This is a genomic window from Sphingobacteriales bacterium, assembly GCA_016711285.1.
In the GTDB taxonomy this organism is placed as follows: Bacteria; Bacteroidota; Bacteroidia; order Chitinophagales; family UBA2359; genus JADJTG01.
This window is the reverse complement of the sequence record JADJTG010000007.1, coordinates 57672-173014: the sequence shown is the minus strand read 5'-3', so window position 1 is coordinate 173014 and position 115343 is coordinate 57672. Positions and strand designations below refer to the sequence as shown.

General features: G+C 40.5%; 89 protein-coding genes and 5 pseudogenes (1 of these 94 only partly in view). 57 read left to right on the top strand and 37 right to left on the bottom strand.

Going from position 1 to position 115343, the window contains the following annotated elements:
* From IPL35_05515 to IPL35_05505, 3 genes are all read left to right on the top strand, one after another.
* Positions 1–343: the final stretch of a diacylglycerol kinase family lipid kinase gene (locus IPL35_05515; protein ID MBK8442893.1), read on the top strand. The gene continues 599 nt to the left of window position 1, outside the view; only the last 343 of its 942 coding nucleotides appear in the window; its start codon lies off the left edge, out of view; it ends in the stop codon at positions 341–343.
* A gap of 124 nt (positions 344–467) precedes the next feature.
* The gene (locus IPL35_05510) at positions 468–1313 is read left to right on the top strand and encodes an acetyl-CoA carboxylase carboxyltransferase subunit beta (protein MBK8442892.1); all 846 of its coding nucleotides are present in this window, start codon (positions 468–470) and stop codon (positions 1311–1313) included.
* Positions 1314–1426: 113 nt separating this feature from the next.
* Positions 1427–2185 carry a methyltransferase domain-containing protein gene (locus tag IPL35_05505; GenBank protein ID MBK8442891.1) on the top strand — a complete coding sequence of 253 codons (759 nt, stop codon included), beginning with the start codon at positions 1427–1429 and terminating at the stop codon, positions 2183–2185.
* A 6-nt stretch (positions 2186–2191) separates the two neighbouring features.
* Here the strand turns inward: IPL35_05505 and IPL35_05500 are convergent, their stop codons facing one another.
* Positions 2192–2872 carry a CAP domain-containing protein gene (locus tag IPL35_05500; GenBank protein ID MBK8442890.1) on the bottom strand — a complete coding sequence of 227 codons (681 nt, stop codon included), beginning with the start codon at positions 2870–2872 and terminating at the stop codon, positions 2192–2194.
* Positions 2873–3185: 313 nt separating this feature from the next.
* Between IPL35_05500 and IPL35_05495 the strand changes: the two are divergent.
* Positions 3186–3870: pseudogene (locus tag IPL35_05495) on the top strand (response regulator transcription factor).
* 11 nt (positions 3871–3881) lie between these two features.
* Here the strand turns inward: IPL35_05495 and IPL35_05490 are convergent.
* The 6 genes and pseudogenes from IPL35_05490 to IPL35_05465 all read right to left on the bottom strand — a co-directional run bounded on the left by IPL35_05490 (position 3882) and on the right by IPL35_05465 (position 10982).
* Positions 3882–4592 carry a 2-C-methyl-D-erythritol 4-phosphate cytidylyltransferase gene (locus tag IPL35_05490; protein ID MBK8442889.1) on the bottom strand — a complete coding sequence of 237 codons (711 nt, stop codon included), beginning with the start codon at positions 4590–4592 and terminating at the stop codon, positions 3882–3884.
* Between the two features lie 38 nt (positions 4593–4630).
* Positions 4631–5317: an NUDIX hydrolase gene (locus tag IPL35_05485; protein ID MBK8442888.1), complete on the bottom strand. Its 687-nt coding sequence runs from the start codon at positions 5315–5317 to the stop codon at positions 4631–4633.
* Between the two features lie 66 nt (positions 5318–5383).
* Entirely contained in the window at positions 5384–6529 is a 1146-nt protein-coding gene (locus tag IPL35_05480; protein MBK8442887.1) for a restriction endonuclease subunit S, read from the bottom strand.
* Complete coding sequence (locus IPL35_05475) at positions 6526–8121, bottom strand: N-6 DNA methylase (GenBank protein ID MBK8442886.1); 1596 nt, start codon at positions 8119–8121, stop codon at positions 6526–6528. The genes IPL35_05480 and IPL35_05475 overlap by 4 nt, the downstream gene beginning before the upstream one ends.
* A 6-nt stretch (positions 8122–8127) precedes the next feature.
* Positions 8128–8536, bottom strand: a pseudogene (locus tag IPL35_05470) (GxxExxY protein).
* Positions 8537–8603: 67 nt separating this feature from the next.
* The gene (locus tag IPL35_05465) at positions 8604–10982 is read right to left on the bottom strand and encodes a DEAD/DEAH box helicase family protein (protein MBK8442885.1); all 2379 of its coding nucleotides are present in this window, start codon (positions 10980–10982) and stop codon (positions 8604–8606) included.
* 421 nt (positions 10983–11403) lie between these two features.
* On the opposite strand from IPL35_05465, the gene IPL35_05460 reads away from it, so the two are divergent.
* Positions 11404–14013, top strand: a complete 2610-nt coding sequence (locus IPL35_05460; protein ID MBK8442884.1) for a TonB-dependent receptor — start codon at positions 11404–11406, stop codon at positions 14011–14013.
* Between the two features lie 209 nt (positions 14014–14222).
* Here the strand turns inward: IPL35_05460 and cysK are convergent, their stop codons facing one another.
* Both cysK and IPL35_05450 read right to left on the bottom strand, forming a co-directional pair.
* On the bottom strand, positions 14223–15134 hold the full coding sequence (cysK, locus tag IPL35_05455; protein ID MBK8442883.1) for a cysteine synthase A: 912 nt from the start codon (positions 15132–15134) through the stop codon (positions 14223–14225).
* 117 nt (positions 15135–15251) lie between these two features.
* Entirely contained in the window at positions 15252–16103 is an 852-nt protein-coding gene (locus IPL35_05450; protein MBK8442882.1) for a serine acetyltransferase, read from the bottom strand.
* 134 nt (positions 16104–16237) lie between these two features.
* Here IPL35_05450 and IPL35_05445 point away from each other — a divergent pair, with 134 nt between their 5' ends.
* Genes IPL35_05445 through IPL35_05435 form a run of 3 tightly spaced genes read left to right on the top strand, consistent with a single transcriptional unit; the run spans position 16238 to position 17213 of the window.
* A complete protein-coding gene (locus IPL35_05445; GenBank protein ID MBK8442881.1) occupies positions 16238–16426 on the top strand; it encodes a hypothetical protein in 189 nt (62 codons plus the stop codon).
* A 44-nt stretch (positions 16427–16470) separates the two neighbouring features.
* Complete coding sequence (locus IPL35_05440; protein ID MBK8442880.1) at positions 16471–16959, top strand: hypothetical protein; 489 nt, start codon at positions 16471–16473, stop codon at positions 16957–16959.
* On the top strand, positions 16941–17213 hold the full coding sequence (locus IPL35_05435; protein MBK8442879.1) for a hypothetical protein: 273 nt from the start codon (positions 16941–16943) through the stop codon (positions 17211–17213). The genes IPL35_05440 and IPL35_05435 overlap by 19 nt, the downstream gene beginning before the upstream one ends.
* A gap of 10 nt (positions 17214–17223) precedes the next feature.
* Here IPL35_05435 and IPL35_05430 read toward each other — a convergent pair whose 3' ends face one another.
* The 6 genes from IPL35_05430 to IPL35_05405 all read right to left on the bottom strand — a co-directional run bounded on the left by IPL35_05430 (position 17224) and on the right by IPL35_05405 (position 24474).
* Complete coding sequence (locus IPL35_05430; protein MBK8442878.1) at positions 17224–17754, bottom strand: histidine phosphatase family protein; 531 nt, start codon at positions 17752–17754, stop codon at positions 17224–17226.
* An 88-nt stretch (positions 17755–17842) separates the two neighbouring features.
* Positions 17843–18265 carry a hypothetical protein gene (locus IPL35_05425; protein MBK8442877.1) on the bottom strand — a complete coding sequence of 141 codons (423 nt, stop codon included), beginning with the start codon at positions 18263–18265 and terminating at the stop codon, positions 17843–17845.
* Between the two features lie 37 nt (positions 18266–18302).
* Positions 18303–19136 carry a hypothetical protein gene (locus IPL35_05420; GenBank protein ID MBK8442876.1) on the bottom strand — a complete coding sequence of 278 codons (834 nt, stop codon included), beginning with the start codon at positions 19134–19136 and terminating at the stop codon, positions 18303–18305.
* Between the two features lie 53 nt (positions 19137–19189).
* The gene (locus IPL35_05415) at positions 19190–22036 is read right to left on the bottom strand and encodes a hypothetical protein (GenBank protein MBK8442875.1); all 2847 of its coding nucleotides are present in this window, start codon (positions 22034–22036) and stop codon (positions 19190–19192) included.
* 332 nt (positions 22037–22368) lie between these two features.
* Positions 22369–23010, bottom strand: coding sequence for a DUF4276 family protein (locus tag IPL35_05410; protein ID MBK8442874.1), 642 nt, complete (start codon positions 23008–23010; stop codon positions 22369–22371).
* 12 nt (positions 23011–23022) lie between these two features.
* The gene (locus IPL35_05405) at positions 23023–24474 is read right to left on the bottom strand and encodes an AAA family ATPase (GenBank protein MBK8442873.1); all 1452 of its coding nucleotides are present in this window, start codon (positions 24472–24474) and stop codon (positions 23023–23025) included.
* 712 nt (positions 24475–25186) lie between these two features.
* On the opposite strand from IPL35_05405, the gene IPL35_05400 reads away from it, so the two are divergent.
* The 11 genes from IPL35_05400 to IPL35_05350 all read left to right on the top strand — a co-directional run bounded on the left by IPL35_05400 (position 25187) and on the right by IPL35_05350 (position 37440).
* Positions 25187–26581 (top strand): leucine-rich repeat domain-containing protein, encoded by a 1395-nt coding sequence (locus IPL35_05400; GenBank protein MBK8442872.1) that lies wholly within the window; start codon positions 25187–25189, stop codon positions 26579–26581.
* A gap of 177 nt (positions 26582–26758) precedes the next feature.
* Complete coding sequence (locus IPL35_05395) at positions 26759–26926, top strand: hypothetical protein (GenBank protein MBK8442871.1); 168 nt, start codon at positions 26759–26761, stop codon at positions 26924–26926.
* Positions 26919–27419, top strand: coding sequence for a hypothetical protein (locus IPL35_05390; GenBank protein MBK8442870.1), 501 nt, complete (start codon positions 26919–26921; stop codon positions 27417–27419). Before IPL35_05395 ends, IPL35_05390 begins: the two co-directional genes overlap by 8 nt.
* The gene (locus IPL35_05385) at positions 27400–27573 is read left to right on the top strand and encodes a hypothetical protein (GenBank protein MBK8442869.1); all 174 of its coding nucleotides are present in this window, start codon (positions 27400–27402) and stop codon (positions 27571–27573) included. The genes IPL35_05390 and IPL35_05385 overlap by 20 nt, the downstream gene beginning before the upstream one ends.
* Before the next feature lie 72 nt (positions 27574–27645).
* Positions 27646–27867 carry an antitoxin VbhA family protein gene (locus tag IPL35_05380; protein MBK8442868.1) on the top strand — a complete coding sequence of 74 codons (222 nt, stop codon included), beginning with the start codon at positions 27646–27648 and terminating at the stop codon, positions 27865–27867.
* A complete protein-coding gene (locus IPL35_05375) occupies positions 27860–28483 on the top strand; it encodes a Fic family protein (protein ID MBK8442867.1) in 624 nt (207 codons plus the stop codon). Before IPL35_05380 ends, IPL35_05375 begins: the two co-directional genes overlap by 8 nt.
* A 186-nt stretch (positions 28484–28669) precedes the next feature.
* On the top strand, positions 28670–29575 hold the full coding sequence (locus IPL35_05370; GenBank protein ID MBK8442866.1) for a glycosyl transferase: 906 nt from the start codon (positions 28670–28672) through the stop codon (positions 29573–29575).
* 265 nt (positions 29576–29840) lie between these two features.
* Positions 29841–30767: an ABC transporter permease gene (locus IPL35_05365; protein MBK8442865.1), complete on the top strand. Its 927-nt coding sequence runs from the start codon at positions 29841–29843 to the stop codon at positions 30765–30767.
* Positions 30754–31434: an ABC transporter ATP-binding protein gene (locus IPL35_05360; GenBank protein MBK8442864.1), complete on the top strand. Its 681-nt coding sequence runs from the start codon at positions 30754–30756 to the stop codon at positions 31432–31434. The genes IPL35_05365 and IPL35_05360 overlap by 14 nt, the downstream gene beginning before the upstream one ends.
* Positions 31435–32037: 603 nt before the next feature.
* Positions 32038–34947 (top strand): N-6 DNA methylase, encoded by a 2910-nt coding sequence (locus IPL35_05355; GenBank protein ID MBK8442863.1) that lies wholly within the window; start codon positions 32038–32040, stop codon positions 34945–34947.
* Between the two features lie 294 nt (positions 34948–35241).
* On the top strand, positions 35242–37440 hold the full coding sequence (locus tag IPL35_05350; protein ID MBK8442862.1) for a DEAD/DEAH box helicase family protein: 2199 nt from the start codon (positions 35242–35244) through the stop codon (positions 37438–37440).
* On the opposite strand, the gene IPL35_05345 is transcribed toward IPL35_05350, so the two are convergent.
* Entirely contained in the window at positions 37397–37732 is a 336-nt protein-coding gene (locus IPL35_05345; GenBank protein ID MBK8442861.1) for a hypothetical protein, read from the bottom strand. The genes IPL35_05350 and IPL35_05345 overlap by 44 nt on opposite strands.
* Before the next feature lie 31 nt (positions 37733–37763).
* Here IPL35_05345 and IPL35_05340 point away from each other — a divergent pair, with 31 nt between their 5' ends.
* Both IPL35_05340 and IPL35_05335 read left to right on the top strand, forming a co-directional pair.
* On the top strand, positions 37764–38219 hold the full coding sequence (locus tag IPL35_05340; GenBank protein ID MBK8442860.1) for a GNAT family N-acetyltransferase: 456 nt from the start codon (positions 37764–37766) through the stop codon (positions 38217–38219).
* A 166-nt stretch (positions 38220–38385) separates the two neighbouring features.
* Positions 38386–39204, top strand: coding sequence for a hypothetical protein (locus tag IPL35_05335; protein ID MBK8442859.1), 819 nt, complete (start codon positions 38386–38388; stop codon positions 39202–39204).
* Between the two features lie 235 nt (positions 39205–39439).
* On the opposite strand, the gene IPL35_05330 is transcribed toward IPL35_05335, so the two are convergent.
* Positions 39440–44134: a gliding motility-associated C-terminal domain-containing protein gene (locus tag IPL35_05330; GenBank protein MBK8442858.1), complete on the bottom strand. Its 4695-nt coding sequence runs from the start codon at positions 44132–44134 to the stop codon at positions 39440–39442.
* A gap of 230 nt (positions 44135–44364) precedes the next feature.
* Between IPL35_05330 and IPL35_05325 the strand changes: the two genes are divergently transcribed.
* Positions 44365–48732 carry a hypothetical protein gene (locus IPL35_05325; GenBank protein ID MBK8442857.1) on the top strand — a complete coding sequence of 1456 codons (4368 nt, stop codon included), beginning with the start codon at positions 44365–44367 and terminating at the stop codon, positions 48730–48732.
* A gap of 3 nt (positions 48733–48735) precedes the next feature.
* Here IPL35_05325 and IPL35_05320 read toward each other — a convergent pair whose 3' ends face one another.
* Complete coding sequence (locus IPL35_05320; protein MBK8442856.1) at positions 48736–49533, bottom strand: DUF2520 domain-containing protein; 798 nt, start codon at positions 49531–49533, stop codon at positions 48736–48738.
* 205 nt (positions 49534–49738) lie between these two features.
* On the opposite strand from IPL35_05320, the gene IPL35_05315 reads away from it, so the two are divergent.
* From IPL35_05315 to IPL35_05305, 3 genes are all read left to right on the top strand, one after another.
* Positions 49739–50575, top strand: coding sequence for a hypothetical protein (locus IPL35_05315; GenBank protein ID MBK8442855.1), 837 nt, complete (start codon positions 49739–49741; stop codon positions 50573–50575).
* 233 nt (positions 50576–50808) lie between these two features.
* Positions 50809–52059, top strand: a complete 1251-nt coding sequence (locus IPL35_05310) for a 4-hydroxy-3-methylbut-2-enyl diphosphate reductase (protein MBK8442854.1) — start codon at positions 50809–50811, stop codon at positions 52057–52059.
* Between the two features lie 208 nt (positions 52060–52267).
* Entirely contained in the window at positions 52268–54943 is a 2676-nt protein-coding gene (locus tag IPL35_05305) for a M1 family metallopeptidase (GenBank protein ID MBK8442853.1), read from the top strand.
* Positions 54944–55021: 78 nt separating this feature from the next.
* Here the strand turns inward: IPL35_05305 and IPL35_05300 are convergent, their stop codons facing one another.
* From IPL35_05300 to IPL35_05290, 3 genes are all read right to left on the bottom strand, one after another.
* The gene (locus IPL35_05300) at positions 55022–55150 is read right to left on the bottom strand and encodes a T9SS type A sorting domain-containing protein (GenBank protein ID MBK8442852.1); all 129 of its coding nucleotides are present in this window, start codon (positions 55148–55150) and stop codon (positions 55022–55024) included.
* The gene (locus tag IPL35_05295; GenBank protein MBK8442851.1) at positions 55096–56937 is read right to left on the bottom strand and encodes a hypothetical protein; all 1842 of its coding nucleotides are present in this window, start codon (positions 56935–56937) and stop codon (positions 55096–55098) included. Before IPL35_05295 ends, IPL35_05300 begins: the two co-directional genes overlap by 55 nt.
* A gap of 184 nt (positions 56938–57121) precedes the next feature.
* Positions 57122–58057, bottom strand: coding sequence for a glycosyltransferase (locus tag IPL35_05290; GenBank protein ID MBK8442850.1), 936 nt, complete (start codon positions 58055–58057; stop codon positions 57122–57124).
* Between the two features lie 503 nt (positions 58058–58560).
* Here IPL35_05290 and IPL35_05285 point away from each other — a divergent pair.
* From IPL35_05285 to IPL35_05275, 3 genes are all read left to right on the top strand, one after another.
* A complete protein-coding gene (locus IPL35_05285) occupies positions 58561–59193 on the top strand; it encodes a hypothetical protein (GenBank protein MBK8442849.1) in 633 nt (210 codons plus the stop codon).
* A 234-nt stretch (positions 59194–59427) separates the two neighbouring features.
* Positions 59428–59877 (top strand): SRPBCC family protein, encoded by a 450-nt coding sequence (locus IPL35_05280; GenBank protein MBK8442848.1) that lies wholly within the window; start codon positions 59428–59430, stop codon positions 59875–59877.
* A 9-nt stretch (positions 59878–59886) separates the two neighbouring features.
* Positions 59887–60291, top strand: a complete 405-nt coding sequence (locus IPL35_05275) for a VOC family protein (protein MBK8442847.1) — start codon at positions 59887–59889, stop codon at positions 60289–60291.
* 229 nt (positions 60292–60520) lie between these two features.
* Here IPL35_05275 and IPL35_05270 read toward each other — a convergent pair whose 3' ends face one another.
* Complete coding sequence (locus tag IPL35_05270) at positions 60521–61099, bottom strand: hypothetical protein (protein MBK8442846.1); 579 nt, start codon at positions 61097–61099, stop codon at positions 60521–60523.
* 329 nt (positions 61100–61428) lie between these two features.
* Here IPL35_05270 and IPL35_05265 point away from each other — a divergent pair, with 329 nt between their 5' ends.
* The 16 genes from IPL35_05265 to IPL35_05190 all read left to right on the top strand — a co-directional run bounded on the left by IPL35_05265 (position 61429) and on the right by IPL35_05190 (position 79407).
* Positions 61429–61851 carry a hypothetical protein gene (locus tag IPL35_05265; GenBank protein MBK8442845.1) on the top strand — a complete coding sequence of 141 codons (423 nt, stop codon included), beginning with the start codon at positions 61429–61431 and terminating at the stop codon, positions 61849–61851.
* Between the two features lie 122 nt (positions 61852–61973).
* On the top strand, positions 61974–62942 hold the full coding sequence (locus IPL35_05260) for a radical SAM protein (GenBank protein MBK8442844.1): 969 nt from the start codon (positions 61974–61976) through the stop codon (positions 62940–62942).
* 52 nt (positions 62943–62994) lie between these two features.
* Positions 62995–64473, top strand: a complete 1479-nt coding sequence (locus tag IPL35_05255; protein ID MBK8442843.1) for a hypothetical protein — start codon at positions 62995–62997, stop codon at positions 64471–64473.
* Positions 64466–65224 (top strand): nucleotidyltransferase domain-containing protein, encoded by a 759-nt coding sequence (locus tag IPL35_05250; protein ID MBK8442842.1) that lies wholly within the window; start codon positions 64466–64468, stop codon positions 65222–65224. The genes IPL35_05255 and IPL35_05250 overlap by 8 nt, the downstream gene beginning before the upstream one ends.
* On the top strand, positions 65205–65669 hold the full coding sequence (locus IPL35_05245) for a hypothetical protein (protein MBK8442841.1): 465 nt from the start codon (positions 65205–65207) through the stop codon (positions 65667–65669). The genes IPL35_05250 and IPL35_05245 overlap by 20 nt, the downstream gene beginning before the upstream one ends.
* Positions 65670–65677: 8 nt before the next feature.
* A complete protein-coding gene (locus IPL35_05240) occupies positions 65678–66475 on the top strand; it encodes a hypothetical protein (protein MBK8442840.1) in 798 nt (265 codons plus the stop codon).
* 16 nt (positions 66476–66491) lie between these two features.
* A complete protein-coding gene (locus IPL35_05235; protein MBK8442839.1) occupies positions 66492–67901 on the top strand; it encodes a cysteine--tRNA ligase in 1410 nt (469 codons plus the stop codon).
* The gene (locus tag IPL35_05230; GenBank protein ID MBK8442838.1) at positions 67898–68530 is read left to right on the top strand and encodes a hypothetical protein; all 633 of its coding nucleotides are present in this window, start codon (positions 67898–67900) and stop codon (positions 68528–68530) included. Before IPL35_05235 ends, IPL35_05230 begins: the two co-directional genes overlap by 4 nt.
* A 362-nt stretch (positions 68531–68892) precedes the next feature.
* Positions 68893–69699 carry a hypothetical protein gene (locus IPL35_05225; protein MBK8442837.1) on the top strand — a complete coding sequence of 269 codons (807 nt, stop codon included), beginning with the start codon at positions 68893–68895 and terminating at the stop codon, positions 69697–69699.
* 159 nt (positions 69700–69858) lie between these two features.
* Entirely contained in the window at positions 69859–70536 is a 678-nt protein-coding gene (locus IPL35_05220) for a carboxypeptidase-like regulatory domain-containing protein (protein MBK8442836.1), read from the top strand.
* A gap of 521 nt (positions 70537–71057) precedes the next feature.
* Positions 71058–74381 (top strand): PKD domain-containing protein, encoded by a 3324-nt coding sequence (locus IPL35_05215; protein ID MBK8442835.1) that lies wholly within the window; start codon positions 71058–71060, stop codon positions 74379–74381.
* A 74-nt stretch (positions 74382–74455) separates the two neighbouring features.
* Entirely contained in the window at positions 74456–75883 is a 1428-nt protein-coding gene (locus IPL35_05210) for a sulfatase-like hydrolase/transferase (protein MBK8442834.1), read from the top strand.
* Between the two features lie 13 nt (positions 75884–75896).
* Positions 75897–76790, top strand: coding sequence for a glycosyltransferase family 2 protein (locus IPL35_05205; GenBank protein MBK8442833.1), 894 nt, complete (start codon positions 75897–75899; stop codon positions 76788–76790).
* Positions 76791–76968: 178 nt separating this feature from the next.
* Positions 76969–77499 carry a hypothetical protein gene (locus IPL35_05200; protein MBK8442832.1) on the top strand — a complete coding sequence of 177 codons (531 nt, stop codon included), beginning with the start codon at positions 76969–76971 and terminating at the stop codon, positions 77497–77499.
* A gap of 53 nt (positions 77500–77552) precedes the next feature.
* The gene (locus IPL35_05195; GenBank protein MBK8442831.1) at positions 77553–78512 is read left to right on the top strand and encodes a sulfotransferase; all 960 of its coding nucleotides are present in this window, start codon (positions 77553–77555) and stop codon (positions 78510–78512) included.
* 1 nt (position 78513) lies between these two features.
* Complete coding sequence (locus IPL35_05190; protein MBK8442830.1) at positions 78514–79407, top strand: glycosyltransferase; 894 nt, start codon at positions 78514–78516, stop codon at positions 79405–79407.
* Positions 79408–79650: 243 nt separating this feature from the next.
* On the opposite strand, the gene trxA is transcribed toward IPL35_05190, so the two are convergent.
* The 5 genes from trxA to IPL35_05165 form a co-directional block, all read right to left on the bottom strand.
* Positions 79651–79944, bottom strand: coding sequence for a thioredoxin (trxA, locus tag IPL35_05185; protein MBK8442829.1), 294 nt, complete (start codon positions 79942–79944; stop codon positions 79651–79653).
* A gap of 69 nt (positions 79945–80013) precedes the next feature.
* Positions 80014–80280, bottom strand: a complete 267-nt coding sequence (locus IPL35_05180; protein ID MBK8442828.1) for a hypothetical protein — start codon at positions 80278–80280, stop codon at positions 80014–80016.
* A 71-nt stretch (positions 80281–80351) separates the two neighbouring features.
* Positions 80352–80834 carry a TrmH family RNA methyltransferase gene (locus tag IPL35_05175; protein MBK8442827.1) on the bottom strand — a complete coding sequence of 161 codons (483 nt, stop codon included), beginning with the start codon at positions 80832–80834 and terminating at the stop codon, positions 80352–80354.
* 235 nt (positions 80835–81069) lie between these two features.
* On the bottom strand, positions 81070–82623 hold the full coding sequence (gene dnaB, locus IPL35_05170; protein MBK8442826.1) for a replicative DNA helicase: 1554 nt from the start codon (positions 82621–82623) through the stop codon (positions 81070–81072).
* 146 nt (positions 82624–82769) lie between these two features.
* Complete coding sequence (locus tag IPL35_05165) at positions 82770–83030, bottom strand: hypothetical protein (protein ID MBK8442825.1); 261 nt, start codon at positions 83028–83030, stop codon at positions 82770–82772.
* Position 83031: 1 nt separating this feature from the next.
* Between IPL35_05165 and IPL35_05160 the strand changes: the two genes are divergently transcribed.
* The 8 genes and pseudogenes from IPL35_05160 (at position 83032) to IPL35_05125 (ending at position 97819) form a co-directional block, all read left to right on the top strand.
* Entirely contained in the window at positions 83032–84756 is a 1725-nt protein-coding gene (locus tag IPL35_05160; GenBank protein ID MBK8442824.1) for a tetratricopeptide repeat protein, read from the top strand.
* A 178-nt stretch (positions 84757–84934) separates the two neighbouring features.
* On the top strand, positions 84935–87382 hold the full coding sequence (locus IPL35_05155; GenBank protein ID MBK8442823.1) for a YfhO family protein: 2448 nt from the start codon (positions 84935–84937) through the stop codon (positions 87380–87382).
* A gap of 63 nt (positions 87383–87445) precedes the next feature.
* Positions 87446–88267 carry a patatin-like phospholipase family protein gene (locus tag IPL35_05150; GenBank protein MBK8442822.1) on the top strand — a complete coding sequence of 274 codons (822 nt, stop codon included), beginning with the start codon at positions 87446–87448 and terminating at the stop codon, positions 88265–88267.
* 91 nt (positions 88268–88358) lie between these two features.
* Positions 88359–89241 (top strand): annotated as a pseudogene (locus IPL35_05145) (BglI family type II restriction endonuclease).
* Position 89242: 1 nt separating this feature from the next.
* A pseudogene (locus IPL35_05140) lies at positions 89243–90289 on the top strand (site-specific DNA-methyltransferase).
* Positions 90290–90409: 120 nt separating this feature from the next.
* On the top strand, positions 90410–91327 hold the full coding sequence (locus IPL35_05135) for a hypothetical protein (GenBank protein MBK8442821.1): 918 nt from the start codon (positions 90410–90412) through the stop codon (positions 91325–91327).
* Positions 91328–91576: 249 nt separating this feature from the next.
* Entirely contained in the window at positions 91577–92422 is an 846-nt protein-coding gene (locus IPL35_05130) for a class I SAM-dependent methyltransferase (GenBank protein MBK8442820.1), read from the top strand.
* A 1605-nt stretch (positions 92423–94027) separates the two neighbouring features.
* Complete coding sequence (locus IPL35_05125) at positions 94028–97819, top strand: DEAD/DEAH box helicase (protein MBK8442819.1); 3792 nt, start codon at positions 94028–94030, stop codon at positions 97817–97819.
* A gap of 163 nt (positions 97820–97982) precedes the next feature.
* Here the strand turns inward: IPL35_05125 and IPL35_05120 are convergent, their stop codons facing one another.
* Positions 97983–100133, bottom strand: coding sequence for a carboxy terminal-processing peptidase (locus IPL35_05120; GenBank protein MBK8442818.1), 2151 nt, complete (start codon positions 100131–100133; stop codon positions 97983–97985).
* Between the two features lie 133 nt (positions 100134–100266).
* Positions 100267–100797, bottom strand: coding sequence for a DinB family protein (locus tag IPL35_05115; protein MBK8442817.1), 531 nt, complete (start codon positions 100795–100797; stop codon positions 100267–100269).
* Between the two features lie 47 nt (positions 100798–100844).
* Here IPL35_05115 and IPL35_05110 point away from each other — a divergent pair, with 47 nt between their 5' ends.
* From IPL35_05110 to IPL35_05095, 4 genes are all read left to right on the top strand, one after another.
* Positions 100845–102587: a VWA domain-containing protein gene (locus IPL35_05110; protein ID MBK8442816.1), complete on the top strand. Its 1743-nt coding sequence runs from the start codon at positions 100845–100847 to the stop codon at positions 102585–102587.
* Positions 102588–102637: 50 nt separating this feature from the next.
* Entirely contained in the window at positions 102638–103459 is an 822-nt protein-coding gene (locus tag IPL35_05105) for a 4-(cytidine 5'-diphospho)-2-C-methyl-D-erythritol kinase (protein ID MBK8442815.1), read from the top strand.
* Positions 103460–103602: 143 nt separating this feature from the next.
* Entirely contained in the window at positions 103603–104862 is a 1260-nt protein-coding gene (locus tag IPL35_05100) for a hypothetical protein (GenBank protein MBK8442814.1), read from the top strand.
* Complete coding sequence (locus IPL35_05095) at positions 104759–105385, top strand: L,D-transpeptidase family protein (GenBank protein ID MBK8442813.1); 627 nt, start codon at positions 104759–104761, stop codon at positions 105383–105385. Before IPL35_05100 ends, IPL35_05095 begins: the two co-directional genes overlap by 104 nt.
* A gap of 101 nt (positions 105386–105486) precedes the next feature.
* Here the strand turns inward: IPL35_05095 and IPL35_05090 are convergent, their stop codons facing one another.
* Positions 105487–106914: a T9SS type A sorting domain-containing protein gene (locus IPL35_05090; GenBank protein MBK8442812.1), complete on the bottom strand. Its 1428-nt coding sequence runs from the start codon at positions 106912–106914 to the stop codon at positions 105487–105489.
* A 124-nt stretch (positions 106915–107038) separates the two neighbouring features.
* Positions 107039–108529, bottom strand: a complete 1491-nt coding sequence (locus tag IPL35_05085; protein MBK8442811.1) for a TlpA family protein disulfide reductase — start codon at positions 108527–108529, stop codon at positions 107039–107041.
* 240 nt (positions 108530–108769) lie between these two features.
* Here IPL35_05085 and ytxJ point away from each other — a divergent pair, with 240 nt between their 5' ends.
* Positions 108770–109105, top strand: coding sequence for a bacillithiol system redox-active protein YtxJ (ytxJ, locus tag IPL35_05080; GenBank protein ID MBK8442810.1), 336 nt, complete (start codon positions 108770–108772; stop codon positions 109103–109105).
* A gap of 115 nt (positions 109106–109220) precedes the next feature.
* Here the strand turns inward: ytxJ and IPL35_05075 are convergent, their stop codons facing one another.
* The 6 genes and pseudogenes from IPL35_05075 to IPL35_05050 form a co-directional block, all read right to left on the bottom strand.
* A complete protein-coding gene (locus IPL35_05075) occupies positions 109221–110186 on the bottom strand; it encodes an electron transfer flavoprotein subunit alpha/FixB family protein (protein MBK8442809.1) in 966 nt (321 codons plus the stop codon).
* Between the two features lie 129 nt (positions 110187–110315).
* Entirely contained in the window at positions 110316–111059 is a 744-nt protein-coding gene (locus IPL35_05070; GenBank protein MBK8442808.1) for an electron transfer flavoprotein subunit beta/FixA family protein, read from the bottom strand.
* Between the two features lie 159 nt (positions 111060–111218).
* Positions 111219–112968: pseudogene (locus tag IPL35_05065) on the bottom strand (ABC transporter ATP-binding protein).
* Between the two features lie 197 nt (positions 112969–113165).
* The gene (locus IPL35_05060) at positions 113166–113957 is read right to left on the bottom strand and encodes a hypothetical protein (GenBank protein MBK8442807.1); all 792 of its coding nucleotides are present in this window, start codon (positions 113955–113957) and stop codon (positions 113166–113168) included.
* A gap of 46 nt (positions 113958–114003) precedes the next feature.
* A complete protein-coding gene (locus tag IPL35_05055) occupies positions 114004–114723 on the bottom strand; it encodes a hypothetical protein (GenBank protein ID MBK8442806.1) in 720 nt (239 codons plus the stop codon).
* Positions 114724–114758: 35 nt separating this feature from the next.
* Positions 114759–115190, bottom strand: coding sequence for a T9SS type A sorting domain-containing protein (locus IPL35_05050; GenBank protein ID MBK8442805.1), 432 nt, complete (start codon positions 115188–115190; stop codon positions 114759–114761).
* Between the last annotated feature and the right edge of the window lie 153 nt (positions 115191–115343).

Sequence of the window (115343 nt, the reverse complement as noted above, 5' to 3'; positions counted from 1 at the left end):
ACCCCAAGGCAGCCGCATTGCCACCAAAATTTTTACTTTGGCAGTCGGCAACGGCAAATATTTCGGCGGCGGTATGAAAATATGCCCCCACGCCGAAATTGATGACGGTTTGCTCTATGTGACACTCATACAGAATATGCTCAAATTAGATGTGGTACGCCAATTATCGGCATTGTACAACGGCACTTTTATCAAGCATCCGCGCGTCAGCACCTACGAAGCCAAGCGTATTCTTATCAGCAGCCCCAAACCCATATATGTGCAGTTGGACGGCGAAGTGGTTGGGCAAACGCCGGTTACATTTGAAATAATACCACAATCTTTGCGTATTTTAGTGCCCTGATGTTTGTTTTTCGTACATTCTTTGCTCGGTAGCACATTTTTAATGAGGATTAAATTTTACATTCTACACGAACTTCAATAAATTTGCGCCTGAATTTTTACACAGCCCCATCTTTCTGTTCAAAATGTCTTGGTTTGACCGTATAAAAAAAGGTATTGTCACGCGCACCGCCGAAAAAAAGGAAGTGCCGGACGGCTTATGGTATAAGTGCGAACATTGTAAATATACCGGCACACAAAAAGAATTGCGCGACAACGCTTATGTGTGTCCTTCGTGCGCTTACCACAATCCCGTAAAATCACAAAATTATTTTGAACTGTTGTTTGACAATGCACAGTTTGAAGAATTATTTTCCACCTTAGCTCCGGTGGATATTTTGGAATTTTCGGATTTAAAAAGCTATAAAAACCGCCTCAAGGCAGCACAAGAAAAAACAGGGCTTAAAGATGCCATGCGCGTGGGTGTGGGCAGTGTGGAAAGTTTGCCCTGCGTTCTTTGTTGTATGGATTTCACCTTTATAGGCGGTTCGATGGGTTCGGTGATGGGCGAAAAAATTTCGCGTGCCATTGACTATTCCATACAATACCATATACCTTTGATGATTATTTCCAAATCGGGCGGGGCGCGTATGATGGAGTCGGCGTTTTCGCTGATGCAAATGGCAAAAACAGCCGCTAAATTAAGCAAACTCGCCAAAGCGCATTTGCCCTATATTTCTTTGATGACCGACCCCACTACCGGCGGCGTTACGGCTTCTTTTGCAATGCTCGGCGATTTGAATCTGGCAGAAAAAGGAGCTTTGATAGGCTTTGCCGGACCCCGCGTTATCCGCGAAACCATCAGAAAAGAATTGCCCGACGGCTTTCAGAAGGCGGAGTTTGTATTGGAAAACGGTTTTTTGGATATGGTCATTGACCGCCGCAATTTAAAAGACCAACTTGCTACATTTTTATTTTATTTCAAAAATTAAAAATGATAAAAACTACAACCAATCGTTGTTTGATTTTATTATTGCATTTCAATTACAAAAGATTTTATTTTATACACACACTGTAGAAAAAAAGTAATCAATCAAAAAAAACAATGGAGTTTTTAAAGAAAGTGAGCGACAGGCTTCTGTATGGCAAAAAGCGATACAGACACTCGCGCAAATATCATAATCCGGCAGATGCAGCAGAGATAGTTCCTTATATTGTACATTTGCTGCAGCCCAAAAGTGTGGTAGATGTAGGTTGCGGCACCGGAAGTTTTTTGAAAGTATTTAAGGAGCAAGGTGTTGAAATTTTGGGTATTGAGGGGGAATGGACACAAAAACAACTCCTATACATTGCCCCCGAAGAAGTATATATCGCCGACCTCGAAAAACCTCTGCAACTCCCCAAACGCTACGATTTGGCGGTAACTTTGGAAGTAGCCGAGCACATTTCAGAAAAAAACGCCCCCACATTCGTAAAAAGTGTGGTGGATTTGAGCGATGTGATTCTGTTTTCGGCAGCCATACCCAAACAACTCGGTCAAAATCACCTCAACGAGCAATGGATAGCCTATTGGCAAAGCCTATTTCGTGAGCACGACTACGAAGTATATGATGTATTACGCCATCATTTTTGGGATAATAAAAAAATATGGTGGTGGTATCGTCAGAATATGTATTTGGTGATAAAAAATACGGTGCAGCATAATTTTGCAAAAAAAGACAAAATCTTTAACTATGTACACCCCGACCTCTACAGCGAGCGTATGGACGAGTACCAATCCGTTTTGAGTGGCAGAGAGAGTTTATTTCTATATATTTTGTTGTTTTTCCGCTTTTTTACGGTACGTTTAGGGCTTACTCGTTAAGAAAAATCAGGGTTCATTTGGCAATATCGGCTTCCCGAATACTTGTGCGCCTACGATACCTTTCAATGCATCGTCATATACCACAGAAATACCTGCATGCGTAAATTTTTTGTTGAGTAAATTTTCGCGGTGTCCTTTGGAGTCCATCCAACCGGCTACCATTTCTTTTGCAATTTCTTCGTAAGTGGGCGCAATTAAAGTGATGCGCTTTCCTTCTGTAAGGATTGTAAAACCGTTAAAAGCCAGATTTTCGCCCAGCAGTTGATAATCGTCTTCTGTGCCACCCGCTGTTACTACGCGCTCACCCAGCGTATCGTAGCGTTTTGACCGCTGGCTGTGCGTAAGTTTGCGCTGTTCGGCGCAATAGGCAGCCTGTATATATGCCGCCTCCTGCAATAGCCCGTCATTGTAGAGTTCGGGTTTGTTTTTTTGTCTGCGAATACGGTTTACTTCCTCCTCTATTAATCGTTCCAAACGCAATGCGTCAAAATCGGTGGGGTCAATCTGTGTGGCGGGGTCGTCAATGGAGAGCCGTGCCGCCGCCGGTGCTTTTTTCAAACTGATGCTTTGTGCCATCACACCACTGCCACTGAACCACCACAGCAGCATTACCATCAGAATACGACAGGTTATACCGTTTATCGTTGTTTTTTGCGAGCAAAAACCTACAAAAGCCTCTTTTATCATAAATTATGAAATAATATTTTTGAGATAAACGCCAACAAGAGCAATATATTGACAAAATGAACATTTTTTTTTGGAATGCAAAAAAATTAAGTGCACTTATAGGAAGTATTCTATCGAAGTATTTATAAATTTAATTTTAGCTTAATATTGAATTAATACTGAAACAGCACCTTTGCTGCCGAATCACGGGGTATTTTTATGGGAGGAGTATGTAAAGTAAAGCAGAGAACCTAAAACAAAGGAATAACTTATATTTTTCATATCGGTTTTGTTGGTACTTTTGCATGATTGAAAAGTATTTTATTATAAAAATATGTCGGAAAAAATTAAAATTTTAGTAGTAGATGATGAGCCGGATATATTAAATTTTATATCCTACAATCTGCAAAAAGAAGGCTACGAAGTATCTACGGCTTCTGACGGTGCTATGGGCATCGCTATTGCTAAAAAAGAATTGCCGGAACTGATTATTTTGGATATTATGATGCCGCAATTAGACGGTATAGAAGTATGCAAAGAACTCCGCGCACTGCCTCAGTTTGATAATACACTGATTGTGTTTCTTACAGCCCGCAACGAGGATTATTCCCAAATTGCGGGTTTTGATGCCGGCGGAGATGACTATATTTCAAAGCCGGTGCGTTTGCGCGTACTCATCAGCCGCCTCAAAGCTCTTTTGCGCCGCCATTCCGCTGCTGCTCCCGAAACAGAAACCACACGCCAGCAATTCGGAGATTTGAGCATTGATGCCGAAAAAATGGAGATATATCGCGGCGACCAACTTTGTGTGTTGGCAAAAAGAGTTTGAACTGCTCCAGCTTCTTTCTTCCAAACCCGGCAAAGTATTTATGCGCAGCGAAATTTTTTCGCGGGTGTGGGGAGCAGACCTCATCGTGGGCGAGCGCACTATTGATGTGCATATCCGCAAACTGCGCGAAAAAATTGGCGAAGACTATATCAAAACAGTAAAAGGTATCGGCTATAAATTTGACTTTTAAAAAAAACTCAATCAACGGGGCTGTTGTTGTTCATATAGCCATTGCGCATAGGCAAAATCCGGCGGTGTGGTGAGTTTGATATTGTTATTTTGCCCTGCCACCAAAATAATCGCCTGCCCATAAGCCTCCACCACCGAAGCATCATCGGTAAATACTTCACGAAAATCCTGAATATAGGCAGCCTGTAACACAGAAAAACGAAAACATTGCGGCGTTTGTACGGCTACATAAGCGGCGCGGTTCACCGGCTCGCTGTCGCCCTGATTGTTTCGGAGGCGGCGCAACGAATCGTTGAGCGGCACTACCGGAATAGCTGCTCCTCGCAGGGCGGCGGCTTCGTAGCATCGTTGCAGCAACTCGCGGTCGGCGAAAGGGCGCACGGCATCGTGTATGCCCACAATGGCAGAGTCGGGGGCGTATTGCTGCAAATGTGCCAATCCGTTTTGCACCGAATGAAAGCGCGTAGCACCGCCCGCTACACTACCGAATATTTTCCACTTATTTTCTTCCACGCATTTGTTCCAATATTCCAAATACATTTCGTGCATCACCACCACAATATGCTCCACAGGCAAAAAAGCCGCAAAAGAACTAATCGTATGTTCCAATATAGTTTTATCGCCTAATTTCAAAAACTGTTTGGGCAATTGGCTCTGCATACGCTCCCCTTTGCCGCCGGCTACAATAATGGCGTAGTAGTTATTGTTGTTGTTGTTGTTCATTGTATATTGCTGTTAGAACATACTATTTTTTTTTAAAATTAAATACTAAACCGAAATCCGTTGGCTACAGCGTGGCGGTATGTTTGTTCGTTGAAGCGGTACAAACGCGCCGGACGGTGTATGCCCAACTGCCGCACCGATTCGGTTTCTTCAATAAAATCCATATACATCAGTTTGCGCCGAAAATTGCGCTTGTCCAAATCGGCAATGAGGAGTTGTTCGTAGAGATTTTGCAAATCGGGCAGTGCAAATTCGTCGGGTAGCAGTTCGAAGGCGTAGGGCTGTGTGCGCAGCTGCTCCCGCAAAACGGCAACGGCATTTTTGGCGATGTCGCTGTGGTCGAAGGGCAAATCGGGGATGGCATCAATGGCGTACCAGTCGGCAGACTGCCCCAACTCGGAGGCGGTAGGCGAAAAATCGGTGTAGCGCATCAGTGCCCAATAAGCCACCGACAGCACCCTACCCTGCGGGTGGCGTTGTACGGAGCCGAAGGTTTGGAGCTGGCGAAAAAAAGGATAGCGCACCCCACATACTTCGTGCAGCAGCTTGCCCAAAGCCGTTTCTAACTCTTCGTGTTCGGCGAGCAATACCGAGGGGATATCCGCCTCGTAGCAGAAAGGCTCCTGCTGGCGTTGAATGAGCAGCAGCAAGAGGTCTTTTCCATCAAAGGCAAACAAGCAGCAATTAACGGCGACAGCAGCGTGAAAATAGTGAGGTTCGGGCATTTTTTTTACTACAAATTTTGTGTAAGTATTGTCAATGGCTTTTATGGAAAAGAATATCTGCCGTATTTACAATTCCCCTTTAAAAGCCTTGTCCAACAAACTCGGCATAATTTCGGTTAAATCTTGTTCGGTTTGTTTATGATGCTCTTTTATTGCGTTTGTTTTTTCGAGTAGTTCAACAAATTCTCTTTGCAGTCCAAGGGAAGGAGCTGGAATTTCAATTTGTTGTAATAGTTTATTATTTAAAGTTCTGTTTCTGTCAACTGTTCCAGGCGATGCGGAACTTAATTTTTCCACTCCTTCAAAAGTTCTGAAATAGTAATAAAGAAATTCAGGGTCAATAATTTCTAAATTCGGCAAACAAGTTATGTAACGATGTGAGCCAACCCAACCATCATATTTTGCAGGTATTAAACCAACTGCACCTTCCCAAGCCTTTATATTGCTGAAAAGCAAATCTCCTTCTCTCATCCAAAAAGGCTTTTGCCAAGTCAAGTCAGAGCCTTTAAAACTCGGATTTTCAAATAAGCCTCTTCCAAAACTTCTAACTCCAATTTCATAATAAGTTTCTTCTGGATTTACTTCAACCTGTCTTCTGTGGATTGGTGCAACTTCTTTCATTGGCAACCAATCAGCACTTTCTATCAGGTCAGTGTATTTGCTGAATAGTAAATTGTTTATGTCTTTGGTTTGTTCTTCTCTTAATGATTGAATTTCATCCAATCTTGATTTTACCTTCTCAATTTTTAAGACCACTTTTTCTTGTGTTTGTATTGGTGGTAATTCAATTGATAAATTTAAAAATCGGTCTAATTTTAATCTTACCCGATTTGTAGAACCTTCTGAACAAATTTTACAAGAATTATCAAAGAATGGAGTTTGTGATATATAGCTGAAGTATTGGGGAATTATAAGTTTTGTATTAAAATCATAAAGTAAGAAATCACCTGTAACGATAGCATTATCTAAGCTATCAGGTATAATCCCCATAGCCCCATTTCTTGCATCAATCTTTGAAATAATGAATTGCCCCGTTTTAGCTAAGTATTGTTTCGAGCCGATTTCACTTCCTTTTTTTAAACATCTTAACTCAACACCTTGATGTTTTATTCTCAATTTTATTTGCTTATATGTATCAAAAGGCTTCACGTTAAACATTAACTGTTTAGGTATTAGCAATTCACTTAAACGATATTGACTAATATTTCTCATTTTGCTTCAATATTTGCAGTTAAGACGTTTTCAATTTCTTCCATTAAACTGACAATTCGTCTTTCTTTTAAAAGAATTGAACTCATTATTTCCACTGGGGCTTTGTATTCAAAATCACTTTTTTTGTTTGGGTTTTTTTCGTCAAGATTGACATTAATTAGTTTCCCATTTTCATCAGTTTGAACAACTTTTTCAACGCTAACTTTCCAAGCATTATCATTCTCTATTCGCTTGTTCCACCATTTTTTTAGCTCGTCAAATTCTTCTAATTGTATGGGTCTTGTTTTGCTGTATTTCTTTTTATCAGCAGGTGGCAACAATTCATAATACCAAATGTGTTTAGTCGGTTCGCCTTGCTGAAAGAATAAAAGGTTGCAAGGTATGTCTGTATAGGGAGCAAAAATTCCTTCGCCTAATCTTACAATAGTGTGCAAATTAAAATCTTCAACTAATTGCTTCTTCACTCTTGCTGCAATACCATCGGCAAACAAAGTTCCGTGAGGCACAACAATGGCGGCTCTACCGCCATCTTGCATTGGCTTTTTACGTTTAAGTTTTCGCATAATCAATTGCAAAAAGAGTAAAGCGGTTTCGGTGGTTTGTTTGTCGTCAGGAAAGTTGTTTAAAATTCCTTTTTCTTCTTCGCCTCCAAATGGTGGATTGGCTAATACAATATCAACTCTTTCACTGTCGCCAATATCTTTTAAAGGAAAACGCAAACTGTTACCGCTATCAATTTTGGGATAGTTCAATCCGTGAAGCAACAAGTTCATTTGCGAAAGCAAATAGGGAAGTGGCTTTGCTTCGCCACCAATAATTGACTGCTCTTGTAGTAGTTTTTTATGCTCAACGGTTTTGGCTTGTTTCTTTAAATGCTCAAATGCTTCTACCAAGAAACCACCTGTTCCGCAAGCTGGGTCTAAAACCGTTTCGCCAATTTTGGGGTCAAGCATTTCAACCATAAATTTCACAACAGGACGAGGCGTATAAAATTCACCTGCATCACCGCTGGCATCTCTCATTTCCTTTAAAATGCTTTCATATAAATGTGAAAGTGAATTTAGTTCTTCGTTGCTTGTAAAATGGATTTCATCAATTTTGTTGATGATGTCACGTAGCAAATAACCGTTTATCATTCGGTTGGTAACGCCTTTAAACACGGTTGCAATTACGTCTTTACGTTCCGCTCCAGTTTCACTTTGCAAGGCTCGTAAATAGTAGAATAAACCTGTTCTTTCTTTTCCGTCTGCAAGTTTTACTTTCTCGTTGTTTACAAAAGCCAATAAATCATCACCTGTCAAATTTTTGTCTTTCGCCCAATCTCTCCAACGGTAAGGTTCTGCAATGGCTGATTTATATTTCTTTCCTTCCAATTGTGCATTTACTTCTTGTAAGTTTTCGTTGTCGTCCAAGAATTTTAAAAACATTATCCAAGTCAACATTGGCAAACGGTCTCCATCACCGTTCATTCCTTTGTCCTTGCGCATAATGTTTCTGCACGTTTTTATAATGCCACTTAAACGTTGTGCAGGTGTTTCAATGACAACTGGTTTCGCTGCTTTCTTTGGTGCTTTTTCTTTTTTCGTCTGCATCAGAATTTATAAGATTTTAGAATTTTCGGAATTACTTTTTGTGTTATATTTTGGATTAAAAACTAATTTGTATTGTAAACTTATTGCACCAAAATTGATTAATAGTCCTTTTGCAAAATCATAAGCAACTACATAATTTTTTAGCTTGTGCTAGATGCACATCTTCCAAATTTATTACAGCTTTTAACTCAACAATTACTTTGTTTTCTACCACAAAATCTGCTCTTCTTGTTCCTACTTCTATGTCTTCATAAAAAATGGTTTGTTCCACTTCTCTACCAAATCCTAAACCTGCTTTTTCTAATTCAATCGCAAGACACCTCTGGTAAATAACCTCTTGAAATCCATTGCCCAATGTGTTATGTACCTTTATTGCACAACCAATTATTTTATATGTTAATTCATCTTTTTCCATTTTGTTAATTTTCACTCTGTATGAATTTTGAAAATTCTCTAATTCTAAATATTCTGATTCTGACAATTTAAGCTGCATAAAGCAGGGTTTGTAATTCTTCAATTGCTCTTTTGAATTCGTCTATTCCACCAAATTCATTTACTATTTCTATCGGGTTGCCTTGCTGTGCAATGGGTTCAACCGATATTATGTCAGGTCTGATTTGATTTAAACCGTAGTCAACATACTTTTCTAAAATCAAATTCAAAACTTCTTTGGCTCTTTCGCTGTAATGAGCAAAAAAGTCAGGTTTGTTTTTCTTCAATAAATCGGCTCGCTGTTTTCTTGTCAATGGTTTTAAGTCAAAGGCAACAAAGCATAGCAAGTCAAACGGGTCAACATCTTGTTGTTTGGTTATTTCCATTAATTGGTCAATAGAAATTCCGTTGTTTTCCAATTCATCTAAAATGTGTTGGCGTTCTTGTAAGTCATTCCACTTGCTACGGAAATCATTCATTGAAGGAAACATCGTTGTAATCTGTTCCTTTGCGTATTGTGTAAATTGAATTGTTCTTAGTTTGCCGTTGGCATCTAAAATCTGAACGATTTCGGCAACAATTGAAACTGTTCCTTCACTGATATAATATTTTCTTCTTGGCTCGCCACCGCCACCGCCTGTTGGTGGTTCGTTTGTATTGTCAGGCTCGTCTGTTGGTGGGTCTGGTAACCATTCATCACCGTCAATAATATTTCCGTCTCCGTCAATTTCATCTTCGGTAATTAGTGGTGGTTCTCCGTCAAAGTCAGGGTCGGCAAAATTTCTCGTTGCACTTCCTGTATAATCCAAAATGGTGAAGAACAATTTTTCTTTATCTTCTCTTACTCTTGTGCCTCGTCCAACAATCTGTTTAAATTCGGTCATTGAGTTGATTGTTCTGAAAATAACAATGTTTTTGCAAGTTGGAACATCAACACCCGTGCTCAATAATTTTGAAGTGGTTACGATTACTGGAATTGGTTCGTCAATATCCATAAACCTGCCTAAATGCCCTTTTCCAATGTCTCCTTCTTCTGAAACTATGCGAACAACATAGTCGGGATATTGCTGAACTAAGTTGGCATTTAAGTTGCTTATTTCTCTGCGGAATTGGTCAGCGTGTTCTTGGTTTACACAAAACACAATCGTTTTATCAAACCTTCCATATTTCACCATAAAGATGTAAAGATGCTTTACAACTGCTTTTGTTCTTGGCAAATAGGAAAGTGTATTTTCAAAATCGGGAGTTGTATAAATGCCGTCAGGAATTAATTCTCCGTTATCGTCCAGTTGTCCATCTTCGGGTCTAAATCCTGTTGCATCCGTTTCAGTAACTACACGATGAACCAAATAAGGAGCTAAAAATCCGTCCTCAATTCCTTGTTTTAAACTGTAGATGTAAAGCGGATTTCCGAAATATGCGTAAGTATCTTTGTTGTCGTCTCTTAATGGCGTAGCAGTTAAGCCAATTTGAACAGAAGTATTGAAGTAATCTAAAACTGCTCTCCAATTGCTGTCGTCAGTTGCACTTCCTCTGTGGCACTCAGCAATTAAAATCAAGTCAAAAAAGTCTCTTGGTAATTTTCTGAATGCTCCTGTTCTGTTGCTGTCCTCAGCCAACGATTGGTAAGTAGAAAAATAAACTTCCCTGCTACTTGGTAATCCTTCTTCGGGAACTAAACATCTTGCATCACCAAAAACTGCAAAGTCTTTGGCGTGTGGGTCAGAAACTAAAATACTTCTGTCGGCAAGAAATAATATTTTTGGTCTGCGGTGTTCGCCTTTTGTGTTCCATCGGTTATTCCAAAGTTTATAAATGATTTGAAATGCAATTGTTGTTTTTCCTGTTCCAGTTGCAAGAGTTAATAAGGCTCTTTTCTTTCCTTCCAAAACTGCCTTAATTGCTCGGTTAATCGCTATTCGTTGATAATATCTAACCTCTTTGCCACTTGTGGCAAAAAATGGTTTTAAAAATGTTTCTTGAACTTCAGGCTTTATTGGTTCGGCTTGGTTTAATCTATTCCAAAGTTCTGTTGGTGTTGGATAATTTGAAATTTTGGTTTCAAGTCCAGTGATAAAGTCAAATTCTAAAATTTCTGCTCCATTGGTAGAGTAGGCAAATTTAAGTCCGAGTATTTGAGCATAGTCTTTGGCTTGTTGGATGCCGTCAGCAGCCGACTTATAATTTTTCTTTGCTTCTACAATTGCAATCGGAAAGTTTTGTGAATAGCGTAGCAAGTAGTCAAAGCGTTTCGCTTTTTTTCTTCTTGCTATTCTTCCAATCACAATGATTTTACCGTCCGTAAAAGTCCGTTGTTCAAGTATTAAATCGTCAGTCCATTGGCTGTCATACAGTTTAGGCAACACTTCCTTTCGGCAAGTATCCGCTTCGCTGTCGTGGTCGTCAATATGTATCGTTTTATCACTCATTTATTATCTTAAAATAATCCGTCAAATTAACGAATATTTGTCGGTATATGGGTAAAGTTATCCTTAAAAATGGGCTGCCTTTGTGTATTTTTGTTATTTGTAGGCTTGCTAGAACCCTGTTTTTTTCATTTACCAACTAATGTATAAAAAACTTACTCCCACAAAAATAATATAAATACACACAATTTTTACGCATCTGTGTTTAAAATAATATGGGTCGCTATACCGAGATTGACCTGCATCTAAAAAATATAAATCAATATTAGAGACTAAAAATTATCGCCTCTTTTAAATCGCTGATTCTTTTTAAAATGTGCTCAATACTATATTTTTATATATGACATAAACACTGTATAAAAAAACTCACTAACTTAATGCCGATAATTTATTTATTTACTTAACTCATCTTAATTTTTTACCTATGAGAGGTAGTATTACTCTATTTCTATCTTTGTTTTTTGTGCTGTATGCACACGCTCAGTCTGTTATTAGCGGTACGGTATCCGATGTGGCGGGCGAGCCTTTGGTGGGCGTTACAGTGCTGGAAAAAGGCAGCACCAACGGCACTACCACCGACTTCGATGGTGCTTATACCCTGAAGTGCAGGCACAACAAGCCGGTGTTGGTGTTCAGTATGATTGGATACTTGAGCACCGAAGCCATTCCTGCCGGTGACAACAACTCTGTAAATATCATTTTACAAGAAAACACCGTGAGTTTGTCGGGTATTGAAGTGGTCGGTACGCGTGCCATCAATCGTTCTGCTACCGAAACACCGCTTCCTATCGACATTATTCCCGTAAGTCAGGTGGCTGCCAATGTGGGGCAACCCGACCTCAACCAATTGCTGCAATATGTAGCACCGTCTTTCAACAGTAACCGCCAAAGCGGCTCCGATGGCTCCGACCATATTGACCCCGCTACGCTGCGCGGGTTGGGACCCGACCAAACGTTGGTATTGGTAAACGGAAAACGCCGCCATCAGTCTTCGCTCATCAACATTTACGGCACACGCGGGCGCGGCAATACCGGCACTGACCTCAATACCATTCCGGCGGCGGCTATCGAGCGCATAGAAATTTTGCGCGATGGTGCTTCGGCTCAATACGGCTCTGATGCCATTGCAGGTGTAATGAATATTGTGTTGAAAAACAGCGTAGATGAGTTTAATGGTATAATAACCGCCGGACAATGCAAAGAAGGTGACGGAAAAATGCTCAATTTGAGTGGTAATTATGGTTTTAAAATGGGCGAAAAAGGATTTACCAACGTAACGCTCAATTATCTTTCGCGGGGCAGAACCAACCGCGCCACCGACTCGCTCTATCGCCTCCAATTCGGCGATGCCGAAGCCGATGATTTTACGGCAATGTTCAATAGCAGTATGCCTTTGGGCGGCAGCACCGAGTTGTACGCTTTCGGCTCTTACAACTACCGCTTTACCGATGCTTTTGCGTGGTCGCGCAGTGCAGGCAGCGCACGCAATATTTTATCCATTTATCCCAATGGCTTCGACCCGCACATTCAATCTACCATCAACGACAAAGCTATTTCGGCAGGATTGCGCGGCAAAGTACGCGGCTGGAATACCGATTTTAATAATACTTTCGGTATGAACAATTTCCATTTTTATGTTGATGGCACACTCAATGCTTCTTTACAGGAAAAATCACCTATCCGTTTTGATGCAGGCGGTTTTCAATTCAGCCAAAACACCACAGGACTTACTTTCTCACGCCCTTTTGAAAGTGTTGCAAAAGGCTTGAACGTGGCTTTCGGTACAGAATACCGCATTGACAATTATCAAATTTTTGCGGGCGAAGAAGGTTCTTATCAAACCTACGACAAAGATGGTTTGCCGCTTAATATTTTTACGCCCGATGACAAAATTGTGTATCAAACCGATGCCAATGGCGAGTTGGTGTTGGACGAAGACGGCAACCCCACACGCCGCCCGGGTGGTGCGCAGGGCTTTCCGGGTTTTCAGCCTGCCAACGAAGTAAATGAATATCGTACCAATATCGGTGCTTTTGTGGATACCGAATTGGACATCACCGATGCCTTTATGATAGGAGCTGCCGTGCGTATGGAGCATTACAGCGATTTTGGCAATACATTTAATTATAAATTGGCTTCGCGCTTTGAAATTAATGATAATATTGCTTTGCGTGCTTCGGTGAGTACGGGTTTCCGCGCGCCTTCTTTGGCACAACTGTACTACAATACTATTTTTACCAACGTTATCAGTGGTCAGGCGATAGATGTGGTGATTGCCAAAAACAACAGCCCACTCACCCACGCTTTGGGTATTCCCGCACTCAAACAGGAAAAATCCTTTAATGTAGGTTTTGGTGTTACTTTGAAACCAATTGCCGGAATGAGCCTCACCGTTGATGCGTATTCGGTGGACATCACCGACCGTGTAGTGCTTACCGGTACTTTTTATGATGATGACGAACAAATCGGAGCAGACCTGCGTGCTTTGAATGTGGGTGCGGCTCAGTTTTTTACCAATGCCCTCGACACCAAAACTTTGGGGTTAGATGTGATTTTGACCTATGCCCGCAAACTCGGTTTGGGTCGTTTGCAGGCGACCGTTGCGGCTAATTTTAACAAAATGGAATTGGGCGACATCAAAACTTCGGGCAAATTGGTGGGCAAAGAAAGCACTTATTTCGGCAAACGCGAAGAGGCTTTCTTATTGGCATCAGCACCGCCGAGCAAAGTAAATGTAACACTGGATTACAAAATCAACAAGGTAAACTTTAATGTGCGGGCAGTACATTTCGGCGAAGTAAAACTGATGGACTGGCTCGACCGCGATGATATTTACAGCCCTAAATTAACGCTTGATGCCTCTTTGGGCTATAGCCTCACGCCAAATGTAACGCTTACCGTAGGTGCTGCCAACCTCACCGATGCCTACCCCGACGTACAAGACATAGAAACAGAAGGCGGCGGAAATTACGATGCTGTACAAATGGGCTACGCCGGTATGTTCTATTTTGGTCGTTTGTCGTTTAAATTCTAAAAAATATGTATCAAAGAGCAAAAATGCTCTAAAATAAAAACACCCGTTTCGGAGCAGTAAAATATCGCTTTGAAACGGGTGTTTTTTTATGGTTTATAAAAGTATTTTCAGAAAAATGAACGGGCTTTGAGTTTGTTTGTCTTTCAAATTTTCACTAATTTTTCGTCTTCTTAGTGCGGCGGGAGTTGTTGCCGTATTCTTACATTATCCTAAAACAATCCTTCTACCGATAAATACCGCTCTCCGGTGTCGTAGCAAAAGGTGAGTATGCGGCTGCCCGCCGGAATATCGGGTAGTTTTTGCGACACTGCCGCCAACGAGGCCCCCGACGATACCCCCAAAAATATCCCCTCCTCGCGGGCGGCGCGTTTTGCCATCGCAAAGGCTTCATCTTTGCCCACCTGAATAATGCCGTTGAGGAGTTCGCGCTGCAAAATAGCAGGCACAAAACCCGCTCCAATGCCCTGAATAGGGTGCGGCGAAGGCGAGCCGCCACTCAATACCGGCGACAAGGCAGGCTCCACTGCCCACACTTGCAATTTCGGAAAATGCTGTTTCAGTATCGCCGCGCAGCCCGTAATATGCCCGCCCGTACCCACGCCGGTAATAAGATAGTCCAAACCATCGGGAAAATCCTGCAAAATTTCTTGTGCGGTGCTGCGCTCGTGTATCCGTACATTCTCCTGATTTTCAAACTGTTGCGGTATCCACGAATGGGGTATTTCTGCGGCAAGAGCTTGGGCACGCTCTATCGCTCCCTTCATTCCCTTTTCGCGCGGAGTCAGTTCTAATTCCGCACCATAAGCCGCCATCAAACGCCGCCGCTCCATACTCATTGATTCGGGCATCACCAAAATAAGCCGATAGCCTTTCACCGCTGCCACCATCGCCAAACCTATCCCCGTATTGCCCGAAGTAGGTTCTATAATTACGCTGTCGGATTTCAGAACACCTCTGTTTTCGGCATCTTCTATCATTGCCAGCGCAATGCGGTCTTTGATACTGCCACCCGGATTGGCACGCTCCAATTTAATATATACTTCGTATTCCTGCGAAAAAAGACGCTGAAGGCGCACATGGGGCGTGCCGCCGATTGTTTCTAAAATACTGTTGGTTTTCATGTAATGATGAAATAATTAAAAAGTGATAAATTAATTTATATGTAAGTATTTGATTTAAAATATCTTGTTTTTTATACTTGTAATATTTTTTATTTAATCTTTTATTTAATAAAGCAACTAAATAACCCAATCCAAAGCGGCATTATGTTGCTGCGCCGAGCGAATATGCACCTCGCTGCGATGATACACCACCGAAAAAGGAGCTACGCTTTGCGTGAGCCACACATTACCGCCGATGATGGTATCGTTGCCCACGAGCGTATCGCCGCCCAAAATCGTGCTGCCAGCATACAAAATCGCACGGTCGCCGATGGTGGGGTGACGTTTGCTGCCCGCCATTGTTTTTTCCACACTCAGTGCGCCGAGCGTTACACCCTGATATATTTTTACTTGCTTGCCGATGTGTGCCGTTTCGCCGATAACCACACCGGTACCGTGGTCAATAAAAAAAGGGCTTTCTATGCGTGCGCCCGGGTGTATGTCAATACCGGTGGCACTGTGCGCCATCTCCGCAAAAAGACGCGGCAGCAGGGGTACTTTCAAGCAATATAAAATGTGTGCAATGCGATATACACTGATGGCATAAAAACCCGGATACGCCAAAGCAATTTCGGATTTGGAGGTAGCAGCAGGGTCGGATTCGAAAAAAAATGCTTGGTCGAGCAATAATTCTTGGTAGGCGGCGGGCAAATCGCCAAAAAAATTGTCGCTGAGATTTTCAATACCCTGCGGCAAAACTTCCGCCAAAGGCAGCAGTAGGTTTTTGAGCAAAATATGTAATTGTTGCCATTGCAGGTCGCATTTGGCTTCGTCGAATACGGGCGCACCACTCGGAAAAGAGAAATCGTAGAGAGCTTTGAGAAAGTCGGCAGCCGCCTGACGCGAAGGAATCGGCGCACGATAATGGCGGTATTCCTGTTGCAATTGGGCAAATAGGGCGGTTGAATACGAATTTGATGATATTGGCATAAAAATATTGGGAAACAAAAACAAAAAAGCCCTTCAAGCGTGTACTTGAAAGGCTTTTTTTATCATTATTAAATAAAAAATAAAATTAATCAGATAGCGGCAGGGCTACGCTGCAAAGCCTTTCGGGTGCGGTGATGCAACAACATCCGCAACAACAAAAAGCAAGCGCATTATTCAACATTTCGCGTATCATTGGCACAAATATAGCACTTGAAATATTTACGGCAAATTTTTTTCTGCCTCTTCAAAAAAAAAGCAGACATTCTGCGCATATAGTTCGGGCTGTTGATGGTTCAATTTTATATTTTTCAACACTTTTTTAGCCTATCTTTGTTTTCAAACTTATCCACCCCTATCTATCAATTTCGTGAAATCTATTCTTTTTCTCGGCTCTAAAGCCATCGGTTATGAATGTTTGCGCTATTTGCTCACCGAGCGCGTGCGGCTGCAATGCGAAGTGGTGGGCGTGCTCACAGCTGCCAACAATGCCTTAGACCACCCCACACACAATATGGAGCAACTCTGCTGGCAGCAACAAATTCCCATTTATCCCGATGTGGATACGATGCTGGGATTTCCGCCGGTAGATTTTATTATTTCGGTGCAATACCACAAAATCCTCCGCCCCAAACATATCGCCAAAGCCCTCCAACTCGCCGTTAATCTGCACATGGCTCCCTTGCCGAATTGCGCGGCTGCAATCAGTTTTCTTTTGCCATTGCCCAACAATACCGCAATTTCGGCACTACCCTCCACCGCTTGGAAACTTCTGTTGATGGCGGTGCTATTTTATTTGAAAGGCGTTTTCCGATTCCCGACAACTGCTGGGTTTATGATTTGTATCAACTCACTTTAAAACATTCCGTAGAGCTGTTTCAGGCGCATATCGGCGATATTTTAGAAGGGAATTATACGCTTACGCCGCAGGAAAGTCTCCACGCAGCACGTGGCACGGCGTATCATCACCGCGAAGATATAGAATCCTTAAAAAAAATAGATTTGAACTGGGATAAAGAGAAAATAGAAAGGCATATTCGCGCCACTTTTTTTCCGCCCTTTGAGCCGCCCTATTGTATCATTGAAGGGAAAAAATTTTATTTTAATGCCTGATTACTCGGTTCTATTCTTCGTCGGCAATGGCGTTGCCTTTGAGCATAGAAGGGTACAAAAGCATAAAAAATTTGCCGCCGCCCGCCGCAATTTGTTTCCATTCTTTTATATCAAAACGCAACTGCACCAATCCGCAAGTGGGCAACTCGCGTTCCATTTCATCATCAGATGACAAATAGTTGATAAAAGACGAAATATCGGGATTATGACCAAACAGCACTGCATTTTTAGCTTCTGAAGGTAATTGATGCACTACTGCCAACATCGCCTCAACGCCTTCAAAATATAAGCGTTTGTCTATACTTATAGAAAGGGTTTTTAGTTTTTTCTCTAAAATATCGGCAATAATATTGGCGGTAGAAAGTGCGCGTACCGCAGGGCTGCTGAACCACACATCGGGCAATATTTTTTTTCCCAGCATATAATCGGCGATTAAGGCAGCATCGTTTTTACCGCGTTTTTTCAACGGGCGTTCTCTGTCTTCCAACTCCGGAAACTCCCAGCTTGATTTGGCATGGCGAATTAAAATTAAGGTTTTCATACGCAGACTTTTTTTACCGTTTTCTCTCAAATATAAAAAGAACTATTGCTCTAAAACATTTTTTGTAAAATGATAGTTCGGGGTTACTTTAGTTTTGTTCCAAAAATTCTATAATCCCCTTAATCAAGCGCACCAAACCTATGGAAAAAAAGAAAAATAAACTGAAAGCGGTTATCATAAGCTGATATTCGCGCAGTTGCAAAATGGAAATACCCGACAAAAAATAAGCACTTATCATTAATATAGTCAATACCGCAATAAAAGCGAGTACGGAGCGTCCTAAATAGCGCACCCAATTGCGGTTGAAAAAACCCAAAACAGCATTTACCCACACATAAAACCCCAAACCGGTACTCGCAAACAACCACATTTTTTCTTTTTCGCTGCCAAACACACGAAACAATAACATCAGCAATAAAGTAATTCCTAATATCAGAGCCGCCAAACGAAAAGGTTCAAATTGCTCCAAACGCTTTTCATATAAAGATTTTTGAAGTGTTTCCTGATTCATATTGTTTTTTTAAAAAATGATAAAATGCTTTAGATTATTACCAAACAAGCAATTTGAAGGTTTGCTGCCGTGCATCTTGCTGCCATTGTATGTAATAAATACCACTGCTCAACGCCACAGGGAGCAGGGCGATATTGTCTGCCACCGTTCCCTGCCACGAGTGCAAGATTTTTCCTTCCAAGTTCAATAAATTCGCCGTAAAATTCTGAGGCGGCACGCCCTGTATATAAATATTTCCGTTGAAAGCATCATAGCCGACAACACCATTTGAAGCATTTTGCAGTTGATTCTCTTCCTCCAAGCCAACCACATAATCCAACGACAAATAGGTGCTGTGCAGCGTGAAAGACATATCGAGTATCACCGGCATCTGCGCCGAAAACGGCAAAGCCGGAGCCAATAAAGTATTCGGGATAAGCGGTCGGTCTGCCCACATTTGCAGCGTTTTTAAAGGTACACTCGTCATTTCAAACAAACCCTGAGCATCGGTAATAGCATAAGCCGCCACTATATCGCCGTCCATCAATAATAAAGGAATAGCTCCGGCGGCATTGCCGTTTTCATAATGCACAAAGCCATTGATATAGCCCTCTCCCAACAAAGTACGCGGCAGGGTTTTAAAATCAACATCAAGTTGCGGGTTGCAAAAAGCAGTGGCTTTATTGATGACCATACTATTGTGCGGCACACCCGTTGTATTGTTGCCATTGTAATAAGTGCCTATCTGATAAGGATATAAATTGTGGTCGGGAGCGGCATAAACAGCATATTGCGCAAAAGGCTCGCTGCTGTAAGTAGTGAGTTCGTAATAGCCTCCGGCATCGCTGACGGTGGTGTCGGCGGCTTGCCCCAAAGAACCTGCTGCGTACAAATATAAAGTAGCGTTGGATAAAGGCTCATTATCCGAAGTATATATATGTCCTTTTATTTTTTTAAATCATCGGCTTGCAAGGTGAGCGTTGCCAAAGCCGCACAAGCCTGATTATCTGTAACAAAAGCCTCCAGCGTATCAGGAAAACTCGGCGCATTGCCGGTATAGTATGCCACCGTATTGTTATTGATGATTTGGTGCGGAAAAAGCCATTGTACCTGTGCGCCGCCTTGCGCTTCTATTATAATGGTATCGTTGGGGCATACGGTGCTTGCCGAAGCCGACAGTGCTACCTGTGCTGCGGCATTGCCCTCATATACGGTGGCAGTGGCGGTGGCGGTGCAGCCATAAGCGTCTGTAATTTGTACGGTGTAGCTCGCCGGATAATTGCCGCTTGCCGGCGTAACCACCACTGCGGTGCTGTCGTTGAGGATTTGTGTGGTCGGAAACTGCCACTGAAATGTACCCGCGCCGCTTGCCTGCAACTGCAAAGCTCCCTGCACACATACGGTGTCGGCGGCATTTAGAGCAACTTCGGGCGTGGTGCGAAAAGGAGCAACGATGCTGTCGGTTTGTGTGCCGCAATAATTGCTGTAAAAAATGGCGGAATAGGGTGCAGCGGCATCGCTGACGGTGATGGTTGGGCTGCTGCTGCCCTGCGACCACTCAACACTATTATACCAAACGGGTTGCGCACTAAGCGTAATGGCTGCTCCGCTTTGGCTGCAAGCCATCAAATCGCCGGAAGGGATAATTTCGGGACTACGCGGCGATATATAAATATCTTTGCTCCGCGACAAAGTTCCGTAGGCATCGCTGTAAGTGTGCAGTGCCACACGATAGGTTTTTTCTTCGGGAAAAAAATAATTGAGGTTTTTTTCATAGCCCACTGTGTCGCCGTCTATTGTCCAGTAAAAATTTTGGGTATAAGGATAATTTTCAAAATAAGAAAACTGCAAAGTTGTGCCTTCACATTCGGGGATATAAGTATAATCAAAATCGGTGTAGGCTTTGTTTTCTATTTCGGCACGAATAATGACGGCATTGTCGCCATATACCAACAGACGATTCGGATTTACCAATAAAATATGATTGGCTTGCGGCAAAGATTTTATCACCGACCAGCCTTGCCATTCTTCGGTGAGTATCAGCCCGTTGTTGTATTCCACATTGCCCAAGTGGTTGAGAATATAGCCCTTATCTTTATCAAAAAACTCAATATTGGCAAAGTTGAGGTAGCTCGGTGCGGCTTGCCAAGTGCTGCCGCCGTTTTCGCTTTTGGCGATACAGGCTTTGCCGCTTCCATAAATATAATCATCGCCCACAAACGACAAATCCAGAATATTCAAAAAATCGTTGCTCTGCCATACGGCGTTCCACGTTTTGCCGCCATCGGTGCTATGAAATAGTTTTGCGCCGTCTTGCTGTGTGGCAAATACTTCCTGCTCGCTGCGCCAAAACAGTTTTTTAAAACGGATAAATTGTGTGCCGCCAAATATTTTTTTCCATACAAAACCGCCGTCTTCCGTTTCAAATAATTCGCCAATCGGAATACCCTGCGCATTGAGCGAAGTGAGGTACAATTTTCCTTTTTTGCGGGAAAAGAAATGCAAATTATTTACTTCGGTATAATTGCCCGTTTCGCTTTCTATGTATTCATCAGTATTTATCCAAGTAAGCCCGCCATCGAAGGTGCGCAATATTTTAGAATTGTCGGCGTAGGCATAGCCCAAAAGCGGATTGAGGAATTGCAGGAGGCGCAGGCTGTCGGCGGCTTCGCCCTGATATTGTTGTTGCCACGTTGCGCCGCCATCGCTGCTGCCGTAAATGCCGTCGCCGATAATTGCGTAGCCCAAAGATGGGTTCAGAAACTGCATTTCGCGCACTGTTCCGTAGGCGTTGCGCTGGCTGATGCTGTTCCACGAAGCGGCATCGTCAAAGGAGCGATATACATCGGTGCTGTTGCTGCCATACACCACGGCGTTTCCGTAGTCGGCAAAAGAAATATCCGAAAGCTGCAAAGCATTATCAACCTCAAACCAATACGAGCCGCCGTTGTTGGTTTTGAAAAGGTGTATGTTGTCGTTGCTATCTTTGGCAAAGGCAAAGCCGCTCAATTCGTTTTTGAATACCATTTTATAAAAGCGCATACCCGCAAAATCAGCAGCACTTTGCCAAGTGTTGCCGCCATCGTAAGTGATGGCGATGTTTCCGTTTTCGGCAACACACAGCCCTTTTTGAGTATTAAAAAAATGTACGTCGCGGATAAAAGCATCGCCGGCGGTGGGCACTAGGAGGGTTTGCCAAGTGTTGCCGGTATCGGTGGTTTTGAGCAGATGATTCATTTGCCCCGCTACAAAGCCATAAATAGTATCAATGAAAGCGATGTTTTCGCCGACCTCCTCGTCTATTTCAAAAAATTTATACTCCCACGTTTCGCCGCTGTCAATGGAGCGATACACATAGCTGCGCAAATAATCGCTGCAACTCGCCAGCACCGTTCCGTCGGGTAGGGTTTGGAGTTCGTTGCAATGAAATCCCCAAATGCCGCCGTAGGGTCCGTAGTTGATGTATTGCCAGGTGATACCGCCATCGGTGCTGCGATAAATGCCGCGCGAGGTGCTGGCTAATGCCGTTTGCTCGTTGAGGAGGAGCATATCATTGACCGTGCCGTAAATTTCCTGACTGCCTCCCTGCCATTGATTATTTGCCCACACCGCAAAGCCGCGCCCGCCCGCCATTGCCACTGCGCCCGAAGCACTTGCGCCCACCGCCGCTATTTCGCTGATGGAGGGTTTGGGGTGTACATATTGCCAAGTGGTGTTCCATTGCGCCTGTGCAGCAGGAGCGGTATGTATCCACACACAAAGCAGCAGGTAAAAATGAAGCAGGTTTTTCATATCTGGTATTATTGTAAAAGAAACGATTGTTGTTTTTGATAAGACGTTTTTTAATATTGCTTCAACGTCACTCAATAAAGCGGACAAAATTAAGGGAATAAAACCAAGGTATCGGCTATATGTTTTTTATGATGTTTAAAAAATCTTCTAATTTAGATGTTCCGTCAACTATTCGTTTTTCATAAACCATAAAAAGTCGGGATAATGATTAATGAAGCCGTTTATTTTAAAACCTTTTCGTTCTATGTTCCTTGCCTAGAAAACAATGTTTTTCATATTGGCAATTTCATTAATAACCCTTGTCTCAAAATCATACACAGTTTTAATTTCATTTATTGCCCAGCTAATATTGTGCTTACACCTTCTTTTAAATCATTTTCAAACGACTGAAAGGCACTAAGTTGCCTTAAAGGTGAAAAATCTAGGATATTCTCGGCTACTAAATGAACCGCTTGATATACATTAAAATTTTTGAGCCTTCTCCCTTTAAGCCCGCTTGCTTTTTTTAGCAAGTCGTGTAGTTTTTCTTTAGGATTAGATACCATTTCTATTCTTTGTATAGATGGAATATCCATTTCTCCATCATAATTCCTATTCCCTGCTGCTTTTTTAATCGCTTCCTTATCAATCAAAAACCACGCTTCCATCATCTCCACGGGAATGACACACACTATAATATCCTGAACCGACACATCTCGCAATATTTCTTCTTTTCGTTTTTTAATCATTTCCATATCTCGGCTTTCCGCATCTCGATGATAAAAGAGCAGGTCAAATGGATAATATATTTTAGCACAAGCTATCTGTGCTGCTATGTCTCCGGTTTTGGGTGGGTTTCGGAGGATGTTAAAATCAGCAAAATTCTTCTGTATAGATATTTCTGGGTAGTTATTATCTAATACCCACTTTATTACCTCCAATAAGGTGCTATCCGATCTACCATCTGCTATCAATGTAATGCGTAGTTGATTCATAATCAATGCCTATCAAAAATAAATCTTTAACTGTTTTATATTCTCTGCAACTGTTTTTTTCTTTTTAACCGAAGTAAGGTGATTACTTTCCTCTTCCCGCGATGCCTTTCCCGTTCTGTCCTGAGAGCTTTCTAAATAATCTATAATGTCTGCTAAGATAGTCTGTTCCACTAAGTTATTTTCTGTTTTCCATGTACCATTTAAAGCTGAAAATGCGGTGTATTTAATCTTCTTTTTAAAATTTTTAGAATATTTTTCTCGTTCGGTAGCTAAATATAAACTTTCATCTGAAACAGTTCTTACGACCAAAGGCGAATGAGAATTGATTATTACCTGCCTTAAAGGGTTGTCTTCCTCATTCACTTCTTCGTCCGTATCGGTAGCCATTTCTTCTAATAATGTAACCATCTCTTTTACCTTTTTTGGATTAATTCCATTTTCAGGCTCTTCTAGGCAGATAAGCCCACTGTTTTTGGTATCTTCTTGGATAATAGCCAATCCCAAAAATCTCAGTGTCCCGTCTGATAGCGATTGTGCAGGCAGCGTGAGACCATCTTTAAATCTTATTTGTAAGGTCAATAAATCTCTTTTTTCATCTTTATCTATGCTTATTTCCTCTACATCACTCACTAAGCCTTTTAATTTATTGGTTAGCCTTTGATATACATCTTCTTCTTTTTTTTCTATATGTAAACGGTATAGTGTCGCTGGTAAATTACTCCCATTCGCCGTAACTTCTGCGTTTTTGAAATATAGTGTGTCATTGGGCTGCCTTAAGGCACTCGGCTCAAACTGCAACATAATCCAATTGCGCATTTCCTGCCTTGCCAAAAAGGCAGTAGGAGACTCTGCTGTTACGGTTGAGAGCAAGGTTCTTGGCATTTTAGAGACATTAAACTCCGATGTTCTGCCTTTACCTCCGTCTTGATGTAGTTTTATTTTATCTCCATCTGTTGTAATAAAATTACTTGTCGCTCTACCCTTAACAGCAGAATTTAACCATTCTTTCTTGTTTTTAAAATGAATATTTTTTCTAGTGTCAGCTAATGTTATAGGGATTAACTCTTCTTTTAAAATTTCTATGGGTTCTCCATTATTATCGTTATTTAGTTTTAGTTCAAGCGTATATCTTAAACTAGATATTTTAGCATTGGCCTCTTGCCCCAAATCATCTTCTGCTTTGAGAGGAACTAATATATCTACTTCAAAGTACATCTTATCGTAATAAATTTCGCCACTTTTGAAGAATATATCACTAATACTTGAATGCTTCTGGTCTTCGCTTCTTATAGATTTGGCTGCTTGAAGTATGGTGGTATCTGCCAACTTTGACAAAAAAATTAAAGCATCAAAAAAATTTGATTTGCCGACAGCATTTGCTCCCGCAATACAGGTAAAGGGTCCAAAATATAATTCTGTATCTAAAAGACTTTTAAACCCATCTATTTTGATTCTCGTAATCATTATGTTTTAAAATTAATTTTTCATATCCCCGAAGGCATATTTATTGGGCAATGTAAGATATTGACTAATTATCAAAATTTACAAACACAAGGTATTTCAAATTTGCAACTTATTGAATATTAATAAATTATTTTTACAAAAAAACACCTCTATTTCGGCAGACTCAATAAATATGCTTCAACTTTATGTATTGAATATACCTCCAAACTCTATTTATTTTTGATATTATGCGCCCGTGCAATGCCATATTGCACTCCCACAATGCTATCCCCTTCCTAAAAACTTGACGCAAACTCTGAGGAGTAGTTTTTAACTTTGATAAAGTTCCAAATTTTGTCAAAGTTGGAACGCTCAAGCTCTGAGGAGTGCCGCTCAAGCATTGGTGCGTGCCTACCAAGCATTGGTGCGTGCCTACCAAGCATTGGTGCGTGCCTACCAAGCATTGGTGCGTGCCAAATTCCCCCTTTTGAGGGGATAAGGGGGTGTAAAGAGCAGTTTTTAACTTTGACAAAGTTTGAAACTTTGTCAAAGTTGGAATGCCCAAGCACTGAGGAGCGGCACTCAGCCATTAGTAAGAGAACAAATTTGAGAAAAAAAACAACATCAGAGATATAAATATACTTATGAGTTGCGTATATTTGCCTATATTAGATTGATATACGAAACTTTGTGCGTATATCCGACCGTTCTACACCATCAAATAAAACTAAAAATGACAAAAGAAATTCAAGAATTAATCAAAAAATGTAAAGAGAATAATTCTACTATCCTAAAATTAGATGGCAAGGGATTAACTGATATTCCAGAAGAGATATACGAATTGACGCATTTAAAAAACTTGAGTTTGATGAATAATCAAATCACATCGGTGTCTCCAAAAATATTACAATTACAAGAATTGGAAGAACTGTGGCTTACGTCGAATCAGTTAGAAGAAATTCCCATTGAAATTTCTCAATTACCAAATCTAAGGAGGTTACATTTGACTGATAATAAATTAATTAAATTCCCCATAGAATACCTTAAAAATGAAAGATTGAGTCATTTATGCATAAGAGATAATTTGATAGAAGAATTGCCAGAAGAAATTGAGCAAATTAAAATAAGAGATATTTCGCTATCGAACAATAAAATTAAATCAATTCCAATAACATATGATAACGCTGACTTCTTTCTGACTTTAGACTTGAGAGAAAATCCTTTAGAAGAACCTCCTGCTTCAATATTCAATGCCGGAATTTCTAATCTTTTACGTTTTTTAATAGAAAGAGACAGAGGTAGAACTTTTGTAATTCCGTTTACTGATGAACTGAAAACAACATTTAAACAATACCTAACTTATTTTGGTGATTTTGTAAAAAACACAAAAGGGAAATTTATTGGTTTTGAGATTAAAGATGTAGAAGAAGGTTTAGAAATTGAGGTTAAGACTGAAAACAATACAGATGAAGAAATTGAAGAAGTTAGAAGATATATGCAAGAATATGTAAGTTTCATAAAGACTCAAATTGATGAAATAACACCAAACTTTGAGATTCAAGTAGATGATACGAAAAGAGACTTTGTTGTACTTGAATTAAAAAGCCAACTAAGACATTTGCAGACCCAAGTTGAAATCAAAATTGCCTCAAATAAAGCTTTAACTGAAGATAGAGATAGATATTATAATCTCCTTCTTAATATGACATCTTCAAAAAGTGAATTTGTTATTTATAATAACAGTTCGTCGCAAAATCTATTAATTCAGAAAAATCAATATATAGCCAAAATTTCATCAAATTTACCAAGCTTGATAGCTGAATTAAATGAATTGAGAAAGTATATTCCACCTTCAGAAGAGTTTGCTGCTAAGGAATTATCAGAGGTTGACTATGAATTGCTGAAAATGGAAGATTGTGAAATTGATGAGTCTAATATCAAGAAAGTTCCGTTTAAGAAACTAAAGAGAGTGTTAGAAGAAATTAATGACGAAAAGTCAACGTTGAATCAAGTAGTAAAAGGGTCAAAAAAAGCAATTGAAGCTGCTCAATCATTGGGAAAAACTTACAATAATTTTGCTGAATGGTTGGCTTTGCCTCAAGTACCAAAAATATTTCTTGGAAAATAAAAGACGGTGTAGAACAAAGTATATGCGTTCATGTCGGCTAAACGCCGCCACGCCGCATATACAAACCGATGTGGCGAAACTCCGCTGCGCTCCGTCTCGCCGCACCGTTGTGCGTCACTTTCGAGCGACAGAAAACCGAAAGAAAAATAAAAAAGTATGGTTCAAATTAACAGAAAAATGAAAAAACTAATTATTCCATCTATTGCTGGATTAATTTTTACGGGTTATTTACTTTATGAACAAAAAGGAACTTTTGGAAAATCTGAAGTAATTGTATTAATCTTAACAGCAATTACATTACTTGGAATAATATTTTTAATCAACAAAATGACAAAAAATGACTAATCATTTACCATTAATTTTTGGCTTATCATCATTACTGCTGGGAATTTATCTGTTTTTAGTGTTTTTCGGAATCTATAAACCGAAAACTTCAGAAGAAACTAAAGAGAAATCAGAAAACATGAAATTGATTATGAAAGTAATATCTATAATCTTAATTTTAAAAGGTTGCTATAATTTATTAAATCTTGATTCTGATACTTACAAAATAAACTCTACAAAATTAGAAACTGAATGGAACGGAACAGCAAAAGATAGTTTGAATAAATATTGTTTAATTGGAATGGGAAATCAACCTGAAAAATATTCAAAAATCAACCTTGAATATTGTAATTGTACAACTGAAAAAATTATGAAAAACTATACTCAAGAAGAATATGAAACTTTAATTAAAAAACCAGTTGAAGAACAAATGCAAATATTTACTAAACTTTTAAAGGATTGTAAAGCAGATTTGCAAAAGAAAATAGATGTTATTGAAAAAAATAATAAATAAAAAAGCGAACGCACAACAGCAGTTTGCAGAAATGGCGGGTTTTGGGCTTAATTTAAAGTTGGTTTTGTACTTGCAAAGTCAGTGTTTAACCGAAAGTTTAGGCTTCCTTAATCCGCCACTTCAGAAAGCTGCAAACCGTTATGCACCATTCTAAAATAGCTGACCAGAATAAACAAAAGATTCGGGAAAAATTTGTAAACTTGTAGCTGATTTAAAACTTGAGAATATGTTTAACACAATCGAAATAGACAGAATCAACCTGACCATAATGGGGGTAAAATTTTCAGATTTGAAAACATTAGAAAGCACAGCGAATGCTTTAGGAAGTAATATGTTTGAAGGCTTTAATCCAACACCAAAAGGAATTGAAATAATACGGGACTATATGACTGGGAAAATTTCATTGAATGATTTGGTGACGCTCGCTAAAGAAAAAGCCTATGTCTAACGCTTATAAATACATAGACCCCGACTACACTTATACTGACCCTAAATCGGGACTATTAAGAAATCTACAGGATATTTCTGAACCAGATGTATTACTTTTTGTTGAGAGCAGTGCTGTAACTAAACGGTTACAAGAACTTTATGAGATTCCGATTAAGATCAAGGGTATTGAAAGCCTTTTTTTAATTCACAAACACTTATTTCAAGACATTTATGTTTGGGCAGGGAAAAAACGGATTGTTGAAATTAGCAAAGACGGTAAACAGTTTTTCCCAACTACCCATTTTGACAATGCTTTTAGATTCATTGACACGTTAATAACTGAATTCAAGGAAATTCCCAAAGACAACAAAAAACGTTTAGCCGAAAAGTTGGCAGAAATATTAGACAATGTAAATTATTTACACCCATTTAGAGAAGGAAACGGACGAACTCAAAGAGAGTTTTTGAGATTGTTAGCAGTAGAAAAAGGATTGATTCTGAATCTCAACCCACCAGACGATAAAAGTGTTTACGAAAAATATATGAAAGGGACTATTGAGAGCGATCCGGCAACACTGGTTGAGTTAATTTTTGAACTAATTGAAAATAAGAAAATGAAGAAGAACGGTGCATAACAGCCGTTTTGCAAAAGCGGGGGTTTCGTGCTTCTATGCCAGTGAAGTGCTAAATTCAAGTTTTGTGCATCTAATGAAGTTTAGTGCTGAAAATCCCCGCCTTCGCCAAGCCCCAAACCGTTAGCGGCAAGCATTACGAAACAACCGAAACTAACTAATATCACATTAACATAAACAAAAAATAATATGACAGACAGCGACAGTAAAACAGAAAACGCAATTTCAAATCAAGTAACAATTGCCTATTTTATTTTGGTTCATAGATTTCCAGAACAATTTAAGCGACTTTTCAAAGCACTTTATCACCCAGAAAACCATTACTTAATTCATTTAGACAAAAAAGCAAGTATTGACATTTATGATGACATAAAAGATTTTTTAACTGATTTTCCAAGTACCTACATTTTGGAAAGTGAAAACGTTGTTTGGGGCGGATATAGTATGGTTCAAGCAGAACTTAATGGAATGAGTTATCTATTAAAATTAAATGTTGAATGGGATTTCTTTATCAATTTAAGTGGACAAGATTATCCTTTAAAATCTCAAAAAGTAATTAGAGAATATCTTACACAAAATAAAGGAAACAACTTCTTAAAAATTGCTGACCAGTTGCTTGTAAGACCTGAAACAATGAACAGAATTGAAAACCATTTTACAGAAACAATAGATGGTTTTAGTGACATAACTTATAAGAGGGCTTATTTAAAAGATGTAGTACCTTATATTGGTGGACAATGGATGATTTTAACAAGACAATGTTGTGAGTTTATTTGTAATAGTGGAGAAGCTAAAAAGTTTGAAGATTACTACAAAAATACACTAATTGCTGACGAATCATTTTTTCAAACAGTGCTTATGAATACTTCATTTGACGGAGTTCTTATCAATGACGACAAAAGAGCCATTATTTGGGTACCTGATGGAGATATAAAATTAAGACCAAAAACATTTACAGAAGATGATGTTAAATTTCTTTTAGAAGGGAATAATTTATTTGCACGAAAATTTGACGATAACATTGACAGTAACATAATAGACAATATGGAACTATTCTTTAACCAACCACTTAACAAAGTAGAAATACAAAACTAAAATATGCCAGCCGCTAACATGAACTGTGCAAAAAACCAAGAAAATTAGATAGAAATTTCTAAATAATTTTTGCTGTAGGGAATTTGATTTTTTACGACTCCAAAAACTAATACAGGGGTTTTGCGAAAGTGGGGCTTTGTACTAAATTTGAGCAATGGAATTCTAATGAACTTTTGTGTTAAATTGAACATTTGTACTTCGATTTCCCCACCTTCGGCAAGCCCAAAACCGTTACAAGTTATTAAAAAGACAGACCGAGCGCAAAATGAAAGACTATTTTAATTTACAATATGTAATGACAAACCGAAAGATTAAGGAAACAGGACTTAATCCTCTTTTAGGCTATCTTTTGGGATTAACTGCATTTGTTTTGCTTTCAGAGTACATTTTCCATAAGACAGAGTTTGCCAAATACTTAGTAATCTTGACTTGTCTTAGTTTACAAATTAAACTTTCCGAAAAAAATAGAACGGATTTTTTGCTATCAACTTTCGGGGATAAATCAAAAATGAAAATAAGGGTTTTAGAGAACTTTATCATTTGCATACCTTTTGTTTCGTTTCTATTATACAAAAGCCTCCTGTTTGAAGCCAGTATTTTATTTTTGTGTTCGATTATTCTTGCCTTATTCTCTTTTCACTCCAATTTTAATCTAACAATCCCTACGCCATTTTCTAAAAAACCATTTGAATTTTCTACAGGTTTCAGAAAGACCTTTTTCATATTTCCAATTGCCTATGCTTTGACAGTTATTGCTATAATTGTTGACAATCTGAACTTGGGGATTTTCGCATTTTTATTAGTTTTCTTAACCTCTTTAAGTTACTATCACAAGCCTGAGCAAGAATATTATGTTTGGGTTCACGCAGAAACGCCCAAAGCTTTTTTAAAGAATAAAGTTTTGAACGCATCCAAAAACACTACTCTTTTAGTTATTCCAATCATAATTAGTCTTTTAGTATTTTATCCAAGCAAATTTGAATTGATTTTAACCTTTTTTTTGATAGGAATTTTATTCCTTTGGACTGTAATTCTTGCTAAATATTCAGCTTATCCAGATGAGATGAGCATACCGGAAGGGGCTATAATTGCATTTAGTCTTTACTTTCCGCCTTTGTTATTGGCAATCATTCCATTTTTTTACTCAAAATCTATTAATAAGCTAAAATATTTATTGAATGATTATAATTAATGGACTAAGCAAAAGTTACGGTAAAAACGAAGTTTTGAAAAACATTTCAATGGAGTTTTCAAAAGGGAAAGCTTATGGAATTGTTGGCGAAAACGGCGCAGGAAAAACAACATTATTCAGATGTATTGCGGGTTTAGAGAATTATAAAGGAGAAATAAATTCCGACATTACGCCTTTAAAAAATCATTTAGGCTTGCTTTTGACAGACCCTTTCTTTTTCTCAAAGATCACAGGTAAAGAATACATCAGACTACTTTGTAATGCACGCGGTAAGACTAATATAGAATTTGAGAGCAAAAATATTTTTAACTTACCACTCAATCAATACGCTTCTACTTACTCAACAGGTATGAAGAAGAAACTAGCAATCACCGCTATCCTCCTTCAAGAAAACGAATACTTTATCCTTGACGAACCTTTTAATGGTGTTGATATACAAAGCAACATTATATTGACAGAAATAATTTTGAAACTGAAAGAACTAAACAAAATTGTTATCATTTCATCACATATTTTTTCAACATTAAGCGATACTTGTGACGAAATACATCTTTTGAGAAAAGGAGAGAAAATCAAATCAGTTGAAAAATCAGACTTTAAAAACTTAGAGCAAGAAATGAAAGAAATTACAATTGGAAACCGAATTGAAAAACTTGAACTTAAATAAATAACGGCATATAACAGGCGTTTGGCAAAAGTGGCGGTTCAGTGCTCCGCATCAACATTTGTGGTAAAAATCCCCGCCTTCGCAAAGCGGCAAAACGTTAGCGGTCACCCTAAAAGACGATACAACCGACAACAAACGAACAGAATAATGACAGACAAAATGCCAACCCTTCGCAAAATAAAAAGAGCTGCAACCAACCGCACAAACCAACTCAAATTGCAGCACATTTTATTTTGCCCAACCGCACCCAAGCCCACCCACCACCCAACCAAAATTTACGATTATAGTTCTGTATGGCAAGGAACCAATTTATGTATATTATCTTTGAACTTTTAAAATAAATATGGGAAGATCGACAGTACATTACGCAGACAATAAAACAAACAATGCTTTAAAAAAGCTACATAACAAGTTAAGACCCGCTGGTACTCCTGTTCAACGTGTGGAGTATATCATTGAATTACTTTTATTGCGAATTTTTGAAACCAAAATTAAACAAGACGAAGAATTTAAGCCCTTACGAAAACTTTTTCTTCTGACTATATTTGGAAAAATCCCAAGACAAGTAAAGAAGAATCAAACGAAAATCGCTTGTTCTCTTATTTGCCGACCGTTTCTAACGACCAAATCTTATCCGAACTCAACGACAACTTCTTTCCATTTTACTCAAGCATACTAAGCAGTGCAAGACAAGTATTTGAAGGAAACCTTCCGCAAAAAGTTCAAGACCAATTAGTTTTAATTGAAGAAGTTTTCACCAATTCCAATTTTACTAACAACGTAAACAGCGGAAACCTTGGCGAAGTAATCAGCATTGTTGCCAACGACATTGAAGAAGCAAGACTTTTGAAAACCGACCTTTTGGGTGATGCCATTGAATCAGCTTTGAGTGAAACAGGCGGAACAAAAGATGTTGGACTATTCCGAACACCTGACCACATTCGCCAATTTATGACGGCGATGATAGAGCCAACTTTTGACGACATTATTTTTGACCCTGCTTGTGGTACAGGTGGTTTCTTGTTTGACGCTTTTGAATTTGTAATGCGAAGAGTTGACCCCGACCGTGAATGGCCCGGAGAAAAAGCACATTCCGAATTGTCGGCTTGGTTTGATGAATATTTTAAGTTCAATCAATTAGACTTTCCGAGCATTGAGCAAACCACACAGTTTTACAGAACAGGTGTAACAGGCATTGAATATTTGGGAATGATTCGCAAAATGGCGGCTATCAACTTTTATGTTCGTGGCTTAAACCCTGCAAACATTGAGCAAGGTGACAGTTTGGCGAAATATCGACCAGTAACCGACCACGAAAGCAAATCCGTTATTTTTGCTAATCCGCCTTTTGGAGCACAACGTGACCAAGAAAGTTATCCTGATGTTTGGGGTGAATATTCCAAAGAATCGGAAACCACTATTTTGTTTGTGAAATTGATGTTTGAGCAACTCAAAGCAGGTGGCAAATGTGCCGTAGTGGTTTCAGAAGGTTTTCATACTTGGGACCAGTTTAGTGCAAAGGCATTGCGTAAAATGTTATTGGACGAAGCACAGTTGAAAGCCGTTATTTCTTTGCCACAAGGTTTGTTTGTAAGCAAAAGCGGACAAGGTCCTAAAACTTCAATTCTCATTTTTGAAAAAGGTGGAAAAACCGACTGGACTTGGTTTTACAAAATAACCAACGATGGTTATACAATGGGAACAAACCGCAAAGAGCAAAAAGGAAATCAACTCATTGAATGTTTAACGCTATGGCACGAATATGTAAAACACGGTAAACAACCGCCTGAAACTAAAAACCAATTTTGCATTCCTGCGGAATGGATTAAAACTCTTGACCCAAGAGTAAAAGAAAAAATCCGCACGGAAACCCGAGCTGATATGGAAGCCAAAGGCAAAATTGAAAGAGAGAAAAAAGAAGCCGACCTTGATAAAAAGATAAAAGCCAAAAAAGCAACCGAAGCCGACAAGTCAATGGAACTAAAAACCTTTGACCAAATGCTGGAAAACCGCATACAAAACGAAATTGCCAAACGCATTGACAAGGCACACAACTATTCTTTTAACCTTGCCAACTACAAAAGCACCATAAGCGACAGTCAAATAGTAGAATGGACAGAAGCACTCAAACACATACAGCCAAACGGTGCAACCACATTGGAAGAGGTTTATAAAAAACTGAATAACGGTAAACCCGAAAACATTTTACCCTATCTGCTCAAACTCAACCCTACCAATGCCCTGGAAGCCGATATTGCCCGTGAATATGTAAGCAATTTAGATAACGACCTGATTGCAAAGCATAGGGAGTTGAATATGATTAAGGAGATTTTGAAAAGCGGGGCAAAATATCAGATGGTGAAATTGAAAGACTATTTGATATTGAATGAAAACAAAATAAAGCCGAACAAAAACCCTGATGTAAATTACAAAGTGCTTGGCGTAAGCAATGAAGTTGGCATTTTCTTAAACGAAAAACTACAAGCCGAAGAAACCAACCAAAGCTATTTTGTAGTAGCTAAAAATGAATTTTGTTACAACCCATATAGAATAAATGTGGGAAGTATTGGCTTAAACAACAACGATTACGATAACCAAATAATAAGCGGTGCTTACATTGTATTTGCTTGCAAAGAAGATGAACTCAACCCAAAATATTTAGACACACTTTTTAAAAGCAAAGGCTTTTTGAATTATGTAAACGACAAAGCCAATGGCGGAGTAAGAATGAACTTTAAGTTTGAAGATATGGAATCTTGGGAAATCCCCTTGCCTTCCCTTGACGAACAAAACGCTATTGTGGCTCAAATTGAAAAACAAAAAGCGATAATTGAAGGGGCGGAGAAAATTGAAACAAATTTTGAGTTTGAATTTCCCAACGTTTATGAATGGAAAAGGGAAAAGCTATCCGACTGTTGTTATCAGCTAATAATCGGCAATACACCAACAGGAAAAGTAAAAAGTGAAGGTGAAATTGTCTATTTGAAAGTAAATAATCTTTCATTTGACTTATCACTCGATTTCAAGAATGAATATTTTATTGACCGAGAAACACACGATAAAGACCTGAAGGGTTCAAAGTGTTATGCTGGTGATGTTTTGATGAATATAGTTGGACCGCCACTTGGTAAAGTTTCTATTGTGCCACCACAGATAGAAGAATGCAATATAAATCAGGCAATTATTTGTTTCAGACCCAAAGAATATTTGGACAGTAGATTTTTAGCATACTACCTTTTGAAAAAATCAACAGTAATTAGATTTATTGAAAATATCAGACGTTCAACAGGTCAATGGAACTTAACAAAAACAATTTGTTCAGCATTTGAAATTGACTTCCCAACTATTGATGTTCAAAAGCAAATTGTGAAAGAGTTAGATGCACAAATGTTTGTATTAACTGGTATCCGCAAAATGAAAGCCGAAGCCCAAAAGAAAATCAACCAAATTTTAGCCGATGTTTGGGGAGTTGAATTTGTTGAGCCAGTAGAAGAGGAGGTAGTCGATGAATGAGTTAAGCAACGCCCCCCCCCCCCCCCCCCCCCCCCCCCCCCCCCCCCCCCCCCCCCCCCCCCCCCCCCCCCCCCCCCCCCCCCCCCCCCCCCCCCCCCCCCCCCCCCCCCCCCCCCGCAAGAAAATTAACGAAGCAACTTCAACAGATTTGCCAATCATAACACGATTAGTTAATGAGTACGGCTGGAAAGTGGGCGATACTTTGCTGTATCAACAGGCTTATGCTTTGCCTGAAAATTTAAAAAAAGAGTATAATAACAAGCTCATATTAAGCCCGATATTGTTTTGCAAGATTTGAACGGAGAAGTTTTGGCCGTCATTGAAAACAATCTGGACAAAGAAAACAAAGACCTATTGAAATTGCGTACCGTAGTTACGCATTTGCTTAAACCTCGTTTTCTGTATGCTTGCAGTGCCGAACGCATTTTGTTTTACGACAATGCTTGGCGTGGCTTAGAAGCAGGAGAGTTTAAGCAAGTAACCAATTTTATGAGCTTGGAAGAAATGAAGCTCAAAATTGAGCAACAGAAAAAAATTGCTTCCAACAAAGAAATTACCATTGACACCACCATTGCAGGCGGTTTCGACCCAAGCATAGGCAAAGACAGATATTATCAACTGGACTGTATTCGTACAATTATTGATAACTACAAAGCAGGCAAACAAAAAATGCTAATCCATATGGCAACAGGTTTGGGCAAAACCCGAACAGCCGTTGCAATGGTAAAAGCGTTATTGGGCAGTGGCTTATGCAAACGCATATTGTTTGTGGTGGACAGAAGAATGTTAGCCAAACAGTCGGTTGATGATGGCTTTGCTTTAATTAGCCGAGAATTTTCAAGTAGTTGGATTAATAGTTCAAATCATAAGACTAATAGACATAAAAGCATACAAGTAGTTGTTATTGATACTTTAGAATTAATTCACAGCGATTTACCTTCTAACTTTTACGATTTAATCATTGTGGACGAATGCCACAGAAGTATTAACGTAAACCGAAAACTAATATTTGACCATTTTCTTTGTCCGAGAGTGGGTTTAACAGCCACGCCAAGAATTGCCACACCGAAAGAAGGAACAGAAGTGGACGAAGAAGATTTGGCAATCATTGACACCTACAAATTATTTGGTTGCGAAACAGGCGAACCCGATTTTCAATTTGATATGGAACGGGGAATCAGCGAAGGTTTCCTTGCACCCTACAAACCCATTGAATTACTTTCTTCACTCATTCAAGAAGCCGAAGAAAACGGAATTTCATTCGACCACGTTTTAGACCCACAAGAAAAATATACCATTGCATTAGGAGCAGAAAAGAAACTGAAATTAGAGCAACTCAACCGCAAATTTATTTCAGAAGAAAATTGTTTGCGAATTGCCGAAGAACTAAAAAAGAATACACAATACGGAGAAAAAGTAATTCTGTTTGGTGTAAGTCAGGCACACTGTATGGAATTGACAAAAGCTATAAATAGAGTTTTTGAAACTGATTATGAAGGAGGAACGCATTATAGCGAATATGTAATTTCGGAAAATAACGAGATGAATGAAATGCTAAAAGCGTGGTTTAAGAAACCCTATCAAAAACCTTATATAGTTACTTCGGTGGACATTTTAAGCACAGGCATTGACATTCCTTGTGTGCGTTACATTGCATTTGCAGGACTTACAAAATCAGTTGGCAAATACATTCAAATGGTTGGGCGTGGCACACGACTTGACCCAAAAACAGGCAAATTCAGTTTCACCGTTTTGGACTTCGTTGGTTTATGCAGGCGAATGGAAGACAACGGAAAAGGAACGCTAAAAGAGAATAAGAAAGTTGTAAAACCAGGCGACCAAAAACCAAGACCAACAGGAACACCCCAACCCCAAGGTAACTACTTTTTAATTGACAATCCCGACCCTGCACATTTAATTCAGCGAGTAGAAATTCACGGAGATTCAATCATTGTTAAAGACAATATCCCCATTGAAAAAGCCAAACGAATTTTTGAAGAAGAATTAAAGAAAACTCAAGAGCCGGTAATGGCAGACTTGAAAGAGAAAGCCAAACAAGACGACTATCAACCAACCGACGAAGAAATAGCTAAACTGCTCGACTGGTTAAGCAAACCAAACACATTTTTGGACGAAGGGCATTTACAAAAAATGTACGACTTTGCCGAAGGTTCAGTTTGGGACTTTTTACTTCACGCCTTAGGCAAAAAGAAAATTCCAACACCAAAAGAACGTATAGAAAAAAACTACCTTTCGTACATACGCACTTACGACTTCACAGACGAACAAATAATTATTTTGAAAAAAATCAAGGACATTTTTGTGTCCAATCTTGCTTCAAAACGAAACATTGACGAGAAGGATATTTTTGGAAATCCGATTTACGAAAGACTAATTGGTTCGTATGACGACATAAACAAAAAGTTTGACGGAAAATTTAACTTAGTAATTAACGACTTAAAGAAAACATTTGGTAACAGACTAAATACATAGCCAGCGTATTTGGTGGCACATTGGCAAAAGCGCACCAGCCCACGCTAAATCCAAGTTTTGCAAAAGAGCCACCCAGCCAACGCACAAAAAACAGACACGAAATGACAACGAACAAACACGACAGACAAGAAGGGCAGCTGCTAACAGCGGTTTGGCGTAATGGCGGGTTCAGTGCTTCGTATGACAGTTTTGTGGTAGGTTCAAGTGCAGTTCTTCGCTTGAACATTTGTACTTCGATTTCCCCCACTTCGGCAAGCCCAAAACCGTTAGCAGCAACCGTATGACTCGGCATTGCGAATATTGACAAGAGTAAAAATTAAAGAATGGACAAAATGAATTTACGACCAATAACACTAAACGAAGACAAGACAAACAAAGCGTATACTTCACCTGACTGCCAACAACTGTTGCAAATGTATGACGACTTTTATCCCAAAATCGGCTTCAACATTCCTTGGATTGCTTACTTTGTTGTTAGACAAAATCAGATTGTAGGTTCTTGCAGTTTCGTGGGACAACCACAAGACGGAAAAGTTGAAATTGCTTATTGGACATTTAAAGAATTTGAAAAACAGGGCATTGCTTCGTTTGCTTGCAAAGAACTTGTAATAATCGCAAAACAAACAGATCCAAGTGTGATAATTACAGCAAAGACAGCCCCCGAACACAACGCTTCAACAAAAATTTTAGAGAAGAACCATTTTGTGTTCACTGAAATTGTGCAAGACGAAGAAATTGGTGATGCCTGGCTTTGGACACACAATAAAACGACAAATTAAAACGGTATGCTGCTAACACGGACTTGGCAAAATGGGGGCAGAAGTGCAAAATTTGAACATTCGTACTTCTATCAACATTTGTGTTTAATTGAGCATTTGAGCTTCGATTTCCCCCACCTTCGCAATCCGCCGGACCGTTGGCTGCTATTATACAGAACGACACATTATGACAATATACAGCGACTTTGCTTACGAAAAATATGAGGTGACTTTTCAAAAAGGAAAGTTAGATAAGGTTAAAAATCTTATTAGAATAGACATAACCGATAAATTCATAGAGAATTCAATCCGACCAGAAATTTTTAAGTTATATGTTTTACGAGACGAAGAATTTTATCGTTTTATTGGTTCAACATTTAAACCAATTGACAACGTTTTAGAAACAGATTTTGATTTTGTTTTCAAAAATGAATCAAATTCCGAATTGGTAAGTTATCCTGACCAAAAGCAATTAGAACTTTTAATTTGGACGTTTGACGGATTAACAGAAAAACAAATAGAGATAGTTAGTCTTGAACTTAATGTTAAAATCAACCAAAAGTATAATTGTTGGTGTTTGACAAAAGCTAATTTCATATTAGACAATTCATTTGTTTTTGGAAAGTTTATTGCAAATGACATTTTTGGGGTTCTTGAAACATACAAAACATTTCCAAATATGATATTAGATGAGAAAAGTTGTTCAAATATAATTTTCGAAGAACCTTATCAGTATGGACTTCGAGGAGATATTTACTTATGGAAAGAACTAAAAACTGTCTTTGAAAATTCAAAAATTAACAACGCTGACGAATTTGAAAAACTTTTATACTCGACTTTTGAAAGTATTACTATGAACAAACCGACAATGGGAAAAAACTATGGGGTTAGACGCTATAACTTTGGAGGAATGTCAAGCGGAATGATTTGTTCAGATTTTTGGATAGAAAGAGGTTTTCCACTTTTAATTGAACGATATGAAAACGAAAAAAATAACAGCCGCTAACAAGGTATTGCCAAAAGCGGGGCTGAAGTGCTAAATCGAACATTTGTGCATTTTATGTATATTTGTGCTATATTTTAATTTTGTGCCATTAAAACCTCACCTTCGGCAATACCCGACTGTTTAGCCGTAACTTAAAAAAACATACTGTAAATGAATTGGTTTTAAAAGATATACATCTTGGTTTGCAGTGTCGTTTTAGGGTAAGGCATATCACCTCAAAAAAAGGGAAAGAAGATTAGTGCAATACCGTTATGGTTCCTTTTTGCAGCGCACGCCCGTCATTTACGGTGATGATATAATAATAGGTGGCATCTTGCAGTTGCTCGCCATTGTCCTGATAAGTACCCGCCCAACTATTGTCGTAGTTTTGGCTCTCATACACCAAACGCCCCCAACGGTCAAAGATTTGCACCTGCGCCACTGCTCCAAAATCCGGCAATACCCAAGTGTCGTTTTTGCCGTCGCCGTTGGGCGTAATGGCGTTGGGTACTTTGGAAGGCAAAGGCGGCGTGGGTGTGCAGTCGCCATCATTGCGCACGAGTACCAATACTTCGTCTTCGCTGCGGCAGCCCTGCAAAGAGGTCGCAATTACTTTGCAAATGTTGCTTTCGGCAGGTGTGGCGATGGTGGTGGCGCTATTGCTGCTGCTCAAAGAAGCAGTCGGCGACCACGCAAAATATTGCGCATTGCTGTTGGCGGTCAAAACAAGAGAATCGCCCAAACAGATGCTGGTGTCGGCGTTGAGTGTTAAGGTAGGCAAAGGATATACTTTTACTTCTGTTGCGGTGCTGTCGCTGCAAGTGCCGTTGGTGGCGGCTAATTGCACCCAGCCCGACACCGAAGGAATTATCTCCAAATTGCTGCCCGCTGCGGTGCTGCCGTCTGTCAAGGTCCAGCTATACGATTCCGCCGCCCCCTGTGCGGTGAGTTCCAAACTTTCGCCCGCACACAGTTCATTGTCGCCCACTATTTCCACCGAAGGCGTTTCATTCACCAGCACCCAATTTTCCAGCGTTTGCGTATCGCTTTGTCCGCCGCAACTCGTCACCGTCAAAGTCACCGAAAAAGTGCCTGCAGTATTGTAAGTAACAAAAGGATTTGCCAGCGTAGAAGTAGCAGGAAGCCCCCCTTCAAAAGCCCATAAGTAACTGTCGGCAGCAGCAGCATTTGAAAAAGCAAGGTTGTCTCCTTCGCAGAGTTGTGCGGCAGCAGTGGCAATGTTGGCAAGGGCTTGTTCGGTATTTACAGTAATAGTGACCGTTTCCGTATCGCTGCAACCATAGACGTTCGTGCCACTTACTGTATAAACGGTGCTTTGGGTGGGCGTAGCCGATACAGTTGCGCCGCTTGCAGAAGAAAGCCCCTCGCTCGGCGACCACACATATTGTGCAGCTCCGGCTGCCTGCAATACTACACTTTCACCCAAGCAAATATTAAAAGTATTTTGCAAAACAGCAATGGCAAAAGACGGCTCCTGAATAACAATGCTGTTGGGATACGTTTGAATGCAGCCTTTGGCATCGCGCACCGTAATTGCATACACGCCCGCCGCCAGATTATTAAAAGTATTTTGGTTGAAATAGCTGTTGCCGTTGCCTCCGTTGATAGAATATTGTAATACACCGCTACCGCCCGAAGCCACAATATTGATGCTGCCGTCATTTTTACCGCACTCGGTAATATTCGATTTATTTACCGCACTGATGCTGATAGGTGCAGGATTTATGATATTCACCATACCGTAGCTCACTTCGCAAGTTCCGTCTGTGGTGCGCACTTTTATTAAATAGTTGCCGCCCGCCACATTGCCGAAAAATCCATATTGCGACCAAGTAATACCGCCGTCAATAGAATATTCCAAAGTGCCGTTGTAAGTGGCATTGATGCTGATAGTGCCGTCTGCACCGCCATTGCACGAAGGCGGCGTAGCAGCTACCTCCAAAATATTAATACTGTTGCCCTCTATCACTACCGGATTGGCGGCATAAATCGCCGTACAGCCGGTGGGTACATCTTGCACCAAAATATTATATACGCCCGAAGGCAAATTATAAAAAACTGCATTGCTGTGCCAGGTGCTGCCGCCATCAATGGAATACACCACATCAGTGCCGCCCGTGATAAAAACAGACAAAGAAGCATCGGAGCTATTGCAGGTTGAAAGCGGTGTGGTATTCACCGAATTGATAGTAATATTGCTGGGGTCGCTGATAAAAATAGGCGTTGGGTTGTTCCACACACAGCCTTGCGCATCGCGCACTTTTACAAAATAAATACCCACGGGCAAATTGCTAAAAATATTGCTGTTGGCATATACTTGCCCGTTGTTGATAGAATATTGCAGAGGTGGTGTGCCACCGGAAGCAAAAACACCGATTTGTCCGTTGCTTTGCCCGCATACCGATACATTGGTAAATTGTACGCCGGCAACAAGGGCAGGCGGATTGGTCAGGGTAAGCGGCGTAGCATAGCTTACCACACAACCCTGCTCATCGCGCACTTGCACCGTATATACACCTGCTGTCAAATTATTAAAGGTATTGCTCAAAGTCCAGATATTGCCACCATCAACGGAATACGAAAGTGCACCATTGCCACCGAAGGCAGATACTACGATTTGTCCGTTGTTGCTGTCGGCACAAAGCGGAGAAGTAGCACTCACTCCGGCAATTTGCGGTAGTTGCACCGCCGACAAAACAGCACTTTGTGAAGCAGTTACCACACAGCCGTTGGCATCTCGCACCGCTATTGCATAAGTGCCTGCCGCCAATCCCGAAAAAGTATCAACGGCATGAAAAGTTGCGCCGCCGTCTATGGAGTATTGATAAGGGGGGGTGCCGCCGCTCGCCGCTATGCTGATGCCGCCGTTGATAATGGCACAGGAACTCGGCTGCTGCAGCGAAAAAGTAAGTGCCAAATCGTTGGTGCTCAATGGCGGCACAATGGCGGTGGTGCTTTCGGAGCAGGCGGCAGCATCTTGAACAACAATACTGTAAGTGCCACCCGATAGATTATTGAATAAAGGGGTATTGAAAAATGTCACACCGCCATCAATGGAGTATTCATAAGGAGCAGTGCCGCCCGAAGCAATTAATACAAGGCTGCCGTTGGGGCTTTGGCAAGAGGTGGGTGCAGTGACATTGTAATTTAATGAAATAGTGCTGCCTGTAATAGAAGGAAGCGTAAAAGATAAATTGGTTTGGCAACCCAGCACATCTTCTACCAATACATTATATGTACCCGAAGACATATTGATAAATGTATTTTGATTCGTAAAAGCTATGCCGCCATTTAAAGAATACTGATAAGGCGGTGTGCCTCCTTCGGCATCAATACTGAAAGCCGCCGTACCCTCCTGACAAGCCGAAGGCGGCACTATATTTACAGCTGCCTCTAAGGGACTTCCCACCTGCACCACCACCATCGGCGCATCAGGCAGCACACAGTTGAGGGTGTCGCGCACTTCTATGATATAAATACCTGCCCCTAAATTTTCAAATACAGGGCTTGACTGAAAAGTAGCACCGCCGTCAATGGAATACGCCAAAGCTCCATTGCCGCCGCTCACTTGCAAAGTAATGCTGCCGTCTGTTCCTTCTGCACAGGAATCATCGGTACTGAGTACCTCTTCCAATATCATCGCGCTGCCGCCCGCTATGTGAATCGTTTCGTTATATGTTCCCAAACAGCCCGAAACCGTATCGCGTACCTGAATAGTATAATTTCCGGCAGTGAGGTTTTCAAAGAAGGGTGTAGTTTGAAAAGAAACACCATCTATAGAATACTCCAAATAATTACCCTGTGCGACAATGGCGATAAAACTACCCTCTGTACTTTCGCAAGTGGGTTGTTGTACGACCACAGTATCAATGGCAATATTACTCAATTCCGAGCCTACCGTCACCGGATTGTTTTCGTAGTTGAGATAACAATTATCTGCCGTGCGTATCATCACCGTATAGCTGCCCGCCGTTAGCCCCTGAAAAAAGTTGTCGTTTTGATAAGAAACACCGCCATCAATGGAATACTCCAAAGTAGTATCGGCACTTGCAACAATGGTAATAGCTCCATCATTGCCGCCGCATATTGTGGTGTTCAGCGCATTGACCACCTCTATTTCAAGCTGATGTACATAAACAGTAAAAGAAGCCGTAGCGGTGCAATCGCCCAAAATACTGCTCACCTTGTAAGTGGTAGTTTGTTGCGGTATCACGGTTAAAACCGAATCTGTACCCAATAATATATCGCCCTGTTGCCAAAGATAATTATCAGAGCCTGCTACTTCCAACATAGCGGTATCGCCGCTGCACACGATACTATCGCCTGAAACATATAATGTGGGGGTATCTAATACAAATACCTGCACGGTGTCGGTGTCGGTGCAGCCGTTGGCATCGGCAGCGATGAGAATAAAAGTGGCATCTTCGCTTACATATACCTCGGGGTTGGCACTGTGTGCATCATTGAAGGCGGTGGCAGGCAGCCACAAATAGGTTTCGCCGCCGCTTGCTTTTAAATTAATCATATCTGCACCACACACATAAATATCATTGCCTGCATCGGCAACTACATCATTATTTTCGCAGTTGAGCGTAGATACCAAATATACAGGCGACCACTCGCCCGTGGTTTCGCCGCATATCGGTTGCACCTGTATTTCATATACAATACCCGACTGCAAATTTCCCAAACCTATGTAAGTAAAAGGGTACTCCTGCACAATCGTCCAATCTTGTGTATCCTGCGGGCGGTAGCGAATTTGATAAAAAGTAGCGGCGGGAACATTTTGCCACGACAAAGAAATATCATAATACCCGAAAGCATCTACCGAAACTTCGGGCGTAAAACATTCTCCTTCCTGCGCCTGAATAAAAACAGGACTCGCAAGTGTAAAAAGGAAAATAATGAGTAGCAGATTTTTTTTCAACATAATTAGTAGAGTAGCTTGGCAGCTAATAAAAAAGTATTTAAAAAATACGATTAAAAGTATGATAAAGGTAAAAAACGTTCTATTATTTAATCGTTATAACGCCACAAAATTAATGGTTTTTTTGGTAGCAGATGTAGTAAAAGCAGACAGAAAACAGATTTTTTGATAATCGCTTCTTTTGCTATTATTCAATAAAACAGATTATTTTTGTTGGAATGATTTGTTTTTTAATGAAACCTCTTTTTCGTTTTATTTGCCTACTGTTGTATGGAGGCTTGTCGGTGCTGTCGGTGCAAGCCCAAACACCTACCCCTTACAACAACGAATGGATTGATTATAATCAAACCTACTACCGTTTTAAAACCGCCGAAAGCGGGCTGCGCCGCATCAGCTATGCCACGCTTCAAAATCTCAACTTGCCCACCGTAGGTTTTGGCTACCGCCTCTACAAAAACGGGCAGCCTGTGCCGCTTTATGTGAGCAAGGGCGGCAACCTATCCGAAAATGATTTCTTGGAATTTATCGTTGCCCCCAATGACGGCTCTTTTGATACCCAACTCTACAAAACCGCCGCCCAACAGCCTTCTGTTTCCCGCAGCCTCTACACCGATACCGCCGCCTACTACCTCACTTGGAGCGATGCTTTTATGCCCGAAGCCCAATATACAACTTTCCCCAACTTGTCGCCGCCCGAAGGCACTGCTCCTCTTGTCGCTTTCAACCATACCGCCCGCAAATCTTTTTTTAATCGCCACTACCCCGGACAGCCCGTGCGCCTCTCCAATACCTATAATTATTTGGCAGAATTTGAAGACGGCGAAGGCTACGGCAGTATGGAACTCTTAGAGGGCGACAGCCTCCATATCGCTTTGCCCACACCGGCGGCGCACTATGCCGACGGCATACAGGCAAATGTAAGCCTTAAATTTTTGGGGCGTACCGATGACCTCCTCACGTATCCCGACCACCACGCTACCATCAAAATCAATGGCGTACCCTGCTATGATGTCACTTTTGACGGCTATCGCTCGCACAGCGTGTCTTTTCCTGTACCCATCAGCCATATCAAAGCCGAAACGCGCCTCACTATAACAGTAATAGGAGATACTTCAGCAGAAGAAGAAAGTATAGCCATAGCTTCGGCACAAATCAGCTATATGCGCACCTTCGATTTGAAAGGAGTTGATGATTTTCAATTCAGTACCGCCGCTACTGCCAACGAATGGTGTGTGCTGCACAACTTCGACGGTGGCACCGCTCCTGTGATATATGACAATGCCAACCGCTTTCGTATAACACCTACCTTTAATGATACCACTCAAACGTGGTCGGTGTACTTGCCTTATGCCGCACCAAGCATCAACCGCGATTGGTATGTTTTTAATACCGACAATGTAACTTATATAAATAATGTAGAAGAAAAACATTTCAGCCCCTACCCTGCCCAAGAAGGCAACTATATCATCATCACACACCCCACTTTGTGGAATGTGGCGCAACAATATGCCGCTTATCGCAGCAGTGCGGCAGGAGGTGCTTTTGAGGTGCAAGTGGTGAATGTGGAGGAATTATACGAACAATTTGCTTTGGGTATTGACAAGCACCCCTTAGCTATTCAAAACTATTTGCGCTATGCCCGCAATCAATGGAGCAGCCCGCCGGAATATATGTTGTTATTGGGAAAATCTATTGAGTATCAATATTGTCGCAATACGCCCAATAATTTTGCGCGTTGTTTAGTGCCTTCTTTCGGTTATCCGGCGGGCGATATGCTGCTCGCTGCCGACTCGCCCGCCGATTTCCGTCCGCGCTTGGCGGTGGGGCGCATACCTGCCGCCGACACCACTCAGGCTTTGAACTATTTAGATAAATTAAAAACTTTTGATGCTGCCCGCGCGCTGCCCTGCAACAGTGCCGACCGCCGTTGGCAAAAACGCGCCCTCAATTTATCCAGCGGCTACGGCGAAAGTGATGCAGCTGCCTACAAACAATATATAGACAGCTATACCAATATCTTGGAGCGCGGCAACTACGGATTTGATGTAGTAGGCAGCTACACGCAAGCCTCCGGCAACATCATACCGCAAGCCGCCATCGGCGAGTGGCTCAACAAAGGGGTGGCTCTTATCAATTATATGGGACACCCCACCGCTACCTCGCCCACTTATTGGAACATTGACATCGGAACGCCGCAAAGCTATGACAATGCCGGAAAATTGGCTTTTTATAATTCCAACTCTTGTTTTAGCGGCAATATTCATCAAAGTATAGGCACTGTGATGGCTGAAGATTATATTTTGGCTGCCGAGCGCGGAGCTATTGGCTATTTGGCGGTGGTGGGGTATGGTTTTCCGGCATATAGCGACCGTTTTAATGAAGCATTCTACAATAATCTCATCAATAAATATTTTGGTACAGCCGCCGGAACAGCCGTGCAATACGCCATCAGCGATATTTATTCCAACGAAAACGGCATAAAAAAACAATGTCAGTCTTTGGTGTATGTAGGCGACCCTGCCGTGCAACTCTATCATTGGCAACAACCCGAATTGGTTCTTTTAGCTGAAAATGTTACTTTTTCACCCCAACAGCCCCGCGCCGGAAAAGATTTTATCATCAATGTAACCATAGAAAACTGGGGACGCGTCATGACAGAAGATTCTTTCTTTATCCACATCAAACGCATATTTCCCAACGGCGAGGCAGTTGATATGGTGCATCAAAAAGTACCGATAACTACTGCCAAACAATTATTTTCTTTTGTAGTGGATAATAAAAATATGGCATTTCAGGGAGTAAATACTTTTGAAATCAGTATTGATAATGATAATACAATAGCCGAAGATTGTGAAGATAACAACAGCATCACACAGACAATTACTATATTGCCCGACCCCTGCCCCGATGTGCCGCTTCAAATTGTGCTGGACAGCACCGTTTTTTGTCGGAATACCAATGAGAATATTGTATTGCAGGGCATACCCAATGGCGGCGTTTTTCGTTTAGATGGTGTAGTGGTGAATAGTTTTAATCCCGCCGCTTTACAACAAGGACGCTATTTTTTGGAGTATCAATATGAAAATAATGGCTGCGAATATATAACGGCGCAGCTGATTGAAGTGAGCGAAATTCCCGACATCAATTGCTTCGTACCCCAAAAAGTTTGTATCGGCGATACGCTGCAACTCGCTTATACAGGAGTTGTGTATCCCAATGCCACCTACGAATGGAATTTCGGCGAAGGCGCATCGCCTGCTACGGCAAGCGGCATCATACCCCCACCGCTTTGGTATGGCAGCAGTGGCAACAAAAGTATCAGCCTCACGGTACACTATGGTGTGTGCGAAAGCACCATTTCAAAACCTTTGCGCGTAGATGCGCCTTTGGCGGCGGTAAATATTAGCGTCATCAGCTCCAACAATAACAGCATTACCCTCCAACTCAACCAAGCCGTTTCTCCTTTTTATGGCGTACTGCTCAATGGCACACCTGCTCCTACCCCCGCCTACTCGCCAAACGATATATTGACGATAAAAAATCTATCCGAAAATACGACCTATAATATTGCCGTTTATGCCGCCGGCAATACGCCACAGGGCAATGCCTGTGGTTTCGGTGATACTTCCAATGTTGTAACAGCCGCCACCCTGCTTTGCGAGCCGCTAACCGCACAGATAGAAGGCATACCCACACAGATTTGCTTAAATGATGCGCCCTACACGCTCATTTTGCTGCCCGAAGGCGGCAATCTGCAAGGAAAAGGAATAGAAAACGGCATTTTTTATCCTAAAAAAGCGGGCATCGGCACACATACGCTTTCTTATTCTTATATCCACCCCATCAACGGCTGCGAATACAATGCGCTGCGTGTGGTAAATGTAAATTTAGAACCCAGCCCTTCGATAAGCGGTGACACTATGTGGTGTGACGGAGGGCTGATTACACTAACCGCCATGGAAGGATTTAGTGCATATTCATGGAACAATGGCAGCACAACACAAACGATACAAGCAGATACAGCAGGAATTTTTACGGTGTGGGTTGAAGATGTTTTTGCCTGCGCCGCTACCGCAAGCCACCTGTTGCAAGCTGCTCCAATGCCGCAGCTTTTTTTGCCCGACAACGATACTTTATCCGCCGACAGCAATTTGTTGTTGAATCCTCTGGCTCAAAACAGCCATTCATTCGTGTGGTCAGATGGCAGCACCACCCCCGAACTTTGGGTAAATGCAGAAGGCAGCTATTGGGTGACGGCGAGCAATGAATGGGGCTGCACCGCTACCGACAGTGTAAGGGTGTGGTCGGCAGAAGTGGGCTTACCGACAACGCAAACGGCAACAAGCTGGCGTATAGCACCCAATTTGGTGCAGCGTGCTTTTTATGTATATAGTGATGATGAAAGGTATGGACAAACAACAGCAATAAAAAATATCTGTTTGATAAATACCGAAGGAAAACGCTTTGAATTAATGAGCCAACCGCAGGGAGATGCTTTGTATGTAAATGTCGCGCATATAGCGGCAGGTTTATACACGGTAAGCATCAACAGCAGCAGTTTTGGGGAACGGTATATCGGAAAAATTGTGATATTGCCCTAAAAATCAACGATTTTCTTGCAGTCGCATCATAATATGCTCCGATAACAGATGATACAACTCCAAAGCGGCGGGCTGCTGCTGCAAAAGAGCTTCGTGGCGTGCCATAGTGGAATAATCGCGGCGGGCGGCGGGTCCGCTTTGCCGCAAGGCGGGGTCGCTCGGCGGCGTGCCGAATGCTTTGGCGATGGTTTCCTGTGCCAAAGGCTGTAATATCTCAAAAGGTACTTGGGCTTCGTGGCATATACGATACGATATGCTCAATAAATGATTGCAAAAATTATTGACAAAAACCGCCGACAAATGTAAATATTTGCGCTGTTCGTCATCAACGGCATACACCAAAGGCGAAATATCGCTTGCCAATTGCAATAAAACTGCTTCGCTGCGGGCATTGTTGGCGCAGATACAAAAAGGAATACGTTCCCATTGCGGCGGGCTATTGCGATGAAAAGTTTGCAGGGGATAAAATACGCCGTATTGCGCAAAGCGTGCCAACTGCTGCGAAGGCACTGTGCCGGAAGTATGTGCAACAACGACCGATGGCGGCAAAGCAGGAAGTTGAGCCGCCACCTCTGCAATGGCATCATCTTTTACCGCTATCAACACGACATCTGTATCCGTATTCAGGGTGGCGAGTTCGCGGAGTGGAGCGGCAGCTACTGAGGCGGCGGTTTCGCTCGTTTTGGCGGCTTCGCGTGAATATACCTCCACGATACGATGACCTTTGCGATGCAATACCTGCGCCACATGAAAACCGACATTTCCTACCCCTATTACACTGATTTTGAGTTGAGTCGTCATATTTTTTATAAACCTTGGATAAATCTGCAAAAAAACGCTAAAATATCTATATCCTTCTGTAAAAATACACCCTTCTTTTACATCACCCAAATTACCTTTATTTATTCAACCATAAAAATTATGACGATATTTGCGCTATATTTGCGCTTTGTAATATTTTTTCGCCAAGCATTTTTTTATTTTCTAAATCTTATTTTTACCAAACATGGATTCCGCAAAAATATTTCTCCGCGTTTTAGTAGTACTGGGATTTTTATGGGCAGTTTATTGGATGATGACCTATCGCAGCAATAAAAACAACGTAGAAGGCGGCGAAGTTGTTGCCGTAGAAAACAGCACCGAAAACGGAAGCCCTGCTCCGACATTGCAAAATTTAGAGCAGCCCTCCAATACTTTCAACTCCGACAGCAGCCTTGCCACTACCCTGCCCCAACAAACTACTACCAATACCACCCCCGCAGCAGGTAGCGCGACCTCGTCCCTTGAAAACGATATGACCACCCCCTCTCCTCAAACCATTAACAGCGAAGCCGACCTCATAGACCCCGACAAAGGCAACAATACCGCCGCTTCGGGGCTTTCTTATCTCAAAAAACGTTTTAAACGAGACAATAAATACGGCACTTACTACGGTCCGGCATTAGACGGCTCACCGGACGGTTTTGGCGTGTTGCGCTACGAAAACGGAGATGTATATATCGGCGAATACAAACGCGGCGAACGAGACGGTATGGGCGTATCCGCTTTTAAAGGCGGTAAAATAGCACTCAAAAAATTTGAAAACGGAAATGTAACCAAAGAAAATAAAACGGATTACAGTTTCAAAAAAGAGACTTTTAAACGCGACGACGGCAGCGGCACTTATGAAGGCTCGTGGCGCAATGGTTTGCCCTATGGTGTAGGCGTATTTACTTATGATAACGGTACAATATATATAGGAGAATATAAAGAAGGACAACGGCACGGACGCGGCAATTTGGTGGATACCAAAAGCAATACAGTGAGCATTAAAAAATATGATATGGGTAAAGAGGTGAAATAATTATCAACAATAATATAGCGGATATAATTTCGTTTGTAAAAAAAATGCACCAACCTTTATTCTGTCATTCAATTCAAACTATTTTGAAAGGTTCATTGTTTTTTTTAAAAAAAATTGCAACTCTTCGGAATCTCAAAATTTCTGAAAGATTGCAATTATAAAAAATATGATATTCAACACAATAAGCGTTCTATCGCTCTCATATAAAAAACACCTTCTGTTGTAGCCACCTTATGCGCAATTTTGATGTCCCTCAGCATTTTCGCAGCTCGCTTATCGGAGCAGTAAAAGAATATCGCAAACGCCAAGACCCCCGAAAAAAAGATCTTTCGCCTTCGCTGCTAGATTTCGGAACGGTACATTTTTTGCTCGCACGTCATTTCGGCTTTTGCTATGGAGTAGAAAACGCCATTGAAATTGCCTATCGCACCTTAGATAATTATCCCGACCGCCGTATTTTCTTCATCTCCGAAATGATTCACAACCCCGAAGTAAACGGCGACTTGGAAGCCAAAGGTATTCATTTTCTCAACGACACCGAAGGAAAAACGATTTTTCCCGTAGAACAACTCCAACCCGATGATATTGTACTCATTCCGGCTTTCGGAACTACCATAGAAATGGAGCAACGACTGCGTGCCGCCGGCGTACAGTTGGAAACCTTTGATACCACCTGCCCTTTTGTGAAAAAAGTGTGGAATCGTGCCGAAACACTCGGCGACAGCCGATTTACAGTGGTCGTTCACGGAAAACCCGCCCACGAAGAAACTCGCGCCACCTTTTCGCACAGTACCCAGCACGCCCCCACCCTCATCATCAAAGATATGGAGGAGGCGCAGTTGCTGGCACCATTTATCACCGAAAAACGACCCTATAAGGAGTTTTTTGAAGTATTTGACAAAGAACGCTGCTCGCCTGACTTTGACCCCACCCACCACTTGCGCCAACTCGGTGTGGTGAACCAAACCACCATGCTCGCCGCCGAAACTCAAGCCATCGCCAATTTTTTGCGAGAAGTTATTTATCTGCACTATGGCGAAACCCTCGGAAAAACCTATTTCGCCGATACCCGCGACACCCTCTGCTATGCCACCAACGAAAATCAGTCGGCAATTTACAGCCTCTTGGACGAAGGCGCAGATATGGCAATTGTAGTGGGCGGATATAACTCATCTAACACGATGCAGCTTTACAAACTTTGCGCACACCAAATGCCCGCTTATTTCATCAAGCATTCCGACAATATTATATCGGCACAGCAAATCCGGCATTTTGATTTGAATACGAAACAAGAAATGATTCAGGAACATTATCTGCCCGCCGCCAATATCCAAAAACCGCCCCGTATTATCATTAGCGGCGGTGCTTCGTGTCCCGATTCCCTTTTGGAGGCGGTGCTTTTGCGCTTACTTCCGTTTTTTGCGCCCACACGCACACCCGAAGCCGTAGCAGTAGATTTCAACGCCCGATTTTCAACGGTTTAATAATATTTAACACCTAGTATTTTATTATATTTTAAGATTGTATTTTCTTTGATAAAATAATATTAAAGCGGTTGTTATATCATTCACCGTAAGTTTTATTTTTTTTAGATTCAGAGCGTTTCTTTAAAAAAATCATTCGTCTGCCCAAAAAATATTATTGATTCCAAAGCATCTTTCATGTCATTTTATCTTTTTCCAAAATAAAAATATGCAATTAATCCCAAAAATTTCTGCCGTGCTGCTTGGTGCCGCACTCCTGTCGTCGGTAGCTTGCGGCAGCAGCAAAAAAACACAGGCACTCAGCGATGAACAGCTTTACGACAACGACGACTCCGAAAATATTTCCGAATATGTAGAAGAGCGTCTCTTAGACCCTATTGAAATTATGCCAGAATCGGAGTTGGTAGATACTTTACCGTTGTATCGCGCTTCCGAAAAAATCGTCAATGATTTAATACACACACAGTTAGACGTGCGCTTCGATTGGCAAAAACAATACCTACTCGGCAAAGCTACGCTCACCTTCGCTCCTCATTTTTATCCCGTTGCCTCGCTCACTTTAGATGCCAAAGGCTTTGATGTACACGAAGTGGCTCTTCTGAACAACAACAACAAAACGCCGCTTGCCTACTCCTACAACGGCAATTTCATTCAAATCACACTGCCCAAAACCTACCAAAAAGACGAGCAATACCGCATATTTATTGATTATACCGCCAAACCCAACGAGCGCGAAACTTCGGGCAGTGCCGCCATCACCGAAGATAAAGGGTTGTATTTTATCAACGCCGACGGCTCTTTACCCGATGTGCCACAACAAATTTGGACACAGGGCGAAACCGAAGCCTCCTCTTGCTGGTTTCCGACCATTGATACGCCCAACGAGCGTTGTACGCAGAGCATCAGCATCACGGTGGATAAAAAATTCGTCACCCTCTCCAATGGAAAATTGGTCAGCAGTACACCCAACGCCGATGGCACACGCACCGACCACTGGCAACAGGAAAAACCCCATGCCCCTTATTTGTTTATGATGGCGGTGGGCGATTTTGCGGTCGTCAAAGACAAACTCTGGCGCGGCAGAGAAGTAAATTATTTTGTAGAAAAAAAATACGAACCCTTCGCCAAGCAAATATTCGGCAATACGCCCGAAATGCTCGATTTTTATTCCAACTCGCTCGGCGTGGAGTATCCCTGGGATAAATTTTCGCAAGTGGTAGTCCGCGAATTTGTGTCAGGGGCTATGGAAAATACCTCCGCCGTTGTCCACTTTGACGGCTTGCAGCGCAACGACCGCCAACTGTTGGACGAAACCCACGAAGACATCATCGCGCACGAGTTGTTTCATCATTGGTTTGGCGATTTGGTGACCTGCGAAAGCTGGAGCAACCTGCCCCTCAACGAATCCTTTGCTACCTATGGCGAATACCTCTGGATAGAACACAAATACGGCAAAGACGAAGCTGACAAACACCTGCAAGATGATTTGGAAGCATACATGATGGAAGCTGCCAATGAACAAAAAAATTTAATTCGTTTTGAATACAATAATAAAGAAGATATGTTTGATGCACACTCCTACCAAAAAGGCGGACGTGTGCTGCACATGCTGCGTCAGTATGTAGGTGATGAAGCATTCTTTGCCGCGCTGCGCAAATATTTATTGGATAATCAGTATCAGGCGGTAGAAATTCATCATCTGCGCCTTGCTTTTGAAGCCGTCACCGGCGAAGATTTGAATTGGTTTTTTAATCAATGGTTTTTGGGAAAAGGACACCCCATTCTGAATATCACACAAGACTATGACAAACAACTTCAAAAAATAAATGTAAACATTGAACAACTGCAAGCCGGCTTGCCTTTTCAGTTGCCTATGGTGGTGGATATTTATGAAAATGGTAAAAAACGCCGCGAAAAAATAATGGTGATGGACAGAAATGAAACTTTTTCGTTTGATGCCGCCACCGCTCCCGATTTGGTAAATGTTGATGGCGAAAAAATGCTTTTAGCCGAAATACAAGACGAAAAACCCGTTTCGCAATTAAATTATCAGTATTTCAATGCTCCGCTGTACCGCGACCGCCTCGAAGCCCTTTCCTATTTTGCCGCCGCCGATGCCTCTGCCGAAAAAGACAAAGTATTGCTCGCCGCCCTCAACGATGATTTTTGGGCTATCCGCGAAGAAGCCGTCAATTCTGTTGTTTTTGACGGCGAAAATACCGAATTTCAACAAAAAGCAGCCACCGCTCTGCGCCAAATCGCTGCCAAAGACCCCAAAGCTGCCGTGCGCACCACCGCTTTGCGAAAATTGGGCGAACTCCGCGATGCTCAGGATATTCCGCTTTTTACACAATCACTGCACGACCCCTCTTACAAAGCAATGGGCGCAGCCCTCTACGCACTCGCCGATGCCGACGGAGAAACAGGCTTGCGCGAAACTCAAAAGTTGGAACAAACTGCTGACGAAAATACCATCGGTATTATCGGCGAAGTATATGCTACGCACGGCGATGAGCGCAATTTGCCTTTTTTTGAAAAACATCTGAAAAATGTAAGCGGCGGAGAACGCTACGGTTTAGTACAAAGCTATGCTTATATCCTTTCAAGAATGTCTGCCGATAAAGTGCAAAACGCCGTACCTGCTTTGCACGACATAGCAGTAGCCGACAAAACGTGGTGGGTGCGCTTCGGGGCTGCCAATGCCCTCAAAAGCCTAGAAACGATGATGCAGAATGAGGAATCCGGCGAAGGAACAAGCCCCGAAGAGCGCAATCAACTGAAAAGTGCCATCAATGCCGTTCAAACAGCTTTGAGCGATATTTACAAGCAAGAAACATTTCCGCGCTTACAAACCATTTATGAATTAATGAAAGCATCGGAATAAAATATTTTATTAAAATTGTATAAAAAAAGAGGCTGCCTTTTTCGGCAGCCTCTTTTTTTATCAGTAAAAGTTGATTGATTAACGAATCATCAATTTAGTAGTTTTGCTGATACCTTGTGCAGTAGTCAAACGAACCAAATAAATGCCGCTCATCAAATTGGAAGTAGAAAGCGTAATTTGCTGGCTGTTGCTGATACCGTTGAATATTGTTTGTACTTTTTACCTTGCAAATCAAACAAATCCAAACTTACCACTTGCTCGCCTTCCATTTGGAAAGAGATGTTGGTTTCGTAGTCGGCAGGGTTTGGAGCAATCCACAAAGCTATTTCTTTTGAAACAGCAGCCACCACAGGAGCAGTAGTGCCATTTTTAGCAGTACCGCAAGGCGCAATGCGTGCAACAAATTTTGCTGTACCCGCAGCAGTAGCTCTAAAGCCCGGCAACAAGGATACATAATCTCCGGCTTGATAAATTACTGTATTAGAAGAAGCAGCCGTAAATGACACCAAATTAGATGCGCTAAGGCTGATATTCGCTTCTTCGGTAGTGGTAACATCGGTGATATCATTACCCGGGCTTACCAAAGACACTACATCTACACAAGCACCGCCATAAGTACAATTCGGGTAAGGTAAAGTAGCAATAGCATTGGTAGTATCTACTCCGGTGATTAAAGCATCTTTATTAACAGACCAGTTACCCACATTAAATGGATATTCAGGTCCTGTACCTATGCGGTATGCCCAACCATTTACATAATCCCAAGCGGTGCCTGTTCCATCTAAATCCGGATCTCCATATACATCATAATAAGCACTATTGTAATACAACAAAACGGCATCATCACCATTGATACCGGCTACACCACTTACATAGGTAGGTGCAAAACCAAAGAAAGTATGAAAATACAAAGAGTCGGTAGCTACAAAAATACAATCGCCGGCACTTGCAGAACCCGCAGGAAAAGTAAATTCCTGTGTGCCGTAAGTACCTGCCGTATTTACAGACTGCAAACCATAAAGGCTCAAATCGGGAATATCAGCAGTAGCGTAAAGTTCTATTGCTTTAGGCGTACCACCGGTCAAGGGACCGTCAATTACGCCTACTATTGTAAGAAGACCCGGCACGGGTGAATAGCAAGAAACAGGAGCAGAGAATAAAGCCGGAGCTGTAAAAGTGCAAGAAGGATCTAAACTGTAATAAGCTGTTACATCTACAGGCATACCGTCAGAAGGCAAGCCGGTAAGTGTAACGGTCTGTGGACTTGTTGTTACCGGAAAACTTTGACCATTGACGATCAAATTGCCGCCGGTGGGCGCACTTGTTGAACTAACAGTAACGTTTACGCTATATGTATCGGTAAGCGGGTCGCAAGGAGAAGGATTAGCGGCTGTAATGCTATTAATCACACAGTTTGAAACCACCAGCGAAACACCTGTAATTTTTAAATCATCAATACGGCTGGAGCCGGTTGAAGCAACTGTGCCGCCGCCACTGGTGAGGTCATTCACCATTACATAACGGATATAAACCGTAGGTAAATTATCCAATGAGGACGGAAGTATCATATTTGATAACACACCTGTAGTCCAGTTGTCGGCAACTGTTACAGGTGCAATAGCCGCCCAAGTAGCACCGTCTGTGCTGTATTCTGCACTAAAATTAGCCGGTCCTGAATTTGAACTGCGTTGTTTAGAGGATAAGGTAAGCGTTTGGTAGCCTGTAGTTGAAAACTGAACCTGCCAATATTTTACACCTGCTCCGGCATTCCAGCCGGTAGTGCGCCCACTATTCGTAGTAGCACCAGCGGTAGCAAAATCCAAAGCACCCGTTCCGCCTATGGTGCTAATAGTTTGTGAGGTATTCGCAGGAATACCCGCATCTGCAACCGCATCGTCGGGGTTATTGGGAAAATTCCACTCTACAAGGGTTACCTGCGCACTTACCGCCACAAAGCTGCAAAGTGCCAAAATACCCAAAAAAATTTTTTTCATTGAATTGTGTTTAATTTTTTAGTTACAAAGAAAAAGAAATTGTTTTGCTTGTTAATTATCTTTATCTACTTGTAATTTATCACACTGCAAATATATACTTATCAGATTAATTTTTGTTTAATTCAAAATGATTTTTTGAAAGATAGTTATATTTTTATACAAATAAATCTAATAGAACCGAGTATCAGCGTATTTTAAATAAACGTTTTATACGCCGCAGAAAGCGGCGATAGTAAGGCGGAAAATATGTTTTTTTGAGGTATGCCTCCAAAAGGTGCTGTTCTTTTGTATGGTGTTGAACAACATCAGGAAAACGGGTAATGGCATAGTTGCTGTTCCAAATGGGGTCATCAAAGGGATTTTCGCTGCCGCAATGTATGCCGCTGCCATCAAAACCGATATTGGCGATGAGGCTTTTGTCGGGAAAAAGCATCAGTTGTCCGCTTTTAAAAAAATTCCACCAAAGCACCATATCAAAAGGAACATCTTTACCTGCTGCCACGGCACTCAAAGCATAGTGTGCAAACAAAGTGCTGCCGTTGAGACTATATGCTTTCTGGAGGGCTTTACTTTGTCGCAAACGCTCCCAATCTGTCGGGACGGTTTCTATATTTTTCCACGAACGCCGCCACAAAGCCCAAGCCTGCGATACGGCACAGCGCAAAAACAAAGCCCTTTCGTTGGCAGCAAGCGTGTGTACAGGATAATTGTATGCCGTGACAATGCCTACCTGCATTTCGTGTGCATAGCGGTGCAGAGCTTCATTCATATATCTCAAAAAATAGCGACCTGCCAACACATCATCTTCCATATAAATGCAGGCTTCGTGGTGTTGCAATACCTCGCTTACGGCGGCAATCATGGAGGGGTCTAAACGCAAATTTTCGGCACGCTCCGTAATATGAACTTTGCCGCACCATTGTTCGGCGGCGATAATGCGGCGCACCTCCGCTATCTGTGCCAGCATCTGGGGGCTGCTGTCTGGCGGCGCACCATCGCTGAAAATATACAACTCCGAGCAGTCGGCATCAAGGGCGGATTGCAGGGTACGCAAACAACGCAAAGTATGCTGCGGGCGGTTGAATACCAATAAAACAATCGGAAATTTTTTATTTTTCATAGTAAAAATGAAAAAAATATTACAAAATTTTAATATTGAAGTTGTTTTCAACCTTTTTACGCTGCAAATAAACAACTACTTTATTTTATAAAATCAAGATTTTTATTTGATATTTTTTTTATTAATTTATTTTATCCGCAATTTGAGAAAAAAACAAAATCAGAATGGCAAATATTTTTGCGGATTGCGTATATATTGTAAATATTGGCATATAGTATGCCGCTTTGGTTTTTAATTTTGAAAAAATTACAGTGTCCACGACATCAACAACAATGCCCATGTGTTAATGAGTATCTGACGAGTGTTTATCAAAAAACAAATTTTTAAAAAAAATTAATGTCGCAAATATATACCATTGCATATATTTGTGTTGTTGCGGGGGTCACACTACGCAATAGTGAGCCTTCGGAAATCTGAGCATCCAAACAAAAACTCAAAAGAAACAGAGAAAGTAAAGACATTTTTGAGTTATACAATGTCAGCCAAATCCAAAAATTATTAACATGAAAAAATTATACACCATTTATTACAGGCTTTTGGTTGGCGTAATTGCATTAATGATGGCGAATTTGTCGTCTTTATCCGGTCAGGAATCTTCTGTGCCATACGCCGAATCTCCATCAAAATCATTTTCCGCAGATGCAGGGGCTATCTATTATGGCTTATTTTATTGGGCTAAATATGATTTTAATACAACGCTCAAAGGTGGGTTTCTTAGGTTCAGCACACATTCTTCTAATCAACAAAAAAAAGTGCAGTCCGGCTATATTGAATTGATGTTTGGCGGCTCACCCCGTATTGATTCTACTTGGATTCTCAATGCTAAACTGGGAATTGGCGGTACCTTTTATTTTTCTTCAAAAACCCAGATGCCGCTTTATCTCAATATCGGATATGGGATAGTATCCTATCCTGAATTATCCGGTGGCGGCGGTAATATAATACTTGGGACTAAAGTATATCCAAAATTTTATGTAACAAAAAGAATAGCGGTTTTATTGGAAGGTAATTTTGACTTACATTTTTGTGACACGATAGGTGACGATGATTTTAAGATTAATACGGTTTTTTTTACCGGTTATGTAGGAATAGGTGTATCTTTTTTATTTAACGGTGGTTCTCTTGATAAGAAATAACTGTACCAACCGCTATTTTAAAACAAACAAAAACGGTTTAGTTTTTGCAAGCGAAGGCAATTTTTTTGCAAATGGATACGATTAAAATTTGGCAGTTCTAAAAAACAGCGTATTTTAGTGGGGTTCAAGAACTGAGAATAAAGAGCCATTTATAAAGAAAACCCCATTATTAGAGAATAGCGAGAAATATAATTTTGTCGGGTTCAGACAATAACTTCTAAATTAAATATCACAATGACAACTAACAAAGTTTCACTTCACAGAATTTTGACTGCAAGCCCTGAAAAGGTTTACAAAGCATTTACCGATGCCGATGCTATGGCTTCGTGGTTGCCGCCCTACGGTTTTACCTGCAAAATACACAGTATGGATTTGCGGGTTGGGGGCAAATATAAAATGTCGTTTACCAATTTTGGTACCGGCAGCAGTCATTCATTTGGCGGCGAATACTTGGAAATTGTACCCAATGAATTGCTAAAATATACCGATGAATTTGACAACCCCGACCTGCCCGGACAAATGGTTACAACAATTAAATTGCGAAAAGTTGCCTGCGGAACAGAACTGGTTGCTACACAAGATGGAATACCCGACATTATACCAATTGAAATGTGTTATTTGGGTTGGCAGGAATCCTTAGATAAATTAAAACGCTTGGTAGAACCCAATATACCGGACGCATAACCAAATAAAATGACAAAACAAATTTTTGTTAACTTAGCTGTAAAAGACCTGCAAAAATCTGCCGACTTCTATACAGCACTTGGTTTTACCAATAATTCTCAATTTTCGGACCATACGGCAAAATGTATGGTTTGGAGCGACCATATTTTTGTGATGCTCCTAACCCACGAAAAATTTACGACCTTTGTCACCAAGCCTATCGCAGATACCCAATCAAACGTTGCAGCACTGTTTTCGTTATTGACCGACAGCATAGAGGAAATGTACCAAATTATGAACAATGGACTTCAAGCGGGAGGCATAGAGCCTAACGAAATGAGAGACTACGGTTTTATGCAACAACGAACCATCGAAGATTTTGACGGACACACTTGGGAATTTTTCTATATGGACGTTTCAAAATTTCCAGCCTAATCTCTAACAAGAGTGCTATTTTATTTTTTTTAAATCTTAGATCTTCTCTGTTGAATGTTATTGCAAAAATCGCCATATCTCAAGCTGTTTCCCGTTGGCTGCAACTAATCAAGACAATAATATAAAGAATAAAACAAAGGTTCGTTTTATTACGAGTACCTGCAATGCGTCTTTCAGTTAAAGTTATCAGGTACTGAGGGGCAGTTTCCACACCGTAAGTAACAGTTTTTTAACTTTGACAAAGTTGAGGTACGCACGCCATAAGCGGTGCCGAAAATGACAAATGCAGCAGTGCCCACGACAAATGCAGCAGTGCCCACGACAAATGCAGCAGTGCCCACGACATAAGCAGCAGTGCCCACGACAAATGCAACAGTGCCCACGATAAATGCAGCAGTGCCCACGACAAATGCAGCAGTGCCCACGATAAATGCAGCAGTGCCCACGATAAATGCAGCAGTGCCCACGATAAATGCAGCAGTGCCCACGACAAATGCAGCAGTGCCCACGACAAATGCAACAGTGCCCACGACAAATGCAACAGTGCCCACGATAAATGCAGCAGTGCCCACGATAAATGCAGCAGTGCCCACGATAAATGCAGCAGTGCCCACGATAAATGCAGCAGTGCCCACGACAAATGCAGCAGTGCCCACGACAAATGCAGCAGTGCCCACGACAAATGCAGCAGTGCCCACGACAAATGCAGCAGTGCCCACGACAAATGCAACAGTGCCCACGACAAATGCAACAGTGCCCACGATAAATGCAGCAGTGCCCACGACAAATGCAGCAGTGCCCACGACAAATGCAACAGTGCCCACGATAAATGCAGCAGTGTTTAACTTTGACAAAGTTGGAACTTTGTCAAAGTTGGGGTACTCAGGTGTGGAGGGGTACTCACCGAGTATTTATATTGCAAAAAAACAGAATAAGTATTGTAAATATGCCGGAGAGTCGCACATATAATAACGTTATCTTTAATAAAAAGAAAAAAGCAGCATTTTTTGATTAAAAAAGCCCAAAGAAACAATGTCAGGTTTTTTGGAAAAAAATCAGAAATGCGGAAATTTTTAAAAAAAATAGATACATATAAAATAATATTCCCCTATCTTTATCATAGTAAAGCATAATACTATGCAAAGTTCACAGATTTTTCCATTGTACTATAAAGATGAAGGCAAAAAGATAGGTATAAAATCCTATCCGAATCCTTCTACTAAGGTATTATTGGCAAAATGTGGCATCCTCAAATACAGCAAAACATATCGCAGTTGGTACTTACCTTACGAAAAATGTGTTTTTGACCTGCTCAAAAAAAATTTTACTGACCTCCAAATTATTGCAGACAACGCACCTACTCGAAATGTACCATCACAAAGTTTGCGCATAGATGAAGTAGGAACGGACCTTCGTATCATTCAAGAACGCTTAGGGCATTCCGGCATCAAGACTACTGAAAGATACACCCATGTAAGTAATAGGACTATACAAAGGGTTCAAAGCCCATTAGATAGCTTGATGAATAATAAAAATGCGAACTTTAGTTCGTATAAGTAGATGTTATCTGAAACCCTATGGCAGTAGTTATTTTCATTTGACATTAAACATTTCGCCAAAGTTTTAAAAAATCAAACATATATTAGGGGTTTCTATTTATTTTACAGTAAACTAAAAGTATCATGACCGAACATTATACAATAGCAGATTTTCATTTAAGATTTTTTCTTGAATCAATATGTAATTTCAGGTGTGTTTATTGCAACCCAGATGCAGACAGACAAGAAGGGAAAATTATTTCAGATAGTGAAATAAAAAACATTCTGGCAGTAGGTTATTCAAAGGGAATTTCAAAAGTACATTATTCAGGAGGCGAACCAACATTAAGAAGAGGATTACCAGAGATAATTCGATTCGCAAAAAATCTTGGTTACACAGACCAAGTTATGACTACAAATGGAGTTCTTTTTGAAAAAAAATTTGATGTCTACATTGATTCAGGTCTTACAAGAGTAAATATTAGTATTGATAGTTTAAAGGAAGATATATTTAATAAACTTACTGGCAGTAAATCATTTCATAATGTAATGAGAGCAATAGAAAAAGCAGTTTCTCATTTTGAAGAAGTGAAGTTAAATGTTGTAATAATGAAAGAGAACATCGAAGAGATTAATGATTTTATAAGTTTTTCTGCAAAACATAATAATAAAATTGTATGTCGCTTTATTGAACTCCAATCTAACCAACCAGTATTTTATGATAATAAAGAAAAAATCTCAGACCAACATGTTAATTTAGATGAGATAGTGCAGCAGTTAGAAAGGTATGGAGAGTTTAATATCATCAACAGTATAAAAGGCAAAAACCCTAATTGCCGTTACTATCAAATAAAAAATACAGGAACACGGTTTGGAATTATCGCAAATCATTCAAGAGGATACCCCTGTGGAAATTGTAAGAAGATTAGAATTAGTCCATATGGTGGTATGGGTGTATGTATAAACGCAGAAGGCTTAAATATTAAAAATGCAAATGAACAAGAACTTATCAAAGCATTTGATATGTCAATTGAAATGCGTCATAGTTTAGATGAACACTTCGCATATAGAAAACATCATTCAGATACATATGGATTTTGGCGTTGGGGGTGATGTTTCGGAGAAAAAACAGGAAACAAAGCATATGTAAATATTATAAAATTGAATGATGAAAAGTAATGATTTTTTCACAGAGGAAAATAAAGAAGCATTGTATTTATTTTTCAATACTGTTATTGAGGACTTGGTGGATTTAAAAATTTCTTCTCCTGCTATTGGAAAAAGATTCGACATTTACGAATTCTTAAAACTTTCTACATTAGATTTTCCTAATGAGGAAGTTGATATTTCGGAAGTTTATAACAACTTCAAAAAAGAGATTATTCCATATTGTCAAAACCCTTCAAGCAAATTTTTTTTAGGGTTTCCATATTCAGGAAACTCCGTTCCTGCTTTAACAGGCACAATTATCAGTGATTTTCTCAATATCAATTTGGTAGATTTTAAATTAAGTGAAGCATTAACACTTTGCGAAATTCAAAGTATAATTTGGTTACGCAAATTATTAGGTTATGATAAAGTTGAAAAATTGCAATCAATTACTGATGCAGGAGGAATTCACACACATGGAGGGGCAATGAGTAATACGATTGCTTTAATACTTGCGAGAGAAAACCATAACTCTAATACGCTTAAAGACGGTGTAGAAAATCCTAAAGGATTTAAAATAATTGTTCCAGAAGGAATAACTCATTACGGAATTCTAAAATCTCAAATGTTAATTGGATGTGGTTCTAATACTATTGAAATCCCAACTGTAAATTACAGAATGAATTTAGAAAAACTTGAAAAGGCACTTGTCGCTAATAAGAATAACATAATGTGCGTAATTGCTTTTGCAGGTGACGCTAAAACAGGAACAGTAGATAATCTAACTGCAATTTCAAATATAGTGAAAAAAATTGACCATAAAATTTGGTTGCATGTTGATGCATCACAAGGTTTCTGTTTAGCCTTCTCTGATACATTGAAACATAAATTATCTGGAATAGAACATTTTGATTCAATTACAATTGACCCCCATAAATGTTTGAATATTCCTTTCTCAATCAGCACACTCTTAGTTAAAGAACCAAAAAAAATTAAAGTGTTTGATGATAAGGACAGTGATGATAATTTTGAATTTTCCTTCGGAAGAATATCTCCTTTTATTTCATCCAGACCTTCAATAGCTTTAAAATTATGGTTTACCCTAAAAACATTTGGAAAGAAAAAAATATCAAAAATTATTGAAACTCGTTACAACTTAGCACAAAACTTTGCTGAAATAATTAAAAATTCGAGTGATTTTATTTTAATTGGCGAGCAAGATACATTTTCAATTATGTTTTATTACACAAAAAACATTCGACAAATTAATTCAGATAATGAAATTGAGTTTTTAAATGACTTAAACAATATGGTTGAGAAAGTATTGTTGAGCAATGGGTATTTCATCGACAGACCAAAAATAATTGAATTGCCTTATTTTAAAAATAAAATATCGCTTCGACCATTAAAATACTTATGTGGTAATCCAATTACAAAAATTGAAGACCTAATAAGTATGCTAACAGTAATAAGAAATGAATTCAACAATGAATAATCCAGAAATAAAAAAGATACTTATAAGGGAAATTGATGCTTTCGCATCACTTAACTTCAAAGACTATTTCATAGTTCTCTTTGGTTCATTCGCAATTAATAAACAAAAAGAAAATTCAGATATTGACATCATTTGCTTTTCGAAATCGCTTGATGATGAATTAATTTTTCTTTTCAAAGATTTTTTTATCAATCTATGTGTAAAATATAATGTAAGCACAAGAGCACAAATTCCACATGAACGCTTTTTAATCATTTCTTATAATGATTTACTAAAAGCAATATCGGGCGAAGGTTTTACAAAAACTGAAAAGTCAGAATTGACTATTCCTGAAAGAATTCACACCGCTGAATTTTACAGTTCAGATAAAATGAGATTTAGATTTGCCTTTAATTCAATAACAACACTAAACCAGTTTATTTCTGGGAATTTTGAGCACTATAAATCCTTTAAAGACATAGCCATTGAATATTTGCTTGGATATATTTTCATTCTTAATAATAAAAGAAAATTAACAATTGAAGAATTAGTTAACGCTACAATTTGCGACAGTAAGACCCAAAGAAGTGAAGGAATGTTTTTAGGGTATAAAAATTATTCAGAAATTCGAGAACATTTTCTCGATGCATATCAAATTAAATTAAAACAACTTTCTAATCAAAATTTTGTCAACTTTGATTCAGTTTCATTCTTGCCCTCTGACAATTGGCTTAAAAAAATATTTTACACTAATGCAGAACTCCACAATTAATTCAATTGAAAAAAAAATAAGACAAGAGTATTCAAGACAAAATGATTTTATTCAACTTATTGCATCGGAAAATTTGCCTTCAAAAGCAGTTTACAAAGCTATGCAGAATGTTTTGCTAGACTATAAAACCGCTGAGGGTTATGTAGGAAACAGGTATCATTCAGGATGCAAAATAATTGACGAAATAGAATCGATTGCTATAGAAAAGGTTAAAACATTATTTGGTGCTGAATATTCAAATGTTCAAACTAATTCAGCCACCATTGCGAACCAAACTGCTATCGCTGCTCTATCTGATTCTACGCCTAAAATTTTAGCAATGGATGTTAAATGTGGTGGTCATATAAGTCATAGTGTTAAATATACAAACTCCAATCACTACCACGTTGACAAGGAGTCCTTTCTTTTGGATTATGATGAAATAAGAAAAATTGCTAAAAAGTAGAACCTAATATAATCATTGCAGGTTCAAGTTCTTACCCTAGGGAAATAGATTTTAAAAAATTTAGAAACATTGCTGACGAAGTTGGAGCTTACTTGATAGCTGACATTGCCCATATTGCAGGTATAGTTGCAACTGGTTATCATAATTCACCGGTAAATGAAGCTCATGTAACTACAGCAAGCTCATACAAAACCATGAAAGGTCCAAGAAGTGGTTTCATTCTTATTGGAAAAGACTTTCAGATGGTGTTAAATGGGAATAAGTTGTTCAAGTTGGTGGATAGAAGTTTATTTCCACTAACTCAAGGTTCACCAAATATTTTGGATATTGCAGGTAAAGCAATTTGTTTTGAAGAGAGTAATTCTAAAAAATTTAATAACTATATTTGTGATTTACTTGAAAACAGTTCTTGCTTGTCATCCTGCTTAATAGAGAGAGGTTTTGAGGTATTAACTAATGGAACAGACAATCATATAGTTTTAGTCAATTTAAAAAATAAAAAAATGACTGGTCACATAGCTGAAAATGCCTTAGAAGAAGTTGGTATTTCTGTAAACAAGAATCAAATTCCTTTTGATGAACATTCTCCCTTACTTTCTAGTGGAATACGAATTGGTAGTCAATTCATCACAAGCAGAGGAATGAATAAAAAACAAATTCCAATTATCGTTGACTTAATTGAGATGACACTAAACAGTATAAAACCTTTAGATAATACTCATTATTCTAAAGATTCAACTACCATCAACAAGGTAAAGAAAAAGGTTAAGGAATTAACAGAAAATTTTCCAATAATTATTAATTAAACAATTTTTTTAAAATATGAAAAATAAAATTTTAGTTTATAATACTTTAAGCGGTCAGAAAGAGCCGTTTAGTTCTATTAAAAAAGATGAAATAAGTATGTATGTGTGTGGGCCTACTGTATATTCGAATGCTCACATAGGACATGCATTATCTGCAATGGTGTTTGACATAATCAGAAGGTATTTTGAACATGTTGGATACTCTGTAAAATTCATTATGAATTTTACAGATGTTGATGATAAAATAATTATCAGGTCTCAAAAAGAGAATATCGATGCTACCACGCTAACGGAAAATCTTATTAACGAATACATTCTTCAATTAAAAAAACTAAATATCAAACCTGCCACGCATTATCCAAAAGCAACCGAAGAAATTGGAGGTATGATTTCATTTATTGAAGAATTAGTAAAAAAAGACTTTGCCTATTCAGTTAATGGTGATGTTTTTTATCGGACAAGCAAATTCATTACTTACGGTAAACTATCTGGACGCAAAATTGATGAACAACTTTCAGGGACTCGGATTGATGTAGATAATCGAAAGGAAAGAGTTGAAGACTTTGCATTATGGAAATCTGCGAAGAAAGGAGAACCGTCATGGGAAAGCCCTTGGGGAAATGGTAGACCTGGCTGGCATATAGAGTGTTCTTCAATGTGTATCCATCATTTAGGGGAACAAATTGATATACACGGTGGTGGCACAGACTTAATTTTTCCACATCATGAAAATGAAATTGCTCAGTCAGAAGCATATACAGGAAAGCCTTTTGCAAAGTATTGGATGCACAACGGTATGCTTGAATTAAAAGGAGGGAAAATGAGCAAGTCTGTTGGAAACCTCATAACCATTAATGAGTTTTTAGAAAAGTTTGATGCAAATACTTTTAGAATGATGTTAATTTCGTCTCACTATAGAAGTCCTTTGGCTTTTAATTTTGATTTAGCAGAAGAATCTTTAAGGAAAGTTCAAAAAATTACAAGTGCTTTAAAAGGTGCATGGGGTAATAATTCAGACGATTACTTAGCGAAGGAAGCAGAAAGTACAGCAGCAAATTTTGTCCTTGAGTTTCATAATTCAATGAATGACGATTTCAATACTCCAATTTTTTTAAGCCATCTTTTTTCAATTACAAAATATGTAAACCAATTAAGAGATAAAGGTGCGTCAGATGAAATATTGAGCATCGTTCAAAAGGAAATTAAAAATGTTTTGAAAATTATTGGATTCAATATTGAGAGTATTACAAGTACAACATCAAATAATTTAGAGCCTCAACTAATTGAATTATTAATTGAAATAAGAAAAGAATTACGCAATAATAAAAATTGGGCTTTATCCGATACTATAAGAAATAAATTAAGTGCTATTGGGGTAAACTTAGAGGATAGCCCTAATGGTGAAACTGGTTGGACAAAATTATGAAAAATACATTATTTGATTACGCACAAGAAAATTCTAATTGGCATTTTGACCCATCAAAAAAGTCAAATGATTTTTATTTCGTTGGAAATAAAGTTTTTATACCTCAAAAGGAATTGCATGAGCTGGTTAACCAATTAGAGGAAAGTAATCTTTTAAAAGAAATCATTTTAGGCAAAAGAATGAAGAAGTATGACAACAATTCAGTTTATCAAAACGATGAGCTAACTTTGTGGGGCTACAACGAAAGCCAATCGTTTATGAAAAGTATTGATGTTGACGGAAATAAATTTCTTATTCCTTCCTACATTCAAGAAACTATTGATTCGCTTGGAATAAAAAATGCTGCTGCTGCATTGATGATTCAATATCCTGGACAAATGCTACCTTGGCATTGTGATTTATATTTATCGTATCGAGATAAAACCAACATGAAATTATCAGAAAATATAGTCAGATATTTAGTCGCACTATCTGAATGGGACTGGGGGCATTATTTTTTATGTGGTAATTCAGTATGGCATCAATGGAAGGCAGGAGATATTATTACTTGGGATTACCTAATGTATCATTGTAGTTCAAATAGTGGTCGTAGACCCAAAATAACTATGTCAATTACTGGAATTAAATAAGAAGCATTCGTACAAATAAATATTCTTTAAAAACACACATATCACCCTAAAAGCATTTTTAATTGAGAGTATTTTTCTTCAACACAGAGTTATTTTCAATAATCTTGTCCAAACATGACAATGAAAGTGAATTCCTAATATCAACTTTTCTGCTTGTCATTGAACGATTAGCCTTCAGACGGAAAAAAAGGGCTTCAGATAACAGCAGTTTGGCAAAATGGCGGGTTCAGTGCTAAATTGAACATTCGGATTTCTAATAAACATTTGTGCTAAATTGAACCTTTGTGCTTCTAAACCGCCACTTCGCCAAGCTGCAAACCGTTATGCGGCAGCTTAAAAGACAACGAAACAAAAACAGACAAATGAATAAAATTCTAATATTACTTTTTATCGGGTTGACAACTTTGACCTATGGACAAAAATCAATAGGACCAAATTTTGACATTGCGGACTTCAACAAGAAAATGGAAGTTGCTGAATGGTTGTATGAATATGATATGATTGCTTGGAAAACTTCGGACAGCGTAATGACCCAAGACAAAAAAGACTTGGCAAGATTGGGAAGTGATTGGTTTTGTTTTAAGAAAAATGACAGTTGGCACGCTGTTTATGGAAAATATGAAAACAATCAATTTGACCTTGTTTTTCACTTTAAGGTTGACAAAGGACAAGTAAGTAAAACTGATGAAACGGTAGACACAACTTTACTTCATAGATTTTCCAGGGCATTACAGACAGCAAGTGGACAGATTAAAGCAATGAAAGACACTATCAATTTAAGATTTAATCAATACATAAAAGAAAATGACGACCAGACACTTTCTGTTTGGATTTTACCAGCATTTCAACCGAATAGTGTGGCTGTTTATGGCGGAGAATTTATCTATACTATTGACCAGACAGGAACGAAAATACTTAAAGACGAAAGTTACTTTCAAGGACAATTTCGTGGTTTCAAAGTTGACAATCCGAGAGAGATTTGGATAAACTACCGAGAGACTGATAAACCAACATTAGGAGCAGTCTTTTTTGCTTGGTATTACAAGTCATACTTTACAAAAATCGTAATTGACAACTCAAAAAGTATTAGCACTCCATTTAAATCTGACAACAGTTGGACTTGGATTCACGCTGAAAAAGAACCCGAAAAAAAGAAGAAAAAGAAATGACGAAAACAGAAAGCCGACCGCATAACAGCCGTTTTGCAAAAGCGGGGGTTTCGTGCTTCTATGACAATGAAGTGCTAAATTCAAGCTTTGTGCATCTAATGAACTTTTGCGCTAAAAACCCCCATCACGCCAATACCCAAAACCGTTATCAGCAATTTTATGACGACATTAAATAAACCAAAATATTGCGGACAAAATTGGTTGGAAATGAAACCAACTGACGGTGGACGTATCTGCGGACAGTGTAGTAAAACTATAGTTGACTTTTCAAAAATGACTTGGGCTGACATTGAACGAATACAGCAGCAAAACAATAACTCAGTTTGCGGTATGTATTCACCCAAACAACTTGACTATTGGGGGCGACAAGTTCCGGCAACTAATTGTTCCAAATTTGCAGCGACAACAGCGTTGTTAGTTTCAATGACGATCCCATCTCAATCGTTTTCACAGACAGTTTCGGACACAGTCTCTAAAACCATAATTCACGGAATAGTGACCGGGAAAACAAAAGAAGGAAAAATAGACACATTAGGGTTTACATCAATAAACTTAAAAGGAACAAACATAGGAACAGCCGCTAACGAACAAGGATATTATCAATTAGACATAACCAATTATATTGATACAATTCAAAATCCAACTCTAATATTTTCAATGGTTGGTTTTGACCGTCTTGAACTGAATTTAAAAAATGAAAACAAAGGATATTTAAAGTATGATGCACAACTTAATCAGGACAATGTTCAAATTACTTATTTTTATGTTACCAAACCGACATTGGGACAACGTATAAAATGGAAATTTAAAAAATGGTTTGGAAAGAAAGATAAATAAAAACCGCCACTAACACAGGCTTTGAGTCAGGCGGGGTGACACGCTTTCCGATAAACTCAGAGCATTGCGTGTAAAACTTGGAGCTTTGTGATTTTAAGACACTTTAAAACTTTGTGTTCCGAAACCCGCCCGAACACCATCGGCAACAGGGCTAAGACAACACGCACACAGACAAAGAGAAGACGGAAAACCTAAATACATAGCAGATATTTTAGACATTAACAGTAAAAAACAGACCTAAATGTCAGAAAAAAATAAATCATAATTAAAATAACCGCTATCTTTCTTGCCTGAAAAAAACACATCAACTCAATGACCGCTTTATACCGCCTTCTGATAGCCGTTTCGTGTGTATGTTTTAGTGCGCACGCCTCCCACTCGTGCAAAAATACCCTCCCTGCCTCCCCCACATCTTCGTCACTTTCTTTTATTAGCAATCAGGGGCAATGGCATCAAAATGTATTGTATCGTGCTCCTATTCATGGGGGAAGTGTTTTTTTTGAAAAAACGCTTTTACTTATTTGGTTTATAATCCGAAAGATTTATACAACCAACACGTCAAAGAGCACGAAGGAACAGCACAACGCAGCGATGTGTGGCATCTCCACGCTTTTAAAATGAATTTTATCGGTGCTGCCGCCAATCCCGTCCTTATTCCCAACAGCAAAAAAAAGGAATATCACAATTATTTCATCGGCAATAAGCCCGCTCAATGGGCAACAGATGTGGCTGTGTACGGCGGCATTGAATATCAGCAATTGTACAAAGGTATTGATGTACGCATTTACGGCAACAAAAATGAACAGATGAAATACGACTATATCGTAGATCCGCATGCCGATGCCACACAAATACGCTGGCAATACGAAGGGGTGGAAAATATATGTATTAAAAACGATGAAATTTATTTAAGCACCTCTTTGGGCGAAAGCATAGAAGCTGCTCCTTTGGCGTATCAATGGATAAATGGTATAAAAAAAATAGTGCCTTGTCGCTATCAATTATTGGCAGACGAGCAATTGACGTTCGATTTTCCAGAAGGTTATAATACCAATTATGAACTCGTCATTGACCCCGAACTCATCGCCAGCACTTATTCGGGTACTTCAGAAACTGTATATGGACATACTGCTACCTACGATGCGCAAGGGCATCTGTATGGCGGCGGTCGTTGTTTTGGCACAGGCTATCCCGTAACCACCGGAGCCATACAAACTACTTTTGCGGGCAGTGTGGATAATTGTATTTCCAAATATACTCCCGATGGCAATACGCTGATGTTTGCTACCTATATCGGCGGCAATAACGAAGATATTCCCCACAGTTTGGTGGTTACAGATTTTGATGAATTGGTTGTAATGGCAAGCACTTATTCCAGCGATTTTCCGGTAAGTGCCGCCGCCTTTGACGATACTTATAACGGCGGTCGCGATTTAACAATTACCATTATAAAAAGCAGCGGCAACTCGCTTATCGGCAGCACCTATATAGGCGGCGGCGATACTGATGGCGAAAATGCCTATAATGTGTTTTATGAAGATTCTTATCGCGGGGAGGTGATTGCAGCCACCGAAAACGGTAGCAGTAATATTTATGTGGTAAGTTCTACCAATTCCGATAATTTTCCTGTCACTTCCGCTGCTTATCAAAGCAATTTACAGGGAGATGCTGATGCGGTAGTATTTAAGCTCAACGGCAATGCTTCGCAACTGCTGTGGAGTACCTATTTTGGCGGCAATAATGCCGATTCGGGGTTTTCCATTCGTTTAGACAGCAACGGCAATGTATTTGCAGCAGGAGCTACTTCGGGTGGGCTGACCACCAACAACGCTTCCGTACAACCCAATTTTGCGGGCGGTGCTATGGGCGGCTGGGGCGCGTCGTTGGAAGCAGACGGTTTTATTGCCAAATTCAATCCGGCGGGCAGCAATTTGTTGCGCTGCACCTACATCGGCACGTCCGAGTTTGATCAGGGCTATTTCATTGATATAAATCCCGAAGATGACGACATATATATATTCGGTTTGTCGGCAGGCGATTTTCCGGTATCTTCCAATGTATATAGCAATGCCAATGGCGAAATGTTTATCGCCAAACTCAACAATAATTTGTCATCTTATTATTGGACAACCCGCTTAGGCAGCAATGATGATTTTCCTGAAATTGCTCCTACTGCTTTTAGGGTGGATATATGCGGAAATATTTATGCCGGCGGCTATACATTAAGCGGTAATAATTTCCCTATAACACCCGATGCTTTTCAGAATAGTTTAAATGATAATACCGGAGATTATTATTTCATGGTGTTGGAAAAAGATGCCGCCACACTCAGCTATGCTACTTATTTCGGCGGCAACGGCTACGAACATGTGGACGGCGGCACGAGCCGTTTTGACAATAAAGGTGTCATTTATCAGGCAGTATGTACCAACTCCAGCGATTTTTACACCACTTCCGGTGCTTTTGATAATAATTTGAGTACAGGTTGGGATTTATTTGTTTTTAAATTTGATTTTGAAAAAGGTATTGTCGCTGCCAACCCGAGTGTAGATGCGAGTTTGGTAGTAGAATACGACGAAGGATGTGCGCCGCTTACCGTGTTTTTCTATCAACAGTTAGATACGGCAACTACCACCCAATATTACTGGAATTTCGGCGATGGCGACTCGTCCGACCTCAAAAATCCCCTGCATACTTTCCTAACACCCGGCGACTATCAGGTGCGTTTGGTGGTAGTGGATTCCACTACTTGCAATATCACCGACACCGCTTATGTAGCAATCAATGTGGGCTACTCCGAAATAGAAGCAGAGTTTGCTTACGATATAGCACCGCCCTGCGACAATGGCGGCGGCAGCTACGAAGTACAATTTTTCAACAATACCATCGGCACACCTGACGTGAATCTTTGGGAATTTGGCAATATACCCTTTCCTATTCAAAACAACAACGACACCATTTCTTTCACCTACCCGCAAGCCGGTACTTATACGGTGCGCCTCATTACCATCGATTCGCTGCCCTGCTTGGTGAGCGACACCTCCGAAGTAACTTTTACCCTGCAACCGCCGACTTATATTGCTGCCGATTTTTCGTTGCCCGCCGGCGATTGTGTGCCTTTTGATTTGGAAGTGTTCAGCAGCAATGCCGCCGCCCAATATCAGTGGCTTTTTGGCGACGGGGCTTCGGGCAACGACAGCACCGCCCTCCACCAATACACCCAAGCCGGCACTTACGAAGTTTCACTCATCGTACAAGATGCCTCCACCTGCAATGAAAGCGATACCCTCACTTTGCCTTTGGAAGTATATGCCGTACCTCAAAGTCTTTTTTCTACAGATAAAGACAGCATATTTTTGGGAAGCAGCACACTTTTTACTTTTACAGGCGAAACCAACGGCGAAACCCTGCAATACGACTGGGATTTGGGCGATGGCAGCATTGCTGCAACAACGGATAATTTTACACACACTTACACCGCTATTGGTACATATAATATTTGCCTCACTGTTACTTCGCCGCACAACTGCACCGATGCGTATTGCAAAGAAATAGATGTATATACCGACAAGGGATTTATCGGCATACCCAATGCTTTTACGCCCAACGACGACAAAGTCAATGATGCTGTGCAGGTAGAAGGAAAAAATATAGTATCTTTTACGCTCAAAATTTTTAATCGCTGGGGAAAATTATTATTTGAAACCGATAACATAGATACCGCTTGGGACGGCAATTATCAGGGCGACCCGCAAGAAGCAGATGTGTATGTATATACATTGGAAGCTAAAATGATTGACGGCGAACAAATCAGCAAAACCGGAAATATTACATTATTGCGATAAATATTTAAAATAAAACCTTTATGTTTTAAAAAGGACAACGGCACTTTTACTAAATATTAAAATTTATATTACACATGAAACGCAAAGATTTTGTTAAAAACATTGCGCTTGGTACTTTAGGGGTAGCACTATCCTCCAAAATATCACAGGCAGCTGAAAGCAAAAAAAAACCAAATATCATTTTAATTCTATTAGATGATGTATCTGCTGTAGAGTTTGGTTGCTATGGCAATATAGTTCATAAAACCCCCAATATTGACCGTATGGCACAAGAGGGGATTTTATTTAAAACAGCATGGGCTACGCCCATGTGTATCCCTACAAGAGCACTCATATTAACCGCGAAATATGGACCGAGAATTAATTGGTACAAAAACAATATAAAACCTAAATTAGAAGAAAAAAATGGCATTTTAGGCAGAGATAATATTATTTATGCCCAATTACTTGCGGAAAATCAATACAGAACCGGTATTATCGGAAAGTGGCAATTGCCGGGTACTACCAAGCAACACGGCTTTCAATATAATTGCACTTGGTCAGACAGCAAGCGTTTTAAACAAAAAGATACAACTGATTCTCGTTATTGGCACCCTACTATATTAGAAAATGGTAAAGTAATTCCTACTGTGTCTAATGATTTTGGGCCTGATGTATTAAACAAAAAAGCGATAGAGTTTATTACACAAAAAAACAGCCCCCCTTTCTTTTTGTATTATTCCTTTACTTTACCTCATTTACCGCGTGGCGCAAAATCTATAGATGCGTATACGACTGTTCCTGAGAGGAATGAACGCGGCGAATTAACAGGAAAACGCAGTGTTGGAACACTTCAATCCAATGTAGAGTATATTGATTTTTTAATAAAAGAGTTAATAGAAGCATTACAAAAAAACAAGCTATTAGAGAATACTATTATATTTTTTACATCAGATAACCCTACTTCGGGCGGCAAAACGGGAGGTAAGTGTCAAGTAGTACAAGAAAAAGGGTGTAGAGTTCCCTTAATTGTATATGCCCCTACAATTATAAAATCCCAAGCACCTTCCGAAAATTTGATAACCTTAGCAGATTTATATCCTACTTTTTGCGAATTAGGCGGCGCAGCTATTCCAAAAGATTATGAAATAGACGGAAAAACATTCGTATCTCTGTTGTTAGAAAAACCCTATATGGAGCGAAAATGGATTTTTAGCTATTACGAAGATAAACGCATGCTGCGCACTAAAAATTGGCTCTTAGATGGTGAAGGAAATTATTTTCGTTGTGAATATATAGCAAATACTACCGAATCGCATTTTGAAAAAGTAAAGGCAGATGATGAAACAAAAGAATTTAAAGAAATAAAATCATATTTTGATAATATCTTAGTAGGATTACCAAAACCTACTGAGCAGTTTTTAAAAACAAATACTGTTCTATCTACCCCCTCCTCCAAACAAACAAAAAAACCTAAAAAGAATCCGGCTAAACCTGCTCAAAAAAATATTCAAGTAAAATAAATATTGTTTTTTCTTGCTCGTCTCTGTCGTCCTCACCAGCTACAACCACCTGCCTCTGTTGCAAAGAGCCTTTGCTTCTTTGTTGGCACAGACCTACTCGCCCCTCGAAATCATCATCGTTGACGACGGCTCTACCGACGGCAGCTGCGAGTGGATAGCCGCCACTGCCGAACAATATCCGCAGCAGGTACGCTATTTTTTTCAACCCCAAAATGTAGGTATTCCGCGCAATAAAAATACGGGTTTCAAAATGGCAAAAGGAGAATGGATAACCTATTTAGACGGCGACGACTGGTATTATCCCGAAAAAATAAGCAGCGAAATAGCCGCCCTGCGCCAACACCCCGACTGCGAAGTGGTTTATTCCAATTTTGAGTTCAGAAACGAAATAACCAACACCACACGCCGTTGGCTCTCCGATACCGATACCCCAAAAACCGGATTGTTGCTCAAAGAAATTATCACCCGCGATTTTCCCCACAACACCATTTTCCGTTTTGAGCTGATGCACCGCTCCGTACTGGAGCGCATCAACTACTACGATGAGCGCATTGCAGCCTTCCACGACTGGGACTCACGCATTCGCTACGCTGCTTTTGCCCGCATCGCCTACGCTCCTTATATCGGCTCTTCTTACGAGCACAACACGCAAGGTATTTCCAAACGCCTGAAAAGAATAAAATTATTACAAGAAATGCAGTGGGTTTTTGAGAAAAATATAGACCTTTGCAAACAAGTGTATGCAAAGGAGGAAACAAAAAAAATCCAAAATACCATGCAACACTATTTTTCTTTTAAATATCCCTCTGCCGTCAAGCAACATAGCCGTTGGCGAGCTGCTTGGTATGGTTTTAAACATCTGTTGCGCTATCCGAAAGACATCGGAGCGATAAATAAAATGTTTTGAGATATTTTTTTATATGTGATGATTGACTACAACCCTAATTTACCGCTTTTTTCTATCCATATTCCCAAATGCAGCGGCACCAGCGTTTTAGAAATTTTGCAAAGTTGGTTCGGTTGGTGGAAGTTTTATCGCCATTATCCGCAATTTAAAAAAAAATAAACCCCCAAAACTCGCCCGTTTGCACCCCTTTTTTTCAAAAACCGACTACCGCAAAGGCATTTGCGTACACGGACATTTCAATCGCAATCGCAATATTGGCGTATTGGATTATTATCCCGATGATGCCCGTCAGTTTATCACGGTGCTGCGCGACCCGCTTGCGCTGATGACTTCCGACTATTTTTACAATCTCACACGCATTCAAATGGGCATACATTACCGCGAAGGCAAAAAAATTGAATCCTGGCCTTATGAGTCTTTAGATGAGTTTTTGATAAAAAACAAATGCTATATGCTACAGTATTTTCCTTGGGAAATGACGATTGATAATTATCGCCAACTGATTGATACGCATTTTATTCATATCGGGGTTACGGAAAAATTACAGGAAAGTATGGATATTTTTGCCAAAAAACTATACAAAAACCAAAAACCGTGCGCGTGCGCAACAAAACGCCGCGCTCCTCGCAGGCAAGTGAAGAAGCCATTCGTATTTTTAAGGAAAACAATGCTTTGGAATACGAAATTTATGAATATGCTTTGCAATTAAATCATTATTAATCAAATTTTTGAACAGTATTAAAAAAATAATATCTTTAAACATTGAAGCATATTATTTTCGTTATATCGCAGCCGCGCAGTGGCTCTACCCTACTCCAAAGTCTGTTGTCTAACAATGCCGCCGTTGCCAGCGTGAGCGAACCTTGGCTGCTCCTGCCTTTTTTGTCGGCACGCAAACCCGAATTGCACCGCACCGCCTACAACGAAAAATTGGCGGCACGCGGCTTGGAGGAGTTTATTCCGAAAGTTGGCGGCGATGCTGCATATCACGCGGCTTTGCGCCAATTTGCCGAACAACTATATTTTTACAACGCCGCCCCGCAGGTGCGCTATTTTTTGGATAAAACGCCGCGATACTACGAAATTTTACCCGAAATTGCACAGGTTTTCCCGCAGGCAAAAATCATTTTACTCAAAAGAAACCCCCTCGCCGTACTACATTCTATCATTGATTCGTTTCGCTGTGATAATTTAGACCGCCTCTATACCGCCCGCCGTGATTTTCTCAATGCGCCTTTTTTAATACAAAATTTTGCACAACAGCAAAGCCATCAAACGAATGTGCGTACAATTTTATACGAAAATTTAGTGACGCAGCCCGAAATAATTGTCAAAGAATTATACGAATGGTTGGAGATTCCTTTTGAAAAATCAATACTGCACTACGCCGATAATGATAAAACAAAAGGAAATATGGGTGATGCTATCGGTATTCATCGTCATCAACAGCCCTCAGCCGACAGTTTGGATACTTGGAATATTAAATTAAAAGATACCCAGTGGCGCAGCTTTTTTAAAGGATATGCCCACTATTTAGGCAACGATTTTCTGAAGCAATACGGCAATTACGAACAGGCTGCCGACACATTAAAAAGTTCATACTCCTTCAACCGTTTTTTAAAAACTGCTCAAAACAACGAAACCCTTACGGCTTTCAGCACGAAATATTTTATTCGTAAATATGTATATCTTTTGAGTGGTATTGATTTATTTAAAAAATAGCATGGAAGCTACCGATTACTCAACATTACCACTTGTCAGTATCATTATACCGACCTTTAATCAGGCAAGTACCCTCGAACGCTGTATTTTGTCGGTGTTGGAGCAGCATTATCCGCGTGTGGAGTTTATTATTATTGACGGCGGCAGCGATGAATCTACTTTGCGCATTATCCGGCAGTACGAATCACATTTGGCATATTGGATAAGCGAAGCAGATGAAGGCATATACGATGCTTATAACAAAGGCATTGCACGCAGCACAGGCGATTATTTGTATTTTTTGGGCAGCGATGACCAATTGGAAAAAGGAGTGCTGCAAGCTGTTTTTGGCAGTACCGACCGTCATTGCGATATTATTTATGGCGAAGTACACGCCCAAAACGGACCTCGACAACACAGGGGGGCTTTTTCGCCGCAGCGTTTGGTTTTTGAAACCTTGTGCCATCAAGCGGTTTTTTATAAAAGAAATTTATTTGATAAAAAAGGGAAATATGATATTCGCTATCAGGTAAAAGCCGACCATGTGTTTCATTTTGCATGTTTTGGCGACGACAGTGTGCGTACCTGCTATGTGCCTTTGCAAATTGCCACATACGAGGGCAAGGGATATAGTGCCGAAACCGCCGACCCGCAGTATTTGCAGGACGAAGCAAAGTTGATGCTGCAATATTTAGCCCCACATCTGAGCGAAAAAGAGCGCAATTATATCCAAAAGCGCGGCGAAGAACGCAATATTTACTATCAGCTCCGGCATCAGAATTTATGGAAAGCCGCCACACAATGGCTATCTTTCAGTTTGAGTTCGGCAACGCCCCTGCGCTACTTAAAAAAAGGTGCTTACTGGCTGGCACAGCGTTTTACGGGCGGCAGAAAATATAAATATTTTGCTTTTTGAAACAAAAAAAGCAAAGCAGATGTCTTTCTGGCTTTGGTATAAAAGTCAATCGGCGGTACTGCTTTTATCTACTTGAATTAAATAAAAATGCCTGCAAAAACTTGATGTTGCAGGCATTTTTATTTTAAACAGATAAGTTTAAGGATTATGTTTTGAATGATAATGTTTTATTTTTAAAATAAAATTTAAACACGTTATTTGCAAAAATCTTTAACTCGTTTGAAATTAGGTCGTATTTTTTTTCTAAGAAAATTGCGAAATTACCTGCAACAAACCACTTTTAGGCACTACGCCGCTTTGTCGCCATTTGGGTTCGCCATTTTTATAGAGTACCAAAGTAGGTACGCCGCGTACTTGCTGTTTGGCGGCAAGTTGGGGATTTTTATCTACATCTATTTTTACAATTTTTACCTGTTCGCCTAATTCGTCTTTCACCTCTTTCAAAATGGGAGCCATCATTTTGCAGGGACCACACCATTCTGCATAAAAATCTACCAATACAATACCTTCTGTTTGTACAATATCCTGAAAAGTCATAATTTATAGTGTTTTTTTATTTTTTTTAAATGTAATCAACAGTGTAGCAGCGCAAAAGTTGAAAAATGTTTATTTTTTTATCTCTTCGTAGTGTATCTGTTCCGTTGTGTCGTTATTGCTGCCGTTGTGCGGTAGAGTATTGGGGGCGCAAGTGCCTGCAACACCGCAACACCCTCTGTTGAGCAAAGCCATCAGTATAAAAAATGCCGCCACTCCCATTATCCAGTATTCTTTCAGTTGGTATGCCTGCACCAAAAGTAGTGCGCCCATCAAAAAACGTAAAAAACGCAACAATGTCCAAGGAGCTAAAAGTCCGTTGTAAAGAAATGTTTGCATAGAATAATACAAAAAAATAAAAATATTGGTGCAAAGATAGCACACCGCCAACTGCTGTATCGTAACAAAAGTTACGATTGTGGTGCAGATTTGTAATATTTGTAAATTTCCCACAATACCATAGCGGCGGCGGCGGCTACATTAAAGGAGTGTTTGCTGCCTTCTTGTGGAATTTCTATGCAATAATCGCAATGCTGCAAAGCCGCTTCGCTTACGCCCTCTACTTCGTTGCCGAATATCAGCACCAACGGAAATGCCTGTGTGGTGGCTTGATGCCAGTTTTGCAACCAATAATGGGGCTGCACCTGCTCCACGGCGGCGATACTGTAACCTTTCAACCGTGCTTCGCGCAAAAACAGCGAACAATCCGCTTCGTAGTGCCACGCCACACTTTCGGTAGCACCGAGTGCGGTTTTGGCAATTTCTTTGTGCGGCGGTGTAGCGGTAATACCGCACAATACAATTTCCTCTACCAAAAAAGCATCGGCAGTACGAAATACAGAACCCACATTATGCGCACTTCGAACATCTTCCAGCACTACTATCAATGGCATTTTGTCGGCACGGCGCGTGCTTTCTGCATCTAAGCGTTGGAGGTCAATATTGGCTGTTTTTTGAAATGATGGCTGCACGGTAAAATAAAAATAGAACTAATTTTAAGTAGTTGTAAGTGATCAATTTTTAGTTCTTAGTTGGCATAAGCATCTGATTATCAATTATTTTTATTAACTCATAAATACAAACTATTTTTGTACAACTACTTAATATAAATAATTTATTAAAAAAATTTTAAAACGGCACATCTTCATCAAATACTTCATCGCTGCTTTGGTTCATAGCAGAGGAGCGGGTGATGATATTGTTGGAAATAAAATTATTACCGCCGCCTGCGCTCATACTGAGGTTGGCTCCGGATTCCAAGTCGGTGAATTTGGCAAAAGTTCCCACAAAGCGGGCTTTTACATTATCCAATGCGCCGTTTCTGTGTTTGGCGATGATGATTTCCGCCAATCCTTGCGTGGGGTAGCCGTCTTCGTCCTTGTCAAAACCATAATATTCGGGGCGATACAGAAAAATCACCATATCGCTATCTTGCTCGATAGAGCCGGATTCGCGCAGGTCGGAGAGTTGGGGGCGTTTGTTACCGCCGCGCATTTCGGGTGCACGGCTCAACTGCGAAAGCGCAATAACAGGAACGTCCAATTCTTTGGCGATACTTTTCAATGCCCGCGAAATAGCACTTACTTCCTGCTCACGGTTGCCGCCGCGTTTGTCGCCGCCTGTTCCGCTCATCAATTGCAGATAATCAATGATAATGAGCTGAATATCGTGCTGCATTTTAAGGCGGCGACATTTGGCACGCAATTCAAAAATATTAATGGCGGGCGTATCATCAATAAAAATGGGAGCTTCCGACAATTTTTCTATTTTCTTTTCCAATTGTTTCCACTCGTAATCCGCCAATTGTCCTTTTTTTATTTTTTCCGAAGGAATTTCAGCCTCTGCCGAAATCAAACGATTCACCAATTGCAGCGAGGACATCTCTAAGGAAAACAAAGCCACCGGTTTTTTGAACTCCACCGCCGCATTGCGTGCCACCGAAAGCGTAAAGGCGGTTTTTCCCATACCCGGGCGTGCCGCCACTACAATCAGGTCGGAGCGTTGCCAACCCGAAGTGACGCGGTCTAACGCCGTAAAACCCGAAGGAATACCCACCAATCCGTCCTGATGTTCGCGCAGGGCTTCTATTTGTTTGATAGCTTGGCTAACGAGGGTGTTCATTGCCTCGTAGCTGCGGTGAATATTTTTGTCGGTGATACTAAAAAGGCTCTGCTCCGTTTTGTCCAAAAGTTCAAATACATCGGTGCTTTCTTCGTAGGCATCGCGACTGATGTCACTGGCGGTGCGTATGAGTTCGCGTAAAATATATTTTTCGGCGACAATACGGGCATAAGTTTCCACGTTGGCACTACTACCGATGCGGTTGGTGAGTTGGGTGATATAAAAGGGACCTCCTACTTCGTCGAGTTTGGTGTTTTTTCGGAGCTGTTCTGTCACCGTCAAAATATCAACAGGCTTTGATTTTCCGAACAAATCCTGAATAGCCTGATAAATATGTGCGTGCGCTTCTACATAAAAACTATCCGGCTTCAAAATATCTATTACTACCGACACAGCATCTTTGTCGAGCATCATTGCCCCCAGCACAGCCTCTTCCATATCGCGGGCTTGAGGTTGTATCTTATCAAATAACAGATTAGATACATCAGCACGCCGCACAAAGGGGCGTTGTTTTTCTACAATTTTACTGAAAGATGAAGGGGCGGCATTTGGGTCGGTCATACAACTTAATAATAGAGCAAATAGTAATACAATAAACAACATTCGGGGCTACGAAGATAGTGCAAAACAGCGCATACATTTTAATTTTTATATCAACAAACAATAGACAATGGAATATGCTTTGATTTGGTTATAAAAGATGTTTTTTATGCACATTTTTGTTTTTTGGTGGACAATGTGTTGATAAGTAATATTTTATTTGTTGATAAATAAAAAACATCTGTTGATAGTGTTTCCAACCCTGCCTTTTTAGAATAATCTGTTGGAGTAAGTAGTAAAAATGTATAACTTTGCCGATAAGTATTGTATTGTTTTATACTATTTGAAACAACCGCCGCTTTTTTATTCGTGTCGCAGCCGCTTTTATCTTCATCACTTCCTGTTTTTTCTACTACTTTTTGGCGCATTGTGTTGGCAGTAGCGGTGTTGCTGTTGTATAGTATGGCTTTGTTCAATGGATTTACCAACTGGGACGACACCGACTATGTATTGCAAAATCCCTATATCGGCGGTTTAAGTGCTACACACCTGCAAGCGATGTTCAAAGCGGTGGTGAGTTCCAATTATCATCCACTTACTTTGTTGTCGCTGGCAATAGACAATGCCATTTGGAAACAAAATCCTTTCGGCTATCATCTTACCAATGTATTATTACATCTTGCCAATACCTTATTTGTATTTGAAATAGTGCGCCGTTGGCGCGATACCTCGCTGCAAGTGGCGGGTTTTGCGGCTTTGTGTTTTGCTATTCACCCTTTGCATGTGGAGTCGGTGGCGTGGATTTCGGAGCGCAAAGATGTGTTGTATGCTTTTTTTATGTTGCCGGCTCTGTGGTGCTACGGTCATTATCTGAAAAAACAACAAGGATATATTCTGATTGTCGCTTTCCTACTGTTTGTGTTGTCGGTGCTCTCAAAGCCGAGTGGGGTGATATTGCCGGTATTGTTGTGCTGGCTGGCGTGCTACGAAGATAAACTCACTTGGCGCAATTTCTTGGTTACTTTTCCTTTTTGGGTGGTGGCAGTGGCGATGGGCATCATTACCCTGAAAACCCAAAGCACCACCGCTTTGGGCGATATGCAAGAAGTAAATCTGTGGCAGCGGCTGTGTTTTGGTGCTTACGGCTATTTGTATTATGCTTTTAAATTGTTTTTCCCTTTTCATTTGGCGGCGTATCATCCTTATCCCGATTTGTCGAAGCCTTTGGAATGGTATTATTGGTTGTCGCCTGTGGTGTTGGCGGTGCTGTTGGGGGCGGTGCAATTATCGGGGCGCAGCACACGGTTCGGGTGGTGGTGGTATGGCATCAATTTGGCGTTGATGGTGCAGTGGGTGGCGGTGGGTAGCGCGGTAGTGGCAGAACGCTATACTTACATCGCTTATATCGGCGTGTTTTGGTGGCTCGGACAGCAGGCAACGTATATCATCGCCCAAAAATCAGCTTTTAAAAAATGGCTTTTGCCGCTAATGCTGTTACTATTGTTGCTGTATGCAGTCCAAACGTGGAGGTACATTCCTTTATGGAGCAACAGTGAAGTGCTGTGGACAAATGTACTGCATTATTATCCCGACAATATGCTGGCGTATCACAACAGGGGTTTGTATTACAGTTCCGTTCAAGAAGGTGAAAAAGCATTGGCAGATTATAACCGCGCCATTGCCATACAGCCTTATTACGCACCTAATTATTTTAATCGTGCCAAAAATTACCATTTGATTTTAAATAACCCATCGGCGGCTTTGACAGATTACGAAAAATCACTATCATTGCAAAACCGCCAACCTGAAGTATGGTATCATTTGGGAAATTTATATGCTTATCATTTTAAAAATACAGAAAAAGCACTGGCTTGCTATGAGCAAGTATTATCTATTGACCCGCAGCATGTAGGTGCTTGGAACAACAGAGGTACTTTGTATTTGCAGGATAAAAAAGACTATAAACGCGCTTTGGCAGATTTTAACAAAGCCATTGCCTTAGCTCCCAATGATGGTACTTATTATTATAATCGTTTTATATGCTATTATATGCTTGGCAACACCGCAGCAGCCCGCGAAAATATCGTTGCCGCCAAACGCTTGGGCTATGCCGTGCCTGCACAATATTGGAACGAAATGGGATTAAGTAATTAACAGATGTATATTTTTTATATTACTCAATTTATTGATTAGTAATAATTTAAAAAAACATTGTTTTAATTTCTTTTTCAAACACAGGTAAAAAATTGGACTTAAACACTACTTTTACAACCGTGACACTAAAAAACCTTCTTTCAAATTCAGACTTCCACGCCTTAATCGCGCTACTATTTTGCGCGAGGTGGGTTTTATTTTGATACTTGAAATAGCCGTTCTGCTGGTATGTAGCCTCGTATTTTGGAAATTTTTGGATAAAGAATATGTGTATATGTTTACTGATGTAGGCAGCGATACCATCAATATTTATTATCCTCAATTGATGCATTACACTTACTATTCGGCGCAGGAGGGCGGAACGATGATGTGGAGTTTTTATCAGGGAATGGGGCAAAATTTGTATAAAGGTGATAATGAAATTCCATCTTTGATGATATATGTTTCCAAATTTTTGGATTTATTTTATAAGATGGAGTACCCTGCCGAGCGGTTTATTTTGATAGAATTGTGTAAAATTCTGCTAACTTCCCTCTATATCTACTTATTTTTCAGGATTTTGCTCAACCGACGTGTTCCGGCATTGCTGGGGGCTTTTATTTTTACTTTATCAGGATATATGATACTCGGAACGAGTTGGTATGCCCACTCCAATATTATCATGAACAATGCCTTCGCACTGCTGGCGTTTGAGATGTTGTTCACTTTTAATGTATGGATACTTATCCCTTTGGCGGTTTATTATATCAGTTTTGGACCTTACTTGTATTTTACCACTACTTTCATTGGCTTGTATTTGATCTTTCGCATGTTTGCCACAAGGGATAAAACATGGAAAGATGTGGGGCGCATTGTGCTGAAATTGGTGGTGTTTTCGTTGTTGGGTGTTGCTTTGTTGGCTCCGGGTTTGGTGTCGCAATTCACTCGGGTGGTACAAAGCCCCCGTTTGAGCGGTGCTTCTTCATTGATACAAGACCTGTCGGCAGTGCCTTTTTATTTTTTGGAAAGCCCCTCGCATTATGTCACCATCATTTTGCGTTTTTTTTCCAACGACATTCTCGGCAACGGCTCGGATTACAGCGGCTGGCGCAACTATCTCGAAGCTCCGGCTTTTTATTGCGGTATGCTCACTTTGCTCTTGGTGCCGCAATTATTTTATAATCAGCCGCGCCGCAAACTTTTCATTTATGGTGCTTTATTAGGATTTTGGCTCTTTATCCTTATCTTTCCCTACTTTCGCTATGCTTATTATTTATTTGCAGGCGACTACTACAAACACGCTATTTCTTTGTTTTTTCCTGCTACGCTCATCATATTTGCTATGTTGAGCTACCGCAATATTTTGGAGTTTCGTTTTAAAGTTCAAGTGCCTTTGCTGCTTATTACCTGTGCGGTATTGTTGGCGTTGTTGTTTTTTCCGTATCCGGTGCAGGATATACATATCCAACAAAATATCCAACTTACGGCGGCGGCATTTTTGCTGATTTATACCGTTTTGTTATTGCTATCCAATTACGCGTCCTTGCAACGCATTTGTTTATATGCCTTAGTTCCTTTGGTTTTGTTGGAGTTGGGCATTATGGCAAATCATACCGTTGCGCCGCGCCAAGCAGTAAAAAGCGAAACTTTGCAGGCACGCGTGGGCTACAATGATTATACCGTAGATGCTATTAATTATCTCAAACAAACCGACAGCACTTTTTTTCGTATCAACAAAGAATATTCTTCGGGTACAGCCCAAGAGCCGAGTATCAATGATGGTATGGTGCAAAATTATTTCGGCACTACGGTTTATACTTCTTTCAATCAAAAGTATTATATCCGTTTTTTAGAAAAACTTTTTGTGATAGACCCCAACGATGCCACACAAAAACGCTGGTCGCCCGGCTTGAGTACGCGCCCCTTTTTGCAGAGCATCGGCACTGTTAAATATCACCTCACCAAAGACAATCCATCGGCTTACGAAACCAACGGCTTTGCTCAGGAAGCCAAAACTTTCAACGATGTGCGTTTGCTGCGCAATAAATTCTACTTGCCTCTCGGCTTCACCTATCGCCAAAAAATCAGCCTTGCCCAATTTGAGCGCATCAACAATGCTTCGCTGCGCGATATAACCTTGTTCAATGCTTTTGTGGCGGAAAATGAAGATTTAGACGCTTTTAAATCTTATCCGGTGTACGAAGGAGCGCAGGTATTGCCGCAGAATTATACCCTTGAACATTATGCCGCCGATGTGTTCAGCCCTTTGCGCGACACTTTGCGCATCGAGAGGCACGGGCACAATTTTATCAGAGGTACAATAGAAAGCCGTGCGCCGCAATTTTTGTTTTTTGCCATACCCTACGACAAAGGCTGGCGGGCAACCCTTGATGAAGAGGAAGTACCACTGTATTTGGCAAATGTCGGTTTTATGGGAATGAATATTCCGGCAGGGCATCATACCGTCCGTTTAAAATTTGTACCCCCTTATTCCTTCATCGGCGATATTATTTTTGATGTGGCACTTATTTTATATTTAATCGGTATCGTGCTTACGTTTTTGTGGCCTATTTATCGAAAAAAAGAACTCATAGAACAACAAGGAGGCATTCAGGGAGAAGAAGAATTCTCCTATCATCAAATTTAAAAACCAAAAACAACAGTATGTTTTTTGATAAAAAAGTTGTTTTAAAAAAAATAAAAAAAAGTAATGGTTAACCAAAAAATCGGTATTGTTTTATGCGGCGGTGGTGCACGCGGCTGGGCTCATATTGGCGTGTTGCGGGCTTTGGAAGAAAACGGCATCAGTCCGGCTTGGGTGGCGGGTACGAGTGCCGGCTCTATCGTGGGCGGCTTGTATGCGGCGGGCGTTTCCTTTGACAAAATGATGGAGATTGCCAACAACAACAGTATTTTTAAAGTGCTGCGTTTGGGAGCCAGCCTCAACATTATCAGCGGTGGCGGCTTGACAAAATTGTCGCTGCTGAAAAGTATTTTTTTGGAGCAAGTACCACACGACAGCATTGAGTTGTTGCCGAAAAAATTATTTATAGCTGTCAGCAACCTCAATTCCGGCGAGTATCAGATATTGGAGCGGGGCAGCCTTTCCGAAGCAGTGATGGCATCATCGGCAATTCCGATGGTTTTTCATTCGGTAGAAGTTGATAATCAAACTTTTGTAGATGGCGGGCTTATCAATAATTTGCCTGTAGAACCCCTCTTGCCTTTGTGCGATAAAGTAATCGGCGTAAATGTAAATCCGCACGGCTACGATTATAATGTAGAAGGTATTTTTGAAATCGGGCAGCGTTGTTTTGATTTATTGTTGTGGAAAAATACCGAAAGTCGTCTGCGCCAATGCCACATCACCATCGAACCCGAAGAAGCCTACAACTATGGTCTTTTTGATTTTAAAGATGCACAAGCCCTACACGACATCGGCTATCGCCAAACGATATGGAATATAGACCAAATTAAGGAGCAGTTGGGAGGAGGAGATACTTCGCCTATCATTCAGTTGTGTGCCATTTAAAACGACCTAACATAACTTGAATAAGTGGTTTTACAATGCTAACTTTGACAAAACAAATTAAGAAAATAGTTACAATTAGAAACGCAAATAGATGTTTAAACAGTTTATTAATGAGCAATACGATTCATATCAAAGTTCGGTTAATTACTTTAAAAGTAATCCTAATTGCCTTATTAAAATAGAGCACTTTGTTATGAATGAGATTTTGCATTTCATTGACTTACAATTGCCTGAAATAGTAAGGGATTATAACGAAGCGTCCTATTTATATTCGTTTTGGAAAAATTACACCCCACTTGATAGAGGTAGGTCACCAATTGGTGATCAATACCCCTGGATTGAAGTTGGGGAAAAAGTGTTTGGCAGCAAATTATCAAGATATTTCGCCTCTAATTTTGCCATTAAAGATTCTGGACTACCTTCGGGTTCTGATGAAAGATGTATAATTTCAAGCGAAAGAATTAGACAAACTCTTAATATTACAGATTCAGCTTGGATTTTTATTGATATAAAATCCGCTGGGCCAAGAGATGACTTCAATCACGTAGTAATGTCACCTTATCAAGTATCAGGTTCGGGTATCTGGAATAATATTGACGAAGGTGTTTTAAATGACCCAATTATTGCAAAAGGTAAATTAGTTTCTCACAATTTCCTTAGTTCACTCTCTCCTATTTATGTTTTGAGTGATAATACCATAGCACCATTAACAACATTCGTTATTAAACCTGTGTATAAAATGGTCAATAACGGCAATGAAACAATAGGGCAACCGCTTGAAAAAATTAAAATTGCTTGTATTCCTAATGGTCTGTTACTTACCCATAACCCAAATTACTTGCAAACATTTCCAAATCTGTTTTTTCCCAGGAAAAGATGATAAGAAGAAAGATTTACGAAAAATTCGTTCAAGAGTATCATTTGACGTTTTAAAAACAATTGATATGTGGCGTGTTAAAGAAATTTATGTTTAATATGGAAAATCTGGCTATAAATACAGTTTATTGCGGTGATTCTGTTTCATTGATAGGACAAATATCACCTAATTCAATAGCATTATCTTTTTGGTCTCCCCCCTATTTTTGAGGAAAAGAATACGAAAAGGAGGCTACCTATGATTCTTGGCAAGAATTATTAAAAAATATCATTACGTTACATTATGAAGTATTAAAGCCAGGGGGGTTTCTTGTTATAAACATTGCAGATATAATTGCTTTCCAAAACGAAAAAATGCCACGTATTATGGGAATGAATCCTTCAAACAGAAAATGTGATGTAACAAAAGATATGATTCTCAAAGTGCAATCGGATTTTCCTAATTATAACAGAAGGCAAATTGCCGAGGTACTTAAATGCAGTGAACAAACCATTGACAGAAGACTTAATGGAAATAATATACGAGGAGGAAAATACGCAGTAGGTACACACGTTAAACTCGTTGGTGGAAATATAGAACAATACGCATATGATGCGGGGTTGTTTCTTTATGATAAACGTATATGGAAAAAAGACCCTGCGTGGGCAAATTCTAAATGGACAACTAACACACTAAAAAGCGTAAGCGAGACCGAAGATTTATATATTTTTTGGAAGCCAGGAGAATACATTGTGAACCGTGAAAGATTGACACAAGACGAATGGAAGGAATGGGGGTATAGACAGATTTGGGAAATACCCAGCGTTAGAGCAAATAAAGAACACCCTGCTATGTTTCCGAAAGAGTTAGCGTCTCGTGTGATACGGTTATATACAGATGAAGGAGATATTATACTTGACCCCTTTCTTGGAAGTGGCACAACTGCTGTTGCTGCAATTGAGACGAACAGAAACTTTATTGGAATAGAAATGATGAAAAAATACGCTGTAATTGCAAAAAAGAATATCAAGAATGCACAACATTCACAGTCATTTAAAAGTGAAATATTATTTCCCAAAGAGGTGAAAACTGAATTTGCCACAAATACAAATAAAAACGGCACACAACAAGATATTGGCAAAAGCAGGGTTTATGTGCTAATTTGAACATTTGTGGTTTATTGAACATTTTAGCTTCGATTTCCCCCACTTCGCCAAGCCCCAAACCGTTGTAGGCAATCTTAAAGACAGACACTCACTACATAAAAAATTACGACAAAAAACAATATGGCATATACTTCCCCTTTATTCCAAAGTTCGTTTGACCTTTTTTCACACTCTATTGAGCATTTCAATTTAGGGACAGAAAGGGATAGAAAATTTGTAATTCTTCATTTAGCAAATGCAGTTGAGTTAATTTTTAAAGATTTAATGCTTGACTTAGGGCTTTCAATTTATAAAAACGCAAAAGAAACAATTACAATAACAGGTGCAATTGAAACTTTATCAAAAGAAAAGCAAATTAAAATTCCACATTTAAATAAATTAGAATTATTAATAGATGAAAGAAATGCTTTACAACATAGATATGGATTTCCAAATGAGTTGACTACCATTTTTTATATGGAGGCAACTTATGAGTTTTTTAAAGAATTTTTGACAGCTAACTACAATCTTGATATTGAAAAAGTTTTGGAGGATTTTCTTTCAGAAGATGATTTGGCAATATTCAAACTTCGTTCTGTTACTACTCAAACTGAATTAGACAAGTTAAATAAACTGACAAAAGTACACCCCGTTGGTGCATTGCTTTCAGCTTATGCTTATATGGAAGGACAAACAAATAAAATTAGAGAAATAATATTAAGTCATACAGAAGGCGAAGAAAGAGAGTTTAGAATGCCAATTTTTAGATTATTCAATCCCGATAATGTTTCAAGGCTTATGAACGAATATGATGTTCAAATTGATGAAAAAATCAAAAAGAAAATATTTGATTTTAGAAATATAAGAAATCAAGTTGCACACGGAAGAGAAACAGTTGAAAGTAAAGAAGTAGTTGAATTTATAAATATGGTAAAAGATTTAGAACCAAAATTTGATGAATTAAGAAAGAAAGTTGAACAAAATCCAAGACTACTAATTGAAAAAGAAAAAACTCGACTTGAAGAACTAAACGAAAAAAGTAACATATTAAAACAATAAAAGACTGCCTACAACAAGGGGTTGGCAAAATGGGGGCAGAAGTGCTAAACTTGAACATTCGTACTTCTATCAACATTTGTGGTTTATTGAACATTTGAGGTTATAGTCCCTATCTTCGCCAATACCTAAACCGGAAACAGAAGCATAAACAAAGTGGCTAACAGCAAAAAAATATTTTAAGAAAAAAATACCTTCTACAATTCTGTGAATTTACACTATATCCGCGCAGCTTGGCAAAATCAATACGAATTGATTGACAGCGGCAACTTTGAAAAATTAGAGCGTTTCGGCGATTATATCATCGCCCGCCCCGAGCCGCAAGCCTTGTGGAGCAAATCTTTGCCCGAAGCCGAGTGGCAACAGCGCGCCCACGCCCGTTTTGTGCGCCACGCCGCCAAAGATACCACTGCCGAAAAAGGAACTTGGACTCGCCACGCCGCTATGCCCGAACAATGGTGGATTCGCTACCAGCACCATCAATTATCGTTCAAGATGCGGCTGGGGCTTACGGCATTTAAGCATGTGGGTATTTTTCCTGAACAGTGCGACAACTGGAATTTTATTTATGATACCGCTTCACAAATGAAACAACCCGCCGTTCTCAATTTGTTTGCCTACACCGGAGCCGCTACTTTGGCGGCGCGGGCGGCGGGAGCGCAGGTATGGCATTTGGATTCGGTGCGGCAGGTGGTGCATTGGGCGGGCAGCAATGCCGAAGCCAACGGCTGGAACGATATTCACCGCATCACCGAAGATGCCCTCAAATTCGTGCGCCGCGAAGCCAAACGCGGCAAAATCTATCAGGGAATTGTATTAGACCCGCCCGCCTACGGTAGAGGCACTGACGGCGAAAAATGGGAGTTTGAAAAAAACATAGACGAACTGCTCTTCTACTGCGCCCAACTGCTCGCCAAACGCCCTTGCTTTTTGGTGATGAATTTCTATTCAATGGGCTTGTCGGCATTGGTGGTGGATAATTTGATGGCACAACATTTTCCTTTCGCCCGCCACCGCGAACTCGGCGAAATTTATTTTGAAGACAGCTACGCAAAAAAGCTGCCTTTGGGTACTTATTTGCGCTTTAAGTATATATAAAAGCTCCGATAGTGTTTAGTTTTGAATGATTAGTTATTAGTTAATTGCATTATTTTCAATTTATTATATCATTGATTATCATTTAATATTTAACACCACTAAAGTTCCAAAAAGCCACAAGTAAATAACTCGAGTTATCTTTTATACGACTCGAGTTGTCTTTTATACGACTCGAGTTGTCTTTGATACGACTCGAGTTGTCTTTGATACGACTCGAGTTATCTTTGATACGACTCGAGTTATCTTTGATACGACTCGAGTTATCTTTGATACGACTCGAGTTGTCTTTGATACGACTCGAGTTGTCTTTGATACGACTCGAGTTGTCTTTGATACGACTCGAGTTGTCTTTGATACGACTCGAGTTGTCTTTGATACGACTCGAGTTGTCTTTGATACGACTCGAGTTGTCTTTGATACGACTCGAGTTTTCTTTGATACGACTCGAGTTGTCTTTGATACGACTCGAGTTATCTTTGATACGACTCGGGTTATCTTTATATGACTCGAGTTATCTTTATATGACTCCGAGTTATCTTTATATGACTCGAGTTATCTTTTATATGACTCGAGTTATCTTTTATACGACTCGAGTTGTCTTTGATACGACTCGAGTTGTCTTTGATACGACTCGAGTTGTCTTTGATACGACTCGAGTTGTCTTTGATACGACTCGAGTTGTCTTTGATACGACTCGAGTTATCTTTTATACGACTCGAGTTATCTTTTATATGACTCGAGTTATCTTTTATACGACTCGAGTTATCTTTTATACGACTCGAGTTATCTTTTATACGACTCGAGTTATCTTTTATACGACTCGAGTTATCTTTTATACGACTCGAGTTGTCTTTGATACGACTCGAGTTGTCTTTGATACGACTCGAGTTGTCTTTGATACGACTCGAGTTGTCTTTGATACGACTCGAGTTGTCTTTGATACGACTCGAGTTGTCTTTGATACGACTCGAGTTGTCTTTGATACGACTCGAGTTGTCTTTGATATGACTCGAGTTGTCTTTGATACGACTCGAGTTGTCTTTGATACGACTCGAGTTGTCTTTGATACGACTCGAGTTGTCTTTGATACGACTCGAGTTGTCTTTGATACGACTCGAGTTGTCTTTGATACGACTCGAGTTGTCTTTGATACGACTCGAGTTGTCTTTGATACGACTCGAGTTGTCTTTGATACGACTCGAGTTGTCTTTGATACGACTCGAGTTGTCTTTGATACGACTCGAGTTGTCTTTGATACGACTCGAGTTGTCTTTGATACGACTCGAGTTGTCTTTGATACGACTCGAGTTGTGTTTCATACTACTCGATTTGTCTTTTGATACGACTCGAGTTGTCTTTGATACGACTCGAGTTGTCTTTGATACGACTCGAGTTGTCTTTGATACGACTCGAGTTGTCTTTGATACGACTCGAGTTGTCTTTGATACGACTCGAGTTGTCTTTGATACGACTCGAGTTGTCTTTGATACGACTCGAGTTGTCTTTGATACGACTCAGTCCGGTTAAATAATAATTTTTATAAGATTTCTTTTCACTGCAAAGACTTTTTACCTTTGCGGTTTAATTATTATTTTAAATAACAACATGCCAGACCAGACCCTTTATTACATTCGTGAATATATCAGTGAACATGCCTCCCCAAAAATCCTCAGTCGCGGCGAATATATTTTTCATGCAGGAAAATGGAATATTGAAAAATTGGATATAGAACACGAAAAAGTGTGGTTTAGAGTAGAAAGCACCGAAGGAGTAGGCGCATATCGCGTAAAAATATCAGATATTCTTACCGAAAAAATATATGCCGAATGTAATTGTCCTTATGATTACGGCGATGTTTGCAAGCACAGTGTAGCTGCGTTGATGGCATTAGAAAAAGTACTATTGAAAATTCAGGAAGAAGAAAAAAGAATAATTACCGACATACAGCCGCTTGCAGATACTCCTGCCAACAACACTGCTTCCGACTCCTCCCATACCACTTTTAAAAGAAACAAAATATCCAACCTGATTAATTTTGCCAATACCTCTTCACAAATTGTAAATAAAGCGCAGTCGCTTTTGCGCAATCAACAGGTAAAACTACTCAAGGCACAGGATAATGAAATCATAGTAGAAATATTAGACGATATTGCATACCAAGTGCGCTTTCGCAATATCGCGAATAATATGATAGAGAGCCACTGCACTTGTAAAGATTTGAGCTACAAGCTATGCAAACACAAAGTGGCAGCCTTGTTGGAGTTGCGTATGCAAAACGGAGAATTTGCCTTTGACCTTATATCCGACCACACCGAGCGCAAGCGCGAACTCCTCGCCGAATATGGCTTTGATTTGAACGATGACTTCAATGATAAATTTCAGTTTCAATTTGAGGAAGGAAAACTCACACCGAAAATATTAGACCCCTCACTTAAAAAAATAAGCACCTCGAAAGACTGGCAACATGTATCCAATCTGTTACAAAAAAGCAACCTCGCCGAAGCCGAGTGGCTTTGGTTCAATAAAGAAACGACTGCCAAAGACAATGAATACCAAATTGGGTACGCTTTTGTATTTGAGCGAAATGTTTTGGCTTTTCGCTGTTTGGCGATAGTGGGCAAACTCAACACCACCGGAAGACGGTTCATCGGTACGCTGCAAGAAATTTCCGAAGCTCCGCCCGACCATATTCCCGTACTCAACGAAACAGAACTCAGCATCAACCGCTTGCTGAAATTGCTCAACTACTCGCACCTGAGTAGTTTAGCAACGCAGGTGCTGGGCAAAAAAGTGAGCTATTTGGAGTCTTTGAATGAGCAGGAAATGTTGGGCATGCAAAATTATATATTAGTGCATCTGCAACAATTATTTGAGTTGTTGCAAGATTGCACAGTAGGCAGTTTGCCGAATATGAGCAGCTCGTGGATAAATACTCATTTCAAGCCCTTGTCTGTTTCTACTTTTCCTCTGTCGGTACATTTTCAGGTGAGCCGCTCATCGCCTTTTATTGAAGTGCTGCCGGTGCTGAGTGCCGATAATACAATATTGTACGCAGCAGAACAGAAATCGCATTTGATATTTCAGTCGGACGATACGCTCTATTTGCCGCAAAACATAGAAACCGCCGAAATTATTCGCTATTTTCAAAAACAACAGATCATCAAAATCCGCGAAGACCAATTTGGCGAAATGTGCAGTGATTTGTTGCAGCCTTTGATGGAAAAATTTGAAATTTCTTTTGATGATTCTTTTGTCATAAAAGAAATCAGCACCGACTCTTTCAATCAACTCTACATTCGCGAAAACAACGACTCGCTTATTTTGCAGCCGGTGGTGCGCTATGGCGATGCCGAATTTCGCCTCTTTGACCAGCAACGCCGCTTGAATTTAGATGATGAAGACGGCACCCTCCTCATCACTGCCCGCAATACCGAAGCAGAACTTGAACTCAGACAATTTTATCAAAATTTGCACCCCTCTTTTGAAGAACAGAACTTTGGTGTGTTTTATATCAGTTTTCACGAGGCTTTGCGCAACGGCTGGTTGTTTCAGATGTTTGAACTGCTGCACCAAAGAAACATAGAAATTTTGGGGTATCAGTCGCTGAAAAAATTCCGTTACAACACCAACAGCCCGCGCGTCAATGCCACCGCTTCTTCGGGTATCGATTGGTTTGATATTCGTGTGGACATCAGCTTCGGCGAGCAGAACATCACCCTCAAGCAAGTGCAAAAAGCCATTGCCAACCGCCAGAATTATGTGGTGTTAGACGATGGCACTTTCGGTTTGCTGCCCGAAGAGTGGATACGCCAAAACGAAAACCTCCTCAAACTCGGCGAAATTAAAGGCAATCACATCAAATTATCCAAATTCCATTTTTCGCTCATTGATGAAATGTACATCAGTATTGACAGCGAAGAATTGATGCAGGAATTAGAAAATAAAAAAAGAAAGTTGTTGCAATTTGATAAAATTGAACCGCGACCGCTGCCGGCGGGTGTGCAAGCCACCTTGCGCGATTATCAGATGCAAGCGTTCAACTGGTTGGGATTTTTGGAGGAATTTGGCTGGGGCGGCTGCATTGCCGATGATATGGGACTCGGAAAAACCCTCCAAGCCCTCACTTTGTTGCAGGAGCAAGCCCGCAAGCAACCCGATATCCCCAATTTGGTAGTGCTGCCTACAACACTGGTATTCAACTGGGAAAATGAAATCCGAAAATTTTGCCCTTCGCTCACTTATTTTATCCATACCGGCGCACAACGCCTCAAAACCACCGAACATTTTTCAAAATACAATATTATTATCACCACCTACGGCATTGTGGTCAATGATATAGAAAAACTTGCGGAATTTCCTTTTAATTATGTGATTTTGGACGAGTCGCAAGCCGTCAAAAATCCCAACGCCAAACGCTGCAAAGCTGTGCAGCTCCTCAAAGCAAAAAACCGTTTGGCAATGACAGGAACACCCATTGAAAACAACACTTTTGATTTATATTCTCAGATTAATTTTGTCAACCCCGGCTTGTTGGGTCCGGTTCAGTTTTTTAAAGAAGAATTTGCCACCCCAATCGACCGCGATGGCGACGAGCAAAAAGTAGAGCAACTGCGCCGCCTGATAAAACCTTTTATGCTGCGCCGCACCAAAGAGCAGGTAGCCTCCGAGTTGCCGCCGAAAACCGAAACCATTTTGTTTTGCGAAATGGAAGCCGCCCAAAAGCGCGTATATGAGCAGTTTCGTCAAAAATACCGCGATATTATTTTGGATAAAATAGATACAGACGGTATGTCGAAGTCGAGTTTTACGATTTTGGAGGGTTTGCTGAAATTGCGTCAGATTTGCGACTCGCCCTATTTGCTCAATAATGAAGAGCAGGAGTACGGCAAAGAATCCATCAAAGTAGATGAACTGATGACGCTTTTGCTCGAAAATGTGGGCAACCATAAGGCTTTGGTGTTTTCGCAGTTTTTGGATATGTTGGCATTGGTGCGCCACCGCTTGGAAGAAAACGGCATCGGCTACGAATATATGGACGGCAGCACACAACAACGCGAAAAAGTGGTGCAGCGGTTTAAGCAAGATGAAGAGTGTCGCGTATTTTTGGCAAGCCTCAAAGCGGGCGGCGTAGGGCTGAACCTCACCGAAGCCGATTATGTGTTTTTATTGGACCCTTGGTGGAATCCGGCGGTGGAAATGCAAGCCATTGACCGCACCCACCGCATCGGACAAACCAAAAATGTATTTGCCTATAAATTTATCTGTAAAGACAGCATTGAAGAAAAAATACTCCAACTACAAGAACGCAAAAAACATTTGGCTGCCGAACTCATCACCTCCGAAAACGGCTTCGTGAAAAACCTCACCCGCGAAGATATTGAGGAGTTGTTTAGTTAAATCCTTATTATACCCACAAATGAATATGTGTAGCAAATACACTTATTTTGATATTGAATAAATGAAATATAAAAAAAACAACAAGCGTTTTAATCACATTGAAAAAACGCTTGTTGCCCAATATTTTACACCACTTTTTCTTATTGCTTCTTTACAATTCGGATTATTTGTCTATCAGCGCATTCCCCTTTCCTGCCATATCTTTGGCTACTTCAATGGCTTCTCGAATATAAAAGTTTTTTTGCATATCCTCAAAAAAGGCTTCATAACGGTCGGCATTTGCTGAGTCTTTTTCCATAGCCAAATGGTCAGCAGCCGTTGCCATAATATGCAAAGAGTCGCTATTTTCCTTTAATTGGTCATATATTTTTTCTTCTGATTTGGCTTGGCTGCGCTCCTGACGATATTGTTCCAGATTCAAAGCATAGCTTTTTGCTTTATCTTCTTCCTGAAAACGAAGGGCTGTTTTTTCTACTTGCTGAAAGAAGGGGTTGGCGGCTACACGCACCGCACTCATATTTTTGAGTTGGTTGAGGTTGTAGGTGCGCGGAAATGCCTCATAGCGGGCGGCTTCTATTTCGTCCCATTGCAAGGCATAGTCTTCTTCTTTTTCACCGCTTAAAATATATTTATAAGCATCGGGCAATACGATGTCGGGTACTACGCCTTTGAGTTGGGTAGAGCCGCCATTAATACGATAGAATTTCTGAATAGTTACTTTGAGGGAACCGATGGGTTTAATATCATCGTAGCCTTGTACTAAAATATTGTCCAAATCCAGAAAACGCTGCACCGTACCTTTGCCATAAGTGGAGGCAGTACCCACGACAACCCCGCGTTGATAATCTTGTACGGCGGCGGCAAAAATTTCGGAAGCCGAAGCACTTTGACCATTTACCATTACGACCAAAGGACCTTCGTATATCACAGATGGGTCGCGGTCGGCGAGGGTGCGGCTGTTGCCGTCAGGGGCTTTTACCTGCACCACCGGACCATCTTTGATAAACCAGCCCAACATACGCACCACATCATCTAAAGAACCGCCGCCATTGTCGTAAAGGTCAAATACGATGGCATCAACGGCATCATTTTTCAGTTTTAAGAGTTCCTGACGAATATCATCAGCGCAACTTCTGCCGCCAGTGTGGTTGAGGTCGGCATAGAATTTTGGTAAATAAATATAGCCGATTTTGGCGTTGTTGCTTTCAATAACGGCAGATTTGGCATAAGTTTCTTCTATAATAACCACATCGCGGATAATGGGAATTTTGACGATGTTGCCATCTCGTTTTTTTACGGTGAGGCGCACTTCTGTTCCTTTTTTGCCGCGAATGAGCTGCACGGCATCATCGAGTTTCATATCGGTAATTTCTACCGGCTCGGCATCGCCTTGCGCTACTTCTACAATTACATCATCTACTTTCAGTTCGCCCTGCTTCCACGAAGGGCTGCCCGGCACTATGCTCACCACTTTAATAAATCCGTCTTCTTCCTGAAGTGTAGCACCGATACCTTCGAGCTGCCCCGACAATTTAATATCAAAGTTCTTTTTGTCTTCGGGCGGAAAATAACTGCTGTGGGTATCATATACACTCACGATGGCGTTCAGATAAGTGGAGAGGCGGTCGTTATCATCGTTTTTATGAATACGGCTGAAATAGTTTTCGTAATTATGTAATATTTTATCGCGTGCATCGCTTTCCAATTCGGCAAAGACTTTTATTTTTACGGTTGTATCCTTTTTTTCGGCGGCTTCTTCCTGATTCTCCAATTTGCCCAGCACGCGTGTCATTGTTTGATATTTGAGCAATTTATACCATTCATCTTTCAATTCGGCAGTATTTTTGGCGTAAGTTTTTTTGTCGTAATCCATATTTACGCGCTCATTTTGCGTAAAATCAAAGGGTTTGCACAAAATTTCCTGATAATAAGTTTCGGCTTCGGCAATGCGTTTTTTCAGTATTTCATTGGCTTCATAATACAGGTCAAAATTTTTATTGATAATAGCGTCATCTACTTTGTAGCGATATTTTTCCAAATATTTCACATCGCTTTCCAGCAAAAAACGTTTGCCGTAATCCAAACGCTTCAGGTACAAATCAAACGCTTTGGCTGAAAATTCATCATTAATCTGGGGAGCTTGATAGTGAGTACGTTGCAGGCTTTCTTCAATCACCTGCATCAATACTTTTTCTTTTTTGGTAGCGGCATACAACACATTGCCGTCGTCTGCCACTGCTGCCCCGTTGAACATCTGATAAAAACCCGCCGCCGAAGCAATCATTCCCACGAATAAAAGAGATATTAATTTCATTTTCATCTTATTTTTTAATAATTTATACAACGCTGTATCGTTGTTTGTGTTGTTATGACGTTGTTGTTTTTAAAAACAATACACCATTTTTATATGTTTTTAACATTATTTAATAAAATCCCCCATCAAGCATTTATTTGAATGTCGGCGGCATAGCATAGCGGCTGCGCAGCACTTCGGTATGATGCGCCAAATGCCCTGCCAGTATATAGCCGATGGCGCGCACACTTACTTGTTGTGCATTGGCAACTGCCTCGTATTGCAATACCGCCTCCGGCAATGCCGCAAAAAAAAGAATGTTGGATTTACGCAAATGCTCCAACTCCGAAACAAGGGTTCGGAGGCTTTTTTTGGAAAAATCCGCCTCTTGTATATAAACATCTTCATCAAAACCCGCCATTTCCCGCCAATCGCGCCGCGAAAACGCCAAAGCGCGGTAGCTCAAAATGCGCTCTACATCAATTAAATGCTGCACCAACTGTTTCACCGTCCATTTGCCGGACTGATACGCATAATTGCCCTGAGATTCCGGCGTTGTTTTTAATAAACTTTTAAAATCGTGCAGTGTTTTTTTTAATGCTTCCTTTAAACTTAAATGACTCACACTCGCCAAATAGGTTTCATAATAATCAGGATATGCACCTATGATATAAATTCGTTTCATTTAATACTATCTTTGCTGTCACAAATATATTTCTTTTTATTGGTCTTATGAAATATCTCATCAATGCAGTGCTACTGCTGTGCTGTTTTTTATTCGTTGCCACACCACAGGTCTCCGCACAAAAATATACCGCACCCGAAACTTTAGAACAAATCAAAGCCTACAATGTATGTATTGATTATTTCAACGAAGCTGCACACTACATCAGTGTTCCGCACGATGTATTGCGCGATTTTAATATCAAAGCCAATAATCTCTCTTTTGATTTGCAAAAAGGATTGAAAAAAGGCGATCGCGTACTGCAAGAAACTCCTGTGTTACAATTTGCGCCTTTATTTGAAAAACAGCATTATTTTACGATGCCCTGTGTGAAATATAAAGATTCGCCGCACGAAAACATAGAAGAGCTCTACCAAAAAGCACGCCAACAGTTGGGTGTCATAGAACCCGGGTTTCGGCAGCGTATGGACGAATTACTCGTCAAATCGCACGAACTCACCACCGAATATCAGCGTGTACTCAAACAACTCGAACGCCACACCCGCGACCGCCTCTATGTGCGCGACTCCGCCCTCACCGACACCTATATGTGGTTGGAAAAATACTCGCTGATTTGTTTTGATTTTTCGGTTTTGGGCGATAAAATATTTGATTTAATCCTCGAAGCCATACAATATCAGCCTCTGCTCGATGGTATGTCGCAATTGCACGCCCTCAATACCAATGCACATTTGCTGCTTTTAGCCCTACGCCGCGATGATATTGATGCAGTGCGCAGCTTTAACCAACGCCTCGAAAGCAATTTGGCTGCCCGCAACAGATTGGTAGAAAGTGCCCAAAATCCTGAGTTGTTTCCGTATTTGGAAATGGATGATTTTTCGCCGGTACTCCGCGAAGCCGATGCTATTGTTGCGCTTGCCAACGATTATTTAACCCAAAAAACGCCCTGGAAAGCCGAAGGCGGGAAAATAGAATACGAGGGTTTTGGAGCTTCTTATTACTACGGCGAGCAAGTGTATCGCCATTCGGTGCATTATCATTCAGGTATTACTTACGAATTTAATAAGTTTTTGATGCGGGCAAAAAAAACGCTGCTGCGGCAAATGGAAGAGCCGATGTGGTTTAAAGTGATGTACCGCGACCCGCAAGTACCAAAAATTGATGAAGCTGCTATTTTAGAGTCGCTCAAGGCAGCAATGGCACAGGCGAATGTGCCGCCACCACCGCCTTCGCTGGAGGGTTCTGCTGCCAATAACCTCACTTTTTTGTTAGATGTGAGCCACTCGATGGACGTAGAGGACAAAATGCCACTGCTGCGCCGTTCTTTCCGTTTTCTTACCGAATTGCTGCGCCCCGAAGACAATGTGTCGGTGGTGACGTATGCGGGCAGAGCCAAAGTCGTATTGCCTTCTACTTCGGGCATACACAAACAAGAACTCAACGAAGCCATCGACAAACTCACTTTTTCAGGCAAAACAGACGGCTTGGCGGGTGCAACGTTGGCGTATGACGAAGCCAATAAAAATTTTATCAAAGATGGAAATAATCGTATCATTATCGCCACTGACGGCAAATTCATCATCGACGAAAAATTGGAAAAAATGATTAAGAAAAACACCAAAAAAGGTATTTATTTGTCGGTGTTTCAATACGGAAAAGGAGAATCAAAAGTAATAGAGGATAAGTTGCGTTTGCTGGCGGAAATGGGTGGCGGCAATTATTTTCATATCGCCGATGACGAAAGTAGCAAAGATTCTTTTTTGAAAGAAGCCACCGCTATCCGCAAGTAAGGAAAAGATGTGCAATATTTGTATTGAAGCCGTTGTTGTTATTTTTTTTTATGATACTTTTTCCTAATGCCAAAATCAATTTGGGCTTGCACATTTGCGAAAAACGCCCCGATGGATTTCATAACCTCGAAACTGTTTTTTATCCTTTGCCTTGGTGCGATGTGCTGGAAATAGTGCCGGCAAAGGAATTGGTGTTTCGGAGCGAAGGGCTGCCCATTGACGGCAATCCCGACAATAACCTGTGCCTCCAAGCCTACCGTTTGTTGCAAACACAATACGATTTGCCGCCGGTGCATATTTTTTTGATAAAACACTTGCCGATGGGTGCAGGTTTGGGCGGCGGCTCTGCCGATGCTGCTTTTGTGTTGCGTGCCCTCAACGACATATTCAAACTCCAACTCGGCGAAGAACAACTCCAACAAGCAGCCGCCCGCATCGGCAGCGATTGTGCTTTTTTTATCCGCAACACGCCTGCGCTCGCCACCGGAAAAGGTGAGCAATTAACACCACTTTCTTTGGATTTGAGCCGCTACCGCTTTGTGTGCGTTTTTCCGAATATTGCCGTTAATACCGCTTGGGCATATCGCCAAATTACTCCCAAAATGCCCGCCGTTGCGCTGCAACACCTTATTTCGCAGCCCATAACTACTTGGAAAGAGGCACTTCACAACGACTTTCAAGCCCCCATCAGCCGCCATTTTCCTGACATCGCCGAAGGCATTGATTTTTTATACCATCATCAGGCAGTATATGCCGCTATGAGTGGCAGCGGTTCGGCGTTTTATGGCATTTTTGAGCCGCACACCGACCTTAGCAGCCTGCAAAAATGGTTGAGCAATAGCAAGAGGAAATATAAATTTTATATACAATAAGATATGCTGCATTGTCTTAAATATTTTGTTTTTTTACATTGAACTAATCTTTATATAGATACGTTGTGTAGGACAAAACACTACAACATTTCTGTATTTTTCGGGACTATCGTTTTTTTAAAAAACATCTTTCATTTTTATATATGCGTATCTATAAACCCTACCTTTCTGCACTTTTAATAATATTGGTGTGGATAAGTTTAGTAGCAGTCGGCTGTAAAAACAATAATACCGCTACCACTCAAGAAACTCAAAGTACAAAACCCACCATTCTTGCCATTGACAGCACCATCAATGCCGACAATGCTTATTTTGCCGTTTTTTTGGACAGCAGCCGGATTAAAGAGTTTTTAGAAAAAAATTCTCAATTTTCTAAATATGCTATCCATATTTCCAATTTTTACCGCGACCGTAATTTTGAATACGCCTGGTACGATTCCACCGGACTCAACGAACACAGTGCCGCCTTTATGAGTCATCTTTTAGAGCACCTTGAATTATTTACCGACAGCAGCGAGAATGCGATTAAAGCAGAAACCATTAATGATTTGGTAGAAAAAATATATTGGGGAGATGAGAAAAAGAGTACTCCCGATATAAATACAGAGCTATTGCTCACTTCTTTGTTCTTTCAGTATGCAGATAAAGAATTTGAAGGTGATTCGGAAACCGAACTAAAAGATTTGGGTTGGTATATTCCGAAGAAAAAATTGTCATACGAAGACGCTTTGACTAATTTGGTAAACGGAGAAGGCACTCAGGGCATTATCCACCCCCAATACAATAAAATGCGTGACTGTATTATAGAAATAAAAAAAATCCAGCCCCAGTATGACCAATTAGAGCCTTTAACCGCGCCAAAAAAACCAATTCGCCCCAACACAAAATCGCCTTTAATTCCGGCAATCAGGCAGCGTTTGGCGATACTCAAAGATTTGCCGAAAGCCGATAGTTCCGACCTTTATTCGCCGGAATTGGTAGAGGCGGTTGTAAATTTCCGCAAACGCCACGGCTTACCCCGCGATACTGCCATCGGCAAAGACTTTATAGAGGCAATCAATGTACCGCTCGCACAGCGTCTGCGCACGATGTATATTAATTTGGAGCGTCTGCGCTGGTTGTCTACTAAAGCCGAGGGCGAGTATCTGCTTGTAAATGTTCCCGAATACAAACTGCACGCATTTAATAGCAACGACAGCTTGCTGTGGAGTATGCGTGTGGTGGTGGGCAAAACGAGTGCTAAAACGGAGTTGTTTAAAGGACAAATTGAGTACGGTGGTATTTTCGCCATATTGGTATGTGCCGCACAGTATTATCACAAAAGAAATTTTACCCGACCTCAAAAAAAATCCGAGCGGCTATCTGAAATCGCACGATATGGAAATAGTACGCACACCCGATGATTCGGAAGCCGTATCGCCGTCAAGCATCAAATGGAATACAGTAACTGAGGACAATTTTCCCTATATCCTCCGCCAAAAACCCGGCGAAAAAAATGCTTTGGGCAAAGTGAAATTTTTATTTCCCAATCAGTACAGTATTTACATGCACGATACCCCTTCCAAAAAATATTTCAACGATACCGACCGTGCTTTCAGCCACGGCTGTATTCGTGTGGCAGAGCCGCAAAAACTGGCAGAATTTGTATTGAGGGACAATAAAGCATGGCCAAGTGAAAAAATTGATTCTGTGTTCAAAAATACAGGAGAAAAAGAAATACAGGTAAAGGCAAGAAAAATTCCGGTAACAATTACTTATTTCACCTCGTGGGTGGACTCCAAAGGCAATTTGAATTTCAGAAATGATATTTACGAAAGGGATAAAAATGCTGACGGTAAATTATTTGACGGTAAAGTGGAAAAATTAAATCAAATCTGCCACTGCGAAGGCGGGCGATTTTTATTTGGTTTTGAATACAATGATTGAAAGGATTTTCATTAAAAACCGTGCTTATCACACCTGTATTCCATCATTGAAATAATTATTAAAAGGTTTATTTGTAAAACCTAATTATTTACTTATCATTTTTATTTCAGCACCGAAAATTTATAAGTAGCATCGCCTTGCGAATGTTGCAGGTGCAATACATATACGCCGCTGCTCAGTGTACTGATGTCTATTTGTTGTGCAATATTCAATTTTTCTTTCTGCATAATGCTTCCTTTCATATCATAAATTTGTACATTAGCTCCTTGTAAAGCTATTTCGCTATCAATATAAATCTGCTGCTGTGTGCGTACAAATGTTATTGCGGTGTTCTGAATATCCCCTATGCCGGTGTGGGTTTGCGGAGAGCCGCCGGTTTCGGTGGGACCGTTGCCACTTACCGTTTCGACAGACATACAGAAATCGAATTTACTATATCCAAACTTGTGGTTGTCGGAAGTAAAATCAAAAATTTTGTAGCCGTTTTGATAAACAGCACCGCCGCCGCTTTCAAAGCCGTCAAATCCTTCATCGTATAAATGCAGGGTGTAGCACTCGCCTTTGCGAGCGCACAGAGCTTGCGTAAATGCACCATTATATCCTTTTCCTTCGCCGAGTACCACGGTACCGTCTTGTGTAGTTATTTGCCATACCACTTCTTCGGGATAAAAATCGGGTTCTACCTCCAAAGTCATATTTTCGGCTTCGGCAGGATTAATGATATACACCGAAGATATTTTTTTATTGTTGCCGCTTTGTTGGTCAATAACACCATTGGGGCTGCTCACCTCAATAGAAAGTTCATACGCGCCGCTTTCGGTGGGAGCAGAAAAGGCGGGAATAACGACATCTTGTGTGCCGAACTGCGCTAAGTTGCCGCTCCAAGGAAAAAAAGTTTGTACTACTCCGTTGAGCTTAACCATAAATACTGCCGAAGTGAGGGCATTTTTGCCGCGATTATAAAAATTTACTTTGGGCGAAATCTGACCATCGCACACCACATAGTTTCTGTCGATGCTCAATACGGCGGCATCAGAATCAAAAACGGGGCAATTGTTGATGGCTTGCGTAAAAGCATCGGCGAGGTTGGCAGGGTCGGCGGCATCTACTTTTGTCCAGTAACCGTCGGGGCATACCACATAATAATGCGGCAATCCGCAATTTGGTTTGTCGCTGCAACCTTTGATAGTGTTTATCATCGGATAATCGGCAGGAAAAGTAGCTACATCGGCATCGCTGCCATTGGGGGTACTTTCCAAACCAACAACGATTGTTGTATTGTCGCCATCGGGTCCGTGGCGTTCCCACACTTCATTGAAAGCCGCCGCACGCTCTAAACAAGTGTTGTTCCACATATCCAAAAACAGCGGAACTACTATTTTTCCTTCTTCAAGATATTGATAAAAATGATGTTGCTGCCCTTTCACATCAGGGTGGTCGAAGTCGGGAAAATTAGCAATGGGCAATTGCGCCTGCAACAGTGCCATACTGCCTGCAAGAAAAATAAAGGTAAAAAATAATTTTCTCATATATCAACCGATTTAATATTTTTTACAAATATAATGTATGTTTTTGAATTATAAGCATCAAATAAATTTGTTTTGTTCGTTTTTTATCCAAAAAACACTCAAAACGTATAATTCCGACTTTTTATTACAACAAATTTTTCAGCATCTGATATACTTCATCTGCTTGTTGGGGGCGCGGCGCATTGATGTCCACAAATTTTCCTTTTTTGTCCATAATCATATAGCGCGGAATAGAATTGAGCTGAAAATGCTTTGCTGCTTTGGAGTTCCAGCCGCCCGCCGAAAAAGCGTGAAACCCTTCTATTTCTAATTTTTCTAAGGCTTCTTTCCATTTTTCTTCGGTATTGTCAATATTTACATACAAAAACACTATTTTTTCCAATTCTTTTTTGGTAAAACGATGGTGTAATTGTTTGGCAAAAGGGAATTGCGCTCTACACGGACCACACCAGCTTGCCCAAAAATCTATATACACTACTTTTCCTTCAAAATCGCTCAGTTTTACTTCTTTTCCTTTCATATCTATCAGCAGCGCATCGGTGTTCTTCTTGGCGGGCACAGGCTCGGCGGAGGCAACGGCAGTTTCGTCTTTGGGGTCTTCGGCGGCGAGGCGTTCCCGACAGCGTTGCGCCACGAGTTGGGCATAGTGGGTTTGCTGGTCGGCGGCTTCCAAATCGCTGTGAATACGGCGCAGCGTAGAAGGCAGCATTTTTTCGCCATATTCCAACAAGTGTTCGCTCATAAAATACAGCAGAGGTTCGTCGCTCAAATAGTCTTGTGCAGTTTTGTATTTTAAAGACACCGAAGTATTGATACTCGTAAATTTCTGAAAATCATTACTTTCGGAGGCTTTGTAAATGATGTAGTATTTTAAAAAATTGCGATAGGCTTCTAAATTCAGGAGTTCGGGGCGATTAATCATATCTTCGTTTACGGCATCGAGCATAACGGCAGGCAAAGGCTGTACCCGCATGTTTTTTTGGTCGCTGTTGCCTCTGATAATAGGGTATGCAAATAGTTGATATACATAATGATAGCGGATATTGTCTTCGGCATATTGGGCAAATGCTTTGGAAAAGCGGCTGCGCTCGCGGTAATTTTTCAAAAAATTCCATTGTTGGGAGCGTTGCGTGAAAATATCCATTTCGTATTTGTCCACATTTACGGTTTCGGTCATCAGGTTGGTGCAAGCCACCGGACTGTAATCTTTTTGGAATTTTTTATAAAAAGCCTGCCAAAAACGATTCTGTGCAGAAGCGGCACGGGTGCTATCGGGAAATTGCAGCGTAGCCACTAACGAGTCGGCATTGAAATTCAGTGTAATGGTATCGTTGGGTGCAGCCACCAAAGTCGCCTCCTGATTGCCGTAGCGCAGCAGCACGGTACGCAGCGCATCGAGGGGCAAAGTGGCACTGAACCGCCCGCCTTGTTGCTGGGCTTTTACGGCGACGCTGTCGCTGCCGGCGAGGTATTGAGGATAATACAAAAAATAAAAATCTTCGGTGGACTGAGCAGCATTGCCTTCAAAATAAACCGATTTTTCCTGTGCCTGTGTATTCCAACACTGCAAACACAATAAGAAGAATATAGTCGCAACAATTCTTTGAATATTCATTATATACAGATTGATTGTATCGTTGATTGATTAGAAATAAAAAGTAAAAACACCAAATATGGTTCTCAGGTTTCGCCTATTTTTAAAAAAATATTAAAGCAAAGATGTTGTTTTATTGGCACATTTGATATGCCTTACTTGTACTAAAAATGATTTTTTGCATTTTTATTCAAACTTTTTTGTTTTTATTTGTTGATGTACATATAATTTTTATTTTCATCTGCTTATTTTCTTTATTTTATGAACTGGATTCCTCTGCAAAGTGAAACACAATTAGAAGAAATTCTGACGGCATCGCAACAGCAAACTCAGGTTATTTTTAAGCACAGTACGCGCTGCTCCATCAGCGATATGGCAAAACAACGTTTTGAGCGGCAATGGCAGCACAAGGACGAAGATGCGGCAACACTGTATTATTTGGATTTATTGGCGTTTCGGGAGGTTTCCAATACGGTGGCAGCACGCCTACAAATAGCACACCAATCGCCGCAGGTGATTGTTATCAAAAACGGAGCTGCCGTTTACCAGGCCAGCCACAATGCTATTTCTGCACAGACGGTGGCAGCGTGGATATAATAAACAAAACTTTTTAAAAATAAAAAAAGCCCTCATTTGCTGTTGAATAACAAATGAGGGCTTTAATTTTTTATCAAGAAAAAGAACAATAATATTCTTTTTTCTTTACCTGCCCCTATGCATGCGAGGCTTTAAATTTTTTGAGTGCTTCGTTGAGGCGCGGTACTACTTCAAAAGCATCGCCTATCACTCCGTAGTCGGCGGCTTTAAAGAAAGGAGCTTCGGCATCTTTGTTGATAACCACAATTACTTTGCTGCCGCTCACACCCGCCAAATGCTGGATAGCTCCCGAAATACCGATAGCTATATACAAATTAGGGCTGATGGCAATTCCTGTTTGACCTACATGCTCGTGGTGTGGTCGCCAGTGCGTGTCGGCAACCGGACGACTGCAAGCAGTGGCAGCACCTAAAATATTCGCCATTTCTTCTATCATTCCCCAATTTTCAGGACCTTTCAAACCGCGCCCGCCCGATACTACGATTTCTGCTTCGGTTAAAGGAATTTTATCCGATAATTTCACCACTTGCTTTACTTTTACCTGTGCAACGGGTACGTTCACCTGCACCGTTTCTACGGCAGCACTATTGTCCGAAGTCGGTTTTACGGGCATAGAATTGGGCGTAAGCGACAATATCCGTATCGGCGACAGAACGCGATAATCGGCAAAAGCTTTTCCCGAAAAAGAACTCTTGCATACGATGCCATCGGCTTTCGGCAAAGTGGCAATACCCGATACCAAACCGGCTTTCAGGCGTGCCGCTACGCGCGGGGCTACTGCCTTTCCGGTATAATTATGACTAAAAACGATGGTGGTTGCGCCACATTGTTGGGCAACTTCCGAAACTGCGCGGCTGTGGCGGTTTGCATCTAAATCGCTGAAATTGCCGCCCACCTGCCATACTTTGGATATGCCGTATTTGCCCAAAGTGGCGGCTTGTGCCGCATCAATATCGCCCAATACTACTGCCTGAGCAGTGCTGCCTTCCTGCTGGGCAATAGCCGCACCATACAAAGCAGTTTCAAGCGATGATTTTTTTATTTTATTTCCTTCGTGCTCTATAAAAACGAGAATACTCATAGATATTTAAAAATATATAAAATGGGTCAGATAAAAAATAAATTGACGGTTATCTTGCTTTGAAACTGTTGAAATGCTGCAAAGCATTGAAAATCTCCTTGTTTCTTTAAAAAAAATTACAAAAAGAGATTATATCACTTTTGATTTTTCGTGTAAAAGACGTACTAACTCGTCCATATTGTCGGGGGCTATCAACTGCACCGAAGAACGCGCCGCCGGCAATTCGTAGCCCACCACTTGCGTAAGTGCATCTGTGTTGCTGTAAGGCGCAATTACCTGCACGGGCTTGGTGCGTGCCGCCATAATACCACGCATATTGGGAATACGCTGTTCGGCTAAACCCTTATTGGCACTCGCCACAAAGGGTATTGCCACTTCTACAATTTCTCTGCCGCCTTCAATTTCGCGCTCAATAGTAGCGATATTGCTTTGTATATCCAACTTAGAAGCCAAAGAAATATAAGGCAAATCGAGCAATTCTGCCAACATACCGCCCATTATTGAGCCGTTGTAATTGATGGTTTCTTTACCGGTAAAAATGATGTCAAAGTTTTTGTCTTTAGCATATGCTGCCAAATTCGCTGCTGCCTGATACGCATCTTGCGGCTCTACGTCAATGCGTACACCTTCATCGCCGCCGATAGCCAAGGCTTTGCGAATGAGTTGTTCGGCAGTGGCATCGCCCACACAAGCCACCGTCACCGAGCCGCCGTTTTGTTCTACCAATTCCAAAGCACGCACTAAAGCATACCACTCATCGGTGGGGTTGATAATGGAAGTAACACCACTTTCATTAAACTGCGTATTGTTGTTGGTAAAAGAAATTTTGGTGGTAGTATCGGGTACTTTGCTGATACAAACTAAAATTTTCATGGACTATTTTAATAGGGTTAAAATATTGTTTTTTGAATAATGTCGCAAAGGTAGCGAAATTTCGCTTGTTTTTTGCAAATACCTGTTTCTTTTTTCTTTATAAAAGGAAGAAATAAAAAGTTGATTTTAATACAATACTACCTCAAACACGCCTAAAAACTACACGCGCTCTTTATCAAACTGCATTTCGTAGAGGCGGCGATAATAGCCGTTTTGTACTTGCAGCAGCGTGTCGTGTGTGCCGCTTTCCACAATTTCGCCCTTGCGCAGCACCAAAATATGGTCGGCGTGGCGCACGGTACTCAGGCGGTGCGCAATAATGATGGCGGTACGCCCCTCCAATAGTTTTTCCATCGCCTGCTGCACCAATATTTCGCTTTCGGTATCAATGGAGGCGGTGGCTTCGTCCAAAATCAAAATGTGCGGATTATACACCAATGCCCGCACAAAGGAAATCAGTTGCCGTTGCCCCTGCGACAGCGTAGCTCCGCGCTCCAGCACCTGATAGTGGTAGCCTTCGGGCAGTTTTTGTATAAATTCGTGCGCACCTGCCAGCGTAGCAGCCTCTACTACTTTTTCAAAAGGAATGGCGGGGTTGCGCAGCGTAATATTATCCAAAATAGTTCCTGAAAACAAAAACACATCTTGCAATACCAGCCCTATTTGTCGGCGCAATGCCGAAAGTTCGTATTGCTGTATCGGCACATCATCTATCAAAATTTCGCCTTGCTGAATATCATAAAAGCGGTTAAGGATATTGATAACGGAAGATTTTCCTGCTCCGGTAGCTCCCACTAAGGCTAAAGTTTTTCCGCGGCTACCTGAAAAGACACATTGCGCAATACCCAGTCTTTGTCGTTGTACGAAAAAATACATTTTTAAACTCCACCTTTCCCTGTAAAGTGCTTGCCTGCAAAGTGCCCTCATTGCGTTGTCGCCATTCGGCTTTGTCCAATAACGCAAACACACGCTCTGCCGCTATCAGTCCCATTTGCAAGGTGTTGAAAGTGTCGGCAATGACGCGCAAAGGGCGAAACAACATATTCAAATACATCATAAAAGCGATGAGCGTACCGATAGAAGCCGCATTGCCCATCACCCGATAAGAGCCATACCAAAGCATCAGCCCCAAAGCACTCGCCTGAATAATTTCTACTGCCGGAAAAAACAAAGAATAATACCAGATAGAATCAATGTTGGCGCGTGTTTGTTCGTCATTGATGGCTTTAAAACGCTGCATTTCTTTTTGTTCGGCGGCAAAAAGCTGCACAATGCTCATACCGCTGATATGCTCTTGCAAAAAAGCGTTCATTTTGGCTACTTGTGTGCGAATGATATGAAAGGTTTTATTAACACCCTCTTTGAACAGATAAGTACAATAAATAAAAACGGGGAAAGTGAGCAGACATACCAAAGTGAGCCGCCAATCGCTGTAAAACATAAAACCCAGCACAACGGCAATAGAAAGGAGGTCGGCGAAAATATCCACTACACCGGCGGCAAAAATATCGTTGATGGCTTCTACATCGTTGATGGTGCGCGTGGTGGAAGTGCCAATGGGCGTGGTATCAAAATATCGCAAGCGCAGGGCGGTGATGTATTCAAAAACGCGGGTGCGCAAATCTTTTACCACACTTTGCCCCAACCACGAAGTAATATATGCAAAAATATATTTTACGCCGCCTTCTATCAGTAGCAATACCAAAATAATACCAATCATACGGCGCAAACCCACTGTATCGTAGTGCAAAACGTGCGTATCAATGGTGTATTGAATGAGATAAGGGCGCAAAGGCGACAACACCGCCCCACACACCGCCAACAGCAAGGCTACATAAAATACCTTACGATACGGCGACAATAACGACAATACCCGCCGAAACAGCGATATATCCAAAAGTTGATGCAGCCAAGAACGAACAGTAGAATACAAAATAAAAAATGGAGATAACTCTGAAAAGTACAATAACAGCTAAAACGCCCCAAAGTTAAATGAAAAAAGATTATTTTTTGGGTGAAAAAATCCAAAATTTTGAGAATAAGAATGGCATACAAATACGAAACGCAGGATATATCTTTTAAAAAACATATTATTTTAAATTATAATTATTTTTTTGGTTGCATACCATTGTTAAAAAGAAAGAAAACTCCTATATTCCAATATTTCGGTTCTATATCCGTCCGGAATTGAGTAATTTGGGGAGAATTGGAAAACCGAATAACTCCAAAATTACATTCCAATCCCCATCTGTGAGATATTTGCCATAAAAGCTGAGGCGATAAAGAGAGAATGGTATAAGAATAATATAAAAAACGTTCTTCTTTGGAATAGTCAAATGAAATAACAGGTTGATCAATGATAATAGGATCGCCCATTGTATAAAAGTGAGAATTATTATGTGAATAATCCACTTTTTTTAAATTTACATACTCTTGCATAATACCTGCTGCCAAACGAAAATGTAAGGATATTTTGGAAGTGACTTTTCTCGAAATACCGCCATATACATATAGAGCAGGTCTGCTTACACTAGATTTAATGTGTTTTACATTGGCATTGCGTGGAGTAGTGATTCTAATTATCGTATCTTCTTCATATGGACTATAATACAATATGGTGTCGCGGTGGTAATAGGCTTTTTGGGTGGCTGTAGCTTGTTCAAGATCATATTGATAATGAAATTGTACACCTGCATAAAAATGCCGATTAATGGCATATCCTACATTCGCCTGTAACTGAATTTTTCTGTAAAGTTCTTTATAATTGGTTTCTTCATTTGTAGTATAATTATTACCATTATAAACCCCCAAAGCAGCCATTCCTGTTAATTCCAACAAAACAGCATTTTTTTGTAATTGAGCCTTTAATGTATTTGATACATATAGCATCATACCCATACAAATACATATTGTTTTCAGCATAAGTCATTTTGTTTTTTTTGAGTTAAAAAGATAGTTGCAACATCATTCCGCCACTCCATTGTTTGGCTTCTAAATTAAAGTCGTAGTATTCATTGTTGGCATTATACAATAAGGCTTCAAATCCGTGAAAATTAATATATGCGTCTAAATATTTTAATAAAAACACATGCAATTCGGGCGATATATTTATTTTGGAAGCCTTTTGTAATAAATTTTTGCTATTATAAATATTATAAAGAGGGATATTCCATTGAGTATATTGCACTTTAACAGCACCCTGTACACGCGATAATATTGGAGGTGTCATCGCTCTCAAAAACAGGTAAGGGTGTGTGTTTTTTATTGTGGAGGTATTTAAAGCTGCAAATATCTGTTGGATATAGGTGTCTCTTTGGTATATAGCTCCTATTCCAAGTTGCAGATTTTTTAATATATTATAACCCAATCCACTTTTAATAGACAAAGAAGATTCTTGGATTGGTTGGAATTGATTTCTGTACCCATTAAATCTACTATAATAATATTTACCTGAAAATTCTATTATGACGGCTCTTGCCTCAAATTGTGCTTTTACGGGACAATTTATCAACAGGCAAAAAAATAGTGCGACTAATGTTGATAATGTTTTTAGATGTATTGTTTTCATAAAAGAAATGCAAAATAAAACAGAACAATCGTCAAATATATCAAATATACTGCAATAAAAGACAAAAAGTGCAACAAAGCAATTGCTTTGTTGCACTTTTTGTTAAATATCTTGTAAAAATGGAAATAATATTATTCCACCACCACTTTTGCTTGTAGAACCTGCTGCTCGGAAACGATGCGCAACAGATAAACCCCGCTGCTCAAATGGGCAGTGCTGATTTGACCCTGTGCCACATCGTTTTGTGTTTGTAAAAGGAGGAGTTTGCCGCTGATGTCGTATAATTCCAGCGAATAGACAGCCCCCGAATAGGCGTGCAGATGATAATATACCACATCGCGGGCGGGCAACGGAAATACGGAACATTCCCAAGCGGCGGCGGCGGTGTTGCCTTTTTTACCGCCACTTTTCGGCAATATTTCTAACCAATAATCTTCTGCTTCGCCCGTAAATACATAGTCGCAGGCGGCATCGGCGGCGATAGGGGCATCGGCAGCAATGATACGCAGTGCGTAATAATTAGGAGTGATGTAATCAGGCAAGGCAAATGCCAGAGCCGTCATATTGGCTTCGCCGGAGGTTGCCGTTTGCTCCCAGCTTTCGTATTGTTGGTTGTGATTGTAGTCTATCCAAATGGTGAAGTAGCGGTTGCTGCCACCGCCGCAAATAATATCCAATTGATACCCTGCTCCCAATTCCAGAGCGGCGAGGGTGTC

What these genes read in the sequence shown, in the direction of transcription:
- IPL35_05510 (MBK8442892.1), top strand. Translation starts at nt 468, where the DNA reads ATGTCTTGGTTTGACCGTATAAAAAAAGGTATTGTCACGCGCACCGCC.
- IPL35_05505 (MBK8442891.1), top strand. Translation starts at nt 1,427, where the DNA reads ATGGAGTTTTTAAAGAAAGTGAGCGACAGGCTTCTGTATGGCAAAAAG.
- IPL35_05500 (MBK8442890.1), bottom strand. Translation starts at nt 2,872, where the DNA reads ATGATAAAAGAGGCTTTTGTAGGTTTTTGCTCGCAAAAAACAACGATA.
- IPL35_05490 (MBK8442889.1), bottom strand. Translation starts at nt 4,592, where the DNA reads ATGAACAACAACAACAACAATAACTACTACGCCATTATTGTAGCCGGC.
- IPL35_05485 (MBK8442888.1), bottom strand. Translation starts at nt 5,317, where the DNA reads ATGCCCGAACCTCACTATTTTCACGCTGCTGTCGCCGTTAATTGCTGC.
- IPL35_05480 (MBK8442887.1), bottom strand. Translation starts at nt 6,529, where the DNA reads ATGAGAAATATTAGTCAATATCGTTTAAGTGAATTGCTAATACCTAAA.
- IPL35_05475 (MBK8442886.1), bottom strand. Translation starts at nt 8,121, where the DNA reads ATGCAGACGAAAAAAGAAAAAGCACCAAAGAAAGCAGCGAAACCAGTT.
- IPL35_05465 (MBK8442885.1), bottom strand. Translation starts at nt 10,982, where the DNA reads ATGAGTGATAAAACGATACATATTGACGACCACGACAGCGAAGCGGAT.
- IPL35_05460 (MBK8442884.1), top strand. Translation starts at nt 11,404, where the DNA reads ATGAGAGGTAGTATTACTCTATTTCTATCTTTGTTTTTTGTGCTGTAT.
- cysK (MBK8442883.1), bottom strand. Translation starts at nt 15,134, where the DNA reads ATGAAAACCAACAGTATTTTAGAAACAATCGGCGGCACGCCCCATGTG.
- IPL35_05450 (MBK8442882.1), bottom strand. Translation starts at nt 16,103, where the DNA reads ATGCCAATATCATCAAATTCGTATTCAACCGCCCTATTTGCCCAATTG.
- IPL35_05445 (MBK8442881.1), top strand. Translation starts at nt 16,238, where the DNA reads ATGCAACAACATCCGCAACAACAAAAAGCAAGCGCATTATTCAACATT.
- IPL35_05430 (MBK8442878.1), bottom strand. Translation starts at nt 17,754, where the DNA reads ATGAAAACCTTAATTTTAATTCGCCATGCCAAATCAAGCTGGGAGTTT.
- IPL35_05425 (MBK8442877.1), bottom strand. Translation starts at nt 18,265, where the DNA reads ATGAATCAGGAAACACTTCAAAAATCTTTATATGAAAAGCGTTTGGAG.
- IPL35_05415 (MBK8442875.1), bottom strand. Translation starts at nt 22,036, where the DNA reads ATGAAAAACCTGCTTCATTTTTACCTGCTGCTTTGTGTGTGGATACAT.
- IPL35_05410 (MBK8442874.1), bottom strand. Translation starts at nt 23,010, where the DNA reads ATGAATCAACTACGCATTACATTGATAGCAGATGGTAGATCGGATAGC.
- IPL35_05405 (MBK8442873.1), bottom strand. Translation starts at nt 24,474, where the DNA reads ATGATTACGAGAATCAAAATAGATGGGTTTAAAAGTCTTTTAGATACA.
- IPL35_05400 (MBK8442872.1), top strand. Translation starts at nt 25,187, where the DNA reads ATGACAAAAGAAATTCAAGAATTAATCAAAAAATGTAAAGAGAATAAT.
- IPL35_05395 (MBK8442871.1), top strand. Translation starts at nt 26,759, where the DNA reads ATGAAAAAACTAATTATTCCATCTATTGCTGGATTAATTTTTACGGGT.
- IPL35_05390 (MBK8442870.1), top strand. Translation starts at nt 26,919, where the DNA reads ATGACTAATCATTTACCATTAATTTTTGGCTTATCATCATTACTGCTG.
- IPL35_05380 (MBK8442868.1), top strand. Translation starts at nt 27,646, where the DNA reads ATGTTTAACACAATCGAAATAGACAGAATCAACCTGACCATAATGGGG.
- IPL35_05375 (MBK8442867.1), top strand. Translation starts at nt 27,860, where the DNA reads ATGTCTAACGCTTATAAATACATAGACCCCGACTACACTTATACTGAC.
- IPL35_05370 (MBK8442866.1), top strand. Translation starts at nt 28,670, where the DNA reads ATGACAGACAGCGACAGTAAAACAGAAAACGCAATTTCAAATCAAGTA.
- IPL35_05365 (MBK8442865.1), top strand. Translation starts at nt 29,841, where the DNA reads ATGAAAGACTATTTTAATTTACAATATGTAATGACAAACCGAAAGATT.
- IPL35_05360 (MBK8442864.1), top strand. Translation starts at nt 30,754, where the DNA reads ATGATTATAATTAATGGACTAAGCAAAAGTTACGGTAAAAACGAAGTT.
- IPL35_05345 (MBK8442861.1), bottom strand. Translation starts at nt 37,732, where the DNA reads ATGCCGAGTCATACGGTTGCTGCTAACGGTTTTGGGCTTGCCGAAGTG.
- IPL35_05340 (MBK8442860.1), top strand. Translation starts at nt 37,764, where the DNA reads ATGGACAAAATGAATTTACGACCAATAACACTAAACGAAGACAAGACA.
- IPL35_05335 (MBK8442859.1), top strand. Translation starts at nt 38,386, where the DNA reads ATGACAATATACAGCGACTTTGCTTACGAAAAATATGAGGTGACTTTT.
- IPL35_05330 (MBK8442858.1), bottom strand. Translation starts at nt 44,134, where the DNA reads ATGTTGAAAAAAAATCTGCTACTCATTATTTTCCTTTTTACACTTGCG.
- IPL35_05325 (MBK8442857.1), top strand. Translation starts at nt 44,365, where the DNA reads ATGAAACCTCTTTTTCGTTTTATTTGCCTACTGTTGTATGGAGGCTTG.
- IPL35_05320 (MBK8442856.1), bottom strand. Translation starts at nt 49,533, where the DNA reads ATGACGACTCAACTCAAAATCAGTGTAATAGGGGTAGGAAATGTCGGT.
- IPL35_05315 (MBK8442855.1), top strand. Translation starts at nt 49,739, where the DNA reads ATGGATTCCGCAAAAATATTTCTCCGCGTTTTAGTAGTACTGGGATTT.
- IPL35_05310 (MBK8442854.1), top strand. Translation starts at nt 50,809, where the DNA reads ATGCGCAATTTTGATGTCCCTCAGCATTTTCGCAGCTCGCTTATCGGA.
- IPL35_05305 (MBK8442853.1), top strand. Translation starts at nt 52,268, where the DNA reads ATGCAATTAATCCCAAAAATTTCTGCCGTGCTGCTTGGTGCCGCACTC.
- IPL35_05295 (MBK8442851.1), bottom strand. Translation starts at nt 56,937, where the DNA reads ATGAAAAAAATTTTTTTGGGTATTTTGGCACTTTGCAGCTTTGTGGCG.
- IPL35_05290 (MBK8442850.1), bottom strand. Translation starts at nt 58,057, where the DNA reads ATGAAAAATAAAAAATTTCCGATTGTTTTATTGGTATTCAACCGCCCG.
- IPL35_05285 (MBK8442849.1), top strand. Translation starts at nt 58,561, where the DNA reads ATGAAAAAATTATACACCATTTATTACAGGCTTTTGGTTGGCGTAATT.
- IPL35_05280 (MBK8442848.1), top strand. Translation starts at nt 59,428, where the DNA reads ATGACAACTAACAAAGTTTCACTTCACAGAATTTTGACTGCAAGCCCT.
- IPL35_05275 (MBK8442847.1), top strand. Translation starts at nt 59,887, where the DNA reads ATGACAAAACAAATTTTTGTTAACTTAGCTGTAAAAGACCTGCAAAAA.
- IPL35_05265 (MBK8442845.1), top strand. Translation starts at nt 61,429, where the DNA reads ATGCAAAGTTCACAGATTTTTCCATTGTACTATAAAGATGAAGGCAAA.
- IPL35_05260 (MBK8442844.1), top strand. Translation starts at nt 61,974, where the DNA reads ATGACCGAACATTATACAATAGCAGATTTTCATTTAAGATTTTTTCTT.
- IPL35_05255 (MBK8442843.1), top strand. Translation starts at nt 62,995, where the DNA reads ATGATGAAAAGTAATGATTTTTTCACAGAGGAAAATAAAGAAGCATTG.
- IPL35_05250 (MBK8442842.1), top strand. Translation starts at nt 64,466, where the DNA reads ATGAATAATCCAGAAATAAAAAAGATACTTATAAGGGAAATTGATGCT.
- IPL35_05245 (MBK8442841.1), top strand. Translation starts at nt 65,205, where the DNA reads ATGCAGAACTCCACAATTAATTCAATTGAAAAAAAAATAAGACAAGAG.
- IPL35_05235 (MBK8442839.1), top strand. Translation starts at nt 66,492, where the DNA reads ATGAAAAATAAAATTTTAGTTTATAATACTTTAAGCGGTCAGAAAGAG.
- IPL35_05230 (MBK8442838.1), top strand. Translation starts at nt 67,898, where the DNA reads ATGAAAAATACATTATTTGATTACGCACAAGAAAATTCTAATTGGCAT.
- IPL35_05225 (MBK8442837.1), top strand. Translation starts at nt 68,893, where the DNA reads ATGAATAAAATTCTAATATTACTTTTTATCGGGTTGACAACTTTGACC.
- IPL35_05220 (MBK8442836.1), top strand. Translation starts at nt 69,859, where the DNA reads ATGACGACATTAAATAAACCAAAATATTGCGGACAAAATTGGTTGGAA.
- IPL35_05210 (MBK8442834.1), top strand. Translation starts at nt 74,456, where the DNA reads ATGAAACGCAAAGATTTTGTTAAAAACATTGCGCTTGGTACTTTAGGG.
- IPL35_05190 (MBK8442830.1), top strand. Translation starts at nt 78,514, where the DNA reads ATGGAAGCTACCGATTACTCAACATTACCACTTGTCAGTATCATTATA.
- trxA (MBK8442829.1), bottom strand. Translation starts at nt 79,944, where the DNA reads ATGACTTTTCAGGATATTGTACAAACAGAAGGTATTGTATTGGTAGAT.
- IPL35_05180 (MBK8442828.1), bottom strand. Translation starts at nt 80,280, where the DNA reads ATGCAAACATTTCTTTACAACGGACTTTTAGCTCCTTGGACATTGTTG.
- IPL35_05175 (MBK8442827.1), bottom strand. Translation starts at nt 80,834, where the DNA reads ATGCCATTGATAGTAGTGCTGGAAGATGTTCGAAGTGCGCATAATGTG.
- dnaB (MBK8442826.1), bottom strand. Translation starts at nt 82,623, where the DNA reads ATGACCGACCCAAATGCCGCCCCTTCATCTTTCAGTAAAATTGTAGAA.
- IPL35_05165 (MBK8442825.1), bottom strand. Translation starts at nt 83,030, where the DNA reads ATGCGCCAAAAAGTAGTAGAAAAAACAGGAAGTGATGAAGATAAAAGC.
- IPL35_05150 (MBK8442822.1), top strand. Translation starts at nt 87,446, where the DNA reads ATGGTTAACCAAAAAATCGGTATTGTTTTATGCGGCGGTGGTGCACGC.
- IPL35_05135 (MBK8442821.1), top strand. Translation starts at nt 90,410, where the DNA reads ATGGCATATACTTCCCCTTTATTCCAAAGTTCGTTTGACCTTTTTTCA.
- IPL35_05125 (MBK8442819.1), top strand. Translation starts at nt 94,028, where the DNA reads ATGCCAGACCAGACCCTTTATTACATTCGTGAATATATCAGTGAACAT.
- IPL35_05120 (MBK8442818.1), bottom strand. Translation starts at nt 100,133, where the DNA reads ATGAAATTAATATCTCTTTTATTCGTGGGAATGATTGCTTCGGCGGCG.
- IPL35_05115 (MBK8442817.1), bottom strand. Translation starts at nt 100,797, where the DNA reads ATGAAACGAATTTATATCATAGGTGCATATCCTGATTATTATGAAACC.
- IPL35_05110 (MBK8442816.1), top strand. Translation starts at nt 100,845, where the DNA reads ATGAAATATCTCATCAATGCAGTGCTACTGCTGTGCTGTTTTTTATTC.
- IPL35_05105 (MBK8442815.1), top strand. Translation starts at nt 102,638, where the DNA reads ATGATACTTTTTCCTAATGCCAAAATCAATTTGGGCTTGCACATTTGC.
- IPL35_05100 (MBK8442814.1), top strand. Translation starts at nt 103,603, where the DNA reads ATGCGTATCTATAAACCCTACCTTTCTGCACTTTTAATAATATTGGTG.
- IPL35_05090 (MBK8442812.1), bottom strand. Translation starts at nt 106,914, where the DNA reads ATGAGAAAATTATTTTTTACCTTTATTTTTCTTGCAGGCAGTATGGCA.
- IPL35_05085 (MBK8442811.1), bottom strand. Translation starts at nt 108,529, where the DNA reads ATGAATATTCAAAGAATTGTTGCGACTATATTCTTCTTATTGTGTTTG.
- ytxJ (MBK8442810.1), top strand. Translation starts at nt 108,770, where the DNA reads ATGAACTGGATTCCTCTGCAAAGTGAAACACAATTAGAAGAAATTCTG.
- IPL35_05075 (MBK8442809.1), bottom strand. Translation starts at nt 110,186, where the DNA reads ATGAGTATTCTCGTTTTTATAGAGCACGAAGGAAATAAAATAAAAAAA.
- IPL35_05070 (MBK8442808.1), bottom strand. Translation starts at nt 111,059, where the DNA reads ATGAAAATTTTAGTTTGTATCAGCAAAGTACCCGATACTACCACCAAA.
- IPL35_05060 (MBK8442807.1), bottom strand. Translation starts at nt 113,957, where the DNA reads ATGGGTATGATGCTATATGTATCAAATACATTAAAGGCTCAATTACAA.
- IPL35_05050 (MBK8442805.1), bottom strand. Translation starts at nt 115,190, where the DNA reads ATGACGGCTCTGGCATTTGCCTTGCCTGATTACATCACTCCTAATTAT.